The 86,244-nt window shown below is 38.9% G+C and carries 78 protein-coding genes and 1 tRNA gene; 70 read left to right on the top strand and 9 right to left on the bottom strand.

The window, feature by feature from the left end; translation table 11 throughout:
• The first annotated feature begins 790 nt into the window (after nt 1-790).
• From V7108_RS19740 to tmk, 3 genes are all read left to right on the top strand, one after another.
• Nucleotides 791-1,006 (top strand): sigma factor G inhibitor Gin, encoded by a 216-nt coding sequence (locus V7108_RS19740; protein WP_335510252.1) that lies wholly within the window; start codon nt 791-793, stop codon nt 1,004-1,006.
• Nucleotides 1,007-1,069: 63 nt separating this feature from the next.
• Nucleotides 1,070-2,506, top strand: a complete 1,437-nt coding sequence (locus V7108_RS19735; RefSeq protein WP_335569149.1) for an aminotransferase class I/II-fold pyridoxal phosphate-dependent enzyme — start codon at nt 1,070-1,072, stop codon at nt 2,504-2,506.
• Between the two features lie 22 nt (nt 2,507-2,528).
• Nucleotides 2,529-3,155, top strand: a complete 627-nt coding sequence (tmk, locus tag V7108_RS19730) for a dTMP kinase (RefSeq protein ID WP_335569148.1) — start codon at nt 2,529-2,531, stop codon at nt 3,153-3,155.
• Between the two features lie 47 nt (nt 3,156-3,202).
• Here tmk and V7108_RS19725 read toward each other — a convergent pair whose 3' ends face one another.
• A complete protein-coding gene (locus V7108_RS19725; RefSeq protein WP_335569147.1) occupies nt 3,203-4,192 on the bottom strand; it encodes a glycoside hydrolase family 43 protein in 990 nt (329 codons plus the stop codon).
• A gap of 142 nt (nt 4,193-4,334) precedes the next feature.
• Nucleotides 4,335-5,486: an ROK family protein gene (locus tag V7108_RS19720; RefSeq protein WP_335569146.1), complete on the bottom strand. Its 1,152-nt coding sequence runs from the start codon at nt 5,484-5,486 to the stop codon at nt 4,335-4,337.
• Between the two features lie 351 nt (nt 5,487-5,837).
• Here V7108_RS19720 and xylA point away from each other — a divergent pair, with 351 nt between their 5' ends.
• The 18 genes from xylA (at nt 5,838) to V7108_RS19630 (ending at nt 29,190) form a co-directional block, all read left to right on the top strand.
• Nucleotides 5,838-7,169, top strand: a complete 1,332-nt coding sequence (xylA, locus tag V7108_RS19715) for a xylose isomerase (protein WP_335510275.1) — start codon at nt 5,838-5,840, stop codon at nt 7,167-7,169.
• A gap of 252 nt (nt 7,170-7,421) precedes the next feature.
• Nucleotides 7,422-8,921, top strand: coding sequence for a xylulokinase (gene xylB / locus V7108_RS19710; RefSeq protein ID WP_335510278.1), 1,500 nt, complete (start codon nt 7,422-7,424; stop codon nt 8,919-8,921).
• A gap of 107 nt (nt 8,922-9,028) precedes the next feature.
• Nucleotides 9,029-10,036 carry an endo-1,4-beta-xylanase gene (locus V7108_RS19705; RefSeq protein WP_335569145.1) on the top strand — a complete coding sequence of 336 codons (1,008 nt, stop codon included), beginning with the start codon at nt 9,029-9,031 and terminating at the stop codon, nt 10,034-10,036.
• A gap of 76 nt (nt 10,037-10,112) precedes the next feature.
• Entirely contained in the window at nt 10,113-10,958 is an 846-nt protein-coding gene (locus V7108_RS19700) for an SDR family oxidoreductase (protein WP_335569144.1), read from the top strand.
• Nucleotides 10,959-10,988: 30 nt separating this feature from the next.
• On the top strand, nt 10,989-11,942 hold the full coding sequence (locus V7108_RS19695; protein ID WP_335569143.1) for a sugar kinase: 954 nt from the start codon (nt 10,989-10,991) through the stop codon (nt 11,940-11,942).
• 14 nt (nt 11,943-11,956) lie between these two features.
• Complete coding sequence (locus tag V7108_RS19690; protein WP_335510286.1) at nt 11,957-12,598, top strand: bifunctional 4-hydroxy-2-oxoglutarate aldolase/2-dehydro-3-deoxy-phosphogluconate aldolase; 642 nt, start codon at nt 11,957-11,959, stop codon at nt 12,596-12,598.
• Nucleotides 12,599-12,855: 257 nt separating this feature from the next.
• A complete protein-coding gene (locus V7108_RS19685) occupies nt 12,856-13,830 on the top strand; it encodes an ABC transporter permease (RefSeq protein ID WP_335510288.1) in 975 nt (324 codons plus the stop codon).
• 14 nt (nt 13,831-13,844) lie between these two features.
• Nucleotides 13,845-14,717 carry a carbohydrate ABC transporter permease gene (locus tag V7108_RS19680; protein WP_335510289.1) on the top strand — a complete coding sequence of 291 codons (873 nt, stop codon included), beginning with the start codon at nt 13,845-13,847 and terminating at the stop codon, nt 14,715-14,717.
• A gap of 68 nt (nt 14,718-14,785) precedes the next feature.
• Nucleotides 14,786-16,450, top strand: coding sequence for an ABC transporter substrate-binding protein (locus tag V7108_RS19675; RefSeq protein WP_335569142.1), 1,665 nt, complete (start codon nt 14,786-14,788; stop codon nt 16,448-16,450).
• A gap of 166 nt (nt 16,451-16,616) precedes the next feature.
• Nucleotides 16,617-17,315 (top strand): DUF624 domain-containing protein, encoded by a 699-nt coding sequence (locus V7108_RS19670; protein ID WP_335569141.1) that lies wholly within the window; start codon nt 16,617-16,619, stop codon nt 17,313-17,315.
• Nucleotides 17,316-17,406: 91 nt separating this feature from the next.
• The gene (gene uxuA, locus V7108_RS19665) at nt 17,407-18,462 is read left to right on the top strand and encodes a mannonate dehydratase (RefSeq protein ID WP_335510296.1); all 1,056 of its coding nucleotides are present in this window, start codon (nt 17,407-17,409) and stop codon (nt 18,460-18,462) included.
• A gap of 30 nt (nt 18,463-18,492) precedes the next feature.
• Entirely contained in the window at nt 18,493-20,592 is a 2,100-nt protein-coding gene (locus V7108_RS19660) for an alpha-glucuronidase family glycosyl hydrolase (RefSeq protein ID WP_335569140.1), read from the top strand.
• 164 nt (nt 20,593-20,756) lie between these two features.
• Nucleotides 20,757-20,921 (top strand): hypothetical protein, encoded by a 165-nt coding sequence (locus tag V7108_RS19655; RefSeq protein WP_335510300.1) that lies wholly within the window; start codon nt 20,757-20,759, stop codon nt 20,919-20,921.
• Nucleotides 20,922-21,046: 125 nt separating this feature from the next.
• Nucleotides 21,047-22,651: a glycoside hydrolase family 43 protein gene (locus tag V7108_RS19650; RefSeq protein ID WP_335569139.1), complete on the top strand. Its 1,605-nt coding sequence runs from the start codon at nt 21,047-21,049 to the stop codon at nt 22,649-22,651.
• An 18-nt stretch (nt 22,652-22,669) separates the two neighbouring features.
• Nucleotides 22,670-23,731 carry an NAD(P)-dependent alcohol dehydrogenase gene (locus V7108_RS19645; RefSeq protein ID WP_335569138.1) on the top strand — a complete coding sequence of 354 codons (1,062 nt, stop codon included), beginning with the start codon at nt 22,670-22,672 and terminating at the stop codon, nt 23,729-23,731.
• Nucleotides 23,732-24,072: 341 nt separating this feature from the next.
• Entirely contained in the window at nt 24,073-24,738 is a 666-nt protein-coding gene (locus V7108_RS19640; RefSeq protein ID WP_335511671.1) for an SGNH/GDSL hydrolase family protein, read from the top strand.
• A 14-nt stretch (nt 24,739-24,752) separates the two neighbouring features.
• Nucleotides 24,753-28,172 carry a glycoside hydrolase family 2 TIM barrel-domain containing protein gene (locus V7108_RS19635; RefSeq protein WP_335511673.1) on the top strand — a complete coding sequence of 1,140 codons (3,420 nt, stop codon included), beginning with the start codon at nt 24,753-24,755 and terminating at the stop codon, nt 28,170-28,172.
• Nucleotides 28,173-28,206: 34 nt separating this feature from the next.
• Nucleotides 28,207-29,190: an aldo/keto reductase gene (locus tag V7108_RS19630; protein ID WP_335511675.1), complete on the top strand. Its 984-nt coding sequence runs from the start codon at nt 28,207-28,209 to the stop codon at nt 29,188-29,190.
• A gap of 90 nt (nt 29,191-29,280) precedes the next feature.
• On the opposite strand, the gene V7108_RS19625 is transcribed toward V7108_RS19630, so the two are convergent.
• The 6 genes from V7108_RS19625 to V7108_RS19600 form a co-directional block, all read right to left on the bottom strand.
• On the bottom strand, nt 29,281-29,907 hold the full coding sequence (locus V7108_RS19625; RefSeq protein WP_335511677.1) for a YesL family protein: 627 nt from the start codon (nt 29,905-29,907) through the stop codon (nt 29,281-29,283).
• A gap of 16 nt (nt 29,908-29,923) precedes the next feature.
• Nucleotides 29,924-30,817: a carbohydrate ABC transporter permease gene (locus V7108_RS19620; RefSeq protein ID WP_335511679.1), complete on the bottom strand. Its 894-nt coding sequence runs from the start codon at nt 30,815-30,817 to the stop codon at nt 29,924-29,926.
• Nucleotides 30,818-30,833: 16 nt separating this feature from the next.
• Nucleotides 30,834-31,712 carry a carbohydrate ABC transporter permease gene (locus tag V7108_RS19615; RefSeq protein WP_335511682.1) on the bottom strand — a complete coding sequence of 293 codons (879 nt, stop codon included), beginning with the start codon at nt 31,710-31,712 and terminating at the stop codon, nt 30,834-30,836.
• Nucleotides 31,713-31,934: 222 nt separating this feature from the next.
• Complete coding sequence (locus V7108_RS19610) at nt 31,935-33,242, bottom strand: extracellular solute-binding protein (protein WP_335511684.1); 1,308 nt, start codon at nt 33,240-33,242, stop codon at nt 31,935-31,937.
• Between the two features lie 109 nt (nt 33,243-33,351).
• Nucleotides 33,352-34,137, bottom strand: a complete 786-nt coding sequence (locus tag V7108_RS19605; protein WP_335511686.1) for a response regulator transcription factor — start codon at nt 34,135-34,137, stop codon at nt 33,352-33,354.
• A 5-nt stretch (nt 34,138-34,142) separates the two neighbouring features.
• The gene (locus V7108_RS19600; protein ID WP_335511688.1) at nt 34,143-35,885 is read right to left on the bottom strand and encodes a sensor histidine kinase; all 1,743 of its coding nucleotides are present in this window, start codon (nt 35,883-35,885) and stop codon (nt 34,143-34,145) included.
• Between the two features lie 218 nt (nt 35,886-36,103).
• Between V7108_RS19600 and V7108_RS19595 the strand changes: the two genes are divergently transcribed.
• The 6 genes from V7108_RS19595 to rsmI all read left to right on the top strand — a co-directional run bounded on the left by V7108_RS19595 (nt 36,104) and on the right by rsmI (nt 40,560).
• Nucleotides 36,104-36,433, top strand: coding sequence for a cyclic-di-AMP receptor (locus V7108_RS19595; RefSeq protein WP_132097048.1), 330 nt, complete (start codon nt 36,104-36,106; stop codon nt 36,431-36,433).
• A 30-nt stretch (nt 36,434-36,463) separates the two neighbouring features.
• Nucleotides 36,464-37,471: a DNA polymerase III subunit delta' gene (holB, locus tag V7108_RS19590; protein ID WP_335511691.1), complete on the top strand. Its 1,008-nt coding sequence runs from the start codon at nt 36,464-36,466 to the stop codon at nt 37,469-37,471.
• A complete protein-coding gene (locus V7108_RS19585; RefSeq protein ID WP_335511693.1) occupies nt 37,464-38,291 on the top strand; it encodes a PSP1 domain-containing protein in 828 nt (275 codons plus the stop codon). Before holB ends, V7108_RS19585 begins: the two co-directional genes overlap by 8 nt.
• A gap of 12 nt (nt 38,292-38,303) precedes the next feature.
• Complete coding sequence (yabA, locus tag V7108_RS19580) at nt 38,304-38,675, top strand: DNA replication initiation control protein YabA (RefSeq protein WP_335511694.1); 372 nt, start codon at nt 38,304-38,306, stop codon at nt 38,673-38,675.
• 249 nt (nt 38,676-38,924) lie between these two features.
• On the top strand, nt 38,925-39,665 hold the full coding sequence (locus V7108_RS19575; protein ID WP_335511696.1) for a tRNA1(Val) (adenine(37)-N6)-methyltransferase: 741 nt from the start codon (nt 38,925-38,927) through the stop codon (nt 39,663-39,665).
• Between the two features lie 10 nt (nt 39,666-39,675).
• The gene (gene rsmI, locus V7108_RS19570) at nt 39,676-40,560 is read left to right on the top strand and encodes a 16S rRNA (cytidine(1402)-2'-O)-methyltransferase (protein WP_335511699.1); all 885 of its coding nucleotides are present in this window, start codon (nt 39,676-39,678) and stop codon (nt 40,558-40,560) included.
• 47 nt (nt 40,561-40,607) lie between these two features.
• On the opposite strand, the gene V7108_RS19565 is transcribed toward rsmI, so the two are convergent.
• On the bottom strand, nt 40,608-40,892 hold the full coding sequence (locus tag V7108_RS19565) for an AbrB/MazE/SpoVT family DNA-binding domain-containing protein (RefSeq protein WP_335511701.1): 285 nt from the start codon (nt 40,890-40,892) through the stop codon (nt 40,608-40,610).
• Between the two features lie 480 nt (nt 40,893-41,372).
• Here V7108_RS19565 and metG point away from each other — a divergent pair, with 480 nt between their 5' ends.
• From metG to lysS, 43 genes are all read left to right on the top strand, one after another.
• On the top strand, nt 41,373-43,340 hold the full coding sequence (gene metG / locus V7108_RS19560; protein ID WP_335511703.1) for a methionine--tRNA ligase: 1,968 nt from the start codon (nt 41,373-41,375) through the stop codon (nt 43,338-43,340).
• Between the two features lie 442 nt (nt 43,341-43,782).
• Nucleotides 43,783-44,550 (top strand): TatD family hydrolase, encoded by a 768-nt coding sequence (locus tag V7108_RS19555; RefSeq protein WP_335511705.1) that lies wholly within the window; start codon nt 43,783-43,785, stop codon nt 44,548-44,550.
• 237 nt (nt 44,551-44,787) lie between these two features.
• On the top strand, nt 44,788-45,966 hold the full coding sequence (locus tag V7108_RS19550; protein ID WP_335511707.1) for a ubiquitin-like domain-containing protein: 1,179 nt from the start codon (nt 44,788-44,790) through the stop codon (nt 45,964-45,966).
• Nucleotides 45,967-46,341: 375 nt separating this feature from the next.
• Nucleotides 46,342-46,902 carry a ribonuclease M5 gene (gene rnmV / locus V7108_RS19545; protein WP_335511709.1) on the top strand — a complete coding sequence of 187 codons (561 nt, stop codon included), beginning with the start codon at nt 46,342-46,344 and terminating at the stop codon, nt 46,900-46,902.
• The gene (gene rsmA, locus V7108_RS19540; RefSeq protein WP_335511711.1) at nt 46,895-47,773 is read left to right on the top strand and encodes a 16S rRNA (adenine(1518)-N(6)/adenine(1519)-N(6))-dimethyltransferase RsmA; all 879 of its coding nucleotides are present in this window, start codon (nt 46,895-46,897) and stop codon (nt 47,771-47,773) included. Before rnmV ends, rsmA begins: the two co-directional genes overlap by 8 nt.
• A 621-nt stretch (nt 47,774-48,394) precedes the next feature.
• A complete protein-coding gene (yabG, locus tag V7108_RS19535) occupies nt 48,395-49,276 on the top strand; it encodes a sporulation peptidase YabG (RefSeq protein ID WP_335511713.1) in 882 nt (293 codons plus the stop codon).
• A gap of 255 nt (nt 49,277-49,531) precedes the next feature.
• On the top strand, nt 49,532-49,795 hold the full coding sequence (veg, locus tag V7108_RS19530; RefSeq protein WP_335415523.1) for a biofilm formation stimulator Veg: 264 nt from the start codon (nt 49,532-49,534) through the stop codon (nt 49,793-49,795).
• Nucleotides 49,796-49,918: 123 nt separating this feature from the next.
• A complete protein-coding gene (locus tag V7108_RS19525) occupies nt 49,919-50,104 on the top strand; it encodes a small, acid-soluble spore protein, alpha/beta type (protein ID WP_335511715.1) in 186 nt (61 codons plus the stop codon).
• A gap of 194 nt (nt 50,105-50,298) precedes the next feature.
• Complete coding sequence (gene ispE, locus V7108_RS19520; protein WP_335511717.1) at nt 50,299-51,168, top strand: 4-(cytidine 5'-diphospho)-2-C-methyl-D-erythritol kinase; 870 nt, start codon at nt 50,299-50,301, stop codon at nt 51,166-51,168.
• A 54-nt stretch (nt 51,169-51,222) separates the two neighbouring features.
• Nucleotides 51,223-52,053: a pur operon repressor gene (gene purR / locus V7108_RS19515; protein WP_335511720.1), complete on the top strand. Its 831-nt coding sequence runs from the start codon at nt 51,223-51,225 to the stop codon at nt 52,051-52,053.
• A gap of 1 nt (nt 52,054) precedes the next feature.
• Complete coding sequence (locus tag V7108_RS19510; protein WP_335511722.1) at nt 52,055-52,429, top strand: RidA family protein; 375 nt, start codon at nt 52,055-52,057, stop codon at nt 52,427-52,429.
• Nucleotides 52,430-52,605: 176 nt separating this feature from the next.
• Nucleotides 52,606-52,896 (top strand): septation regulator SpoVG, encoded by a 291-nt coding sequence (gene spoVG, locus V7108_RS19505; protein WP_003347151.1) that lies wholly within the window; start codon nt 52,606-52,608, stop codon nt 52,894-52,896.
• Nucleotides 52,897-53,279: 383 nt separating this feature from the next.
• Nucleotides 53,280-54,653 (top strand): bifunctional UDP-N-acetylglucosamine diphosphorylase/glucosamine-1-phosphate N-acetyltransferase GlmU, encoded by a 1,374-nt coding sequence (glmU, locus tag V7108_RS19500; protein WP_335515752.1) that lies wholly within the window; start codon nt 53,280-53,282, stop codon nt 54,651-54,653.
• A 151-nt stretch (nt 54,654-54,804) separates the two neighbouring features.
• Nucleotides 54,805-55,761: a ribose-phosphate diphosphokinase gene (locus V7108_RS19495; protein WP_335515755.1), complete on the top strand. Its 957-nt coding sequence runs from the start codon at nt 54,805-54,807 to the stop codon at nt 55,759-55,761.
• A gap of 316 nt (nt 55,762-56,077) precedes the next feature.
• Nucleotides 56,078-56,713 carry a 50S ribosomal protein L25/general stress protein Ctc gene (locus V7108_RS19490; protein WP_335515758.1) on the top strand — a complete coding sequence of 212 codons (636 nt, stop codon included), beginning with the start codon at nt 56,078-56,080 and terminating at the stop codon, nt 56,711-56,713.
• A gap of 133 nt (nt 56,714-56,846) precedes the next feature.
• Nucleotides 56,847-57,407: an aminoacyl-tRNA hydrolase gene (gene pth, locus V7108_RS19485; protein ID WP_335515805.1), complete on the top strand. Its 561-nt coding sequence runs from the start codon at nt 56,847-56,849 to the stop codon at nt 57,405-57,407.
• 163 nt (nt 57,408-57,570) lie between these two features.
• A complete protein-coding gene (locus V7108_RS19480) occupies nt 57,571-57,801 on the top strand; it encodes an anti-sigma-F factor Fin family protein (RefSeq protein ID WP_335515763.1) in 231 nt (76 codons plus the stop codon).
• 93 nt (nt 57,802-57,894) lie between these two features.
• The gene (gene mfd / locus V7108_RS19475; protein ID WP_335515766.1) at nt 57,895-61,431 is read left to right on the top strand and encodes a transcription-repair coupling factor; all 3,537 of its coding nucleotides are present in this window, start codon (nt 57,895-57,897) and stop codon (nt 61,429-61,431) included.
• 505 nt (nt 61,432-61,936) lie between these two features.
• Entirely contained in the window at nt 61,937-62,473 is a 537-nt protein-coding gene (gene spoVT / locus V7108_RS19470) for a stage V sporulation protein T (protein WP_335515768.1), read from the top strand.
• Between the two features lie 163 nt (nt 62,474-62,636).
• Nucleotides 62,637-64,259: a putative polysaccharide biosynthesis protein gene (locus V7108_RS19465; protein ID WP_335515772.1), complete on the top strand. Its 1,623-nt coding sequence runs from the start codon at nt 62,637-62,639 to the stop codon at nt 64,257-64,259.
• A gap of 6 nt (nt 64,260-64,265) precedes the next feature.
• The gene (gene mazG / locus V7108_RS19460) at nt 64,266-65,732 is read left to right on the top strand and encodes a nucleoside triphosphate pyrophosphohydrolase (protein ID WP_335569137.1); all 1,467 of its coding nucleotides are present in this window, start codon (nt 64,266-64,268) and stop codon (nt 65,730-65,732) included.
• Between the two features lie 16 nt (nt 65,733-65,748).
• Nucleotides 65,749-66,018: an RNA-binding S4 domain-containing protein gene (locus V7108_RS19455; RefSeq protein WP_335515778.1), complete on the top strand. Its 270-nt coding sequence runs from the start codon at nt 65,749-65,751 to the stop codon at nt 66,016-66,018.
• 91 nt (nt 66,019-66,109) lie between these two features.
• Complete coding sequence (gene yabP, locus V7108_RS19450) at nt 66,110-66,412, top strand: sporulation protein YabP (protein ID WP_090767943.1); 303 nt, start codon at nt 66,110-66,112, stop codon at nt 66,410-66,412.
• The gene (gene yabQ / locus V7108_RS19445) at nt 66,409-67,041 is read left to right on the top strand and encodes a spore cortex biosynthesis protein YabQ (protein WP_335515780.1); all 633 of its coding nucleotides are present in this window, start codon (nt 66,409-66,411) and stop codon (nt 67,039-67,041) included. The genes yabP and yabQ overlap by 4 nt, the downstream gene beginning before the upstream one ends.
• Before the next feature lie 15 nt (nt 67,042-67,056).
• A complete protein-coding gene (locus V7108_RS19440) occupies nt 67,057-67,449 on the top strand; it encodes an FtsB family cell division protein (protein ID WP_335515783.1) in 393 nt (130 codons plus the stop codon).
• Nucleotides 67,450-67,536: 87 nt separating this feature from the next.
• Complete coding sequence (locus V7108_RS19435) at nt 67,537-67,980, top strand: S1 domain-containing RNA-binding protein (RefSeq protein WP_335515786.1); 444 nt, start codon at nt 67,537-67,539, stop codon at nt 67,978-67,980.
• 148 nt (nt 67,981-68,128) lie between these two features.
• Nucleotides 68,129-68,202: transfer RNA gene (locus V7108_RS19430), tRNA-Met, on the top strand.
• 407 nt (nt 68,203-68,609) lie between these two features.
• On the top strand, nt 68,610-71,090 hold the full coding sequence (spoIIE, locus tag V7108_RS19425; RefSeq protein ID WP_335569136.1) for a stage II sporulation protein E: 2,481 nt from the start codon (nt 68,610-68,612) through the stop codon (nt 71,088-71,090).
• Nucleotides 71,091-71,185: 95 nt separating this feature from the next.
• The gene (locus V7108_RS19420) at nt 71,186-71,923 is read left to right on the top strand and encodes a vWA domain-containing protein (RefSeq protein ID WP_335569135.1); all 738 of its coding nucleotides are present in this window, start codon (nt 71,186-71,188) and stop codon (nt 71,921-71,923) included.
• Nucleotides 71,892-72,908, top strand: a complete 1,017-nt coding sequence (locus V7108_RS19415) for a serine/threonine protein kinase (RefSeq protein ID WP_335569150.1) — start codon at nt 71,892-71,894, stop codon at nt 72,906-72,908. Before V7108_RS19420 ends, V7108_RS19415 begins: the two co-directional genes overlap by 32 nt.
• A 151-nt stretch (nt 72,909-73,059) precedes the next feature.
• Complete coding sequence (gene tilS / locus V7108_RS19410; RefSeq protein WP_335515795.1) at nt 73,060-74,448, top strand: tRNA lysidine(34) synthetase TilS; 1,389 nt, start codon at nt 73,060-73,062, stop codon at nt 74,446-74,448.
• Nucleotides 74,449-74,474: 26 nt separating this feature from the next.
• A complete protein-coding gene (hpt, locus tag V7108_RS19405) occupies nt 74,475-75,020 on the top strand; it encodes a hypoxanthine phosphoribosyltransferase (RefSeq protein ID WP_335515798.1) in 546 nt (181 codons plus the stop codon).
• Between the two features lie 121 nt (nt 75,021-75,141).
• Nucleotides 75,142-77,091 (top strand): ATP-dependent zinc metalloprotease FtsH, encoded by a 1,950-nt coding sequence (gene ftsH / locus V7108_RS19400; protein WP_335569134.1) that lies wholly within the window; start codon nt 75,142-75,144, stop codon nt 77,089-77,091.
• A 319-nt stretch (nt 77,092-77,410) separates the two neighbouring features.
• Nucleotides 77,411-78,193: a type III pantothenate kinase gene (locus V7108_RS19395; RefSeq protein ID WP_335516272.1), complete on the top strand. Its 783-nt coding sequence runs from the start codon at nt 77,411-77,413 to the stop codon at nt 78,191-78,193.
• Between the two features lie 121 nt (nt 78,194-78,314).
• A complete protein-coding gene (gene hslO, locus V7108_RS19390) occupies nt 78,315-79,193 on the top strand; it encodes an Hsp33 family molecular chaperone HslO (RefSeq protein WP_335569133.1) in 879 nt (292 codons plus the stop codon).
• A gap of 19 nt (nt 79,194-79,212) precedes the next feature.
• Nucleotides 79,213-80,109, top strand: a complete 897-nt coding sequence (locus tag V7108_RS19385; RefSeq protein ID WP_335516266.1) for a peptidyl-prolyl cis-trans isomerase — start codon at nt 79,213-79,215, stop codon at nt 80,107-80,109.
• Between the two features lie 166 nt (nt 80,110-80,275).
• Nucleotides 80,276-81,202: a cysteine synthase A gene (cysK, locus tag V7108_RS19380; RefSeq protein WP_335516262.1), complete on the top strand. Its 927-nt coding sequence runs from the start codon at nt 80,276-80,278 to the stop codon at nt 81,200-81,202.
• Nucleotides 81,203-81,313: 111 nt separating this feature from the next.
• A complete protein-coding gene (folP, locus tag V7108_RS19375) occupies nt 81,314-82,150 on the top strand; it encodes a dihydropteroate synthase (protein ID WP_335516259.1) in 837 nt (278 codons plus the stop codon).
• On the top strand, nt 82,143-82,502 hold the full coding sequence (gene folB / locus V7108_RS19370; RefSeq protein ID WP_335516256.1) for a dihydroneopterin aldolase: 360 nt from the start codon (nt 82,143-82,145) through the stop codon (nt 82,500-82,502). Before folP ends, folB begins: the two co-directional genes overlap by 8 nt.
• Before the next feature lie 2 nt (nt 82,503-82,504).
• Nucleotides 82,505-83,032: a 2-amino-4-hydroxy-6-hydroxymethyldihydropteridine diphosphokinase gene (folK, locus tag V7108_RS19365; RefSeq protein WP_335516254.1), complete on the top strand. Its 528-nt coding sequence runs from the start codon at nt 82,505-82,507 to the stop codon at nt 83,030-83,032.
• Nucleotides 82,984-83,190: a helix-turn-helix domain-containing protein gene (locus tag V7108_RS19360; protein ID WP_335516252.1), complete on the top strand. Its 207-nt coding sequence runs from the start codon at nt 82,984-82,986 to the stop codon at nt 83,188-83,190. Before folK ends, V7108_RS19360 begins: the two co-directional genes overlap by 49 nt.
• 19 nt (nt 83,191-83,209) lie before the next feature.
• Nucleotides 83,210-84,208 carry a tRNA dihydrouridine synthase DusB gene (gene dusB, locus V7108_RS19355; RefSeq protein ID WP_335516251.1) on the top strand — a complete coding sequence of 333 codons (999 nt, stop codon included), beginning with the start codon at nt 83,210-83,212 and terminating at the stop codon, nt 84,206-84,208.
• Nucleotides 84,209-84,414: 206 nt separating this feature from the next.
• Nucleotides 84,415-85,899 carry a lysine--tRNA ligase gene (gene lysS / locus V7108_RS19350; protein WP_335569132.1) on the top strand — a complete coding sequence of 495 codons (1,485 nt, stop codon included), beginning with the start codon at nt 84,415-84,417 and terminating at the stop codon, nt 85,897-85,899.
• Nucleotides 85,900-86,244 lie beyond the last annotated feature (345 nt).

Genomic DNA, 86,244 nt, shown 5'->3' with positions numbered 1-86,244 from the left:
GGACGTTGCCAGGCACACGAAGCACAACCTGATGAGGGTTGTGCTTTTTTGTGTTGTTCGGAAGGTTAGTTTGGCGGGAGACGGATTGTTTATAGAAGATTCGTGCCCGTGAGGCAGCAGTTTACTAAAAAAAGGTAACGTAGATGTGCTATTCGTGCCCTTGCGGTGGCGTTTTTGTTAAAAGGGGAACGAGAGCCGGGAAATCATGCCCTGCGGTCTCAGCTGATTCCCTTTGACTGGTCCCTTTGGGGCACGGAGGGAATCAGACCCTTCTTTTGATTCCCTCGCCCTAAGATTTTCAATGGTTAAGGGAACCAAAACCCTTTTTTGATTCCCACAATCTTAGATTTCCGATGATTAAGGGAACCAAAGCTCCTTTTTGATTCCCTCAACTCAAACCTTTTTCCAATCCAGGGAATCAAAGCCCTCCGCTGCCCATCCTCATGCCTCAACTAACCTTAACCCATCAAATACTCATAAACCAAAAACGGCCCTTTCGTCAATGTTATGGCTAAAAAGGTTTTTATGAAAGGATGGAGAGAATCAATATCTGTTTTTGATTCCCATCAACTTGTCTTTTCAAGCTTAGAGGGGATTAAAACTCCCCGTCCCTTAAATACCACTAACCACAAACACACAAAAAGAAAAAAAGTACGAAGTGTTTTACAATAAATCGCTACTAGACATACACCCAAACGCAATTATCAACATAGGATATACCGAGGGATGCCCTGGTGAAGATAATTCTAAAAATTGTATACAATTATTAAATGCTGGGAATAATAGGTGTATGGAGGTGGTGTGGTTGAGTTCATTAGCACATAGTCATTATCAGAAAACATGCGTTATATGTGAGAATCAAAAACCAAAAGGGATACATCTATATACTTCATTTATTTGTACAGAGTGTGAAGAAGACCTAATTAAAACTGAAACACATGATCCAAAATATAAATATTATCTAAAACAACTAAGAAAAATAACAACACCTGAAATTTTCTCGTAAAAGTCCACTAGGGCTTTATTTTTTTGTTAAAATAAATAAGACTCTTTGAAGGGATATAAACCAATGAATAAGCAAAATCGTGTTCCATTATATGAAGCACTATATAAACATAAAAGTACCAATCCGATTTCATTTCATGTTCCAGGCCATAAATCTGGAACTATTTTTCATCAGCAGGCAAAGGATATCTTTCAAGAGCTGCTCAGAATGGATGCCACTGAATTATCTGGATTAGATGATTTGCACTCTCCTGAAGATGTAATTAAGGAAGCTGAAGAGCTCTTAGCTGACTTATATCAGGTTAAAAAGAGCTTTTTCTTGGTAAATGGATCCACAGTAGGCAATTTAGCAATGATCCTCTCCGTCTGTGAGAAGAATGATGTAGTACTCGTCCAAAGAAACTGCCATAAGTCAGTCTTAAATGCTTTAAAACTAGCAAAAGCTCGACCTGTGTTTATTGAACCAGATTATAATCAGGATTGGAGAACGGCAACAGGTGTTTCAAAAGAAATCATCGAAAGAGCCCTTTCACTCTATCCAGAAGTAAAGGCAATAATATTAACCTATCCAAACTACTATGGAATGGGATATGATTTAAAAAGTGTTATACAGCTTGCCCATGTACATAACATACCTGTGTTGGTAGACGAGGCCCATGGCCCTCATTTTATTATTGGAGAGCCGTTTCCGCCATCCTCAATCACACTAGGAGCAGATATCGTTGTTCAATCAGCACATAAAACCCTTCCTGCAATGACAATGGGGTCGTATTTACATATTAATAGCAATCGGGTTAACAGCAGCAAAGTTAAAGATTACCTGCAAATGCTTCAGTCTAGCAGCCCATCATACGTTATTATGGCCTCCTTAGATCTAGCTAGAAATTATTTAGCGTCATACGGACGTAACGATAAGGAATACCTCAAAAGGGAAGTTGAAAGGTTTAAGACTGAACTGAGAAAAATTGAGTGCATTAAGGTTTTAGATTACCCTGACCCGCAGGGGGATATATTAAAGGTAACCATACAGTCCCGGTCTGAATTAAGCGGATTTGAACTTCAAAAGAAATTAGAAGAGATAGGAATTTTTACAGAGTTGGCAGATCCATATAATGTATTATTGATTCTGCCATTATTAAAGGAAAACCAAGACTATCCACTAGCAGAAACAAGCAATAAAATGAAAGAACTGCTAGTGGATGTACCAAGTATCATTTATGAGGAAGATTATCGCATGAACGTAGAAAAGATTTCTGAGTTAGCCATCCCTTTTGAGAAATTGACCTATGTTGAGAAAGGGGCTGTCCCCATTTTAGAAGCGGCAGGACAGATATGTGCGGAGACCATTATTCCATACCCGCCTGGTATCCCCCTCCTGCTCGTGGGAGAGCGTATCACACAAAATAAAGTAGAGCAGCTGATTCAGCTATTGAATACGGGGGCAAGATTCCAAGGAGGGTCGTGCCTAGATAAAAATCAAATCAACATCGTTAGAAAATGAAAAAATGATTGGAGCAGTTAATATGAGTTACTTCATTACCCTTGAAGGTGGAGAGGGATCCGGAAAATCGACCCTCATAGATTATATAAAAGAATTTCTTGAAAATAGAGGGAAAAGCGTGGTTCTAACTAGAGAGCCTGGTGGAATTGATATTGCTGAACAGATACGTTCCGTTATTTTAAATAAGAAGAATACAAAAATGGACGGCCGAACAGAGGCATTACTTTATGCATCAGCTAGAAGGCAGCATTTGGTCGAAAAGGTTATTCCTTCTCTAAATGAGGGAAATATTGTACTATGTGATCGATTCATAGATAGCAGCTTAGCCTATCAGGGCTACGCAAGAGGTTTAGGAATTGATGAGGTTTTTTCCGTAAATGAGTTCGCCATTGCCGGCTTTATGCCTGATTTAACCTTGTACTTAGATTTAGATCCACAAATAGGGCTGAAGCGAATCGCTAAAAATAAAGATAGAGAAGTAAACAGATTAGATTTAGAGGAAATTCAATTTCATCTTAACGTTCGAGAAGGTTATGAAGAAGTAGTGAAAAGATTCCCGGAAAGAATTGTAAGAGTAAATGCAAATCAAGAAGTTGAAAAGGTAATGGCAGATGCCAGCAGAATATTAGTCGATAGGCTGCACGTATAAAGATATGAAAAGCTGGCTTCAAGCAGGAAGCCAGCTTTTTCATTTAATTATTCTTTTCCATAAGGATCAATCGTTTGAATGGTCCCATTCTCGTTATATTTCAGTTCCGTGTATTTCACAGAACGTTTATGATTTACGCCGTCTGATAAAGAACAGTCATGGTAGAATAAATACCACTTATCATTGAACTCAACGATTGAATGATGAGTAGTCCAGCCGATTACAGGAGTAAGAATCGTACCTTTGAATGTAAAAGGACCTTGTGGATTATCACTAACAGCATAAACAATTTTATGCGTTGAACCAGTTGAGTAAGATAGATAATAAAGACCGTTGTATTTATGAACCCATGGACCTTCAAAATATCTGCGATCCTCATCACCTGCAAGAATCGGGTTGCCGTCTTCATCTACAATGGAAATTTCCTTCGGTTCGCTCTTAAATGTAAGCATATCGTCGCTTAATTCAGCTACTATTGGTCCTAAAGCAGGTTCTGTTGGTGCAGGACCTTCAGCACCCGGAATAAAGGTTCTAGTCTGCCACTTTTCCAGTTGTCCTCCCCAAAGACCGCCAAAATACATATAAGCCCTATCATCATTATCCACTAACACAGCAGGGTCAATGCTGAAGCTGCCCGGAATGTAATTTTCCTCTGGTGTAAAAGGTCCTGCAGGGTTTGGACTTGTTGCGACACCAATTCTGAAAATACCATCATGATCTCTTGCTGGGAAGAATAAATAATACGTATTGTTTTTGTAAGCAGCATCAGGTGCCCACATTTGTTTAGATGCCCATGGGACATCTTTTACGTGAAGCGCTTCCCCGTGGTCGATAACAGCAGAATCAACATCGTCCATCGATAAGACATGGTAATCTTCCATCTTATATTGGTCGCCATTATCGTTTGAAGGTTCATCATGATCAAGGTCATGTGAAGGATAGATATAAAGCTTTCCTTCAAAGACATGCGCGGAAGGGTCTGCAGTAAAAATATGTGTAACTAAAGGTTCATTTGGTTTTGAATTTTTCATTATCATATCTCTCCTATAGCTAGTTTAGATAATTACGGTTTCATTATAACTGAAGTTAATAACTTTGTATATTGAATAAACTAACATTTTTTAAGAACTTGTAAATAAAAAAACCCTGCCTCCTTAAAATGGGGCAGGGGTGTATGACCTATGATTTTACTTCTTCCTTGATAAATCTCTCCACAACAAAAGCAGATACACCTAGTGATGTTGAGTATTTCCCTAGTTTCGGGAAATCTAAGTGGACTTCTTTTTGGTGGTGTGTGAGTGTATGGTTTTCAATTGTTGTTCGGATTGGCTGTTCAATCCATTGTCTTGCCATCGATAATCGGTTACCCAGAATGACCTGGTCAGGATTAAAGGTATTAATAATGTTATTGATTCCATATCCAAGGAAGGTTCCAATTTCACTGAAACTTCTTAGTGCAGTTTCATCTCTATTTTTTGCTAATTCTATTAATGACTCAAGTGAATCTGAGTTAGCCAGCTCCAATAGGGCGTTTTCAGAAGCATATGCTTCCCAACATCCTCTGCTGCCACAGCTGCAGGGCTTTCCGTTGAGATCGATGATCATATGTCCCATTTCGCCTGAAAATCCATTTTTACCTTGATATAATTCTTTGTTTAAAATAATCCCGACACCGATACCAATGCCAGCACTAATATATAGGATGTTTTGGAAGTCTTGACCCGCACCGAATTGCTGCTCACCAAAAGCTCCAGCGTTTGCCTCGTTTTCAATAATGACAGGAACATGGAATAATTCCTCAAGGTCGTTTTTTAACTGGATATTGGTCCATCCTAAGTTTGGAGCAAGAAGGATAGAGCCTTCCTTGTTTACAATACCTGGTACACCTACTCCTATACCTACAATTCCATACCTGCTTGCAGGCATTTCATCAATAATGGATTGAATCATATTCTGAATAATACTCATGATCGAAGGATAAGGAGTTCGTTTTACAGATTGATTTTTTTCAATTAGAATATTACCTTTCAAATCTGTCAATACACTTAAAACATAGTTTACACCAATATCAATTCCCACAGAATATCCGGCAACTTTATTAAAATGGAGGATTACGGGGCGCCGTCCGCCGCTTGATTCCCCTGGTCCAGATTCAAAAATAAGCTCTTCTTCTAATAATTCATTAACTAAAGAAGAAACAGTTGCCTTATGCAAACCAGATACTTGCGCTATGTCTGCTCTTGAGATTGGCTCTTTATCCATAATTAATTGTAATACGAGTGCTTTATTATTTTTTTTTACTATTTGTTGGTTCCATGACATGGGTTCCATTAAAAAGACTCCTTATTGGGTAGTATCAATATTTTAACACAAACTTTGTTTGGTGAGTATACAAATTAAAAACTGGAACAGTACTATGGACCGTCGTTTATCCGATTAAATCAATTAGTATAGGGCCACTATACTTCATCCATTTAGGAGAGAATGACATAATTTGTTCTAATTTGGAAAATTAAGAAGAAGAAAAAAATTTTAAAAAAACTTAGTTTATTGAATAGACAAACAAAGATTAGTGATGCTATAATCTACTCAAGCAAAGGTTTTAGATTAAGATTAACGACCTTTTGTAAGCATTTACATCTTTAAGCTAAAAACCATTAATCTATTAGGAGGAATAACCACATGGCTTATTTCGAAACTGTAAATAAAATTCAATTTGAAGGTGCTTCATCAAAAAATCCATTTGCATTTAAATACTATAATCCGGAAGAAAAAATCAACGGAAAAACAATGGAAGAAGTCCTTCGTTTCTCGGTTGCTTACTGGCACACATTTAATGCTGATGGATCTGATCCATTCGGTGTTGGAACTGCAATCCGTCCTTGGGATCGTTTCACAGGTTTAGACTTAGCAAAAGCACGCGTTGAAGCTGCATTTGAACTTTTTGAAAAATTAAACGTTCCTTTCTTTGCCTTCCATGATGTGGATATCGCTCCAGAAGGAAGCACGTTAAAAGAATCGAACGAAAACCAAGATGTTATTGTTGGTATGATCAATGAATACATGAAAACTAGCAAGACTAAGTTGCTTTGGAACACTGCAAACATGTTCTCTAACCCACGTTATACTCACGGTGCTGCAACATCCCCAAATGCAGATGTATTTGCTTACTCTGCAGCAAAAGTGAAAAAAGCATTAGAAGTTGCAAAAGAACTAGGTGCAGAAAACTATGTATTCTGGGGCGGCCGTGAAGGTTACGAAACACTTCTAAATACGGATATGAAGCTTGAACAAGATAATTTAGCGCGCTTCTTCCATATGGCAGTAGACTATGCAAAAGAAATCGGCTTAAACGTTCCATTCTTAATCGAGCCAAAACCAAAAGAGCCAACAAAACACCAATATGACTTCGACGTTGCTACTGGTCTAGCATTCTTACAAAAGTATGATCTTACTGATTACTTCAAGTTCAACATCGAAGCTAACCATGCTACATTAGCTGGTCACACATTTGAGCATGAGTTAAGAACAGCTCGTATCAACGGAATGCTAGGATCTGTTGACGCTAACCAAGGTGATAGTTTACTTGGCTGGGATACAGATGAATTCCCAACCGATTTGTACACTAACACATTAGCAATGTACGAAATCTTAAAGAATGGCGGATTAGGCAAGGGAGGATTGAACTTCGACGCGAAAGTACGTCGTGGCTCATTTGAACCAGAGGATCTATTCCACGCACACATCGCTGGTATGGATGCTTTTGCCATCGGTTTAAAAGTTGCTAACAAGTTAATCGAGGACAAAGCTCTAGATAGCTTCATTGAAGAGCGCTACAGCAGCTTTACAAAAGGAATTGGCTTAGACATCGTTGAAGGAAAAACTAACTTCAAAGAGCTTGAAGCTTATGCCCTTGGTCTAACAGAAATCAAAAACACGTCCGGCAGAACAGAGCGACTTAAAGCTACAGTTAACCAATATCTATTAGAAACACTTTCAAGTGTCAGAGTTTAATCTATTAAATATAAAAAAAGTGCTGGCAGTCTATTACTCCAGCACTTTTTTTGAAAAGGCTATTTTTGTAAAGATGTTGTTAAAATCTTAAAGCCGATTTTAACGTGGAAATATCTATTTTGCGCTTTGGAATTTATTTTGCTGGCTCTTTTCTTAATTGAATTTATGTTTTCGGGGATTTTGCAAAATCATTAATTTTTGTTCTAAAAAGGAACAAAGTTTAAGAAAAGAGCCTTGAAAAGGATGGTAGGAATGAAATACGTAATTGGTGTTGACCTCGGCACAAGTGCAGTAAAAATTTTGCTTGTAAATCAGAATGGTGAAGTTTGTCATGAAATATCAAAATCATATCCACTTATTATTGAAAAATCTAGCTACAGTGAACAAAATCCGGAAGAATGGGTTGAAAAAACGACAGTTGGTTTAGCGGAACTCCTCAAGCAGTTTAATGGAGACGTAAACGATATCGAGGGCATCAGCTTCTCCGGTCAGATGCACGGTTTAGTTTTATTAGATGAAAACAACCAAGTATTAAGAAATGCTATTTTATGGAATGATACCAGAACTACGAAGCAATGTCAGGAAATCTATGATGTTATCGGAAGAGAGCGATTATTAGAAGTAACGAAAAATCCTGCTTTAGAGGGCTTTACTTTGCCAAAAATTCTTTGGGTAAAAGAAAACGAACCAGAAATTTTCGAACGTGCCAGGGTGTTTATGCTTCCAAAGGATTATTTGCGCTATCGTATAACAGGAAACATTCATATGGAGTACTCCGATGCTGCCGGAACACTACTGCTAAATGTAGCAAAGCGGGAATGGAGCCAAGAGGTGCTAAATGCCTTTGGACTATCTGTTGATTTTTGTCCGCCTTTAGTAGAATCAAGTGCTTTAGTGGGTACGGTAAGTGCTGAATATGCGAAAGAGTCGAGATTATCAGAAGCTGTTAAAGTGTTCGCAGGCGGTGCGGACAATGCTTGTGGTGCGATTGGTTCCGGGATACTGGCAGAAGGGAAAACGTTAGCGAGTATCGGTACCTCTGGTGTCGTCCTTTCTTATGAAGAAAGAAATGACCTTGATTTTGAAGGAAAGGTTCACTACTTTAACCATAGTGAGGAAAATGCTTACTATACCATGGGTGTTACCCTTGCGGCTGGCTATAGCTTAAGCTGGTTTAAAGAAACCTTTGCAAAAGGAGAAGCATTTGATCAGTTTTTAGCAGGAATAGAAGAAGTACCTGCAGGCAGCAATGGCTTATTATTTACACCATATATTGTCGGTGAAAGAACACCGTACGCAGATTCCAATATTCGCGGAAGCTTTATTGGCATGGACGCATCTCATGAGCGTAAACACTTTGCCCGTGCGGTTCTTGAAGGGATTACCTTCTCTTTAAATGAATCCATTGAGATTTTCAGAAGCAGCGGTAAGAAGATTGATAGTGTTATCTCTATCGGCGGGGGCGCGAAAAACGATACATGGCTGCAGATGCAAGCAGATATTTTTAATACAAAGATTGAGAAGCTTACAAGTGAGCAAGGCCCTGGAATGGGTGCGGCTATGTTAGCGGCATATGGCTGCGGTTGGTTCCCTTCTTTAAAGGAATGTGCACAGCATTTTATTCAGACTGCCAAAATCTATTATCCAATTAAAGAAAATGTCGAGGTATACGCAAAGCTATTTAACGTCTATCAACAAGTATACAGACAAACAAAGGTGCTGAATGACCAATTAACGGAGTATAGAAAGTAATCAGCGGTTTTGGCTCGTTTTAACCCCTTAGATGATATTCGAGCCTAAGGGGTTAATTATTTTTATAAACTAACCTAATCAAAAAATACGCAGAAGGAGATGTATGAATGACGACGCATACAAGCTTAGAGGTTCCTTCCTTAAAAAAGGTATACGAAAACTATTTTGACATTGGTGCTGCTGTTAACTTTCAAACAATCATGACACAACGTACGTTATTAGCTCAGCACTTTAATAGTATTACAGCTGAGAATGATATGAAGTTTGAAAACATACAGCCTTATGAAGGTCAATTTAACTTTAAAAAGGCTGATGAATTGGCGGAATTTGCACAGAGTAATGGAATGAAACTGCGCGGTCACACTCTCATTTGGCACAATCAGACTCCGGAATGGGTGTTTCAGGATGTTAATGGTGAGCAGGTTGATAGAGAAACCCTGTTACAGAGGATGAAGGACCATATTAACGCGGTAATGGGCAGATATAAAGGGACAATTCTCTGCTGGGATGTTGTGAATGAAGCAGTAACCGATGAGGGTTCACAATTGTATAGACCTACAAAATGGTTAGAAATTATCGGTGAGGATTATATCGAAAAAGCATTTGAATTTGCCCATGAGGCTGACCCGGAGGCCCTGCTTTTTTACAATGATTATAATGAGTCCAATCCACAAAAGCGTGAGAAAATCTATAAGCTTGTTAAATCGCTGATTGATAAGAGTGTTCCCATTCATGGTATAGGGCTCCAAGCTCATTGGAATTTAGTAAATCCAAGTCTAGAAGATATTCGTACAGCTATTGAACGTTATGCATCTCTTGGTCTAAAGCTGCACCTTACAGAATTAGATGTATCCGTTTTTAACCATGATGATAAGCGAACTGACCTTACGGAACCAGCTCCTGAAATGTTAGAAATGCAGGCTGAAAGATACCATCAAGTATTTCATATACTTAGAGACTATCGAGACTCTATCACTTCAATAACGTTTTGGGGAGCTGCTGATGATTATACCTGGTTAAACGATTTTCCTGTTAAAGGAAGAAAAAATTGGCCGTTTCTCTTTGACGAAAATCATCAACCTAAAGAATCTTTCTGGAAGGTTGTTCAATTTTAATACCAGGAGATTAGTAGAGAAGGATAAAAGTGTTTGCTGTAAATCATTGAAGACAACGTGAAGGGAGAATAACAGAATGTTACCATTGAATTCAAATTTAGAGGGAAAAGTAGCCGTTGTTACTGGCGGCGGTGGAGTTTTATGCGGCTGTATGGCCAGAGAACTAGGAAGGCAGGGTATGAAAGTAGCTGTTTTAAATCGTACCTATGAGAAGGCTGTAAAGGTAGTGAATGAAATAAAGGCAGCAGGCGGAGAGGCACTTGCCATTGAATGTGATGTATTGAGTGTTGAAAGTGTGAAACGAGCGAAGGAAATAGTCTCTGCTGAATATGGCAGCTGTGATTTGCTAATCAATGGCGCCGGCGGCAATCATCCAAATGGAATCACAACAAAGGAAATCTTTGAAAAAAATGATCTTACCCGTGATGATTTAACAACCTTTTTTGATATGACACCTGAGGGATTTGGGTTTGTCTTCAATTTGAACTTTATTGGAACACTTATTCCTACACAAATTTTTGCGAAAAACATGATTGAAAACCAAGGGACCATTATTAATATCTCATCCATGAGTGCCCCAAGTCCGATGACAAAGGTACCGGCCTATAGTGCGGCGAAATCAGCTATTGAGAATTTTACAAAATGGCTATCCGTTCATTTTGCTGAAGTTGGACTACGCATAAATGCTATTGCTCCTGGCTTCTTTTTAACAGAGCAAAACCGTGCGCTTTTGACAAACCCAGATGGAACAAATACTGAAAGAACCAACAAAATTCTAGCAGGTACTCCAATGAGAAGATTGGGGAAACCAGAAGATTTATTAGGTACCTTATTATGGCTTGCTGACAAAGAAGCCAGCGGATTTGTCACTGGAATAAGTGTCCCAGTGGATGGCGGGTTTATGGCGTATTCAGGAGTATAAATTCGTAAGAAATTTGGGAGGAGAGTATACATGGATGTTGTGACGATTGGAGAAACAATGGTCCTTTTCACGCCACAGTCTTCCCCGCTAATGAGGTATGCTGAAACATTTTCAAGAGGTTTCGGTGGTGCTGAAACCAATGTTGCAATAGGTTTAACAAGGTTAGGCCATCAGGCAGGCTGGATTAGTAAGGTAGGTAATGACGAATTTGGCAAAGCAATGCTTTCCTTTATCCGAGGAGAAGGAGTTGACATAAGTCAAGTTAAAGTGGATTCCACTGCACCTACAGGGATGTATTTTAAAGAGATTAGAAGCGGCAATCAAGTCCGTGTTCAATACTTTAGGAAGGGTTCAGCAGCAAGTCTTTTACAACCCTCGGATTTAGACGAAAAGTATATTGCCAATGCAAAATATTTACATGTGACCGGCATTACACCGGCATTAAGTGAATCATGCTATCGAACGATTATACGAGCAATTTCAATCGCTAAAGAAAATGGTGTAAAAGTTGTTTTTGATCCAAACTTACGAAGAAAACTGTGGTCAGAAGATAGAGCGAGAAAGGTTTTATTAGAAATTGCCTCCTTAGCGGATATCATTCTTCCTGGGAAAGATGAAGGCTTCTTTTTGTTTGGTGTCGAAGACCCTGAAACATTGGGAGAACGATTTTTAAACAATGGTTCGTCAGTGGTTGTCCTAAAACTAGGGGCAGAAGGTGCCTATTATTTCACTCAATCTGAGCGAAAAATAGTTCCAGGGTACCAGGTGGATAAAGTTGTCGATCCAGTTGGTGCAGGAGATGCTTTTGCAGCTGGATTTCTGTCTGGTTTACTGAATGGACTATCTATCGAAAAGGCCGTAGATAAAGCAAATGGGGTTGGGGCTATGGTTACCATGATTCCTGGTGATTTTGAAGGGTTGCCAGATGATGAGGAACTTGATGCGTTTATGCGGGTTTCCAATACAGAGGATGTAATTAGATAGGAAAGGAGATACCTATGAGTCTTTTACAAGAAATAATTGATAGTGGAGTTGTTGCAGTGATTCGAGGTGCAAAGCCGGATACGATTATCCCAATTGCTGAATCATTAATTGCAGGTGGCGTAAAAGCGATTGAAATTACAGCTGAAACACCAGGTGCCTTACAGCTAATTGAAAAGGTTTCTAATGTATTAGTTGATAAAGTGATTGCCGGTGCAGGAACTGTTCTCGACCCAGAGACGGCCAGAACGGCAATCATGCATGGTGCAAAATTCATTTTCTCACCAACTATAAATATTGAAACGATTAAAATGACAAAAAGATATGGTGTTATTAGTGTACCGGGAGCCATGACTCCAACCGAAATTTTATCAGGATATGAGAATGGGGCAGATATGATTAAGGTCTTTCCAGCAAATATCCTGGGTCCTAGTTACTTAAAGGATGTCCATGGGCCGCTTCCACAAATACCGCTAATGCCAACTGGCGGAATCAATATTGAAAATACTGCGAATTACATTAAGGCAGGTGCAGTTGCAGTTGGAGTTGGCAGCACTCTTGTGAATACAAAGGAAGAAATGACCGATGCCTATTTCAGTAATTTAACGGAAAAAGCAATTAGGTTTGTAGAGCAAGTTCAGCTTGCCAGAAAAGCTTAATATAAAAGTTCTACAAAAAAACTAAATTTTAAACAAAAAACTACAAATGTCAAGAAATATTTACATTAACAAATTTAATTATTGTAAGAATAATATTTTAGTTGAAACCGTTTGCAGTATCGTTTAAAATAAAAACATAGTTTATTGAATGAATAAACTATGTTTGGAGCAAAAAAATCATTTATAAAAATGAGTTGAGAAATACTTCTATTCGCCGATAGGAAGGTAATTAAAAGACAAATAAGGAGGCGATCCAAATGAAACCACTTGCCGAAGTTTCGGCCCATACCCCGCAAGAGATTAGTGTTAAGCAGGTAAAAAAGAAACAGTGGGTTCTAAAGTTAAAGTTGATTAGAAAAGATTGGCAGTTATATTCCCTGCTTCTTTTACCAATCATTTACCTGGTTATTTTTAAATACGTTCCGATGATTGGTAATATTATTGCTTTTAGAAGATTCATGCCCGGGGGAAGCATTTTTGGCGAACAATGGGTTGGTTTTCATTACTTTAAAATGTTTGTTCAGGATGCAGCGTTCTGGCATGTATTTAAAAATACCCTTATGTTGAGCAGTTTAACATTACTTTTTGTTTTCCCTGCTCCAATCATCATCGCATTATTATTGAATGAAATAAAATCTATTAAATTCAAAAAATTTGTTCAAACGACATCTTATTTACCGCACTTCCTATCAATGGTTATTATAAGCGGGATGATTTTACAGTTATCTGCTTCAAATGGCGCAATTAATGCACTAATTCAATTCTTTGGCGGAGAACCGATCCTTTTTATGCAAGACCCAGAATGGTTTAGGCCAATTTATATTGCTTCAGAGGTTTGGCAAACAATGGGGTGGGGAGCCATTCTATATCTAGCTGCTTTAACAAATATCGATGAATCGTTATACGAAGCGGCCAGGATGGATGGAGCCAACAGATGGAAACAAACCATCCATATTACGATACCGGGTATTCTTCCTACCATTATTGTATTGCTGATCCTAAATATCGGAAACTTGTTGGCAGTTGGATTTGAAAAGATCCTATTAATCTATAACCCATTAAACTATCAAACATCGGATGTTATTTCTACTTATCTTTTCCGGGTAGGTTTACAATCCAGCAACTTTAGTTATGCAACCGCAATTGGATTATTTGAAGCAATAATTGGATTGACTTTAGTCTATTCTGCCAATTATTTTTCAAAGAAATTCACTGATAATGGATTGTGGTAAGGGAGGATTGAATGATGAAAGAGTCCTTACAGTACAAATTATTTAAAGCAATCAATGTCGTTATATTATTGCTTGTAGTCTATATAACACTATTTCCCTTTTTGAATGTTGTTGCACAGTCATTCAGTGGTCAGGCGGAAATTAACGCAGGGAAAGTAAATTTAATACCAAAGGGATTTAATGTCGACACCTATAAAACGATTCTGCACGACAAGACCTTCTGGACCAGCTACAAAAATACAATTCTTTACACAGTTGTTGGAACAGCGATTTCCATGGTAATGACAACCATGTTTGCCTATGTATTATCGAAAAAGCGTCTAATAGGCCGTAAGTTTTTTACATCCTTTGCCGTTTTCACAATGTTTTTTCACGGAGGATTGATTCCAAACTATATCCTTATTAAATCACTTGGCTGGACAAATTCAATCTGGGCAATTGTAATCCCTGGTGCCATCAGTATTTTTAATATGTTGATTATGAAATCCTTTTTCGAGGCAATGCCAGAGGAGCTTGAAGAAGCTGCCTCGATAGACGGTTCCTCTACTTATGGAACATTCTTAAAAATCATCTTACCTCTATCAAAACCGATTTTGGCTACCATGTTTTTGTTCTATGCAGTAGGCAGCTGGAATTCTTGGTTTGGAGCATTCTTATATTTAGATAAGTCTGAGATGTACCCAGTTACTCTTTATTTAAGAAATCTTTTGGCGGGAGCGACCACAGGCCAATCAGCCGGTGCCACTTCTGCAGACGATTTAACCCAAATTGCTGCCAATATTAAGGCAGTTACGATGGTGTTGACTGTATTGCCAATTTTATGTGTCTATCCATTCGTTCAGAAATACTTTGTTTCAGGTATTATGCTAGGATCTGTTAAGCAATAACGTGGATGTAACTTATGAAAATAAGTTCATTATAAAACTTCTAAAATGAAAAATGGGGGAAAATTGCAATGGCAAAGATTTTTAAGAAGTTAGCCCTTTTAATTGCGATTGTTACTGTTATTAGCGGCGTATTGGCTGCCTGCAGCAGTAAGGAAAGCAATAGCTCAACTGAATCTTCTTCTTCTAAAGCAGAAGGATTGGCCATGGAAGATTATGCAGTTGGGAAAACATTTAAAGCAAAAGAACCAGTTACATTTTCAACAATGTATCAAGATGCTGCATGGTATGCTCATAAAGAAGATTGGCTGTTATGGAGCGAAATTACAAAGAGAACCAATGTTTCCTTTGAAAAGACAATTGTTCCAATGAGTGACTACAACCAAAAAAGAAGTTTATTGATCAGTTCTGGGGATGCTCCATTAATCATTCCTAAAACATATCCTGGTCAAGAAACTCCATTTGTCGCTTCTGGCGCAATCTTACCAATCAGTGATTATGTAGAACATATGCCTAACTTTTTAGATAAAGTTAAAAAATGGGATCTACAAGCTGAAATCGATAATTTAAGACAATCTGACGGAAAGTATTACTTGCTTCCTGGATTACATGAAGAAGTATGGCCAGATTACACGTTAGCTGTTAGAACAGATATTTTCGAAAAAAATAATATTGCGATTCCTAAAACATGGGATGAATTCGAAGCAGCCTTAAAGAAATTAAAGGAAATTTATCCTGATGTTACTCCGTTCTCTGACCGCTGGAGCACAACAGGAAACGGTGGTGCATTAGGAGCATTATTGAACTATGCAGCTCCGTCTTTCGGAACAGTTGGCGGATTTGGTACACAAAACTATATTACATTTGACCAAGATAAGAAAAAGTTTGTTTTAGCTGGTGCAACAAAAGAATACAAAGAAATGCTAACGTATTTCAATGGATTGATTGAACAAGGCTTAATGGACAAAGAAAGCTTATCACAAACCGATGAAACGGCTAAACAAAAGTTCGTATCTGGTAAATCATTTGTTATTAGTACAAACTCTCAAGAACTAGTAGTGATGCGCGATACAATGAAAAAAGAACTAGGGGAAGGTAACTTCTCTGTCGCAAAAATCGCTGTACCGGGTGGACCTGCGGGTCATCTTATGGCTGGTTCAAGATTGGAAAACGGTATTATGATCAATGCGCAAGCGAAAGACGATCCCAATTTCATTGCATTACTTCAATTTGTGGACTGGTTATGGTATAGCGATGAAGGACAAGAATTAGCTAAATGGGGCGTTGAGGGTACAACCTATACCAAAGAAAATGGTAAGCGGGTTCTTGCTAAAGATATTAACTTCTTAGGCTTAAATCCAGCTGGAACAAAAGATTTACGTGTTGATTTTGGAATGGGAACAGGTACATTTGCTTATGGTGGAACAACTGAGTTACTTCACTCCACAATGAGCGAAGAAGAAGTTAATTTCCAGGATGAAATGCACAAAACGAAAAAAGCAGCGCCAGTGAACCCTCCATACCCGATGGAAGCATTGGACCAAGAACAGGCAACACTTCTTGCCACTCCATTGGTGGATGTAATCAGACAAAATACTGCTGAGTTCATTTTAGGATCTCGCCCATTATCTGAATGGGATGCGTATGTTTCAGAATTAAATGCAAAAGGCATGGATAAGTATTTAGATTTAGTTAACAAAGCTTATAAAGATTATCAAAAGACAATGAAGAAATAGAACGAAATTTAGTGGAACTGCCTGCAATGATTAATCAAATTACAGTTGCAGGCAGTTTTTTCTTATCAAGTATATTATTAAAATTATGACTATTAACTTTAATTAAAGTAATGAATTTCTCCTTACATTACCTCAGGTTAAAATAAATGATTAAAGGGAGATTGTTATGAATCCAAAAAATGCGTTTGGAGAAGGAACTTTATTTGATGTAACAAATCATATCTATGCTCTTTTCATGACGAATGTTTATTTTGTACTAAGTAATATCATCTGTTTGTTTTTTTTCTTGGCATTAGAGCCAACCTTTTCAAATATCACGATTTATTTCCTGTCTCTTATACCGACAGGACCAGCGATTACTGCATTATTTTACTCAATTGGAAAATTGATTCGTGAAAAAGAACTGTCACCGTTACATGACTTTATCCACGGATATAAAATAAATTTTAAAGACACAATGAAATTTTGGCTGCCTTTGCTTTTAGTTTTGTATATCCTAATCGTTGATGTACACTATTTTAATTCAAATCTATCAATGATTAACAATGTTTTATCGGTAGTTTTCTTAATTGGGATTGTTTTGATTATGATCTTATCCGTAAATGCATTTTTAATTATTGCTGGCTACAAATTTCGACTAAAAGATATATGGAAGTTGTCAGTCTATTATAGTTTTAAAAAGGTAAAGATTACCTTTGGGAATATAAGCATTATCATTATCAGTTTGTTTTTGCTCTCCGTAACATCTAAATTTTTAATCTTATTTATTGCTAGTCTAATTTGCTATTCTTTTTTACTTAACAGTAAAGGATTACTTGAAGACGTTAAGCAAAATTTTGTTGATTCACAAAAAAATCCAAGTTAACCCTTGAGGTTAACTCTTTATGGTAAAATATGTTTGTTCAAACAACAAACTTAGTTTTGGAGAAAGAATATTTAGAATGGAGGAAGTTCGGATGAAGATGGGCTTTAGATGGTATGGCGAGGGAAATGACTCTGTCACCCTTAATCATATCAAACAAATTCCAGGGGTAGAAACGATTGTCTGGTCACTTCATGATGTGCCAGCTGGAGAAGAATGGCCGATGGAAAAAATCCTTGAAGTAAAGAAGCAAGCTGAACAATCCGGATTTACTATCGATGTGGTTGAAAGTGTAAATGTTCACGAAGATATTAAATTGGGTCTCCCTTCAAGAGATGTATATATAGAAAACTATAAAAGAACTATTAAAAAGCTTGGAAAAGCAGGCGTAAAGGTAATCTGTTACAATTTTATGCCTGTATTTGACTGGATCCGAACTGATTTATTTAAGGAACTTGAAGATGGTTCCACTGCCATGTTCTATGAAAAGGCTGAGGTTGATCAAATAGACCCCATTGTATTAGTGCAAAGGATTGCCGATAATCCCAACTATACAATGTCAGGCTGGGAACCAGAGCGTTTAGAAAATCTAACGAAACTATTTAATGCCTATAAAGACATAAAAGAAGAAGATTTAATGAACAATCTGCGCTATTTCTTAGAAGCCATTATTCCTGTATGTGAAGAGAACGCTATCAAAATGGCCATCCATCCTGACGATCCACCATGGCCGATTTTTGGATTGCCGCGTATTATTACGAGTCAAGAGAACATTAGACGTGTACTGCAGCTTGTTGATAGCCCCTCTAATGGGGTAACACTATGCAGTGGATCTTTAGGTGCAAATCCGAACAATGATATCGTCAATATGATTAGAGAATTTGCTGATCGGATTCCATTTGCCCATGTTCGTAATGTAAGAGTGTATGAGAATGGGGATTTTATCGAGACATCTCACCGTGCACAAGATGGAACAGTCGATATGGTCGGTATCATGAAAGCGTATCATGAAAGTGGTTTCAATGGATATATAAGACCCGATCATGGAAGACATATTTGGGATGAAAAATGCCGTCCAGGCTATGGCTTGTATGACCGTGCACTCGGTATCATGTATCTTTTAGGAATCTGGGACTCATTAGAGCAGTAACATGCTTACTCATATTTAGGAGGGAAAATAATGAAGAGCGCTGTTGAAAATATATCACAAAGTACAACTGATTTATTCAAGGCAGAACACAAAGAAAGTTATGCCGCCTGGCTTCAGTATAAAAATATAGATGATCAAGCATTAGTAAATGAATACAAACAATGGTGCGGCACCATTAGTACTTTAGAAGCTTCTGTAGTCATTGAGTCTGCTAAGAAAGAACTTACACTCGGCATTTCCTCCATGTTGGGAATTGAGCCTAATGGCAGTTCTGAACCATTGCAATCTGGAATTGTTATAGCAACAAAAGATACCTTTGGTGATTTAGCAGATGTGGACTTTGATCAACTAAATGATGATGGCTATGTAATAAAAGCAGTTACAGCTGGAGATAAAAAGCAAATTTTCCTCTTAGGAAAAAGTCATTCAGGTGCCCTATATGCAGCCTTTCACCTATTACGCTTAATGCAAAACAGGAAAAGCCTGCAACAGCTTGATATCCTTGAAAACTCTAAAAATCAATTACGTATGCTTAACCAATGGGATAATATGGATGGCAGCATCGAACGCGGTTATGCGGGGAATTCCATCTTCTATAAGGATAATCAATTCTTTGAAGAGCTTAATAGAATTGAAGATTATGCAAGACTGCTTTCCTCAGTTGGAATCAATGGAATTGCCATTAATAACGTAAATGTCCACAAGGTTGAGACTGATTTAATTACAAGCAGCTTACTCCCTAAAGTGGCAGAAGTTGCGTCCATTTTCAGGGCTTACGGAATAAAAACGTTTCTTAGTGTGAACTATGCAAGTACGATTCAAATTGGAAATTTATCTACTGCAGATCCATTGGACCCTGAGGTTAGACAATGGTGGAAAAATAAGGCTGAAGAGATTTACAGCTATATTCCTGACTTTGGCGGATTCCTAGTAAAAGCCGATTCAGAACACCGCCCTGGACCGTTTACATATGGAAGAAACCATGCGGACGGTGCAAATATGCTTGCAGAAGCGCTGCAGCCGTTTGATGGAATTGTCCTTTGGCGCTGCTTCGTTTATAACTGCTTACAGGATTGGCGTGACCGCTCTACAGATCGAGCAAGAGCTGCCTATGACCATTTTAAACCATTAGATGGCGAGTTCCATGAAAATGTTATTTTGCAGATTAAGAACGGTCCAATGGATTTCCAAGTACGAGAAGGTGTTTCACCGTTATTTGGTGCAATGGAAAATACCAATCAAATGCTCGAATTTCAAGTTACACAAGAATATACAGGGCAGCAAAGACATCTTTGTTATCTCGTTCCACAATGGAAAGAAGTCCTTGATTTTGATACGTATGCCAAGGGCAAAGGTTCTGAAGTTAAAAAGGTTGTAGACGGTTCCTTGTTTCAATATAAGTACAGCGGGATTACAGCGGTATCTAATATTGGAAATGATTATAATTGGACCGGACATACACTGGCACAGGCTAATCTTTACGGTTTTGGACGCTTAACATGGAACCCGGATCTTTCTGCTGAAATCATTACAGATGAGTGGATTGGGCAAACCTTTGGACAAGATGAACTGGTCAAAGAAGTGGTTAGCAAGATGCTGTTAAAATCTTGGAGTATTTATGAAAAATATACGTCACCACTTGGTGTAGGCTGGATGGTAAACCCGCATCATCATTACGGACCAAATGTGGATGGTTATGAATATGATGTTTGGGGAACATATCACTTTGCGGATTGGCAAGGAGTTGGGGTGGACCGGACTGTAAAAACGGGTACCGGCTACTCTTCACAGTATTTTAAAGAAAATGCTGACATGTATGAAGAACTTGAAACATGTCCAGATGAACTGCTGTTATTTTTCCACCATGTACCATACACACATAAGCTAAAATCAGGTATAACGGTGATCCAGCATATTTACAACACTCATTTTGAAGGGGTTGAAGAGGCTGAGGGATTGGTTGAATCTTGGTTACAGCTTAACGATAAGATTGATCAAGAGCGCTTCAATGATATTTTAAATAGATTACAAGGACAAGCAAACCATTCAAAAGAATGGCGGGATATTATTAATACCTATTTTTATAGGAAATCAGGAATTAAAGATGAGCAAAACAGAAAAATCTATTAAACCAATATAGATTGGTCAGTTACTCAATATTTTGATCAATAGGTGGACTTTTATGGGAATTATCCAATAATAAATTTTCTCCGCAATTAAATTTATTTACCATCACATGGCCAATCTTTATCGAGCTTTTTTTACAAATTATTATGGGCAGCACGGACACCGTCATGCTGTCCCATATTTCAGATGATGTGGTGGCAGCGATTTCAGTGAAAGTCGGAGTACTTTCCATGTGGGGAATTTGTGTCCCGCTTGCCTATTTTTTAGGTATTCATCAAGGGCTTGGACTTCCTGGTATTTGGATTGCATTCATTGTCGATCCAGTGGTTTAGAGGAATTACGATGTATTTTAGATGGAAGAGCCGGGTTTGGGAGAAGAAAGTGTTAGTTCATCATGAATCTTCTGTTTCTATTTAGTTAAATAAATGGAACATAGAAAAAGTAAGGAGGAGTCACTTTGTCACAGATCGTTAATCCAATATTGCCTGGATTTAACCCTGATCCTTCCATAATTAGGGTTGGGGATGATTTTTATATCGCAACATCCACCTTTGAGTGGTTTCCAGGGGTTCAAATTCATCATTCTAGAGATTTAAAGAATTGGAAGTTGATCGGACATCCTTTAACACGGAAGAGCCAGCTTGATATGATTGGGAACCCTGATTCAGGCGGAGTTTGGGCTCCGTGCTTAAGTTATCATGAGGGGACGTTTTATTTAATTTTTACAGATGTTAAAAGTCATATCGGCCCGTTTAAGGATACTCATAATTACCTTGTAAGTGCTCAGAATATCAACGGTCCTTGGTCCGAACCTATTCATTTAAACAGCAGCGGTTTTGATCCATCGCTTTTCCATGATGACGATGGCAGGAAATGGTTAATGAATATGGTATGGGACCATCGAAAAGGTAAAAATTCGTTTGGTGGTATCTTGCTTCAAGAGTATTCTCCTGAGGAGAAAAAATTAGTAGGCCCCATTCACAATATTTTCAGGGGTACTAAACTTGGATTAACGGAAGCGCCGCATATTTACAAACATGATGACTTCTATTATTTAATGACCGCTGAAGGCGGAACAAGATATGAACATGCTGTAACCGTTGCGCGGTCAAAGTCCCTTTTTGGTCCTTATGAGGTAGACCCGATTGGTCCTATTCTTACTTCATCTGGCAAACCCGAACTAGAGCTGCAAAAGGCAGGACATGCAAGTGTTGTCCATACACAGAACGATGAACTCTATTTAGTTCATTTAACGGGGCGCCCACTGAAACCTTCAGTGAATTGTAATCTTGGCAGAGAAACAGCTATTCAAAAGGCAGCTTGGACAGAAGATGGCTGGCTAAGACTTGCCGATGGCAAAACCAGTCCACACCTTGTGGCAGAGGGACCAGAATTGCCAGAATATCCTTTTAAACCAGAACCTGAAACAGAGCACTTTGAAAATGAGAATATAAGTATTCATTTTAATACCCTTCGCGAACCGCTTAGTGATGAGTGGGGGACGACAAAGGAGAGGCCAGGTTTCCTTAGACTAAGAGGAAGAGAGTCCTTTAGTTCCAACCACAGGCAAAGTCTAGTTGCACGCAGGCAGCAGGCCTTTTCAGTTACTGCGGAAACAGTGGTGGAATTTGAGCCTGAAACCTATCAGCACCTGGCTGGTCTAGTCTATTATTACAATACTAAAAATTTCTATTATCTTTGGATCAGCCATGATGAGGAACAAGGCAAATCTTTAGGAATCATGTCCAGTGACCGTGGTTTATACGATGAGCCATTAGAAACGCCTGTGTCGATCGAAGGCTGGGAGCGAGTCTATTTAAAGGCAGACCTCCACTATTCAAATCTGCAATTCTATTTCTCTAGTGATGGAGAAACTTGGACTGCAATCGGTCCGATTTTAGATGCCAGCAAAATATCAGATGATAATGTTGAAATGAAAGTTGGCGGCATTTTACTTGACCAAGGATTTACAGGTGCTTTTATTGGTGTATGTACACAGGATCTCAGCGGCCAGGGAAAACACGCAGATTTTGATTACTTTACGTATCGTGAACGTAAATAAAGGATAGGGGATCTAATAATGACAACGGGTTTAATGGATGCAGCGGTGATGAACAAGCCATTGGATATTGTAGTAAAGAAGATTAATATTCCAGATCCAAAGGCAAACGAGGCGCTGTTAAAAGTATATTGTATCGGCGTGTGCGGTTCTGATGTTCACTATTATGAGCATGGAAGGATTGGCCGCTATGTAGTGAAGGAACCAATTATTTTAGGACATGAATTAGCTGGAGAAGTTGTAAAGATTGGCTCTGAAGTTACCAATGTATGTGTTGGTGACAGGGTTGCAGTGGAACCTGGTGTAGCCTGCGGCCGGTGCGAATATTGTAAATCTGGGCGCTACAATCTATGCCCTGATGTCATTTTCATGGCAACGCCGCCAGTTGATGGTGCTTGGGCAGAATATGTAACAATTCGCAGTGATTTTCTTTTTAAACTGCCTGATAGCATGAGCTTTGAAGAAGGTGCTTTGCTGGAGCCGTTATCAGTAGGCTTTCATGCGATGAATCGCGGTAAAGTTACACCGGCTGACACCATTTTTGTAAGCGGACTTGGGCCAATTGGGCTTTTAGCCGTACAAGCAGCGAAAATGTTCGGTGTTTCTGAAATCTATGCGAGTGACGTAGTCCCTTACCGGAGACAGTTGGGTCTCGAAATGGGAGTAACGGAAGTCATTGACCCATTAAGTGAGAATGCCAAGGACAAAATTGCTGAACTAACCAGTGGGAAAGGTGTGACGGTTGTCATCGAATCTTCTGGTAATCAAAGGGCAATTGCCGACGCTGTTAAAGTGGTGAATCGCGGAGGAAGAATTGTGTTTGTTGGTATGCCGGCAGTTAATGAGATTCCGCTGGATGTGAACCAGATCATTGATGGGGAAATTGATGTATACGGAATTTTTCGATACGCCAACACATACCCGGCAGCCATTCAAGCACTTAGAGGCTCCGGAGTGGATATTGAAAAAGTCATTACTCACAAGTATGCCTTAAGTGACATTAAGGAAGCGGTTGAGGTGGCAAGAGCCCAAAAGGATACAAGCATCAAAATTATGATTTATCCAGACAAATCAAACTTTTGATTTGTCCAGATAAAGTAAATATCCAAAAATAAATCTAAGTAAAATTTATAAAGGCTGTTTTCATAATGATTGGTTGTTAAAATCTTAAAGCCGATTTTAACGTGGAAGTAATTATTTTGCACTTTAGAATCTAGTTTGTAAGCTCTTTTCTTAACAAATTTAATCTATTTTCTACGCAAATTAACATAATCAACCAATAAATTTTGTTCAAAAAAGCAACAAAGATTAAGAAAAGAGCCATTACAAATGCTTGAGAGCTGGAAGAACAAGCCAGCTCTCTTTTTAGAAGGGTTTTTTTAAGGAAATATCAGTAGATTCCGGGTAATGGGAGGAATAGTCAAATGAAGATCGAAACAGGTCAAAAACTATTATTTGTTGGTGACTCTATCACCGATTGCGACAGGGCCAAACCAGAGGGTGAGGGATTATTTGGTGCTCTCGGAAATGGCTATGTTTCTTATGTCAATGCCCTTTTGACAGCGGTTTATCCTGAATTAGGGATTCGAGTGGTTAATAAGGGAATCAGCGGGAACACCGTTCGCGATTTAAAAAACAGGTGGCAAGATGATGTAGTGAACCAGAAACCTGATTGGTTAGCCATTATGATTGGTATAAATGATGTTTGGCGCCAGTATGACGTACCGTTTATCAAGGAGAAGCATGTTTATATAGATGAATATGAGGATACGCTGCGGAAACTCGTGACAGAAACGAAGCCTTTCGTAAAGGGCCTTGTCCTCATGACCCCGTTTTATTTAGAAAACAATGAACAGGATCCAATGAGGCAGACAGTGGATCAGTACGGACAAGTGGTCCGAAAAATAGCAATAGAGAATGATAGTTTGTTCGTGGATACACAAGCAGCCTCTAAAGAGGTATTAAAGAGTCTATATCCGGCAGCATTGGCATGGGACCGTGTTCACCCATCCGCTGCGGGTCATATCGTACTGGCAAGAGCCTTCTTAAAGGAAATCGGTTTTAATTGGGACCGGTCGAAACTAGAGTAAAGGAGTACATCGACATGAACCAGAAAACACTTTTTAATGATGGATGGGAATTTGCCAAAAGCAGCTTAGAAACAACAGATATTGAAACGTTGAAATTTGAACCTGTCGATCTTCCCCATGATTGGCTTATCTATAATACCTTGGACCTTTATGAAAACAGTATCGGCTGGTATCGTAAATCATTTACCTACAGAAAAGTGGAGGACCAGGTCCTCCTATGCTTTGACGGCGTTTATATGGATTCTTCTCTCTATGTGAATCAGCAATTTATCGGAGAATGGAAAAACGGTTATTCCTCATTTGAACACGAGATCACAGAGAAGCTCAGGGAAGGGGAAAATGAACTCCTAGTGAAGGTCGTACACCAGAGCCCTAATAGCCGGTGGTATTCAGGTGCTGGTATTTATCGTAACGTTTGGCTAAAGACGAGGGCAAAGACCCATATTGTATCGAATGGAATCTACATTACCACGAAACAGAAGGAGGATGGTTGGGAGGTTGAAATCGAAACCAACTTGAACATTGAGAGTGATATACGGCTGTACCATTCGATTTCATATCAAGGTCAAGAAATTGCAGCTGCTTCAGAAATGGTCGTGGCAGGCGTTGATGCTAGTAAGCAGAACACACAAAGGCTAATGGTCAAAAATCCAGATGCTTGGAGCCCGGATGAACCGAACCTTTATCAGCTTACAACCCAATTACAGCTGGCTGAGAACAATAAGGAAATTGAATCCATATCCCAAAATATTGGATTCCGAACAATTAATCTTGATCCACAGCGGGGTTTTTTCCTCAATGGGAAAAGGATGAAATTAAATGGCGTTTGTGAACATCATGATTTAGGAGCCTTAGGAGCTGCTTTCAATAAAACAGCCCTAAAAAGAAGGTTTATTATATTGAAAGAAATGGGCGTAAACGCCATCCGGACCGCTCATAATATGCCAGCAAAAGAACTGATGGATTTAGCTGACGAGATGGGAATGCTGGTTGTTTCTGAAGCCTTCGATATGTGGGAAAGGTCAAAAACTCCTTATGATTACGCAAGGTTTTTTAAGGAATGGGCTCCATTAGATGTGAAAAGCTGGGTAATGCGGGATCGGAATCATCCTAGTTTGCTGATGTGGAGCATTGGAAATGAAATTTATGATACCCACGCAGATGAAAGAGGGCAGGAAATAACAAAAATGCTTTTGGATGAGGTGCGAAGGTATGATCCAAAGGAAAATGCAAGTGTGACCATCGGCTCCAATTATATGCCGTGGGAAAATGCCCAAAAATGTGCGGATATCGTTAAGGTTGCGGGTTATAACTACGCAGAAAAATATTATCAAAAACATCATGAAGGACACCCAGATTGGATCATCTATGGAAGTGAAACTGCTTCGGTTGTACAAAGCAGAGGAATCTATCACTTCCCATTTGAAAGATCGATACTGGCAGACGATGACGAGCAATGCTCTGCACTTGGAAATAGTTCAACAAGCTGGGGGGCAAAGTCGGCAGAAGCTTGTATTATAGCAGATCGGGACACACCTTTCTCGCTCGGACAATTTATTTGGACAGGATTTGACTATATTGGTGAACCAACGCCATATCATACTAAGAATTCCTACCTAGGACAAGTTGATACGGCTACCTTTAAAAAGGATTCCTATTACATTTATCAAGCGGAATGGACAGATTACAAGAAGAGCCCAATGGTGCACATTTTCCCTTATTGGGAATTTAATAAGGGCCAAACCATTGATGTAAGGGTATGTTCGAATGCACCTAAAATTGAGCTGCAATTCAATGGTGTCACCGTTGGTACCCATGATATTGACCATAAACAGGGGAAAGAACTAGTCGGATGGTGGAAGCTTCCTTATCAAGAGGGTGAATTAAAGGCCATTGCCTATGATGAAACAGGAAAAGTAATTGCAACAGAAGTAAAAAGATCCTTTGGGGATGCAAAGAAGATATGTCTGCAAGCAGATAAACAGGAACTGATTGCAGATGGAACAGATTTAATTTTTGTCGAAATTAGTATGGAAGATGAAAAGGGCAATCCTGTGGAGAATGCCACTAACCGTGTGAATGTTAATGTTACGGGCGCAGGTCGTTTGCTTGGTCTAGATAATGGGGACAGTACAGACTATGATCAGTATAAAGGGACAAGCAGAAGATTGTTCAGCGGAAAACTAATGGCTATTATAGGATCTAAATTAGAACCTGGAAAGATTCAGATGGAGGTATCCTCTAACGGAATTGAAACTCAAGTGATAGAATTCGAGTCTCTTCCAATAAATGATGCAGCCTTAAAAGGAGTCTCTGCGAATATGTGCAATCGTGACGTACCGGTTGTGATGGGAAGCAGAGAAGAAATACCGGTTCGTAAAATTGAAATTATTAGTGAATCAGGACAATTGTTTGATGAATCAAGGAAAGAGATGGTTGTCCGGGCAAAACTGCACCCAGTGGACGCTTCTTACCAAGAAGTCGAATGGAGTGTTGTGAATGAAGCTGGTATTGTTTCAAATATTGCCAGGGTAGAGGCATTCGGTCATGAGGCGAAAATTACCGCTTTAGGTGATGGAGAATTCAGAGTCCGTTGTACGAGCAAGAATGGCACCGATAAAACGAAACTTATATCCCAGCTGGAATTCATCACAGAGGGCCTTGGACTTGCTTATAAAGATCCATATAGATTTATCTCAGCAGGATTATATGATTTTAGTAAAGGGGAATTAGGAAACGGAAATGAACGAGGAGTGGCAACTAGCCGAGATGGCGAAACACAAGTAGGTTTTCGTGACATCGACTTTGGACCTTATGGCTCTGATACCATCACGATTCCAATATTCGCTTTGTCAAGTGAGGAATATTCCATGCAAATATGGGAGGGAATGCCTGATGAGGATGGAAGTGAATTAGTAGCGGACGTCATCTATCAAAAGGAATCCAAGTGGAATGTGTACCAAGAAGAAACCTATCGATTGTCAAAAAGACTCCACGGCATTACTTCTATTTGCCTTGTCCTTCAGAAGAAAGTGCATATCAAAGGATTTTCGTTTGAAAGGCAGAATCGTGCATTTAAACAAAATGCTGCTGCCGAATGTGACACCATCTATGGGGATACCTTTGCCTTGAAAGGACAAGCTGTGGAAGGAATAGGAAATAATGTTTCACTCGTGTTTGAGCAGTTTGATTTTACAAGTGAAGGTGTAAGGAAACTGGTTATTTACGGCAAATCGCCAATTGATAAAAATACCATCCATATCCACTTTGCCAATCAGGAAGGGGAAAGCAATCAACTAGTTGAATTCACCAATTCCGAAGAATACGAAGAGCGAGTATTTGAATTAGACAAAATAACGGGAGTACAAAAGGTCACCTTTATATTCCTGCCAGGTTCGAATTTTGACTTTGGCTGGTTCCGTTTTGAAAGGTAAAGGATATGAAATAAATGCGCAGGGAGCTGTTAATATGAACTATCGTGAACTAGGGAATACAGGAATAAAAATCAGCGAGGTAAGTTTTGGCACTTGGGCCATTGGTGGTTCCTGGGGCAAAACGAGTGACGCAGAAGCGTTGCGGTCTTTAGAATATGCAATGGACCAAGGTGTTAACTTTTTTGATACGGCGGATGTTTATGGTGACGGTCATAGCGAGGAGTTATTAGCGAAGGCGACAAAGAGCAAGGAAGATCAAGTTTATATCGCGACCAAATTCTGTCGCCAAGGTGATATTTTTGATCCTCAAAATTACAGCTATGAAAGTGTAAGCCGATATGCTGATGACAGCCTCCGCCGCTTGAACAGGGAAGCAATTGATCTTTTTCAAATTCATTGCCCGGCAACGGAGATATTGAAAGATGGAAGTGTCTTTGACGTACTGGATACTCTTAAGAAAGAAGGCAAAATCCGTCACTACGGTGTCAGTGTCGAAACCGTTGAGGAAGGGCTTATTTGTTTGCAACATCAGAATGTAAAGAGCCTGCAGATCATATTTAATATGTTCCGTCAAAAACCATTAGAAAAATTAATCCCTGAGGCTTATCAAAAAGGAGTAGGTCTGCTAGTCCGATTACCTTTAGCCAGCGGGCTCCTAACAGGTAAATTTACAGCTGATCATGTTTTTGAAACTGATGACCATCGCAGCTTTAATGAAAATGGGGAGGCCTTTAATGTAGGGGAAACCTTTGCCGGTCTAGGATTCCGAAAGGGTGTTGAATTAGCTGGCGATTTAAAGTGGATCGCAGAAGGCCGTAAATCAATGGCGAGTGCAGCACTGCGCTGGATACTAGACCAAAAAGAAATTACTTGTATCATTCCTGGGTTTAAAAATGTAAATCAAGTAATGGACAACCTCACAGCTCTAGATACAAAGCCATTTTCACTGGAAGAACAGAAAGAGATTCAACGTTTCTATCAGGAAAAAGTAAGGGATTTTGTAAGAGGTCCATATTAATTAAAGCCATTTAGAGAACTATTCGATTTAGCATAAACAAAAGGAAGCACAACTAAGGGGTTGTGCTTCCTTTTGTTATCTGTCTTTTTGTTAAGTCAACTGTTTCTTTTTGTCTACTTTATTAAAAGCAAGATAGCCTGATGCCATTATTATGGCTGCTGAAATACTCCCCCCGAAGAAAAAGCCTAAACCTGGAACGAATTTCACCACAAAGAACATGGCAGCCATCCCAGAAAGCATTACTAGATTTTCAAGAGGGTTAATGAGCATCATTAAAAATGAATTTTTAACTATCTGTATCAGTTTTAACTCATAATGAACATATACCGGAATCAGGTATAACATTGTCATAACTACTGCAAATATAAACATGTAAAGAGGGATTTGGATGACACTCATAAAATCGTTTCCTAAATTCTTCATGAAAACTAAATCAAGAATAATAAGTCCGCTTACAAATGCAACAAGTAATCCTAGTCCATTGCTGCGAAGAAACTCAGATTTATAGGTTTTCCAAAATGTCCGAAAGATTGGAATATCTCCTTCCCCCAACATCCATTTACGAATGATTGTGAACAACGAAATCGTAGCAGGGAAAAATCCAAGTATCACTAGACCAAGTAATGTAAAACCAATCCATAATAAATTAATATAAGCAAACTTGGCAATCCATTCAGTGGCAGAATTAACTCGATTTGCCGTTTTTGTTCCATTCACTCTAATCCCTCCAACATCAGCCTTTGACTGAACCCGCTGCCATTCCCTCAACAATCTTGTTACTTAAGAATAAGAAGGTTAGTAGAATTGGTACAATACTGATAACAAGAGTTGCCCCAATGGCACCCCAGTCTGTTAAATATTGTCCTACGAAGTTGTTAATCCCGACAGTTAATGTTTTCCACTTATCAGAGCTAATGAATGTGTTTACAAAGACGAACTCATTCCAGTTGTAAATCATGTTAATGATCGCAGTGGTTGATAGTACAGGCACGGTCATTGGCAGGGTAATTTGGAAGAAGATTCGGTGCACCGAGCATCCATCCATAACTGCAGCTTCCTCAATTTCACGTGGGAACGTTCTATAAAAACCAAGCAGGATCATAATCGTTAATGGTAAGTTAAAGGTTGTGTACGACAATACAATCGATACTGGACTATCAATTAAATTCACGTTGTTATACATGTTAAACAAAGGAATGATTGTTGAATGCAGCGGTATCATGTAGGCGATTAAAAACAATCCAAGTACTAGACCACTTAGTTTCCACTGCATCCGTGTTACAGCGAACGTTACCAAACTAGCAAGAATGGTGGTAAGGACGACTGATAATATCGTAATCCAGACACTATTGAAAAAGTATAATCCAATATTCCCTGAAGTCCATGCTCTTGTATAGTTCTCCCAATGTGGATTTTGCGGTAAAGAGAAGGGAGACATTCCGAATACTTCTTGATTGTTTTTCAGTGAAAAGAAAACCAGCCATATCAATGGGTAGATCTGAATAATAGCAAATAACCCTAATATTAGATAAAGAAATCCAAATCCAATTTTGTTCAAGTAAGATTTCTTTATAGTTTCGGGTTCGGAAAGGTTTGTTGTTACTGGTTGTGTACTCACCTTACTCATAATGTTTCACTCCCCCTTAAAATTGAACATCATCATTAGATTTCGTTAGTTTCGAAGTTAACCAAGTCATGACTAGACAGATTACTAATAGTCCAAAACCGATTGCACTACCGTATCCAAAGTTGTTTAATTTAAATGCTTCCTTGTACATATATGAGGCCATTACTTCACTTGCTCCGTTAGGCCCTCCGCCAGTCATTACATAAATCAGGTCAAAATATTTCAAGGATCCAACTACTGCTAGCATAACCGTTACTTTAAATACGCCAGAAATGAGTGGTAATTTAATTCTAAAAGCGATTTGTAATGCGTTAGCACCATCAATTTTCGCTGCCTCGATCACTTCATCAGGTACGTTTTTTAATGCTGCGTAATAAATAAGAATATAAAACCCTGCATACTGCCAGATAACTGGGATGAAAATGGAATAAAGGGCAATTTTTGGATCCGCCAACCATAATGGTGTATTTTCCACGCCAAAGATTTCAAGTAATCTGTTGGCCATTCCGTTATTTGGGTCAAAAATCTTCATCCAAAGCTGGGCAATCGCAACAGATGATAAGAGCATAGGAATTAAATAAATCTTACGTAGTAAATCCGAGCCTTTAATTTTGCTGGCTAGAACAAGTGAAATCCCTAAGTATAGCAGTAAACTAGCTGCGGAGAAAATGGCTAATTGAAATGAATGCCAGGTACTTGTCCAGAAAACTTTATCCTGAACTAGGGTGACATAATTTTCTAACCCAATAAACTTCATCTCTCCAATTCCGTCCCAATCCATGAGACCGTAATAACCTGATAATGTAATAGGAATATAGATAAGGACTAAAATGAGAAGTAAAGCCGGGAGAGTATAAAGGGTGATAACGAATTTATTCGACATAACATTTTTCATGTTGGTTCGTCCCCTACCTTTCTATAAGGCTGTTTTTCGTAAAGATTGTTGTTAAAATCTTAAAGCCGATTTTAACGTGGAAATAGCTATTTTGTGCTTCAGAATTTAGTTTGCAGGCTCTTTTCTTAAATTTTGTTCCAAAAGGCAACAAAGTTTAAGAAAAGAGCCTCTATAAAGAAGAGGACATATTTTTTAACTATATGCCCTCTTTTAAAGAAATGATTATTTCTCAGAAGCAAGAGCTTCTTCTTGTGCTTTTGTAAACTGTTTAGGTGTCGATTGTCCGCCAAATAATGCTTGAATCTGATTTAAGTGCACATCAGCAACGCCGGCAGACATTTGAACATCCGCATACAGTGTAATATTAGTAGCATTTCCTAAATCATTAAGAATGTCGATGTACATTTGGGCAAGATCGCTATTGGATGTATCAACAGTTGTTGCTGGAATAACACCAGCTTCAACGACGGAACGCTTGCCCCATTCTTCAACTAAGTAAGAAACAAATTGTTTCGCTTCATCTTTTACTTTAGATTGTTCAGATACGAATAAAGCAACTCCAGGTCCCCCTACAAAGCTATCAATGTTGCCTTTTCCGCCTTCATAAGTAGGAAACTTGAAATAACCAACCTTGTCTTTAAATTTCTGGTCAACATCTGGGCTGGTGGTATAGTTTGGTAATTCCCAAGTACCCATAATGTACATGGCAGCCTGCTCGTTCATAAAGTAACCTTTTGCTTCATCATTTGAAAGTCCGTTAAATCCTTTAACAAAGGCACCCATATCAACAAGTTTTGAGATTTCTTCAGCTGCTTTAACTAGAGCTGGGTCTTCAAAACTGCCGGTACGATTGATTGCATTCGTTAATGTTTCAGGACCACCGATACGGTCTGCAAGGTACATATACCACATAGAGCCCGTCCAGCGGTCTTTGTTTCCAACTGTGATTGGAGTAACATCGTTATCAGCAAGTGTTTTAACAACTTTTAAAAACTCATCATATGTTTTTGGAACTTCTAATTTATACTTTTTGAAAATTTCTTTGTTGTAATACACTGGAGCAATGTTTAATTCAAGCGGCAAAGCGTATGGCTTTTGATCAACTGAAAATGCATCAAGTGTACCAGCAACGAATTTATCCTCTTGGGCAATATCATCTAATGGTGTAAACATATTTCCTTCAACGAAAGGTTTCATATAACCAGCAGCCCAAGTAATCCCAATGTCCGGAAGCTCATTTGAAGCAGATAATACCTTGATTTTTTCTTTGTATTGTTCATTTGCTAGTATTTCTGTTTGAATATCGATATCGGGATGTTCTTTTTCGTACGTTTTGATAATGTCATCTACAATTGTATACTGAGCTTTTGCACTTCCTTCAGGCCATAAATGCATCATTTTAACAACTGTTTTATCACCGCTTGATTTACCTGAATTTTCAGATGTACTTGATGATGAACAGCCTCCTAAAACTAGCCCGCCTAGTAATGTCAAAGACATTATAGTAGTAAACGCTTTCCTTTTTAGCATCTTAAACCCCCCCTGGATATGTTTCATTTAGTTATACTTAACAATTAAAGTCTATCATTGAAGGAATAATCAAAAAAGGGAACTAAGATTAGGAAAAATACCATCTTTTTTAGAAAACGCTATCATCGTTTGTTTTTCGATAGGTACTTGGAGTTATACCTTCTATTTCTTTGAAGATTTTAATAAAGTATTTAGATGTTTTATAGCCGACTTCTTCAGCAATTTCATTTATTGGCAGATTGGTTGAAACCACTAATTCTTTTGCACGCTGGATTCTTCGCCTTGTGACATATTCACTAAAATTTAAGTTTGCTTGCTCCTTAAACAACACGCTAAAATAGCTTGGATTTAAATGAACATGAGACGCTACGTCCTTTAGGGTCAATTCATCCTTTAGATGCTGATCAATATAGGTAATAGCTTTGCGGATAGGATCTTTTGCTGAATCCATTTTGTTGTTAGTATTTACTATTTTTTCATCCACTACTTTTTCAATCACTCCTGCTCTTACTTGTTTCTGCATAACCGTGATAGCTTCTTCAACAGCTTCAATCAGCTTCTTTTTGTCGATGGGCTTTAGGAGATAATTGACTACACCGAGTCTTAACGCTTCCTGTGCATATTTAAACTCGGAGTAGGCCGAAATAACAATCACCACAGGTGAGAATCCTCTTTCTTTCATATTTTTTAACAGTTGTAAACCACTCATCTCAGGCATGCGAATATCAGAAAGCAATATATGAATCTTGTTTTTCTCTGCAATCCGCATGACTTCCATGCCACTTTCAGCGGTGAGAATAGTAAATTCACCATTATTCCAGCTTTCCAGCGTTCTCTGCAGGCCATGCCGAGTTCTTGGTTCATCATCAACTATTAAGATATTTTTAGTAATCATTTTATTTATTCTCCTCCATCAATTGGTAGTTCAAATGAAATGCGTGTGCCGACGTTTACTTGGCTCTCAATCAAAAGGTCTGGATGTATGGCTTCTTTGTAATACAATTTTAAGCGTTTGAAAACATTAGAAATGGCCATCCCTTTTCCATTCACTGAGGATGTTCCACCCGTCTCCATTGATTGAATAATCCACCCAAGACGCTCTTTATCCATACCGGGACCATCATCTTGAATAGAGATACATATCCGTTCTTTGCCATCTCGCTTTACGGGTTCAACAGTTATAGAAACTAGACAATTTCCGATCTTGTTTCCTGCTCCATGTAAGATTGCGTTTTCTACCAGAGGCTGAATAATCAGTTTTGGAATTTTTATAAACTCATATTCGAATGGTACCGAGACCTTCCATTTTAATCTGTCACCAAAACGCATTTTCATAATTTCCATGTAGTCGCCAATATGATTAATTTCATCTTTTAAAAATACCCAATCATCATCGGTTTCTTTTGTGATGGTATAACGAAATAAGTTGGACATGGCTAAGACAAGTTCAGACAATTCTTCTTCATTTTTCTCTTCAAGTGACCAATGAAGCGCATCCAATGTATTGAAAAGAAAATGTGGATTAATCTGCGCTTGAAGGGCCTTCAATTCACTGCGGCTTCGTAAAAGCTCCTTTTGATAAACCATTTGGATTAAATGATTGGTTTCTTTAACGAGCTGATTATAGGTGCTGTTTAATTCGTTAATTTCATTTACGGAAGAAACACGTGGATTCAGTGTTAATGAACCTTCGCCCGCATGCTGCATGGTTTTCGTTAATCTTAGAATCGGTCGTGTAATGATTGTTGAAAGGAAGAAGGCGCTAATGGTAAAAATAAATACGCCAACAACTCCAGATAAGATAATGCCTGTCCGAATCTTTGACATTCCTTCTGTTAGTTCACTTACAGGGGTTAAAATAAGCACGGTCCAACCTGTGAGTTTGGATGTATGCTTGGTCATCATATACTCTCTTTGATCTAGTTGAATAATGTTTTCATCACTTTCAAGAATGCTTGTAATGTCTCCATTATAATTTTGAATAATGGGCTTTTTATCCTGATCTAACAGGATAGAGTACTGATTATTTTCATTTATTTCATTTGCAAATGTAAAATGATTACGATTTATACTAATTAAAAGATAACCGCCATTCTTATATTGTCTTTCTATTAAATTTACACTACGAATTGCAAGAAAGTGGTTTTTATCCATTGGATCCTCACCAATCCAAACGAGTCCACCCTTTGTGCGATTTGCCTCATTAATCCACTTTTTATCGATTTTGTTCAATAAAGAGTCTTCATCAAGGGGGAGTACACGCTGTTGTTTTCCAGCAAAGAGTTGAACTGAAAAGATTCCATCTGTATTACCCATAACTCTGTTAATATGTCCCATTAATTGTTGACGATCACTAAAGGTTACTTTTTTTCCCTGATGGACATCTGTTAAAATACGCTGGACTTTTTCATCCGTTGTCACAAGCTTTGAGGACATGTTAATTAGTTCGTAAAGTGATTCTATTCGACCGTTTGCTTCAATGGCCACTTGTTGAATTTGTATTTCAGCATTATTTTTCAATAATGATGAAACTTGTCTCAATGTGAGAAGACTGACAATCATTAGAACAAGTATCATAAAAAACAAGAAAATAAACAAAATTTGATTCCGTAAAGTATTCCACTTTTTAAGTAAATTAAGCATTGATTGCTCGCCTTTCTTTTGTAAAATAATATCTTATTATATTATAATACCTTGTTTTATGTAATCGTTGTCTTTTTAAAGTTATGTAGCAATTGTGAGAATGTATTTTTTAGACAACTTTCACAACACTAAGCTGTCGAATATCAATGTAACAAGGACAAATACCTGTTATAATATAGAGAAGAAGATTGAAAATTGTTTTGAAGGGGTTGGTAGAGATGAAACTTATCATCGCTGTTGTCCAGGATCAGGATAGCAACAGATTATCAAAAGCACTGGTTGATAATAATTTTAGAGCAACAAAGCTGGCAACTACAGGCGGCTTTTTGAAATCCGGCAATACCACCTTTATGATTGGCACTGAGGATATTCGTGTTGATCGTGCACTGCAGATTATAAAAGAAAACTGTAAATCGCGTGACCAATTAGTGGCACCTGTTTCACCGATGGGTGGGAATGCGGACTCTTTTGTCCCTTATCCTGTTGAAGTTGAGGTTGGCGGTGCAACAGTTTTCGTCCTCCCAATCGAACAATATATGCATTTTTAATCTATATTAATGGTAAGTGAGTGATGAACTTTGGTAAAAACATGGGATCAACTAGAGGAGCTGCAGCCAACCGTCTTAAAAATGTTAAAAAATAGTTTGTTGAAGGGTCGTGTGGCCCATGCCTATTTACTTGAGGGAATCAGAGGGACTGGGAAGAAAGAAATTGCTTTATTAATCACAAAGGCTCTATTTTGCAATTCGGTGTTAGAAGGATATAAACCTTGCGAGTCCTGTAATAATTGTCGAAGAATTAATAGCGGTAATCACCCCGATGTCCATAAAGTAGAGCCCGATGGGTTATCGATAAAAAAACAACAAATTCAAGACCTCCAAGAGGAGTTTTCAAAAAAAGGTGTAGAGTCGTCAAGAAAGGTGTATATGATTAGCGATGCCGACAAGATGAGTGTGAGTGCGGCAAATAGTTTGCTTAAGTTTCTTGAGGAACCTAACTCACAAACAACAGCCTTTCTTTTGACCGAGCAGCCTCAACAGCTATTACCAACCATTCTTTCACGCTGCCAAGTATTGTCATTTAAACCATTATCTCCACAGGCGATGATCCAGCAGTTGACCGAAAACGGCGTCAATCCTATGAAAGCGCCATTATTGGCACAGCTGACGAATAGCTTTGATGAAGCTTATGAGCTAAATGGTGATGATTGGTTTGCACAAGCTCAAAAGATAGTGGTAAAATTATATGAGGTGCTGAAAAAAGGTCCTTTAGAAGCAATGGTAACTCTTCAAGGGGATTGGTTCTTACACTTTAAAGAGAAAGAACAGATTAATCGTGGTTTAGATCTTTTACTTCTTATTTTTAAGGATTTATTATATATACAATTAGATAAACAGGAGCAAATCGTCTTTAAAGCTGAAGGTGACCGGTTAAGACAATATGCTCTTGAAACATCCGGACGGCGGTTGTCGGATCAAATGTCGGTTATTCTCGAGGCAAAAAGGAAGCTTGCGGCGAATATGAACCCGCAGCTAATGATGGAAGAGCTTGTGTTAAAGTTGCAGGAGGGATCTTCATTTGTATGATGTTGTAGGAGTACGCTTTAAAAAAGCGGGAAAAATCTATTATTTTGATCCTGGAGACCTCTCAATTGAAAAGGATGACTTTGTGATTGTCGAAACTGTACGCGGAGTGGAATACGGTAAGGCTGTCGTTCCCCGTAAACAAGTTGAGGAGCATGATGTTGTTCTGCCATTAAAAAAGGTAGTGAGAATCGCAGATCATAAGGATCGAATGATCGTTGAAGAAAATAAACAAGCTGCCCAGGAAGCATATGATGTTTGTAATGAAAAAGTAAATGGACATCAACTAGATATGAAACTAGTTGATGTTGAATATACATTTGACCGAAATAAAGTGATCTTCTATTTTACTGCTGACGGAAGAGTTGATTTTCGTGAGTTAGTAAAAGATTTAGCGTCAATTTTTCGGACAAGAATTGAATTGCGCCAAATCGGTGTCCGGGACGAAGCAAAAATGCTTGGAGGAATTGGTCCTTGTGGAAGAATGCTTTGCTGCTCCACTTTTCTAGGTGACTTTGATCCTGTGTCTATTAAGATGGCGAAGGACCAAAATCTCTCTTTAAATCCTACAAAGATATCCGGTTTATGCGGCAGACTTATGTGCTGTTTAAAATATGAAAATGATGAGTATGAAGCGGCAAAGGAACAACTGCCTGATTTAGGAGAAATGATTGAAACTCCTCAAGGTCGAGGAAAAGTGGTTGGATTAAATTTATTAGAGCGGGTACTTCAGGTGGAACTAAAGGAACAGGATCGAGTTCTGGAGTATACATTGGATGAAATCATTAAAGAAGGTGCCTTTTCTATACAATCCACAGATTAAGAGGTGTGTGACGTGGATAAAAAAGAGATATTTGAATCAGTAAGCAATATGGAGACACAAATTGGCCATCTTTACCAACAACTCGGGGAATTAAAACAGCATTTAGCCGAAATACTAGAAGAAAACCATTATTTAAAGCTTGAAAATGAACATCTAAGACGCCGTTTAGATGTGACCACGGAAAAGGTAAAGAAAGATGAGAAGGTTAAAAAAGGGACAACCTCTCGTGTAACTGGCGGGGATCAGACATTAGATGTCGGAGAGGGCTATGATAATCTTGCTCGTCTATATCAAGAAGGTTTCCATATTTGCAACCTTCATTTTGGAAGTTTACGTAAGGAAGGCGATTGCTTATTTTGCCTCTCCTTTCTTAATAAGAAATAACTTAAAGAGGTTGACTTCGGTCAGCCTCCATTTTTTTACATAGGCTGTTTTCATAATGATTGTTGTTAAAATCCTAAAGCCGATTTTAACGTGGAAATAGCTATTTTGCGTTTTAGAATTTAGTTTGCAGGCTCTTTTCTTATTAAATAATGCTATTTTCTGCGGAAACTTAGGACAATTATTAAAAATTGTTCCAGAAAGCAATAAAGTTTAAGAAATGAGCCTTACATATTAGTTAGAGGTGTAGTTATGGTTATGTTAAAGGGTGATGAGCGGCTTGATTATTTACTTGCTGAGAATTTAAGAATTATCCAAAGTCCGTCTGTTTTTGCTTTCTCACTTGATGCGGTGTTACTGGCTCGATTTGCTTATGTACCCATTCAAAAAGGGAACATCGTCGATCTCTGCAGTGGGAATGGGGTTATTCCTTTATTCTTAAGTGCCCGGACGAAGGGGAAGATTACAGGGGTCGAGATACAGGAGCGGCTATATGATATGGCGGTAAGAAGTATTCACTACAACAATCTTCAGGACCGCCTCCAAATGATTCATGGAGATATTAAGGAAATTCCAAAACAGCTGGGACATGGAAAATTTGATGTCGTTACTTGTAATCCTCCTTATTTTCCTACACCTTCAAAAGATGGAATGAACCCGAATGAACACCTGGCTATTGCCCGCCATGAGATACTATGTACGCTTGATGATGCAGTGAAAGCATCAAGTCAATTGGTGAGGCAGGGCGGAAAGGCAGCCTTCGTCCATCGGCCGGGAAGGTTAATGGACATCATAACTGCTATGAGAAAATATCGTCTCGAACCTAAGCGTATTCAGTTCGTGTATCCAAAGCAGGGGAAAGAAGCAAATACCTTGCTAATTGAGGCAATTAAAGATGGCAGTCCCGATTTGAAAATACTTCCTCCTTTGTTTGTCTATAATGAAGAGGGTGAATACACACAAGAAATTAGAACAATTTTATATGGAGAATAGGGTGGTTAGGATGTGGCAGCAAAAAAGCTTTGAGAATGAGGCGGAAAAAGGAATACTTTATCTTGTTCCAACTCCAATTGGCAATCTTGAGGATATGAGTTTTCGGGCTGTACGGATTCTAAAAGAAGCTGATTTAATTGCAGCCGAAGATACTAGAAATACAAAAAAATTATGTAATTACTTTGAAATTCAAACGCCTGTTGTCAGCTATCATGAACATAATAAGGAATCAAGCGGAGGAAAACTCATCCATAAGATTAAGGAAGGCATGAAAATTGCTTTAGTAAGTGATGCCGGTATGCCAGCTATCTCAGACCCAGGATACGAACTTGTTGAGGCTGCAATAGCTGAGAAGGCTGCCGTTGTTCCGTTACCAGGTGCAAACGCCGCTCTTCCAGCCTTGGTTGCCTCAGGGCTTTCCTGTCAGCCCTTCTATTTTTATGGTTTCTTGAATCGAAGCAAAAAAGAAAAGAAATCAGAATTAGAAGGTTTAAAGAAACAAACTGGAACGCTTATTTTTTATGAATCACCACATCGGCTGAAAGAAACTTTATCAAGTATGGTTGAAATTTTTGGAAATCGACAGGCAGCGATTTGCAGGGAATTAACAAAGAAGTTTGAGGAATTTATAAGAGGAAGTCTAGAAGAAGTAGTAGAGTGGGCGAATCAGGGTGAAGTTCGCGGTGAATTTTGTTTGATCATTGAAGGTGCGGATGAAAGCAAATTAAAGGAAGAAGAAATAAGCTGGTGGGAAGCGATGACGGTTGAAGAGCATGTAAATCACTATATAAATGAAAAGGACATTCCATCAAAAGAAGCAATCAAACAAACAGCCAAGGATAGAGGAATAAATAAGCGCGAGGTGTATCACGCCTACCATATCCATCTTGAATAAGTCCAAAATAAAAAGCTTCTCCGTTTAGAGGAGAAGCTTTGTCATTACTATTTTACTAATTCAAATTGGTTTTGAATTTCTTTTACTAACTGTTCTGCACCTTCACGGCTAAGGATTAACTTACCGCCAGCAAGTGCCAAGTTTTCATCAGAAACTTCACCAGTTACTTGGCAAGTCATATTTGGCTTGTATTTCTTCAAGATAATACGCTCGTCATCCACGTAGATTTCAAGTGCATCCTTTTCAGCAATACCAAGTGTTCTTCTTAATTCGATTGGAATAACCACACGACCTAATTCGTCAACCTTACGGACAATACCTGTAGATTTCATTTTTTCTAGCTCCTCTCATGTTAAAACTATTAATTTATTTCTCTATCTTTTCGTCAATATTCGACATAATTTTTATAAACTAATAATACCAGCCATTCCATTTTCCGTCAATTGGTTTAGAGTAAAAACCAATTGGAAAATTTATCATTTTTTAAAATTGTTGATAAATCAACAAATAATGAATGATTATTCAGTTGGATAGAATTTAAATATTATTATTCGTTTATAATGGAGTTGTTTAAAATTAGTCATAATTCGACAAAAACAACAATTATCAACTGTGTGCCTAGTTAAAAAATTCGACAGATAGCCATCGTTTTATGGGGGGAATTGTAAAAAAAATAAAATATATTAATGCTAATAGTTGAGTTTATTGCACATTTATTGATTTTTGGGTATATTTTGATGATAGAAGAGGATGAAAAAAGGCAATAATGAATTAATAGAATAGTCGATTTGCCTAAATTAGGAGGGTAACAAATGCAAGAAAAATTAAAAACGTTTTATCTCACTACCCCGATTTATTATCCGAGCGGAAATTTACATATTGGTCATGCTTATACAACCGTGGCTGGAGATGCAATGGCGCGGTATAAAAGGATGCGCGGTTTCGATGTAATGTATCTTACAGGGACAGATGAGCACGGACAAAAGATCCAGCGTAAAGCAGAAGAAAAAGGAATTTCTCCACAGCAGTATGTTGATGAAATCGTGGACGGGATTAAGGATCTATGGAAAAAGCTAGATATCTCCTACGATGACTTTATCCGAACAACTGAAGAGCGACATAAACAAATTGTCGAAAAAATCTTTGCTAGACTGCTTGAGCAGGGGGATATCTACCTTGATAAGTATGAAGGATGGTATTGTACTCCATGTGAGTCCTTTTATACCGACCGCCAATTAGTTGATGGCAATTGCCCAGACTGTGGAAGACCTGTGGAAATCGTTAAAGAAGAGTCCTACTTCTTCAAAATGAGCAAATATGCAGATCGACTATTGCAATACTATGAAGAAAACCCTGAGTTTATCCAGCCGGAATCCCGGAAAAATGAAATGATAAATAATTTTATTAAACCAGGCTTAGAGGATTTAGCTGTGTCGAGAACTACCTTTGATTGGGGAGTAAAAGTACCAGGGGATCCAAAGCATGTAATTTATGTTTGGATCGATGCATTGTCAAACTATATTACAGCACTTGGTTATGGAACTGAAAATGATAGCAAATACTTAAACTACTGGCCAGCAGACGTTCATCTAGTAGGAAAGGAAATTGTCCGTTTCCACACAATTTATTGGCCAATCATGTTAATGGCTCTTGAGCTGCCACTTCCAAAAAAGGTATTTGCACATGGCTGGCTGTTAATGAAGGACGGCAAAATGTCCAAATCTAAAGGAAACGTTGTAGATCCAGTTACATTAATCGATCGTTATGGACTCGATGCTCTTCGCTACTATTTATTAAGGGAAGTGCCATTCGGTGCCGATGGAGTATTTACTCCGGAAGGATTTGTTGAAAGAATTAATTTCGATTTAGCGAATGATCTGGGGAATCTGTTAAACCGAACAGTAGCGATGATCGAGAAATATTTTGATGGTGTCATTCCAGCCTATTCTGGTTCCACGGGAGAATATGATGAAGCATTGCTTCAGGTGAACAGTGAAACTGTTTCTAAATATGAGGAAGCAATGGAGAAAATGGAGTTTTCTGTTGCGCTAACATCTATTTGGCAATTAGTGAGCCGGACGAATAAGTATATAGATGAAACGCAGCCGTGGACACTGGCAAAATCAGAAGAACGGAAAGAGGAGTTAGCTAGTGTCATGGTTCATCTAGCTGAATCATTAAGGAGAACCGCTATCCTGCTCCAGCCTTTCTTAACGGTGACACCGAATAGCATTTTTGCTCAACTGGGAATAAATAATGAAGAACTTAAGACATGGGAAAGTTTAGACAGCTTTGGAGCGATTCCTGCTAAAACAAAGGTTTCAAAAGGAAATCCGCTGTTTCCGCGGCTTGAAATTGCGGATGAGGTTGAATTTATTCGTTCGAAAATGGGAGCTACCACTCCGGTTGAAGAAGCAAAACAAGAAGTAAAGCAAGAGGAAAAGCCAGAAGAGGCTGAAGAAATTGGAATCGATGATTTCATGAAAATTGATTTACGTGTGGCAGAAGTAATTCAAGCTGAACCAGTTAAAAAAGCAGATAAGCTGCTAAAACTTCAGTTGGATTTAGGCTATGAAAAACGCCAGGTTGTTTCAGGGATTGCCCAGTATTATAAGCCTGAAGAATTAGTCGGAAGAAAGGTCATCTGTATTACAAATCTAAAGCCAGTGAAGTTACGCGGAGAACTTTCACAGGGAATGATTCTGGCAGGTTCAAAAGATGGTGCCTTATCGATAGCCACAGTCGATCAAACACTGCCTAATGGTTCGAAAGTAAAGTAGACAAGAAATTATTAGAAGAGCCTTTATAGGCTCTTTTAATTTGAGCAGTGTCTAGCTGCAGCGCCTAGGGGCTCGGGTCATAAGCTTGTCTAGTTACGGCTCCTTGGGACTCGAGGAATAAGCCATCCCATGAAGAAGGCAAAAAGCGCCTTCTTGCATGGTTCGTCTTATGCCTTCGTCCCAGGACACTCGCCTTCACATTTCTGACAATCCGTCAAGAAGGTTAAAGAGCAACCTTCTCGCCGGCTCGTCTTATGCCTGTCGCCCCTGTGCACAAAGGGAAGCTCCTTAGAATAATCTTCGCAGGAACAAGCTGTGCTTGTTCCGAAGGCGCTTCCGCTTTGAAATGTTCCACGTGAAACAAATTTCGTGGCATTTCCATTTTTTCTTTATATATTCGACAAGAATGTAGTGATAATATTCGTCAAAAGGGGTTAATTATATGTTATTTGATACACATGTACATTTAAATGCGGAACAGTATGAGGAAGATTTAGAGGAAGTTATATTCCGGGCACAAGAAGCAGGAGTATCTCATATGGTTTGTGTCGGGTTTGACAGACCTACCATCCAAAAGGCAATGGAGCTTACTGAAAAATATGACTTTATCTATGCTTGTGTAGGCTGGCATCCTGTGGATGCCATTGACATGACAGATGAAGATTTGCTTTGGATAGAGGAATTAGCTGCACACCCAAAAGTAGTAGCAATCGGGGAAATGGGATTAGATTATCATTGGGATAAGTCCCCTAAAGAAATTCAAAAAGAGGTGTTTCGTAAACAAATCCAATTAGCGAAAAAGGTAAAACTCCCTATCGTTATACATAATCGAGAAGCAACAGCAGATATTGTAGAGATACTAAAGGAAGAGGGAGCAGATGAAGTAGGGGGGATTATGCACTGTTTTAGCGGCAGCCCTGAGGTTGCAGTAGAATGTCTAAAAATGAATTTTTATATCTCCCTTGGAGGTCCAGTTACTTTTAAAAATGCCAAAAAACCCAAAGAAGTGGCAGATGTCGTTCCGTTAGAAAAATTACTAATTGAAACGGATTGCCCCTATTTAGCACCTCATCCTTATCGTGGAAAACGCAATGAACCCGGATATGTAAAGCTTGTCGCGGAACAAATTGCTGAAATAAAGGGCATTTCCTTCGAGGAAGTTGCAAACGTCACAACTGCAAATGCAAAAAAATTATTCGACATAAATTGATAGACAAGCATGTCGAAGTTTATAGAAGCTTGTCCTAATTTTTAACTATAACTTAAAGTTCTACATGCCTCCTTTTCCTCATAGGATAACCGTGTCGATAAGTTTTCCTTTGCAAATTTCCCAACTATATGCATAATTAGAAATACGTTCACACATATGCAAGGGTTGACAGCCGACAGCATGTTTCTCAATAATCTCTCCAAAGAGAAGGAGGCGTTTTTCATCGTATTCAAAAACATGAAAAACCTGTTTTCCAAGTCTTTGGGTATGAAAAGGTTGGCGATCATTTTTGCTAGTTTTGTAGTTTTAGCAGCAACTCTGGGTTTTTCATATTATGAAGGATCAAAGAAAACGCTGGAATTGACACTAAACGGACAGCAAAAAGTAATAAAAACACATGCCGATACGGTAAAGGATTTATTCGCTGAGCTAGATATACCCATAACCTCAAAAGACTACTTGTCACCTTCAGCCAATGCTAAGGTGAAAGACAATCAGAACATTGTCTGGAAGCAAGCAAAACAGGTTCAAATTGTCCAAGACAACGAGAAAAAAACGATATGGACAACAGCAGGCACGGTTGCTGAGCTCTTAAAAGAGCAAAGTATTGTATTGAACGAACAGGACGAAATTACACCAGGACCGCAGGAAACAGTAAAAAACAAGATGGGAATTAGCATCAAATTCGCTCTTCATCTTACACTAGTAGACGGCGGGAATGAGCAGCAAGTATGGTCCACTTCGGCTACGGTCGCTGACTTTTTAACACAACAGGGAATTATACTTAATGAATTTGACCGAGTTGAACCGTCATTATCAGAGACAGTGAAAAGGGATGACGTAATTAACGTCATACGCGTAGAAAAGGTCACCGATGTAGTGGAAGAACCAGTTCAATTTGCCGTCATCACCAAGAAAGATGAGAGCTTAGAAAAAGGAAAACAAATTACTGTTAGTGAAGGCAGACAGGGGCTTGTTTCAAAAGAATATGAAGTCATCCTGGAAAACGGTAATGAAGTTTCAAGAAAATTAATGGGTGAGCAGAGTCTTAGAACGAAACTCGATAAAGTTGTGGCTGTCGGAACAAAGGAACTACAAATTCAAGTATCCCGTGGAGCAGAAACTGGAACAGAGTTTTATGTTAATACTACTGCCTATACAGCATATTGTAACGGCTGTTCAGGGAGAACAGCAACAGGATTTGATTTACGTGCCAACCCAACAGCTAAGGTCATTGCTGTTGATCCGCGTGTGATTCCACTGGGGACGAAAGTTTATGTGGAAGGCTATGGCTATGCTGTAGCTTCTGATACAGGCGGAGCAATTAAAGGACACAAAATAGATGTTTTCTTTCCAACCAAAGCGGAGGCATTCCGCTGGGGAGTTAGAAAGGTCAAAATTAAAATTCTTGAATAAGTTACCAGTGCAGAGGAATCGCAAAGCCTCTGCATTTTGCTTTTTCTTTAATTTTCATTATACTTACATGGAAATCACTAGGTTATTTACTAAATGATATGAAAGCATTTGTTAATATAGACGATGGACATTACAAAAATGTTTCATTTATTTTTCAATTTTTAATAATGGCTGTTTTCGTAATATTGTTGTTAAAATCTTAAAGCCGATTTTAACGTGGAAATAGTTATTTTGTGCTTTGGAATTTAGTTTGCAGGTTCTTTTCTTATAAATTTATTCTATTTTCTGTGGAAACTAGCGTAATAATAAAATTTTATTCCAAAAAGGAGCAAAGTTTAAGAAAAGAGCCTCTATAAAGATTCTTCGGAGGACTTGATGAGAATAAAAGAATTTATTGTAGTAGAAGGAAAAGATGATACTACCGCCATTAAACGTGCCGTTGATGCGGATACCATCGAAACCAATGGTTCCGCAATTAATCAAGAAACAATTGAAAGAATAAAAAGGGCACAAAAAACAAGAGGGGTGATTATCTTTACAGACCCCGACTATCCTGGTGAGAAAATTAGAAAAACGATTACAGAAAACGTCCCAGGCTGTAAACACGCTTTCCTGCCAAAAGAAGCTGCCATTGCTAAAAATGGAAAAGGCTTAGGAGTAGAACATGCACATATAGAGGCGATTAGGAGCGCGCTAAGGGACGCACAAACCATGTCAGAGGCTATCCAAGAAGAAATGACGCAAGAGGATTTAATAACAGCAGGCCTCATTGGAGGAGCAGGTTCAAAGGATCGAAGAATCATGTTGGGAAAAATTTTGAAAATCGGCTATACCAATGGAAAACAACTTCATAAACGATTAATGATGTTCCAAATCAGCAGGCAGGAATTTGCAGAGGCACTTGCAGTTGTTATACAGGAGGAAAAACATGAATAAAGACATTGCTACCCCAATAAGAACGCGGGCAATATTAGAAAAATACGGTTTTTCTTTTAAGAAAAGCCTGGGTCAAAACTTTTTAATTGATACCAATATCTTACATAGAATAGTGGATTTTGCTGAACTAGGTGAATCCTCAGGGGCAATTGAAATTGGTCCTGGAATTGGAGCCCTTACGGAACAGCTTGCCCGCCGGAGTAAAAAGGTTGTTGCTTTTGAGATTGATCAAAGATTATTACCCATTTTGTCTGATACACTTTCTCCTTATGAAAATGTAAAGATTATTCATAAGGACATTCTTGAGGCAGATGTTCAGGATGTCATCGATACAGAATTTATAAATTTCAATGATATTATGGTGGTTGCCAATCTTCCTTATTACGTGACGACTCCGATTATTATGAAACTGTTAGAGGAACATATCCCAATTCGTGGTATCGTGTGTATGCTGCAAAAAGAGGTTGCTGATCGCATTTCAGCGAAGCCTGGCACAAAAGAGTATGGCTCTCTTTCTATCGCTGTACAGTACTACACAAGGGCAGAGACAGTGATGATTGTTCCAAAAACAGTCTTCGTTCCCCAGCCGAATGTAGATTCTGCAGTGATCCGCTTAACCAGAAGGGACGAACCAGCGGTAATCGTAAAGGATGAAAAGTTCTTTTTCCAAGTAACACGAGCAAGTTTTGCCCAAAGAAGAAAAACATTGCTGAACAATTTAACAAGCCAGCTGCCGGACGGGAAACAAAAGAAAGAGGACATTCTTAACGCACTAAAAGCAGCCGAAATCGAGCCGACCCGAAGAGGGGAGACCCTTTCTGTTGAAGAATTTGGCCGTCTGAGCGACGAATTACTAAACTATTTTCAATAGACCATTTATGGTCTATTTTTTTTGATTTCGTGAGTGACCGAAAAGATTTGTCGCCAATCGAGGGTTTTGAGGACAAATCATGTGCATTGGCCGGAAGATTTGTCTCCAATCAAGGGTCTTGAGGACAAATCATATGTAGTGACCGAAAGGATTTGTCCCCAATCGAAGGTCTTGAGGACAAATCATGTGTAGTGGCCGAAAGGATTTGTCCCCAATCAAGGGTCTTGAGGACAAATCATGTGCATTGGCCGGAGGAATTGTCTCCAATCAAGGGTCTTGAGGACAAATCATATGTAGTGACCGAAAGGATTTGTCTCCAATCGAGGGTCTTGAGGACAAATCATGTGCAGTGGCCGATAAGATTTGTCCCCAATCGAGGGCCTTGAGGACAAACCGCACGGCATGCCCCTTCATTCGGACACAGTTACCTTTACACTCACCAAACTATGTCTAAGGTAATCTCTTGTAAACTATTTAGTATAAAAGCAACAAAGTTTACGAAAAGAGCCATTTTTTGTGAATGAAACTCTGTCAATCACAAAAATATGTGTAGTTGCATAGCCTATCTAAGAAAAACTTTATTTGGAAGGCCTATATGCTGGTCTAATTGGAGTGACGACAGTGGAAATAAAAATAATGGATATTGTCGGCAGACGTTCTTATAACTGTGATATCCTTTTCAGAGTCATTGATATTCAAAGACTAAACGGTCAGAGATTTGTGGTCCTATACGGTGAAGATATTCGCTTAGTGGCAGATGCACCTTACGAGGATTTAGTGGTTATTAACAAAAATGTAAGGTCTAAAATCATACAGGAATATAAAAACCTTGAAGAACAATCCTTTCGGTTATTTGCACAAGACGTAGAATTATTAAAACAAAGGCAGGATTACGAAGCGACGGGAGGCTATGTACAGCCAGCCAATTATTTTCAAATTCCAGGGAAGGTTCTTCACTTAGATGGAGACCCAGATTACTTACAGAAATGTATGACTCTATACGAGAAAATTGGGATTCCTGTCTACGGTATACACTGTAACGAAAAGGAAATGCCAAATAAAATTGGCGGGTTAATTGATCAATACCGTCCGGATATAATAGTTATTACTGGTCATGATGCCTATTCGAAGGCGAAGGGGAAGATGACTGATATTAATGCATATCGCCACTCAAAGCACTTTGTTCAAACGGTCAAAGAAGCCCGAAGGAAAATCCCTCATTTAGATCAACTCGTTATTTTTGCGGGTGCGTGTCAGTCCCACTTTGAATCTTTAATACATGCAGGTGCAAATTTTGCTAGTTCCCCCTCACGAATAAATATTCACGCTCTGGATCCCGTTTATATTGTTGCCAAAATCAGCTTTACGCCGTTTATGGAAAGTATCAATGTATGGGATGTTTTGCGTAATACATTAACAGGGGAAAAAGGGCTTGGAGGTATTGAGACAAAAGGAGTCTTACGAACAGGAATGCCTTATAATCCCGTCCAGGAGGAAGAATAAGCCAAATCGAAAAGCAGCAGTCACCTGAGCTAGATAATTTTTCATACTTTCTAGCTTAACTTTTCAAGAGGCTTATTTTTTTTGTAAAAGGCACATAATCCTTCCTCTTTAAGGTAAACCTAGGATTGTTGAAAATTGGGAGAAAAAGTAGAAGAAAAGATATTGACAATCTTTTTGTCGGACTGATATAATTTTATGTTTTATTTGACAGAAAACATGTCAGTGTGATATACTTTACACAGTGAGGTGGACCGAATGCCAAAAACTTTAGCCGATATCAAAAAGGCTCTTGATTCAAATTTAGGGAAAAGATTGTTACTTAAGGCAAACGGAGGACGTAGAAAAACAATCGAACGCTCCGGTGTATTAGCCGAAACGTACCCTTCGGTTTTTGTAATCGAGTTAGATCAAGAAGAGAACGCATTTGAACGCGTTTCATACAGTTACGCTGATGTACTGACTGAGACAGTTCAAATTACCTTCTATGAAGATGCAGCAGGAAATGTAGCTTTAAGCTAAAATATAGGCAATTTTTTAGGGCAGAAAATCAATTGATTTTCTGCCTTTTGCTTTATCTAAAATAAAATTGAATTCTAAATAACATACTAATAATACCGTGAGTGTTATAAAGGGGTTGTTTAGATGGCAAGAAGAAGAGGAGTCATGTCTCCCCAGTTTAAAGAAGAACTTGCAAAAGAACTTGGCTTTTATGATGTCGTCCAAAAAGAGGGTTGGGGCGGCATTAAGGCCAAGGATGCAGGAAACATGGTGAAAAGAGCCGTGGAACTAGCTTCCGAACAGCTGATGAAAAACAACAGAAAGTCTTAATATAAGGTGGTTACGGCCACATTTGTTAGTCAGCATTTGCTTCTCCATATTTAAACAAAACAGGCACCACGGTAAAGGACAGGGAGAAGGAATCTCCTTGTCCTTTAAATTTATTCATAGACTTTTTTTCCTATTAGAAGTTTTATGGTAAAATAGGAAAAAATATATGATCGATAGAAGTGTAGGTGGGCGTAGTGAAGCTTTTAGTAAAAGCACCAGCCAAAATTAATTTATCCTTGGATGTTTTATATAAGCGTCCGGACGGTTTTCATGAGGTTGAGATGATCATGACGACGATAGATTTGGCGGATCGGGTTGAACTGACTTTATTAGAGCAGGATAAGATACATATTCTTTCCCATAACCGATATGTTCCTGATGACCAACGGAACTTAGCCTTTCAAGCAGCGCAATTGCTTAAGGACCGATACCAGGTGAAAAAAGGGGTTCAAATAACGATTGAAAAAACAATCCCTGTTGCAGCTGGTCTGGCTGGAGGAAGCAGTGACGCAGCAGCAACACTTAGGGGACTGAATAAACTGTGGGATCTTGGATTAACATTAGATGAACTAGCAGATCTTGGTTCAGAAATCGGTTCGGATGTATCATTTTGTGTGTATGGGGGCACAGCATTAGCAAAGGGAAGAGGGGAAATGATTACGTCCCTTCCTGCTCCGCCAACTTGCTGGGTAATTTTAGCAAAACCCTTTATTGGTGTTTCTACCGCTGAGGTGTACCGCAGGCTAGATCTAAACGGAATGAAGCACCCGAGTATCAATGAAATGGTCAAAGCAATTCTAAACAATGATTACCAAAGCGTATGTAAGAATGTTGGAAATGTTCTAGAAGATGTTACTTTAAAGCTTCATCCGGAGGTAGCCCAAATAAAGGAGCAAATGAAGCGTTTTGGTGCTGATGCCGTTCTGATGAGCGGAAGCGGGCCAACTGTCTTTGGAATTGTCCAGCACGATTCTAGAATGCACCGGATCTATAATGGCCTTAGAGGTTTTTGTGATCAGGTATTTGCTGTAAGAATGCTTGGGGAAAGACACACTCTTGATTAAAAACGTACAAAAGTGATATCCTTATAATAGAATATTCGTCTTTTGGAGGTTACTATGAAGTTTCGCCGCAGTGAACGATTGATAGATATGACGAGCTATTTACTTGACCATCCGCGCCAGCTTGTACCGCTTACCTTCTTTGCGGAACGTTACTCTTCTGCGAAATCTTCCATTAGTGAAGACCTAGCAATTGTTAAAGAGACCTTTGAGCAAAGAGGAATCGGAACGTTACAAACAGTACCTGGAGCTGCTGGTGGAGTTAAATTTTTTGTAAGCGTTAGTGATGAAGAAGCAAGACCATTTGTGAATGAGCTATGTTCGTTAATTGCACACCCAGACAGACTTTTGCCGGGGGGATATTTGTATTTAACCGATATATTGGGTAATCCTTCGATTGTCCAAAAAGCGGGCCGAATTATCGCTTCTGCATATGTAAACACTAAAATTGATGTGGTTATGACAGTAGCAACGAAGGGAATTCCTCTTGCTTATGCGGTAGCCAGCCAATTAAATACTCCTGTCGTTATCGTAAGAAGGGACAGCAAAGTCACCGAGGGCCCAACCGTAAGCATTAACTATGTTTCAGGTTCAGCAAAAAGAATTCAAACTATGGTGCTTTCAAAAAGGAGCATGCCGGTAGGATCGAGGGTTTTGATTGTCGATGATTTTATGAAAGCTGGCGGCACTGTAATGGGAATGATCAGTCTCCTTGAGGAATTTAATGGTACGGTAGCTGGTATTGCAGTATTGGTCGAGGCCGAGAAAATTGAAGAACGGCTGGTTGATGAATACAAATCACTTGTGAAATTAACGGATGTTGATGTGAAGGAAAAGAAAATTCAGGTTACAGTAGGAAATTATTTCAAAGGCAGAACGGAGGAATAGCATGAAAGTAGTACAAACGAACCAAGCACCTGCAGCAATTGGCCCTTATTCACAAGGTATAATTGTAAACAATCTCTTTTACAGCTCAGGGCAAATCCCATTAACAGCAGAGGGCGTTATGATAGAGGGCGGTATAGAAGAACAAACCCATCAGGTTTTCAAAAATCTAGGTGCGGTTCTTTCAGAAGCAGGGGCGTCATTTGAAACTGTTGTTAAAGCTACAGTATTTATTAAAAGCATGGATGACTTTGCTGCCATTAACGAAATATATGGAGAATATTTTTCAACGAATAAACCGGCACGTTCTTGTGTCGAGGTAGCTAGATTACCTAAGGATGCATTAGTTGAGATTGAAGTAATCGCGCTCGTAAAATAAAACGAGCGTTTTTTTATTATTTTTACAATGATAAGCTTTATATATCAGACTTTTATAAATCTTCATTTTTTTACAAAATAATTTTAAAAATAATATAATAAAAGAAGGATTTACTAGATTACTTGTTGAATTAATAACACTAGCTTTTTAACACAAGAAAAGGGTGGTGTGAGCACATGGAAGTAACAGACGTAAGATTACGCCGCGTTAACACAGACGGTCGAATGAGAGCGATTGCATCAATTACATTAGACAATGAATTTGTGGTACATGACATCCGTGTTATCGACGGAAATAATGGTTTATTTGTCGCAATGCCTAGTAAACGTACTCCAGATGGAGAATTTCGTGATATTGCGCATCCAATCAATTCCGGAACACGCGGTAAAATCCAAGAGGCCGTATTGGCTGAGTATCATCGCTTAGGTGAATTAGAAGTAGAATTTGAAGAAGCCGGAGCTTCCTAGAAAGAGTTATTCAACCTAGAGCCTACTACATAAGTAGTGCTCTTTTTTTATTTCGCCTCTATTCTCCTCCATACTCCCTCAACAAATTTTTTCAAAATAACAAATTCGGACACTTTTCTTACATTCCTTGAAAAGACTGACTAATTGCGTTAATATTTTTAATGGATAAAGCTGTTTTCGTAAAGATTGTTGTAAAATTTTTATAGCCTATTTTAACGTATATGTAGCAATTTTGCGTTTTAGAATGTAGTTAAAGGCTCTTTTCTTTTATTGAACTTTTTACTCTTTATGTGAAACCTACACATAATTATGAAATTTTGTTCCAAAAGCATTAAAGTTTAAGAAAAGAGCCATAGATAAAAAGGTAAATTGGAGGACTGTTCATGACTAATCGTTATGCTGTGATTTTGGCCGCAGGACAAGGTACCCGGATGAAGTCAAAGCTTTATAAAGTATTACACCCTGTATGTGGGAAACCTATGGTTCAACATGTTGTCGACCATGTAAAATCATTAAACATTCAAGAAATGGTTACCGTCATTGGTCATGGAGCCGACTTGGTAAAAGCTCAATTAGGGGAAGTAAGTCATTATGCCCTTCAAGAACAGCAACTTGGAACAGCACACGCAGTAATGCAGGCACAAAATATGCTCGAGGGTAAAGAAGGAATAACCATTGTTGTTTGTGGTGATACCCCTTTAATAAAGGCTGAAACGATGGAGTCTTTGTTTAAACATCATGAGGAATCATCTGCAAAAGCAACCATTCTTACAGCAAGAATTGATGACCCGACGGGATATGGCCGCATTATTCGAAATGATAATGGTCATGTTGAAAAAATAGTGGAACATAAAGACGCAACAGAGGCTGAGCGGAATATAAATGAAATTAACACTGGAACTTATTGCTTTGACAATGCTGCGTTGTTTGAAGCATTGAAAAAGGTTTCAAATGATAATGTACAAGGTGAGTATTACCTTCCAGATGTCATAGAAATCCTAAAAAATCAAGGAGAAATTGTTACTGCGTACCAAACAAATGATTTAGAAGAAACGTTAGGTGTAAATGATAGAGTAGCTTTAGCGGAGGCAGAAAGAATAATGCAGAGCCGCATAAATGAAAAGCATATGCGGAATGGAGTTACGATCACCGACCCAAAGAATGCGTACATTGAATCTGATGTTGTCATTGGGCAGGATACCATTATTCTTCCGGGGACAATCCTAAAAGGTAAAACAGTGATTGGTGCAGACTGTCAAATTGGACCTAACACTGAAATTGATACATGCATAGTAGGAGATGAAAGTGTCATCCGTCAATCTGCCGCCTATAACAGCAGCATTGGCTCTTTCGTTAATATTGGTCCATTTGCTCATATTAGACCGGATTCAGCCATAAGTGACGAAGTGAAAATTGGAAACTTTGTTGAAATCAAGAAGGCTGTTTTTGGAAAGGGAAGTAAAGCTTCACATCTAAGCTATATTGGTGATGCTGAGGTTGGTAAGGATGTAAATATCGGTTGTGGATCTATAACCGTTAATTATGATGGTAAAAATAAATTCCTAACGAAAATTGAGGATGAAGTGTTTATTGGCTGTAATTCTAACCTAGTTGCACCTGTTACCGTTGGAAAAGGAGCGTATGTAGCTGCTGGATCAACCATTACAAAGGACGTTCCGGGTAATGCATTGTCGATTGCACGTTCACGCCAGGAAAACAAAGAAAATTATGTCGATAAGCTTAACCTTAAAAAATAATTTGGGCTGTTTTCGAATTGATTGTTGTTAGAATCTTAAAGCCGCTTTTAACGTGGAAATATTTATTTTGCGCTTTGGAAATTTAGTTTACAGGAACTTTTCTTAATTAAAGTTTAACAAAAGCTCCTAGGTAAAAATATTGGAGGGCACTATGTCGAATCAATACTTAGATCCAAACTTAAAGGTATTCAGTCTAAATTCAAATCTCCCATTAGCAAAGGAAATCGCTAAAGTGATTGGTGTCGAACTAGGAAAAAGTTCTGTAACAAGATTTAGTGATGGGGAAATTCAAATTAATATCGAAGAAAGTATCCGTGGCTGTGATGTATATGTCATTCAATCGACAAGCGCACCTGTTAATGAAAATATTATGGAATTATTGATCATGATAGACGCTCTGAAAAGAGCCTCTGCAAAAACGATCAATATTGTAATGCCATACTACGGATATGCCCGCCAGGACCGTAAGGCAAGGGCACGTGAACCGATTACAGCCAAATTAGTGGCAAACTTGCTTGAAACAGCAGGAGCGACTCGTGTAATCTGCTTAGATTTACATGCACCACAGATTCAAGGTTTCTTTGAAATTCCAACCGACCATTTAATGGGTGTACCGATACTGGCAGAATACTTTAAAAAGAGGGAATTTAATGGTGACCTCGTTATTGTTTCTCCAGACCACGGTGGTGTTACGAGAGCTAGAAAATTAGCAGAACGTTTAAAAGCGCCTATTGCCATTATTGATAAACGTCGTCCACGGCCAAATGTGGCAGAGGTTATGAATATTGTTGGTAATATCGAAGGGAAAATTGCAATCCTAATTGATGATATTATTGATACAGCAGGGACGATTACACTTGCAGCAAATGCATTAGTCGAAAATGGCGCAAAAGAAGTGTATGCATGCTGTACACATCCAGTGTTGTCAGGACCGGCGATTGACAGGATTCAAAATTCAAACATAAAAGAATTAGTCGTTACGAATTCGATCTCTCTTCCAGAAGAGAAAAAGACAGATAAAATTATCCATCTTTCAGTGGCTCCGTTGATGGGTGAAGCCATCATCCGCGTCCATGAAGAACAATCTGTGAGTACACTATTTGATTAATCTAGCTCCACAAGAGTAAGCTTCGTAAGCGATACTTCGCACGAAAGAAAAGCGTTAGCTTTTCTGAGGAGCGCCTAGCCCCTCGGGTCATAAGCAACCCGTCAAGAAGGTTAAAGAACAACCTTCATGCCGGGTCGTCTTATGCCTATCGGGGCTGGACACTAAGGAAAGCTGCTTAGAATGTTCTTCGCAGGAACAAGCTGTGCTTGTTCCGAAGGCGCTTCTGCTTTTTTAACATCCAATGTTTAGACCTTCCTGTTTTGGGGAATTTTTATAGAGACAGTTATTGTACAAAACTAGGAAGGTGACTAAACATATGAGTACTGTTTTACAAGCAATGGAACGTAAGGAACTACGCTATTCAGAGTTAAGGAAAATTAGAAACAATGGAAATATTCCTGCCGTTATTTATGGGCGAAGTGTTGAAAGTAAACCTGTTTATGTAAGTTCAGCAGATTTAACGAAAACAATCCGCCAAGTGGGCCGAAATGGCGTTATTTCTCTTGATGTTGAGGGCAGTAAGCATGATGTGGTGTTAAGTGATTATCAAGAGGATAGTATCAAAAGGGAAATTATCCATGTGGATTTTCTTGCAGTAGATAAATCGTCAAAAATAACGGTAACAGTAAGGCTTGTCTTAACGGGCGATGCAGCTGGTGTGAAGGACGGCGGTGTCTTACAGCAGTCTGTGCATGAATTATCGATTACATCCACTCCAACTGAGATTCCACAGCAAATTGAAGTGGATGTAACGAATCTACAGGTAGGTGAAACCTTAAAGGTCTCCGACATCCTATATCAAGGTTCGTTTACCATTAACCATGAGGAAGATGAAGTAGTTGCAAGTATTCTCCCTCCTAGACAAGAAGAGGAAATTAATGCAGGAGAGCAGCAAGAAGGCGGTCATCCTGATAACGAAGAAGGCAGAGAAACAACCCCAGTTGGCGAATAATTTGCAGACGTAACCTTAAAAGGTTACGTCTTTTGTCGCATAAATTAGAGAAAAGACGTATTATTAAGTGGGAGAGATTACAATGCTCCGAAAATTAATCAGCAGGTGGACTGGACCGAAAGAGAGTGAGAGAATGAAGTTAATTGTTGGTTTAGGAAACCCCGGAAAACAATATGAAAAAACAAGACATAATATTGGTTTTGAAGTAATCGAAGAGCTTGCCAACCAGTTATCCATTTCCTTAGATCAATCAAAATTTAAAGGATTATTCGGGATGGGTTTTCATAATGGTCAAAAAGTTATTTTACTTAAACCACTTACATATATGAATCTTTCAGGGGAATCTATTCGAGCAATAATGGATTATTACCAGATAGATATCGAAGATTTTGTGGTGATTTATGATGATCTTGATTTACCTGTCGGGAAAATTAGGCTTCGTCAAAAGGGAAGTGCTGGCGGCCATAATGGAATAAAGTCCACGGTTGCACATCTTGGAACCCAAGAATTTAACAGAATACGGATTGGGATTGATCGACCTAAAAACGGTATGAAGGTTCCTGATTATGTATTAGGACGGTTTCATGAGGATGAAATGGCATTAACGAATGAAGCTGTCCTAAAGAGTGCAGATGCGTGTAAAACCTGGTTAGAAAGACCCTTTCTACAGGTTATGAATGAATTTAATCAGTAATCGTTCATGGGATAACCTCTCCTTTCATAAAATAAACCAATTATCTTTTTTATGAAAGGCTGGCAATAAAATTTAAGAAAAGAGCTATATGAATAATATCAGTGAATAACTTCCCTCTTCATCGTAAATACTATAATCAATAGTAGAATAGGGAGGGAACTGCGTGGCCATTCATTATCATTGCCGGCATTGCGCTACAAACCTTGGTTCCATTGAGCAATCATCGATACACAGCGAAGCACTCGGTCTTCATAAATTAACAGAACAAGAAAGACAAGAGATGGTCGCGTATGATTTGGCTGGGAATATCCACATTACTGCCATTTGTGAGGATTGTCAGGAGTCATTAGAAAGAAATCCAGACTATCATCAATATGATTTCCTCATTCATTAAACATCCGCTTTGGACGCACTCCAAAGCATTTTTCTATTTTTATTAAATTAGTTAAAATATGAAAAAAGATTCAAAGAGAGGAGGAACGAGCTTTTGAAAGGGTTAAAATCTTTATTCCTAGACCAGGAAGATATTCACTCCATTATTTCAGGAGTCCAAGAAGGTTTGAAGGAACAGCTTATTGCTGGTTTATCGGGGTCATCTAGAACGGTATTAACTGCGGCTATTTATGAGCAGATTAAAAGACCAATTTTGTTTATTACCCATAATCTATTGCAGGCGCAAAAATTATACGAAGATATTGTAAATCTAGTAAGTGAGGATGAAGTTTTTCTATTTCCTGCAAATGAGTTAATTGCAGCAGAAATGAGTATTGCCAGTCCTGAATTAAAGGCCCAAAGGATTGAGGCATTAAACCATTTAAGCAAGACAAACAAAGGTATTATTATTGTTCCAATTGCTGGACTTAGAAAGGTCATTCCACCTAAGTCATTGTGGAAGCAGTACCAGCTATCGTTTAAATTAGGCGATGATTTGGATGTCACTAAGGTTCTTACTACTTTTGTGAAGATGGGTTATGTTCGTTCGGAAATGGTTTCTACACCAGGGGAGTTTAGTATAAGGGGCGGCATTATCGATATTTATCCTCTAACAGTCAGCAACCCAATAAGAATAGAATTATTTGATACTGAAATCGATTCCATCCGCTATTTTTCCTTGGAAGATCAGCGGTCCATTGAAAAGACAACAGAAGTTCTAATTGGTCCTGCTACAGAGGTGCTTTTTGAAGCAGAGGAATTTAGCAGGGTAATTGGTAAGTTAGAGGACGGATTGGCTAAGAGTTTACGTAAATTAAAGGATGATAAGGCAAAGATTCAGCTATCGCAGAATATTAGCTTTGAACTTGAACAACTTAAAAATGGTCAGAAACCAGACCAAGTATTTAAATATCTTTCATTAGCCTATAAAGGTGATACTAGTTTGCTAGACTACCTTCCGCGTAACGGAATGGTATTTATTGATGAAATCAGCCGGGTTCAAGAAATGAATGAATCATTAGTGAAAGAAGAAGCGGAATGGTATACATCCCTGCTTAGTGAAGGTCAAATCATTCATGATTTGACAATTTCTCATGACATACATGGGCTCCTTCAAAAAAGTGCGTTCCCAATTCTTTATATGAGTTTGTTTCTTCGGCATGTGGCAAATACAAGCCCGCAAAATATCATTAATGTTTCCTGCAAACAAATGCAAAACTTCCATGGTCAAATGCACCTGCTTAAAGCAGAAGTAGAAAGATGGAAGAAAGGTAATTTTTCTATCCTTTTTTTAGGAGCAGATGATGATAGAGTAAAAAAACTAGAACAAGTTTTAGAGGATTATGAAATAGAAGCATCCATCTCAAAGAACAATCAGCAGCTTTTACCTGGAAAAGTCCAGATTATGAAAGGGAACCTGCAAACTGGCTTTGAGCTTTCCATACAGAAAATTGCTGTGATTACAGAAGAAGAGCTCTTTACGAAACGTGTCAAAAAGTCCACTACTAATAGACAAAAGCTTTCAAATGCTGAAAGAATTAAGAGTTATTCTGAACTTAAAATTGGCGACCATGTCGTTCATGTTAATCATGGAATAGGTAAGTATTTAGGAATTGAGACATTGGTAATCAATGGAGTCCATAAGGATTATCTCCATATCCGCTATCAGGGGTCTGATAAGCTTTACGTTCCTGTTGAACAAATCGACCTTGTCCAGAAGTATGTTGGTTCGGAAGGGAAAGAACCAAAAATCTACAAACTGGGCGGCAGTGATTGGAAAAAGGTGAAGAAGAAGGTACAATCTACTGTCCAAGACATTGCCGATGATTTAATTAAGCTTTACGCTGAGCGTGAAGCAGCGGTTGGTTATGGCTTCTCTCCTGATGGTGATATGCAAAGAGAGTTTGAAGCGGCTTTTGCTTATCAGGAAACGGAAGATCAGCTCCGTTCCATCCATGAGATTAAGAAGGATATGGAAAAGTCTAGACCTATGGACCGTTTGCTTTGCGGTGATGTGGGTTATGGAAAAACGGAGGTTGCGATTCGCGCCGCCTTCAAAGCAATGGCGGATGGAAAACAGGTGGCGCTCTTAGTGCCAACAACGATTTTGGCCCAACAGCATTTTGAAACGATGAGAGAAAGATTCCAGGACTATCCAATCAATATTGGACTTTTAAGCCGCTTTCGTTCGAAAAAACAACAAACGGAAACGATAAAAGGGCTAAAGGCTGGAACAGTGGATGTAGTAGTTGGAACACATCGGATTTTATCAAAGGATATTGTCTATCGTGATTTAGGATTATTAATTATTGATGAAGAACAAAGATTTGGCGTAACCCATAAAGAAAAGATCAAAAGGTTAAAAACGAATGTTGATGTATTAACATTGACCGCGACTCCAATACCGAGAACGCTTCATATGTCGATGCTTGGTGTTCGTGATCTATCTGTTATTGAGACACCGCCTGAGAACCGATTCCCTGTCCAAACCTATGTAATGGAATACAATGGATCGCTAGTTAGAGAAGCGATTGAGCGGGAGTTGGCACGTGACGGACAAGTATACTTCTTATATAACAGAGTAGAGGACATTGAACGAAAGGCAGAAGAAATATCGATGCTCGTTCCTGATGCCCGCGTAACATTCGCCCATGGACAAATGTCAGAAAATGAATTGGAATCTGTTATGCTCAGCTTCCTATCCGGAGAGTTTGATGTTCTTGTCAGCACAACCATTATTGAGACTGGGGTAGATATTCCAAATGTGAATACGCTGATTGTCTATGATGCGGATAGAATGGGACTTTCCCAGCTTTACCAGCTTCGTGGACGTGTCGGCAGGTCAAATCGCGTCGCTTATGCTTATTTCACTCACCGTAAGGACAAAGTGTTGACTGAAGTGGCTGAAAAACGATTACAGGCGATTAAGGAGTTTACAGAGTTAGGCTCCGGCTTTAAAATTGCCATGCGGGACTTATCGATTAGAGGTGCAGGGAACCTGCTGGGAGCACAGCAGCACGGATTTATTGACTCTGTTGGGTTTGATTTGTATTCCCAAATGCTTAAAGAAGCGATTGAGGAAAAGAAAGGCGATTTGAAAGCAGAACAAAAAGCAACAGTGGAAATTGATTTAGAAATAGACGCGTATATTCCAGATACCTACATCAAAGATGGGCATCAAAAAATCGAGATGTATAAGCGCTTTAGAGGAGCGCAAACCCTGGAGGATATAGAGGAACTTCAAGCAGAAATGCTCGATCGATTTGGTGAATACCCAGAAGAAGTCGATTATCTATTCCAAGTAGCCGAAATGAAGGTTTATGCACTATTAGCAGGTGTTGAAGTGATTAAGCAAGTAAAGCAGGAAGTAACGATCTTAGTAAATGAAGTGGCAAGCAGTTCAATTGATGGTCAGAAGGTATTCGAATTGAGCAGTAAATATCCAAGAATGATTGGTCTTGGAATGGATGGTCAGAAACTTAAATTGACGATACAAACGAAAGGCACTGATACTGCCCGCTGGCTAAATATCGCATTTGAATTAATAAAAGGCCTTCAAACAGCAAAAAGAGGCCAGGAAAATCCTGTTTAAATGGATTTACCGTGAAAAGGGACACTCTTTCTGCTTCCAATATAGGATAAATTCCTTGTCTAGTTCCAGCGCCTAGGGGCTCGGGTCATAAGCTTGTCTAGTTTCGGCTCCTTGGGACTCGAGTCATAATCCGCCCCCTGAAGAAGGCAAAGAGCGCCTTCTTGCAGGGTTCGTCTTATGCCTTCGTCCCAGGGCAGTCGCCTCCACCTTTCCGACAATCCGTCAAAAAGGTTAAAGAACAACCTTTCTGCCGGCTCGTCTTATGCCTGTCGCCCCTGTGCACAAAGGGAAGCTCCTTTGAATAATCTTCACAGGAACAAGCTGTGCTTGTTCCGAAGGCGCTTCCATTTTTCGGTGTTTGTGAAAAAATATTACGGATGTGTATAGAACTTTCCAGATGAAAGATACTAAGTTCAAAGTTGGTAGTGATTAGCAAAGTTGTAACGCCTTGATAGTCACTAACCAGGTTAGTTAAAATCATCAGATGAAAGTGAGGCAACATTGGATGAAAGCAACTGGAATAGTTCGTCGAATCGATGATTTGGGTCGTGTTGTCATTCCCAAAGAAATACGCAGAACACTGCGTATCCGTGAGGGGGATCCGTTAGAGATCTTTGTAGATCGAGATGGGGAAGTTATTTTAAAGAAGTATTCACCAATCAGCGAGTTAAGCGATTTTGCCAAAGAATATGCAGAAGCCCTTTTTGACAGCCTCGGGAATCCGGTACTAATTTGTGATAGAGATAGTTATATTGCGTTAGCAGGTAGTTCGAAAAAAGATTATTTAAATAAAAATATAAGCGATCTAGTGGAAAAAACCATGGAAGAGCGCAATTCCGTTCTTGTAACCCAACAAGGTGATATCTCGTTGGCTGATGGGAATGATGAAACCATCTCATCTTATACAATTGGGCCAATCATTGCAAATGGTGACCCAATCGGAGCGGTAATCATTTATGCAAAAGAGGGTACACTTGGTGAAGTAGAGAAGAAGGCTGTTGAAACAGCAGCTGGATTTTTAGCAAGACAAATGGAGTCCTAGAACTAATAGTATACTTACAAATAAAAGAGACAGCCTTTGCTGTCTTTTTTATTTATGTGAAATCCTGCTATCGTCTAAAGTAACTTGTGGACTTGGCTTAACGCGCGCTTCCGCCTTTTAAACTGTGATATAATACTCTCGAGTTTATTTAAGGAGATTAGAAATGAAGCCAGTAAATCAATCGAGAGCTCTTTTTAGGGGGGCTTTTATTTTAGCGGCAGCAGCACTAGTAACTAAGATTCTAAGTGCTGTTTATAGGATTCCGTTTCAAAACATTGTCGGTGATATTGGCTTTTACATATATCAGCAAGTATACCCGTTTTACGGACTGGCTATGGTGCTGGCTACTACTGGTTTTCCAGTGGTGATATCCAAACTGTATGCAGAACAAAAGGCGAAAAATGATCATGAGAAAACGAGACGGCTTTTATTTGTGTCATTTGTCATTTTACAGTTATTTGGCCTCATCTGTTTTTTAATCCTTTATTTAGGTGCAGATTTTATTGCATTATGGATGAATGATGAGCAGTTAGCGATTTTATTGAAAGTTGTTTCCATCGTTTTTTTACTCTTCCCGATTACTTCTATCCTAAGAGGGTACTATCAGGGAAAGGGGGATATGCTTCCGACTGCCTTATCTCAGGTAGGAGAACAATTAATTCGAGCCTTTACGATTCTCCTTTCTGCCTATATTTTAACAGAGTTAGGATATTCGCGTTATCTCATTGGCGGTGGCGCCATGTTTGGCTCAATTACAGGAAGTATGGTATCAGCCATTATTTTGTTTACATTCCTTTGGATTCGTAAAGAATGGAAAATAATCGCTCCAAGGAAAGGAATGCTCCTTGGCTATTATCGAGAGGCAGGAGAGATTGTAAAAGCCCTAACCTTTCAAGGTCTTACGATCTGTATTAGTGGAATGCTAATGATTTTTATTCAAATGGCAGATGCATTGAACCTATATTCCTTACTCACAGAAAGTGGTTATGAACAGGATGTGGCAAAAGGGTTAAAGGGCATATTTGACCGTGGGCAGCCATTAATCCAGTTAGGTACGATTATTGCAGCTTCCATGTCCTTATCGCTTGTTCCCTTAATAACAAGTGCACGAATGAAAAAGGATTACTCATTCCTTAAGGATAAAATTCAGCTCGCCATTAGGGTAAGTATCGTGATTGGTGTAGGTGCATCGGTAGGCTTATGGGCAATTATCGAACCTGTGAATATTATGTTATTTAAAAATAACTCAGGTTCCTCCGTGTTAGGAATTCTTAGTTTTGTCATCTTGCTTAGCTCCATCATCACCACGATTATTGCGATTATGCAGGGGTTAGGTTCATTGTTTTTTCCAGCAGCAGCAGTGCTTGCTGCATTTCCTTTAAAGTACGGCTTTAATGCATTAATGGTCCCCGTATTTGGAACAGCGGGAGCAGCTTATGCTTCCCTATCAACCTTAGTGCTGGTTAGCTTGCTTTTATATGTTAAATTTAAAAAAATGCAGTCCTTTTCGCTGATAACCCTTCAATTTCTTGGGGTCATTGTGTCAGCAGCTGTTGTAATGGTGTTATTTTTAAAAGGCAGCTTGGCCCTAATTGATATGATTACAATACCAGCAGGTACTGAAAGAATAATGGCAACAATCAAAGCTCTTGGCGGTGCTTTTTCGGGAGGGTTCCTATTCTTATTTATTATCATTAGAGGAGGAGTCTTTTTGGAGAAGGAACTATCATTATTTCCATTCGGGAGCAAATTGAGCCTTTTATTATCCAAAAAGAATAGGAGTTAACTATTTATGGGCAAATCAATTGAAATTCTCGGTTTGGGAGCTGGAGACCTCGATCAACTCCCTTTTGGTATTTATAAAAAATTAGTTCAGGCAACTCATGTTTATTTGAGGACCAAAGAACACCCTGTTGTGATGGAATTGGAAAAGGAGAACTTCCGCTATACTTCCTTTGATTCCATCTATGAAAAACATGATCAGTTTGAGGACGTTTATCAAGAGATTGTCCAAACTTTACTGCAAAAGGCAAATGGAGAAGAGGTAATCTATGCGGTGCCTGGTCACCCGCTGGTTGCTGAGCGGACAGTGCAATTGCTCTTGGAATACGGTCCAAAAGAGAATGTTGAAATTTTAATTGGCGGCGGACAAAGTTTTGTCGATGCTCTTTTTCAGTCATTAAAAATTGATCCAGTCGACGGTTTTCAACTTCTTGATGGTACTTCCCTTCATTCCAGCCAGCTGCAAATCGATCAACATATCTTCATTAGTCAAGTTTATGACCAATTTGTAGCCTCAAATATTAAGCTGACTCTAATGGAAAGGCTTCCTGATGATTACGAAGTTGTGATTGTTCGTGCCGCTGGGAGCAGCCAGGAACAAATTGATCGGATTCCTTTATATGAGCTGGATCGGAAGGTTACCCTTGATAACCTTACTTCAGTTTATGTTCCTCCCGTACAGGATGAACAAATTATGCTTAAAAACTTCTCTAAGCTGCGCAGTATCATTGCAACACTAAGAGGCCCGAATGGTTGTCCGTGGGATAAAGAACAAACACATGAATCTCTAAAAAAATACTTAATTGAAGAAACGTATGAAGTCATTGAGGCCATTGATAGTGGTGATATTGACCATTTAATAGAAGAGCTTGGTGATGTCATGCTTCAAGTGATGCTTCATGCTCAAATTGGTGAGGATGAAGGATATTTTGCGATTGAAGATGTTATTGAGATTCTTTCCGCAAAGATGATTCGCAGGCATCCACATGTATTTGGTGATAAACAAGCAGAAGACTCAAAAGAAGTACTCCTGAATTGGCAGGAAATTAAAAAGCAAGAAAAAGGGGAAAAGGAAGCCTCTTTGCTGGATGGAGTTTCTAAAGCGATGCCAAATTTGGTAAGGGCATATGAAATTCAAAGGAAAGCGGCAAAGGTTGGCTTTGATTGGCAGGAGATTACACCTGCTTTAGAGAAGGTAAAAGAGGAGCTAAAGGAATTCGAGGATGAGTTGACAGGTGAGACTAAGAATCTGGAGGCTGCAAAAAAGGAATTTGGTGATATTCTTTTTGCCTTCGTAAATGTTGCGAGGTTTTTAGACATTCATCCAGAAGAGGCATTATTTGAGACAAACGAAAAGTTTATAAGAAGGTTCCGGTTTATTGAGGAAAAAGTAAAAAACAGTAATAAGCCAATAGAAGATTATTCCTTGGAAGAACTTGATCGGTTCTGGGATGAAGCAAAAGCAAACGGACTTTAAGATTGGAGGAGCTTTTATGAGATTAGATAAGTATTTAAAGGTATCAAGATTAATTAAGAGAAGGACGCTCGCAAAGGAAGTATCCGACCAAGGCAGAATTCTTGTGAACGGGAAGGAAGCGAAGGCAAGTACGACTGTCAAAGTTGGTGACGAGCTAACGATTCGCCTTGGACAAAGGCTTGTTACAGCAAGAATTGATGTTATTCAAGATACAACTCGAAAAGAAGCAGCTGCTGAAATGTATACGATTATTAAAGACGAAAGACTGAATGAATCACAGCTCTAATCTTGGCAGTAAAAAGGCTTGTTCTAATTCATTTATCCATTACATAAAAATGTAGTAAATGGATGTACAAATGGATTGTGAGGGATGAATGATGAGCCAATATTATGAAACAAACTCTGTTAAAAGCACTGTTCCAGAGCATGATGTTATCATGAGAGGGAGAAAACTCCTCGATATAACAGGTGTTAAACAAGTAGAAAGCTTTGATAATGAAGAGTTCTTATTGGAAACTTCTATGGGCTTTTTAGCTATTAAAGGGCAAAACCTGCAAATGAAAAATCTAGACGTTGAAAAGGGAATTGTCTCCATTAAGGGAAAAATCTTTGATTTGGTTTATTTAGATGAACAGCATGGGGAGAAAGCTAAAGGGTTCTTTAGTAAGTTATTCCGATGACACTGTCTACCCAATTCCTTACCATGCTTTCGATGATCGGAATGGGGTCCCTGTTTGGAGCAATGTTTGATACCTATCAGCGATTCTTAGATCGTCCTAATCGAAATTCTTGGATTGTTTTTTTTAATGACTTGTTATTTTGGGTCATTCAGGCACTAATCATCTTTTATATTTTGTTCCTTGTTAACAATGGAGAATTGCGTTTCTATATTTTTGTAGCACTTCTTTGTGGTTTTGCTGCTTATCAGAGTTTATTTAAAGGTATTTATTTGAAATCACTTGAATTTATGATAAATACCGTAATTGCCATTTACCGATTTATGAGAAGGGCATTCCTGCTGATCATCTATAAACCTGTCCTAGGTCTCATCCAATTGGTGATATCCATAGTGATCCTACTTGGCAGGGGGCTTTTTTCCCTTGTTCAATTTGTTTTAAAGATTGTATTATTTGTTTTCAAAGTCCTGTGGACAATAGTTGGGAAAATATTATGGATTATATGGAAACTTTTGCCGAAAGGTATTAAAAAATACGTCGAGAAGTTATATAATAGAGCGGCAGGAATTTTTATGGAAATCAAGAATTACTTATTTAAGTTAATTAAAAAATGGAAAAAACCAAAAAAGTAAAGGAGGGATGGGAAATTGAGTACAGTTAGAGATAAGAATATAGCAAAAATCGAGACAACCTATGTACACCAGCAAGAAATAGCCGAAATTGCATCTGCTAGAAAAAGGAAATTACTTTATCGAAGACTTTCTTTATTTATAGTGTTTGCGGCCGTCATGTCTTATTTAATGATCAGTAGCTTTATTTCCCAGTCCTCAGCATTAGAAGAAAAAGTAGCTCAAAAAGAACAACTAGAGCAACAGCTGTCAGAATTGAAAAAACAACAGGAAATTCTAAACGAGGATATCGTCAAATTAAATGATGATGAATACTTGGCCAAGCTCGCTAGAAAAGAATATTTCTTCTCGGAAAACGGTGAAATTATCTTCAATATTCCTGAAGAGAATGAAGGTAAAAACAACCAATAACTAGTCTTATTGACACTTATTTTTCCCATTTTGTATAATATAAGATATGTATGATTTTTTTAATTCTTAAGGAGGAAAAATTTTTTTATGTCAATCGAAGTAGGCAGCAAGTTACAAGGAAAGGTAACAGGGATAACGAATTTCGGAGCTTTTGTGGAGCTGCCTGATGGCTCAACTGGACTCGTACACATCAGTGAGGTTGCTGACAATTATGTGAAAGATATCAATGATCATCTTAAAGTTGGTGACCAAGTAGAGGTTAAAGTCATCAATGTCGAGAAAGATGGGAAAATTGGGTTATCCATAAAAAAGGCAAAAGATAGACCAGAGGCTCAGCAAAGGTCCCACTCACACTCGAACTCCCATTCACAACGCCCTCGCCAGGGAAGACAGAATGATAGAAATGCTCCAAGAGCCGAGACGTTTGAGTCGAAAATGGCGAAGTTTTTAAAAGATAGTGAGGATCGTTTAACTTCTTTAAAACGCCACACTGAATCCAAACGTGGCGGAAGAGGAGCTAGAAGGGGTTAACTTGCTGTTTATTTGTTTGAATCTAGCAGACATTTAAATAATTTCCTATTTTGTAAGACAGGTCCTAGCGGCTTGTCTTTCTTGTTTTCGTTATTCTTATTGACAACTTTTCTTACTCTATGTATTATATAATTTGTGCCTAATACTTGGCGGTGTAGCTCAGCTGGCTAGAGCGTACGGTTCATACCCGTAAGGTCGGGGGTTCGATCCCCTCCGCCGCTATATAGAAAAGTGAAAGCGCCTTGCTCAAGGAAAAAAGCAGTTCATTTTTTCTCAGGGGCGACAGGCATAAGACGAGCCGGCATGAAGGTTGCTCTTTAACCTTCTTGACGGATTGGCTTATGACCCGAGCCCCTAGGCGTTGCAGCTAGACAGTACGAAAAGCGAAAGCGCCTAGGCGCAGCAGCTAGACATACGAAAAGGAAGTATCGATTTTTATAATCGGTGCTTCTTTTTTTTTATGTAAAAAACTCCGAATTCCGACAGCAAACCAATATTCAAACATTATTTGAATGAATATAGTGAAAACCGTCGAACAAAATTTTCTGAATGTTCACTAATTTGACAAACTTCTAATTCTATTAAACTTATAATAGCTGTTAACGAGAATTAATAGAGGAGTGTGAAAGATGGAAAAGCTAGAACGGAGTTTACTAGAACCGGTCGGAGAGGTTAACTTTCAATCCACTAAATGGACGTGGGAGAGTATCATAAAAAAAATCCAGTTAAAAGTTGAATCTTTCTTCTTAATAAAAGGTTATCTTTTACTTTTGGTAGGATTCTTACTAGGAAGGGCTTTGATATTGTCCACGCTTGCTCCCTTCAGTCTGCCATTCTTCGCTGCAGTCTTTTTAATAAAAAGGGATCGCTCCCCGCTAGCCTTAGTGGGCCTCGTTGCTGGAGCAGCCACCATATCCTTAAAGAATGCAGCCTTTACCTTCTTGGTATCGGTATTATTTCTAGTAATTTATCGGATAAGTGAGAAGTGGATAAAAAATGAAATGAGAATGATTCCATTTTTTGTGGCCATCATTCTTGGAATAGGGAAGTTTGCGGAAGCTTTTATTATTTCTAGACAATTGTCATTATATGACGCAATGATGGTTGGTGTTCAGGCAAGTTTGGCCTTTATCCTAACGCTCATCTTTTTACAGAGTATCCCCTTGTTAATTTTAAATAAGCGCAGGCAATTATTAAAAACAGAGGAAATTGTTTGTTTAATCATTATGCTTGCCTCCATTATGACGGGTACCATTGGGTGGAAAATTTATGATTTATCACTTGAACATATTATGTCCCGCTATCTAGTTTTAGTATTTTCATTTATTGCTGGTGCAACTGTCGGTTCGACAGTAGGGGTCGTAACCGGTTTAATATTTAGTCTTGCTAGTGTTTCAAGCTTCTATCATATGAGTCTGCTAGCCTTTTCAGGGGTGCTGGGCGGCTTATTAAAGGAAGGAAAAAAAGTAGGGGTTGCGATTGGACTGTTTATTGCCACTCTCCTAATTGGAATGTATGGCCAAGAGGGTGGTACAGAAAGCTTAACGATTACAATATTGGAGTCGGCCGCTGCAATTGTCCTTTTCCTGCTTACCCCGCAAGTATTTACTTCTAGATTGGCAAAATATATTCCTGGTACACCTGAGTATACAACTGAGCAGCAGAAATACATGAGAAAAATGCGTGATGTTACAGCGCAAAGGGTCGCTCAATTTTCCAATGTTTTTAATGCCCTTTCAAAAAGTTTTTCTCAAATGGAAGAAAAACCGGGTGATGATGACCATGAACGTGAAATGGACTATTTTATGAGTCATGTAACCGAGAAAACATGTAACACATGCTTCAAGAAGGAGCAGTGCTGGGCAAAGAACTTTACTTCAACCTATGGCTACCTTGAGGAAATTATTCATGAGATGGACCAAAACGATGGGGTAGTTTCAACAAGACTATCACGAGAGTGGGACAAGTACTGCACCCGATCGAAAAGAGTATATGAGGCCATTGGGCAGGAACTAACCTTTTATCAAGCTAACCAAAAATTAAAGAAACAAGTTAAAGAAAGCAGGAAGCTGGTTGCAGACCAACTTCTTGGTGTATCAGAAGTAATGGAAAATTTCGCTAAGGAAATTCAGCGCGAAAGGGAGAACCACCATAAACAGGAAGAACAAATAATGGAAGCGATTCAAGCTTTCGGAATGCATGTCGAGCATGTCGAGATTTATAGTCTAGAATCCGGTAATGTCGATATTGAAATGTCTGTTCCGTTCTGTAATGGGCATGGTGAGTGTGAAAAATTAATAGCCCCAATGCTATCTGATATTCTTGGAGAACAAATTATTGTTACTTCTGAAGAATGTGCTGCCTATCCAAATGGTTTCTGTCATGTAGTCTTTCGTTCCTCAAAAGCCTTTACCGTTGAAACCGGAATGGCTCACGCTGCAATGGACGGAGGCTTTGTATCGGGTGATAGCTATTCAACGATGGAATTAGGTTTGGGGAAATTCGCCATTGCTATTAGTGACGGCATGGGGAATGGCGAAAGGGCTCATTATGAGAGCAAAGAGACATTGCAGCTGTTACAAAAAATACTTCAATCAGGTATTGAGGAAAAGGTGGCAATTAAATCTGTTAATTCCATTCTTTCGCTGCGAACGACTGATGAAATTTTCGCAACATTAGATCTAGCTATGATTGACCTGCAAAACGCTTCAGCTAAATTCCTAAAGATCGGTTCAACTCCAAGTTTTATCAAAAGGGGAAATAAAGTAATTAAAATTCAAGCAAGCAATCTGCCGATTGGTATTTTAGAAGAATTTGAGGTGGATGTAGTAAGTGAGCAGTTAAAGGCAGGAGATTTGCTTATTATGATGAGTGATGGAATATTTGAGGGTCCTAAGCATGTGGAGAATTATGACTTGTGGATGAAACGGAAAATACAAGAGTTACAAACAGACGACCCTCAGGAAATTTCAGATTTAATACTGGAAGAAGTGATTCGTTCCAGAGATAACATGATTGGAGATGATATGACCATAGCTGTAGCGAAAATAAAACATAATACCCCTAAATGGGCAAGTATTCCTGTTACAAAGATGAAGAAAAGAGCTTAATCAACTATTTTGTCCGGTTTATCCCTTCATTATGTATAAATCCCCTCCACCGTGTCGAAAATGGAAGTAACTCGATAAGTGGAGGGAGAATGAGTATGTATACAGGTAAAATTCGTCAGATTCTATTAATAACGGATGGCTGTTCGAATCAAGGGGAAGACCCTGTTGCCATGGCCGCATTAGCGAAAGAACAAGGTATCTCCGTAAATGTAATTGGCGTAATGGAGCAGGATGTAATTGATGAAAAGGGAATGACGGAAATTGAAGGAATAGCAATGTCCGGTGGCGGAGTTAGTCAAATTGTTTATGCTCAAGCCCTCTCCCAAACCGTTCAAATGGTCACACGGAAAGCAATGACACAGACCATTCAAGGTGTGGTAAACAGGGAATTGCAACAAATTCTTGGTCGTTCACAAACCATTGAAGATCTTCCTCCTGAAAAAAGAGGGGAAGTAATGGAGGTAGTCGACGAACTTGGAGAGACTGTCGAATTAGAGGTGTTGATTCTTGTCGATACCAGCGCAAGTATGAAACACAAGCTTCCTACGGTTAAAGAAGCACTACTTGATCTTTCTCTAAGCTTGAATGCACGTACAGGTGATAATCAGTTTGCTGTTTTTGTATTTCCCGGGAAAAAGAATGATGTCGAAAAAATTCTAGATTGGACGCCAAAGCTACAATCTTTGACAAGTATCTTCTCTCAACTGACAACAGGAGGTATTACCCCCACAGGTCCTGCTATCCGAACAGCACTTTCATCATTTAATTCAAAACGATCATTAAGGAGCCTTATGGACGGTGATGATGAATCATTCCTCGAAGAGTCGATGTAAAGTAAATCCTGGCACAGTAATCACTGGGAAATGGCATTCGAACAAATATACCATTTTAAAGGAATTAGGATATGGAGCAAACGGCATTGTCTATCTTGCGAGGTTTAAAAATACGCAGGTAGCGTTAAAGATGAGCGATAACGGAATGTCCATTACCTCTGAGGTCAATGTATTACGATCGTTTGCAAAGGTCCAAGGGTCAACCCTCGGACCTTCTTTACTTGATGTCGATGATTGGACTAGTAATCGCGGGCAGATTTCTTTTTATGCCATGGAATATATACAAGGACCTGACTTGTTGACCTTTATCCAAACAAAAGGCAAATCATGGACAACGGTTCTTTTTCTTCAATTATTAAAGGACTTGAATAAATTACATGATAATGGCTGGGTATTCGGAGACCTAAAGCCAGAAAACCTAATTGTTACTGGACCAACCCCAAGAATACGGTGTATAGATGTCGGCGGAACGACACTAAAAGGAAGAGCCATTAAGGAATTCACTGAGTTTTATGATCGAGGATATTGGGGACTTGGAACAAGGAAGGCAGACCCTGCCTATGATTTATTTGCAGTTGCTATGATTATGATAAACACAGCCTATCCAAAACGATTTAATAAGACAACAGGCGGATTATCGCAGCTTAGAGAAGCGATAAGGAGACAAAAAGATTTACTTCCAATTGAAAAGGTCATCGTTAAAGCACTTCAGGGACAATACGGAAGTGCGCTTCAAATGAGAACGGAATTAATGTCATTATTTATTGATAAGGAAAGCCATGACCCATTGTCTAAATCAGCGGCAGCTAGTAACAAAAGTACGATACAAAAACAAAAATTCAGCACATCAGGCATGCAGCAACAACCTAAAACCAGACAGATTTACCGAAGAAAAAAGAAAAAGAGCGGTTGGATGGAAACGCTCATCATCACGATTTTCCTTGCGTTTATGTACTCTTTGTATGTATTTCAAAAACTTCTATGATTTTTGAAACTAAAGGCTACATAAAACGTATAAGAGTGAAGGACACAAAGGCCTAATCCATTAGGTCTTTGTTTTTGATAGATTAGTCATAAAAGTGGTAAGCTAGTGGTATTCAAAAATTTTTAAACTATTTTTTAAGGAAGAATGCATAATGTTTGAAACTAAGGTAGGAGCACTACTTAATCGCCACTCATTTCAACTTGAGAATAAAAAAATAGTGGTTGGTGTTTCAGGCGGTCCAGATTCTCTGGCATTGCTGCATTACTTATGGGAACAAAAGGAAAATCAAAACCTTTCTATTGTAGCAGCACATGTTGATCATATGTTCCGTGGTCAAGAGTCGTTTGAAGACGCTTTATTTGTAGAAGATTATTGTAAACAAAATGGCATTCCATTTGAAATGGCACGAATCAATGTCCCTGAAATCATTGAGAAAACGAAGAAAAACTCGCAAGTTGCATCAAGACATGCAAGATATGAGTTTTTTGAAGAAATTATGGAAAAATACAGTTATAACTATCTAGCACTAGGTCACCACGGGGATGATCAGGTGGAAACCATTTTAATGCGTTTAACAAGAGGAAGTTCTGCGGCTGCAAGAGCGGGTATTCCGTTCATGAGACCTTTTGGAAAAGGGTTTATCTTTCGCCCTTTCTTAGCTTTAACAAAGGTGGAACTTGCAGAGTATTGTCAGAAACAGAACTTGGTGCCAAGAATAGATCCAAGCAATAAAAAAAATATTTACAGCAGGAATCGTTTCCGTAACGAAGTACTCCCTTTTTTAAAGCTCGAAAATCAACATGTACATGAGCATTTTCAACGTTTTAGTGAAGATGTCCAGAATGATGAATTACTTCTTCAGGAATTAACTGTCCAAAGAATGAATAAAGTAATGAAAATAAGAGAAAAAAATAAAATCACGTTTGATATTCTCCGTTTTTTAGAAATGCCAATTTCTTTACAAAGAAGAGGGATTCAACTAATATTAAACTATCTTTACCAAGTTATACCTGTGTCACTTTCGGCTTTACATATTGATCATGTTCTATCTTTAATTCAAAATCAGCATCCTTCAGGAATCCTGGATTTTCCCAACGGTTTAAAAGTCATTCGATCATATTCGCTTTTATCATTTCAATTTGAAGTAAGCGAGGCATCTCCGTATTTCTTTGAATTATCGGGGCCTGGTGTAATTGATTTACCAAATGGGGCAAGAATAAGAATGGATGTTATTAATGATAAAGAAAACATTGATAAAGAAGGTTGTTATGCACGATTTCCTACTGACAAGATTAAGCTGCCCATTGAGATTCGAACGAGAAAAACAGGGGATCGCATGAACCCTAAAGGAATGACAGGAACAAAAAAGCTAAAAGATATTTTTATTAATAGTAAAGTTCCTCTTCAGGAACGAGATACATGGCCGGTCATTACTGACAAAAATGGGTTGATTCTTTGGCTTCCTGGAATTAAAAAATCAGTATTTGAAGGCATTAATCATTCAACAAGTCAGTATATACTACTCACATATTATAAGTAATGATTCTTCTAGGAGGCACAATTAATATGAAACAGGATATTGAAAAAGTATTATTTTCTGAAGAAGAAATTCAGGAGAAAGTTAAGGCGTTAGGAGCTCAATTAACAGAAGAGTATCAGGATCGCTTCCCGCTCGCAATCGGTGTCCTGAAGGGTGCAATGCCATTTATGGCTGATTTGCTAAAACGAATGGATTGCTACTTGGAAATGGATTTTATGGATGTATCAAGCTATGGCACTGCCATGGTAACATCAGGGGAAGTGAAAATCCTAAAGGATTTAGATACATCTGTTGAAGGCAGAGATATCCTAATCATTGAGGATATAATCGATAGCGGATTAACATTAAGTTATCTAGTTGATTTGTTCCGCTACCGAAAAGCAAAGTCAATCAAAATTGTTACTTTACTTGATAAACCAACAGGAAGGAAGAGTGCAATAAAAGCAGACTATGTAGGTTTTATTTGCCCCGATGAGTTTGTGGTCGGTTACGGATTAGATTATATCCAAAAATACCGAAACCTTCCATATATTGGTGTATTAAAACCGGAAGTATATAGCGATAACCTATAAGTGAAACTAAAACAGTATTGCATTTTCAAAATGGTGAACCCAGTTAAAAGTAATATAAAGAATTGGAATGATTTTCTATGATACTATCTAAAAAAGTTTTTATCGTGGGAGGAGGTAAGAGATGAATCGGATTTTCCGTAATACCATCTTTTATTTATTAATATTTTTAGTCATTATTGGCGTGGTGAGTTTCTTTAATGGAAGCAATGAACCAACGGATAACATTTCTTACAATGAGTTTGTTGACCATTTAGAAAGTAATGAAGTGGATTCATTTTCTATGCAGCCTGAACGTGGAGTATTTGAAGTTCGGGGGAAGTTTGAAAAAGGGGTAAAAGACGGGAAGAACTTCCTAACTTACGTCCCTAATAGCGAGAAGATTCTTGAGCGTATCGACGCTGCAGGCTCTAAGGTTGAGGTCATGCCTGCTAAGGAAACAAGCGGCTGGGTAACATTTTTCACCTCCATTATTCCATTTGTGATTATCTTTATTTTATTCTTCTTCTTGTTAAACCAAGCTCAAGGCGGCGGCAGCCGAGTTATGAACTTTGGTAAGAGTAAAGCAAAGCTTTATAATGATGATAAGAAGAAAGCGCGATTTAAGGATGTTGCTGGAGCAGATGAGGAAAAGCAAGAATTAGTTGAAGTGGTAGAGTTCCTTAAAGACCCTAGAAAGTTTGCTGAACTTGGTGCGCGTATTCCAAAAGGAGTCTTGCTTGTTGGACCTCCAGGAACAGGTAAAACATTACTTGCACGTGCGGTAGCAGGTGAAGCTGGCGTGCCGTTCTTCTCTATAAGCGGTTCAGACTTCGTTGAAATGTTTGTTGGGGTCGGTGCATCCCGTGTACGTGATTTGTTTGAAAATGCTAAGAAAAATGCACCTTGTATTATTTTTATCGATGAAATTGACGCAGTTGGCCGTCAGCGTGGCGCAGGTTTAGGCGGCGGTCACGATGAACGTGAGCAAACATTGAATCAATTGCTCGTTGAAATGGATGGATTCGGTGCAAACGAAGGAATTATTATTATTGCGGCTACAAACCGCCCAGATATTCTTGACCCTGCATTACTACGTCCTGGACGTTTTGACAGACAAATTACGGTTGACCGTCCAGATGTTAATGGACGTGAAGCAGTACTTAAAGTACATGCAAGAAACAAGCCTTTAGATGAAGCGGTAAACTTAAAGAATATCGCTATGCGTACACCTGGTTTCTCAGGTGCAGACTTAGAAAACTTATTAAATGAGGCAGCATTGGTCGCTGCACGTCAGAATAAGAAGAAAGTGGATATGGAAGATATTGATGAAGCAACTGACAGGGTGATTGCAGGACCTGCGAAGAAGACTCGTGTTATTTCTGAAAAAGAACGCCGAATTGTTGCTTTCCATGAAGGCGGACATACCGTAATTGGTTTAATTCTAAATGAAGCAGACATGGTTCATAAGGTTACCATTGTACCTCGTGGTCAAGCCGGCGGTTATGCGGTTATGCTTCCAAGAGAAGATCGTTACTTTATGACGAAGCCGGAATTACTTGATAAAATCGTTGGTTTATTGGGTGGGCGTGTTGCCGAAGAGATTGTCTTTGGTGAGGTAAGTACAGGTGCTCATAACGACTTCCAACGTGCAACGGGAATTGCCCGTCGAATGGTTACTGAATTTGGTATGAGTGACAAGCTTGGTGTTGGACAATTTGGTCAAGCGTCTGGCGGTCAGGTATTCTTAGGACGTGACATCCATAATGAGCAAAACTATTCTGATGCCATTGCCTTTGAAATTGACCTAGAAATTCAACGAATTCTTAAAGAGTGTTATGAAAGAGCTAGAACCATTCTTACGGAGAATCGAGATAAACTTGATCTGATTGCGAAGACACTTCTTGAAGTTGAAACGCTAAATGCAGAACAAATTGAATACTTAATTCAAAATGGCCGTATGCCGGAATCTGCTGCAGAGCTTGAAGGATTTAAACCTGTGGAAACGAAGAAAATTGATGATGTAAAAGTAAATATCAGCACGAAGAAGGATCAAGAACCACCTAGCCAGCCTTCTGAAACTGAAGAGAAATAGAATTTTTAAAAAGAGTGCTTATAATGGCACTCTTTTTTTCACGATGAAAAATAATTGTGATATGATGTTTGCAGTGTAACCAATATAGAAATGCGTAGGGCGCCTTCAGAACAAGCACAAAGCAGCTTGTTCCTGCGAAGGTTATTCTAGGGAGTTTTCCTTAGGCCTATCGGCGGCAGGCATAAGTCTAGCCGGCATGAAGGTTGGTTTTTACCTTCTTGACGGTTTGCTTATGACCAAGGAAAAAGTGGTTCTCTTTTTCTTTGAGCCGATGGCGCCCGAAGCTAGACAAGAAAAATCAGAAAAGTGAGTGATTCTTTTGATTTTCGTATTTGACGTAGGGAATACCAATACTGTTTTAGGTGTATATAAAGGGGAAGAACTAAAATATCACTGGCGTATTGAAACGAATAGAAACCGAACGGAAGATGAAATTGGGATGATGATTAAATCCCTATTTGACGCATCAGGACTTTCATTTTCGCGAATAGATGGAATTATTATTTCTTCCGTTGTTCCGCCTATCATGTTTGCTCTAGAAAGAATGTGCCGTAAGTATTTCAATCTTACTCCGTTAGTTGTAGGACCAGGCATCAAAACAGGGCTAAATATTAAATATGAAAACCCTAGAGAAGTAGGAGCAGACCGAATCGTTAATGCCGTTGCTGCCATCCATGAATATGGCAGTCCGTTAATTATCGTTGATTTTGGAACCGCTACAACTTATTGCTATGTTAATGAACAGCGTCAATATATGGGTGGGGCTATCGCGCCAGGTATTGGAATCTCGACAGAGGCTCTATATTCCAAGGCGGCAAAACTCCCTCGGATTGAAATCGCACGTCCTGAAGGTGTCGTAGGGAAAAATACAGTTGCTGCTATGCAGGCTGGAATTGTCTATGGGTATGTGGGTCAGGTAGAAGGTATCGTTAAAAGGATGATTGATCATAGTGAACAAAAACCGACCGTCATTGCTACTGGGGGATTATCTGCTCTAATTGCTCAAGAGTCGAAGATGATTGATATCGTCGATCCATTTTTAACATTAAAAGGCTTACAGCTAATCTATAAGAGAAATATGGATACTATAAGAAATGCGTAGGGCGCCTCGGAACAAGCAAAGGGCCGCTTGTTCTTGCGAAGATTATTCTTGGTATTTTCATTAGTGTTAATCGGTGCCTGGAGCTAGACATAAAAAATAACAACTTGAAAGGAGTTACATAATGAGTGATTATTTAGTAAAAGCACTGGCCTATGATGGTCAAATTAGGGCGTATGCTGTACGTACCACAGAGGTGGTGTCTGAAGCACAGCGCCGGCATGAAACGTGGAGGACAGCTTCTGCAGCCCTAGGGCGCTCCCTGACCGCAGGTGTAATGATGGGGGCAATGTTAAAGGGTGAAGACAAATTGACGATTAAAGTCGATGGAGGAGGCCCAATTGGTGTCATTCTTGTCGATAGTAATGCAAAAGGCGATGTCCGCGGTTATGTAACAAATCCACAGGTTGACTTTGAGGCAAATGAGCACGGGAAGTTAGATGTTCGCCGTGCGGTCGGCACTGATGGGACATTGTCAGTTGTGAAGGATACGGGTCTCCGTGATTTCTTCTCAGGCCTTGTTCCGATCGTATCAGGTGAGTTAGGGGAAGATTTCACTTATTATTTTGCTACTTCCGAACAAGTGCCTTCATCTGTTGGTGTAGGTGTGCTGGTAAACCCGGATGATTCTATTTTAGCTGCCGGCGGATTTATTTTTCAGTTAATGCCTGGAATTAAAGATGAAACGATTACCAAGGTAGAGGAACGATTAAAAACCATCCCGCCAATTTCAAAATTAGTTCAACAGGGGCTTAGTCCTGAGGAAATATTAGAGGAGCTTTTTGGTAAGGAACAGGTAGATGTCCTAGAAACCATGCCTGTTCAGTTTAAGTGTGTGTGTTCAAAAAATCGCTTTGCGGATGCCATTGTCGGCTTAGGGCAAGGTGAAATTGAGGCTATGATTGTTGAAGATGGACAAGCAGAAGCTCACTGCCACTTTTGTAATGAAAAATATCTCTTCACAAAAGAAGAACTAGAGGAATTAAAGAGTCAGGCGAAATAGTTTTTAGGGGGAGGAGTAGTTGAGGCGTAAACAGCTATGGAGCCTTATTGCGGCACTTATTTTTGTGAACTGTCTTACTATTGCCTTTTTACTTTCGAAAATGAAAGAGGTAAACGGTACTCGGGTCAGTGAAGAAGTCGTTGCTACAGTGGGGAAAGTGGACATTACAAGGCAAGATTGGCTCAATGAATTAGAGTCGAGATACGGAAAAGATGTACTTAAGGACATGATTGATCAAGTAGTCATAAAAGAAATGGCAGCAAAATATAAAATTAAAGTATCTGATCAAGATGTAGAACGGGAATATAGAATTCTTCAAACCACATACAGTTCGCCAAGTGAGAATAAAATGACGACAGAAAAGAAGTGGAAAGAACATATTCGGAATAGTCTTCTAAAGGAAGAAATCCTGACCAGAGATGTAAAGGTTTCTGAAAAAGAGATGAAAGCTTATTATGAAGAAAATAAGGAGCTCTTTAATATTCCTACAGCCTATCGTGTGTCCCATATTATTGTCGAAACAAATGAAGAGGCAGAAGTGGCGATTAAAGAATTATCGCAAGGATCAAGTTTTTCTGCACTCGCAATGGAACGCTCAATCGAAGAATTTTCCGCAAATGAAGGCGGAGATATCGGTTATTTGGTAGAAGGAGAAGAACGATACCCTTCTGACTATCTACAAGCAGCAAAAAAGTTGAAGGAAGGTGCCTGGAGTGATCCTATCAAGGTAGAACGAGGTTTTGCAATCGTGAAACTTGACGGTATCATGAAGGAGCAAAAGTATTCCTATAAAGATGTAAAACAACAAATACGCCGAGAAATTGCACTTGAACAAATGAAAACTTCAGCCTCTGCGACAACCTTTTGGGAAGAAGCGAAGGTGGACTGGTTTTATGGCAGTAAAGGTGCAAACTAAATGAAGCACAGAAAATATTTCTGTGTTTTTATATTCTATTTGGAGCATCGTAAATTGAAAAAATAGGAATTTTTACTCAGCAAAGTGGTTGACAAAACTAGTAGAAAACTGATAAATTTATTATAATACCAATAAAATTACTCGGAATTAAGAAAGAGGTGCTCTAATGGTACGCGTAGCAAATTCAGTCGCAGAATTAGTTGGTCAAACTCCTATTGTAAAATTAAACAGATTAGTAGATGAAAATAGTGCAGAAGTTTATTTGAAACTTGAATATTTTAACCCTGGCAGTAGTGTAAAAGACCGTATTGCTTTGGCAATGATTGAAGCAGCGGAAGAAAAAGGTTTAATTAAGCCTGGTGTCGATACAATTATCGAGCCAACAAGTGGGAATACAGGTATCGGTCTAGCTATGATTGCTGCAGCAAAAGGATATAAAGCTATTTTTGTTATGCCTGAAACAATGAGCTTAGAAAGAAGAAACTTGCTGCGTGCGTACGGAGCTGAGTTAGTTCTAACTCCTGGACCTGAAGGAATGAAAGGTGCGATTGCAAAGGCGAATGCACTTGCAGAGGAAAATGGTTACTTTGTTCCTCAGCAATTCGAAAATGAAGCAAACCCTGAGGTTCACCGCAGAACAACTGGTAAAGAAATTGTGGAACAAATGGATCAGGTAGATGCTTTTGTAGCGGGAATCGGTACAGGCGGAACAATCACAGGTGCCGGTGAGGTTCTTCGTGAGAAATTTCCAAATGTAAAAATTTATGCAGTTGAACCGACGGATTCACCAGTTTTATCAGGAGGTAAACCAGGACCGCACAAGATTCAAGGTATTGGCGCAGGTTTTGTTCCAGCAGTCCTTGATACGAAAGTCTATGATGAGGTCATTCAAGTTCAAGCTGAAGAAGCTTTTACTGCTTCTCGCCGTGCTGCTAAAGAAGAAGGAATACTAGGCGGTATTTCTTCCGGTGCAGCCATTCATGCAGCTTTAGAGATTGCTAAGAAGCTAGGAAAAGGTAAGAAGGTACTTGCTATTATTCCTGACAATGGCGAACGTTATTTAAGTACTCCTCTTTACCAATACGAAGGTTAATAAAAAATATCAGAGGGGTTGTAGCGTATGCTATAGCCCCTCTTTTTTTGCATTAAAAAACAAACTTCTTGTATGATGTAAGAAGTAAATTAAAATAAGGTGGTTAAAAAGATGCAGACAGCAGGAATAAAATGCGGGCCATATACATTGGATTTCGATAAAAAAACCATCATTATGGGGATATTAAATGCTACTCCAGATTCCTTCTCAGATGGCGGTAAATACAACAATTTAGAGATTGCCGTTGCCCGTGCAAAAGAAATGGTTGAAAATGGTGCCGATATTATTGATATTGGCGGTGAATCCACCCGTCCTGGTTATACATTGATATCAGAAGAGGAAGAAATCGAGCGAGTTGTCCCTGTTATTGAAGCCATTTCTAAAGAAGTGAGAGTCCCTATTTCCATTGATACGTATAAAGCTAAGGTTGCTCAAAAGGCAGTTGAAGCGGGTGCACATATAATTAATGATATTTGGGGTGCAAAAGCGGATGAACGTATGGCAGCTGTTGCTGCAGAATACAAGGTTCCGATTATCCTCATGCATAATCGCCATGATCGAAATTATTCTTATTTTATAAGAGACGTGTTAAATGACCTGTACGAAAGTATTGCGATGGTAAAACAAGCAGGTGTACAGGATGATCAAATTATTCTAGATCCTGGAATCGGTTTTGCGAAAGACCTGAATGAGAATATTTTGATGATGCAGCACCTAGATACATTAACGGCTCTTGGTTACCCTGTTCTTCTAGGAACCTCTAAAAAATCCATGATAGGCCAGGCACTTGATTTGCCGGTAGAGGAAAGAATGGAAGGGACAGGGGCAACGGTATGCTATGGTATCCAAAAAGGGTGCCAAATCATTCGTATCCATGATGTCAGGGAAATGAGCCGGATGGCAAGAATGATGGATGTTCTAATGGGGAAGGGTGTCAGCCATGGATAAAATACTTTTAAACCAAATGGAATTCTACGGTTATCATGGCGTTTTTCCTGAAGAAAAGAAACTTGGACAACGATTTATTGTCGATATGATGGTTCTAGTAGATTTGAAAAAGGCCGGAGAAACAGATGAGCTAGAGTATTCAGTAAACTATGGTGAGCTTTTTCAGGTATGCAAGCAAATTGTGGAGGGAGAGCCTTATAAGCTTGTAGAAGCTGTTGCAGAAAAAATTGCAGGGACCGTTTTGAGTCAATTTTCACTTATTTCTGAAGCAACCGTTAAAGTAATAAAGCCAGATCCGCCAATTCCTGGCCATTATCGATCTGTTGCAGTAGAAATTACAAGGAGAAGATAAAAATGGGAAATACAGCATTTATTGGACTTGGGTCTAACATCGGAAACAGGTATGATTATCTATCGAAAGCAGTAAAGCAGCTCGCAAATCATCCGAAAATTAATTTAGTAAATTATTCCTCCATTTATGAAACGGATCCCGTTGGTTATGAGGAACAAGATTTATTTTTAAATATGGTGTTAGAGGTCGAGACTTCTTTGAATGCCCATGAATTACTGGATTATTGTTTAAAAGTAGAATTAGAACTTGGGAGAAAAAGGGAAATTGTTTGGGGCCCGCGAACTATTGACCTTGACATTCTCCTTTATAACCAAGAAAATATTGAAACAGAGAAGCTTATTGTTCCGCATCCACGGATGCTAGAGAGGGATTTTGTCATGATTCCTTTGTCAGAGATAAAACCAGACCTAATTATTCCAAATATAGAAAGACCACTTACAGCATGGATCAATGAATTACCTAACAAAGAAGGAGTCCGAATATGGAAGCGGAAAAATGGGGAAGACGTATTCGAGCCTATCGGAAGCTAAAGGGTTATACACAGGAGAGCTTCGCGAAGGAACTTGGTGTATCAGTCTCGATAATGGGAGAAATTGAAAGAGGGAACCGACTGGCTACAGGTGATTTACTGAAGAAAATTGGTTCCACTTTAAATATAAGCCTGGAAGAATTATCACCAAATGACTAGAAAGGGAGGTGTTGAGAGCATGATAAAAATCGGCAATATAGAATTGAAAAATCAAGTCGTTTTGGCACCGATGGCCGGTGTTTGTAACTCTGCCTTCCGTTTAACGGTGAAAGAATTTGGGGCTGGTCTAGTTTGTGCGGAAATGGTCAGTGATAAAGGAATTGTCCTTAAAAATGAAAAAACGATGAATATGCTTTACATTGACGAACGTGAAAAACCACTAAGCCTGCAAATTTTCGGCGGTGAAAAGAAAACCCTTGTTGAAGCAGCGCAATTTGTAGATAAAAATACAAATGCGGATATTATTGACATTAATATGGGTTGTCCTGTTCCTAAAATCACAAAATGTGATGCTGGAGCAAAATGGCTGTTAGACCCGAATAAAATATATGAAATGGTATCAGCTGTTGTGGATGCTGTTGAAAAGCCCGTAACGGTTAAAATGCGTATGGGCTGGGATGAAGACCATATCTTTGCAGTTAAGAATGCACAGGCCGTTGAAAGAGCCGGCGGACAAGCGGTCGCACTTCATGGCCGTACCCGCGTTCAGATGTATGAAGGAAAAGCGAACTGGGACATTATTAAGGATGTTAAGCAGAATATTAACATCCCGCTTATTGGAAATGGTGACGTACAAACTCCGCAGGACGCAAAAAGGCTGCTTGATGAAACCGGTTGTGATGGAGTCATGATTGGCAGAGCGGCGTTAGGAAACCCTTGGATGATTTACCGTACGGTTCAATTTCTTGAGACAGGTAAACTAATGGGCGAACCATCCGTTCGTGAAAAAATCGATGTATGTATTCTACACCTAGACCGACTAATTGCTCTGAAAAATGAGCATATTGCGGTCAGAGAAATGCGTAAGCATGCGGCGTGGTATTTAAAAGGGGTAAAAGGAAATGGGCAAGCTAGAAATGCAATCAATGAATGTAATACACGCGATCAGTTGGCTGCCCTTTTAAATGAATTGGCTGCAGAAGTTGAAGCGAAGGAAAGTCAAGTTACCGCAGGATAAATTTGACTTTAATAAGCTCTTTTTCTATAATACTTTTGTTTGAGCATAAGGCTGCCAGTGAAATACTGGCAGTTTTTATTTATAAATAATCTTTTTTAATGTCTGAACTGTCAAGTTTGTGTAAAATAATAAAGTATGTAGAAAAAAGCAAATGCACAGGCGTTAATCCGAGGTTTACATAAAAGTCGTAATTGGAGTTGATTAGTATGAGTCAGGAAGAATTAAATGACCAGCTGCAGGTCAGACGTGAAAAAATGAATGATATGCGTGAAAAAGGGTTCGATCCGTTTGGTAAACGTTTTGAACGTTCTCATAATATCAAAGAATTAGTAGAGCAATACGGTGAATTAGAAAAGGAAGATCTAGAAGCGAAAAATATCTCTGTTACACTTGCAGGTCGGATGATGACCAAACGTGGGAAGGGTAAAGCAGGATTTGCTAATATTCAAGACCTAACGGGACAAATTCAAGTATACGTTAGAGTCGATGCGATTGGTGAAGAAGCATATGAGGTCTTTGACTCTTCTGATTTGGGAGACATCATTGGGGTAAATGGAACTTTATTTAAAACAAAGGTTGGCGAGTTATCTGTTAAGGTTCAAAACTATACGTTCTTAACAAAGGCACTTCGTCCATTACCTGATAAATTCCATGGCCTTAAAGACGTGGAGCAGCGGTACCGCCAGCGATATTTAGATTTAATTGTCAGCCAAGAAAGCAGAGAAACCTTTATTACTCGAAGTAAAATTATCCAAGCTATGCGCCGTTATCTTGATAACAATGGTTACCTGGAGGTTGAAACGCCGATGATGCACTCGATTGCCGGAGGTGCGTCAGCAAGACCATTTATCACTCACCATAATGCACTTGATATGGAACTATATATGCGGATCGCAATTGAACTTCACTTAAAACGATTGATTGTCGGCGGACTAGAAAAAGTGTATGAAATTGGACGAGTGTTCCGTAACGAAGGTGTTTCTACCCGACACAACCCAGAGTTTACGATGATCGAGCTATATGAGGCATATGCAGATTATCAAGATATTATGAGTCTGACTGAAAATCTAATTGCGCACATCGCTCAAGAGGTCTTAGGGACCACAACTGTCCAATACGGAGAATATGAAGTCAACCTTAAGCCGGAGTGGAAAAGGTTGCACATGGTTGACGCTATAAAGGAATATACAGGAGTAGACTTCTGGAAACACATGAGCGTTGAAGAGGCTCGCTCGATTGCTAAGGAACATGGCGTAGAAATAACTGAACACATGCTATATGGCCACATCGTCAACGAATTCTTTGAGCAAAAGGTAGAAGAAAAGTTAATCCAGCCTACTTTTATTTATGGCCATCCGGTTGAGATCTCTCCACTTGCTAAGAAAAATGAGGAAGATCCAAGATTCACTGATCGGTTTGAGTTATTTATTGTTGCCCGTGAACACGCTAATGCTTTCACCGAGTTAAATGATCCAATTGACCAAAGGGAGCGTTTTGAAGCACAGTTAAAAGAACGTGAGCAGGGAAATGACGAAGCTCATGAAATGGATGAAGACTTTGTAGAGGCGTTAGAATATGGTATGCCGCCAACAGGAGGTCTGGGAATTGGAGTCGACCGCTTAGTGATGCTGTTAACTAATTCACCTTCCATTCGTGATGTGTTATTATTCCCGTTAATGCGTCATCGATAATAATAGATGAAAAAAAGCACCAGGCACCTGGTGCTTTTTTATTTTATGTATAAAAAGTAAACTGAAAATTATTATTTTAATATATTTGATAAATATGTTGAAAAAGATATTGCACAGTTGAATGAATGGTGGTATATTTATTTTTGTTGTTGCGAGACAGCATGTTTTAAAAAATAATTTTTAAAAAGTTATTGACTTCAGGTTGATAACTTGGTAAGATAATAAAGTCGCCTTTGAGCGATGAATACGAATCGCTCGTTGAACTTATTATAAGAAGAAGTGATTCAGTGATGTAGCTTTGTTCTTTGAAAACTAAACAAACAATAACGTCAACAAACAATTTTT

It is taken from the genome of Neobacillus vireti, from assembly GCF_036962345.1.
GTDB lineage: Bacteria > Bacillota > Bacilli > Bacillales > Cytobacillaceae > Neobacillus > Neobacillus vireti_A.
Note: the sequence above shows the minus strand (reverse complement) of the source record. Positions and strands in the feature narration are given on the sequence as shown.

Excerpts from the sequence above, each read along its gene's own strand:
- V7108_RS19740 (WP_335510252.1), top strand. The coding sequence starts at position 791 with ATGGAGGTGGTGTGGTTGAGTTCATTAGCACATAGTCATTATCAGAAA.
- V7108_RS19735 (WP_335569149.1), top strand. The coding sequence starts at position 1,070 with ATGAATAAGCAAAATCGTGTTCCATTATATGAAGCACTATATAAACAT.
- tmk (WP_335569148.1), top strand. The coding sequence starts at position 2,529 with ATGAGTTACTTCATTACCCTTGAAGGTGGAGAGGGATCCGGAAAATCG.
- V7108_RS19725 (WP_335569147.1), bottom strand. The coding sequence starts at position 4,192 with ATGATAATGAAAAATTCAAAACCAAATGAACCTTTAGTTACACATATT.
- V7108_RS19720 (WP_335569146.1), bottom strand. The coding sequence starts at position 5,486 with ATGGAACCCATGTCATGGAACCAACAAATAGTAAAAAAAAATAATAAA.
- xylA (WP_335510275.1), top strand. The coding sequence starts at position 5,838 with ATGGCTTATTTCGAAACTGTAAATAAAATTCAATTTGAAGGTGCTTCA.
- xylB (WP_335510278.1), top strand. The coding sequence starts at position 7,422 with ATGAAATACGTAATTGGTGTTGACCTCGGCACAAGTGCAGTAAAAATT.
- V7108_RS19705 (WP_335569145.1), top strand. The coding sequence starts at position 9,029 with ATGACGACGCATACAAGCTTAGAGGTTCCTTCCTTAAAAAAGGTATAC.
- V7108_RS19700 (WP_335569144.1), top strand. The coding sequence starts at position 10,113 with ATGTTACCATTGAATTCAAATTTAGAGGGAAAAGTAGCCGTTGTTACT.
- V7108_RS19695 (WP_335569143.1), top strand. The coding sequence starts at position 10,989 with ATGGATGTTGTGACGATTGGAGAAACAATGGTCCTTTTCACGCCACAG.
- V7108_RS19690 (WP_335510286.1), top strand. The coding sequence starts at position 11,957 with ATGAGTCTTTTACAAGAAATAATTGATAGTGGAGTTGTTGCAGTGATT.
- V7108_RS19685 (WP_335510288.1), top strand. The coding sequence starts at position 12,856 with ATGAAACCACTTGCCGAAGTTTCGGCCCATACCCCGCAAGAGATTAGT.
- V7108_RS19680 (WP_335510289.1), top strand. The coding sequence starts at position 13,845 with ATGAAAGAGTCCTTACAGTACAAATTATTTAAAGCAATCAATGTCGTT.
- V7108_RS19675 (WP_335569142.1), top strand. The coding sequence starts at position 14,786 with ATGGCAAAGATTTTTAAGAAGTTAGCCCTTTTAATTGCGATTGTTACT.
- V7108_RS19670 (WP_335569141.1), top strand. The coding sequence starts at position 16,617 with ATGAATCCAAAAAATGCGTTTGGAGAAGGAACTTTATTTGATGTAACA.
- uxuA (WP_335510296.1), top strand. The coding sequence starts at position 17,407 with ATGAAGATGGGCTTTAGATGGTATGGCGAGGGAAATGACTCTGTCACC.
- V7108_RS19660 (WP_335569140.1), top strand. The coding sequence starts at position 18,493 with ATGAAGAGCGCTGTTGAAAATATATCACAAAGTACAACTGATTTATTC.
- V7108_RS19655 (WP_335510300.1), top strand. The coding sequence starts at position 20,757 with ATGCTGTCCCATATTTCAGATGATGTGGTGGCAGCGATTTCAGTGAAA.
- V7108_RS19645 (WP_335569138.1), top strand. The coding sequence starts at position 22,670 with ATGACAACGGGTTTAATGGATGCAGCGGTGATGAACAAGCCATTGGAT.
- V7108_RS19640 (WP_335511671.1), top strand. The coding sequence starts at position 24,073 with ATGAAGATCGAAACAGGTCAAAAACTATTATTTGTTGGTGACTCTATC.
- V7108_RS19635 (WP_335511673.1), top strand. The coding sequence starts at position 24,753 with ATGAACCAGAAAACACTTTTTAATGATGGATGGGAATTTGCCAAAAGC.
- V7108_RS19630 (WP_335511675.1), top strand. The coding sequence starts at position 28,207 with ATGAACTATCGTGAACTAGGGAATACAGGAATAAAAATCAGCGAGGTA.
- V7108_RS19620 (WP_335511679.1), bottom strand. The coding sequence starts at position 30,817 with ATGAGTAAGGTGAGTACACAACCAGTAACAACAAACCTTTCCGAACCC.
- V7108_RS19615 (WP_335511682.1), bottom strand. The coding sequence starts at position 31,712 with ATGAAAAATGTTATGTCGAATAAATTCGTTATCACCCTTTATACTCTC.
- V7108_RS19610 (WP_335511684.1), bottom strand. The coding sequence starts at position 33,242 with ATGCTAAAAAGGAAAGCGTTTACTACTATAATGTCTTTGACATTACTA.
- V7108_RS19605 (WP_335511686.1), bottom strand. The coding sequence starts at position 34,137 with ATGATTACTAAAAATATCTTAATAGTTGATGATGAACCAAGAACTCGG.
- V7108_RS19600 (WP_335511688.1), bottom strand. The coding sequence starts at position 35,885 with ATGCTTAATTTACTTAAAAAGTGGAATACTTTACGGAATCAAATTTTG.
- V7108_RS19595 (WP_132097048.1), top strand. The coding sequence starts at position 36,104 with ATGAAACTTATCATCGCTGTTGTCCAGGATCAGGATAGCAACAGATTA.
- V7108_RS19575 (WP_335511696.1), top strand. The coding sequence starts at position 38,925 with ATGGTTATGTTAAAGGGTGATGAGCGGCTTGATTATTTACTTGCTGAG.
- rsmI (WP_335511699.1), top strand. The coding sequence starts at position 39,676 with ATGTGGCAGCAAAAAAGCTTTGAGAATGAGGCGGAAAAAGGAATACTT.
- V7108_RS19565 (WP_335511701.1), bottom strand. The coding sequence starts at position 40,892 with ATGAAATCTACAGGTATTGTCCGTAAGGTTGACGAATTAGGTCGTGTG.
- metG (WP_335511703.1), top strand. The coding sequence starts at position 41,373 with ATGCAAGAAAAATTAAAAACGTTTTATCTCACTACCCCGATTTATTAT.
- V7108_RS19555 (WP_335511705.1), top strand. The coding sequence starts at position 43,783 with ATGTTATTTGATACACATGTACATTTAAATGCGGAACAGTATGAGGAA.
- V7108_RS19550 (WP_335511707.1), top strand. The coding sequence starts at position 44,788 with ATGAAAAACCTGTTTTCCAAGTCTTTGGGTATGAAAAGGTTGGCGATC.
- rnmV (WP_335511709.1), top strand. The coding sequence starts at position 46,342 with ATGAGAATAAAAGAATTTATTGTAGTAGAAGGAAAAGATGATACTACC.
- rsmA (WP_335511711.1), top strand. The coding sequence starts at position 46,895 with ATGAATAAAGACATTGCTACCCCAATAAGAACGCGGGCAATATTAGAA.
- veg (WP_335415523.1), top strand. The coding sequence starts at position 49,532 with ATGCCAAAAACTTTAGCCGATATCAAAAAGGCTCTTGATTCAAATTTA.
- V7108_RS19525 (WP_335511715.1), top strand. The coding sequence starts at position 49,919 with ATGGCAAGAAGAAGAGGAGTCATGTCTCCCCAGTTTAAAGAAGAACTT.
- purR (WP_335511720.1), top strand. The coding sequence starts at position 51,223 with ATGAAGTTTCGCCGCAGTGAACGATTGATAGATATGACGAGCTATTTA.
- V7108_RS19510 (WP_335511722.1), top strand. The coding sequence starts at position 52,055 with ATGAAAGTAGTACAAACGAACCAAGCACCTGCAGCAATTGGCCCTTAT.
- spoVG (WP_003347151.1), top strand. The coding sequence starts at position 52,606 with ATGGAAGTAACAGACGTAAGATTACGCCGCGTTAACACAGACGGTCGA.
- glmU (WP_335515752.1), top strand. The coding sequence starts at position 53,280 with ATGACTAATCGTTATGCTGTGATTTTGGCCGCAGGACAAGGTACCCGG.
- V7108_RS19495 (WP_335515755.1), top strand. The coding sequence starts at position 54,805 with ATGTCGAATCAATACTTAGATCCAAACTTAAAGGTATTCAGTCTAAAT.
- V7108_RS19490 (WP_335515758.1), top strand. The coding sequence starts at position 56,078 with ATGAGTACTGTTTTACAAGCAATGGAACGTAAGGAACTACGCTATTCA.
- pth (WP_335515805.1), top strand. The coding sequence starts at position 56,847 with ATGAAGTTAATTGTTGGTTTAGGAAACCCCGGAAAACAATATGAAAAA.
- spoVT (WP_335515768.1), top strand. The coding sequence starts at position 61,937 with ATGAAAGCAACTGGAATAGTTCGTCGAATCGATGATTTGGGTCGTGTT.
- V7108_RS19465 (WP_335515772.1), top strand. The coding sequence starts at position 62,637 with ATGAAGCCAGTAAATCAATCGAGAGCTCTTTTTAGGGGGGCTTTTATT.
- mazG (WP_335569137.1), top strand. The coding sequence starts at position 64,266 with ATGGGCAAATCAATTGAAATTCTCGGTTTGGGAGCTGGAGACCTCGAT.
- V7108_RS19455 (WP_335515778.1), top strand. The coding sequence starts at position 65,749 with ATGAGATTAGATAAGTATTTAAAGGTATCAAGATTAATTAAGAGAAGG.
- yabP (WP_090767943.1), top strand. The coding sequence starts at position 66,110 with ATGAGCCAATATTATGAAACAAACTCTGTTAAAAGCACTGTTCCAGAG.
- yabQ (WP_335515780.1), top strand. The coding sequence starts at position 66,409 with ATGACACTGTCTACCCAATTCCTTACCATGCTTTCGATGATCGGAATG.
- V7108_RS19435 (WP_335515786.1), top strand. The coding sequence starts at position 67,537 with ATGTCAATCGAAGTAGGCAGCAAGTTACAAGGAAAGGTAACAGGGATA.
- spoIIE (WP_335569136.1), top strand. The coding sequence starts at position 68,610 with ATGGAAAAGCTAGAACGGAGTTTACTAGAACCGGTCGGAGAGGTTAAC.
- V7108_RS19420 (WP_335569135.1), top strand. The coding sequence starts at position 71,186 with ATGTATACAGGTAAAATTCGTCAGATTCTATTAATAACGGATGGCTGT.
- V7108_RS19415 (WP_335569150.1), top strand. The coding sequence starts at position 71,892 with ATGATGAATCATTCCTCGAAGAGTCGATGTAAAGTAAATCCTGGCACA.
- tilS (WP_335515795.1), top strand. The coding sequence starts at position 73,060 with ATGTTTGAAACTAAGGTAGGAGCACTACTTAATCGCCACTCATTTCAA.
- hpt (WP_335515798.1), top strand. The coding sequence starts at position 74,475 with ATGAAACAGGATATTGAAAAAGTATTATTTTCTGAAGAAGAAATTCAG.
- ftsH (WP_335569134.1), top strand. The coding sequence starts at position 75,142 with ATGAATCGGATTTTCCGTAATACCATCTTTTATTTATTAATATTTTTA.
- hslO (WP_335569133.1), top strand. The coding sequence starts at position 78,315 with ATGAGTGATTATTTAGTAAAAGCACTGGCCTATGATGGTCAAATTAGG.
- cysK (WP_335516262.1), top strand. The coding sequence starts at position 80,276 with ATGGTACGCGTAGCAAATTCAGTCGCAGAATTAGTTGGTCAAACTCCT.
- folP (WP_335516259.1), top strand. The coding sequence starts at position 81,314 with ATGCAGACAGCAGGAATAAAATGCGGGCCATATACATTGGATTTCGAT.
- folB (WP_335516256.1), top strand. The coding sequence starts at position 82,143 with ATGGATAAAATACTTTTAAACCAAATGGAATTCTACGGTTATCATGGC.
- folK (WP_335516254.1), top strand. The coding sequence starts at position 82,505 with ATGGGAAATACAGCATTTATTGGACTTGGGTCTAACATCGGAAACAGG.
- V7108_RS19360 (WP_335516252.1), top strand. The coding sequence starts at position 82,984 with ATGGAAGCGGAAAAATGGGGAAGACGTATTCGAGCCTATCGGAAGCTA.
- dusB (WP_335516251.1), top strand. The coding sequence starts at position 83,210 with ATGATAAAAATCGGCAATATAGAATTGAAAAATCAAGTCGTTTTGGCA.
- lysS (WP_335569132.1), top strand. The coding sequence starts at position 84,415 with ATGAGTCAGGAAGAATTAAATGACCAGCTGCAGGTCAGACGTGAAAAA.